The sequence below is a fragment of the Chryseobacterium aahli genome (assembly GCF_022699665.1).
Lineage (GTDB): Bacteria > Bacteroidota > Bacteroidia > Flavobacteriales > Weeksellaceae > Chryseobacterium > Chryseobacterium aahli.
Genome location: NZ_JALDNB010000016.1, coordinates 1 through 112,394, shown reverse-complemented (window position 1 = coordinate 112,394; position 112,394 = coordinate 1). Strand labels below are relative to the sequence as shown.

The following is a 112,394-nucleotide window of genomic DNA, read 5'->3' as shown; positions in this document are numbered from 1 at the left end:
TAATCTTCGATTAGCGCCGCTTCTTTTTAAATTTATAATCTTAAACTTTAGCTTTCATTTCTGCAATGATGTTCATCGCTTCCTGAAGGTAAGTATCTTTTTTAAGATTTTTGATCCACATTTCAGATTTTTTCTTGAATGCTTCATCTTTTTTCTCTCTTTCAACTTCTGCAGGATACATTGAGAATTTAAGACCGTTTTCAAATTTAGTTAAAGCTTTAAATTTCTCAATCTGAGATTTTCTCTGCTTCATCAGGTCATTGAATTTATTGATATTCAAAGTGATCGTTTCTTCTTTATCTAATTGCTCTCTCCATTTTGCAGACTCTAATAATAACTGATAGTTTTTATTATTTGCCATTCTGTCGTTGCTGGATTTCTCTAAAGCTTTCACGTCAAAATAGCTCAGTTTCTGATAATTTGAACTCGGAATTTTGTCCCAAGCCAAAGCAAAATCGTCATATCTCTCACCTACTTCAGCATACGTGAAGAAATCTTCCATTCTGATATCTGATACGATACCTTTTCTCTGATTAGACTCTCCGCTGATTCTGTAGAATTTCTGAATCGTCAGTTTTAATGATCCGAAATCGTCTTCTGTATTTAAGAATCTGTTTAGATCAACAAAAGTCTGTACGGTACCTTTACCGAAAGATTGTGGAGAACCAACAATGATTGCTCTTCCGTAATCCTGCATTGCACCTGCTAAAATCTCAGAAGCTGAAGCAGACAGTTCGTTTTGCATAATTACTAAAGGACCCGTCCAGATCGGAGTTTCCTGTTTATTTTTCAAAGTCTGAATTTTTCCGTTTCCGTCTTTCACCTGAACATAAGGACCTGCATTCATAAATAATCCCATGATGTCACCTACTTCCGTCAATGAACCACCACCGTTATTTCTAAGGTCTAAAACGATTCCTTCAATTCCCTGAGCTTTCAGTTTTACGATCTCGTTTTTGATGTCATCAGAAGCATTTCTTCCTTTTTCGTCTTCAAAATCTGCATTAAAACTTGGTAAATTAATGACTCCGTATTTTTTTCCGTTTGGAGAGTTTACAATAATACTTCTTGCGAAAGTATCTTCAATAGCCACTTCCTCACGGATCATCGTCACCTCAACAATCGTTTTATCTTTTTTCTGAACCGTCAAAGTAACCGGAGTTCCTTTTTCACCTCTGATTAATCTTACCGCTTCGTCAGAAAGCATTCCAACAACATTTACGGCATCTTCTTTAGGTTTAGATCTTACTTTAAGAATTTTATCCCCTTCTGAAAGTTTTTTAGATTTCCAGGCCGGTGCACCAATCGTTAATGCTCCAAGGAAAAGATTTCCTTTTTTCTCCTGAATGATTGCTCCGATTCCGATCACTTTTCCTTTGAACTGAGTATCGAAATCTTCTTTATCTTTTGGAGAATAATAGTTCGTGTGCGGATCGAAAACTTCAGTATATGCATTCATATACACCGTAAACCAATCCATTTTCTTTCTTTTTTGGAATCTGGTGAACGTTTCTTTCACCAAATCTTTTACCTCATCCGTTGCTTTGATTTTTTTCTGTTCAGGTGTAAGAATCTGCAATTTAATGGTGTCATTCAGCTTATACTTCTGCACAGAATCTTTCTTTTCTTTCTGCGCTTCTTCTTTGCTGTTCATCGATTCAATTTCCTGAAGAATATTGTATTTGATGAATTTTCTCCATTCATTATATTGCTCTTTCTTATCTGTCGGAACTTTTTTAAGTTTAGACTCCAAAGTCAAAGTTTCATCTTCTTCCAGGTTAATTGGCTTACTGAAAATATCCTGAGTGATCTTATCAATTTCATCAACTCTTTGGTATAATCTGTCAACGGTCAATTTATAAAAAGACAAATCCCCCATGTTCAGATAATCGTCAAGCTTGGTTTCGTGCTTGCCAAATTCTGCCATATCAGACTGCAGAAAATATCTTTTTCCCGGATCGATCATTTCAAAATAATGTTTGTAAACATCTTTTGAGTAAGCATCATTGATAGGTTTTGGGCTGTAATGTAAATAAGAAAGGGTGTTTTTAACGCTCACCATTATCGTCTGCATTTTCTCATCGTCATTTTTTGGCGAGTTGAAACAAAACATAAGACTTGTCAATGGAATAAGGAGTAGAAATTTATTTAGTTTAAAATTTTTCCACATAAATCTGTATTGTATATTTTATTAAGTTTAAAAAAAATCATTCAATAAGTAGCATTTATTAAATGACTGTTACAAACTATCAAATTTAATACCTTATTTATAATTATCAATTAGTTTTAAGTAATTTTGTTAAAATTTAATTTTTATGGAAAAACCACTTATTCTGGTAACCAATGATGATGGAATTACGGCTCCCGGTATCAGAAATCTTGTAGAATTTATGAACGAAATCGGAGAAGTAATCGTGGTAGCTCCCAATTCTCCTCAGAGCGGAAAAGGTCACGCAATCACCATCAACTCTACTTTAAGCTACGAAGAAGTTCAGCTTGAAGGTCCACAAAAAGATTATTCTTGCAGCGGAACTCCTGTAGACTGTGTCAAGATGGCTTTAGATAAAATACTTCCGAGAAGACCGGATATCGTGGTTTCTGGGATTAATCATGGCGCCAATTCTTCGATCAATGTAATTTATTCAGGAACGATGTCTGCTGCGGTAGAAGGCGGTGTGGAAGGTCTTCCTTCGATTGGTTTTTCACTTCTTGACTTCAGTTGGGAAGCAGATTTTACACAGGCAAAAGAATATATTCAGGGAATTGTGAGAAAAACGTTGGAAAATCCGATGCCTAAAGGTGTTGTTTTAAATGTAAACATTCCGAAACTTTCTAAAGAAGAGATTAAAGGCGTGAAAATTTGTAAGCAAGCCAATGCAAAATGGGAAGAAAGTTTTGACGAAAGAATCAACCCGCACGGTAAAAAATATTACTGGTTAACCGGATATTTCAATAATATGGATGAGTCTGAAGATGCTGATGAAACGGCTTTGGCAAACGGATATATTTCTATTGTTCCCGTTAAATTTGATATGACGGCGTATGAGTATATGAATACGCTGAATGAGGTGATGAGGTTTGATTAAAAATAGAAAAGCGTAGAAAATTATTCTCACGCTTTTTTTATTTATATTCTTTTGTCTTGAAATCGAAGATTCGACGTAGTCAAACAAAAGAACAATCCCCGAAACTTCGGGACAAGACTTGGAATCTGAAGGTTAAAAATTAAATTTTAATTCTATAATTTATCGAAAGCTTTTATAAAGTCTTTTATCAAAAACTTAAATATAACCAAAAACTAAAAAAAACAATTAAATAACCATCAAGCAATTACATTATACTTTTGATTTAAGCTTTTGATTTTATCATAAATATCAACCACTTTTGAATCACATCAAAATTTTCAAATAAATTTGAAGGATTAGTAATTTAAATATTTATATAAAAGATTGGATATACTAATTTAGCGTCTAGTAAAAGAAGATATTTATTGTAGGTAATCAATCTATACTCCCACACGAAGGATTCGTGCGGGAGCAGCCAGGATTATCTTAGATTATATTTCTTCTTTATTTCATATATATACTCCCAAATCAAAATCTTCATATCATGTACACTCGTATTGTTGATAGATAAAAAACCATGCGAAATAGCATCAAAATAGTATGCTACTGTATCCAAAAATATATTTTCACCTGAAGATATATCAAGAAAAAAATCAATATTCTTAATAATTTCGTAATCACCGACTAAAAATTGTGTAGGATCTTTAATGTCATACATTGGTTTATTGATGTTATCTTCATCTAATGCTTTTTCTAACGCAGGTATATAGTAAGTGTAAAATTGTATTAGTTCCATTATATTGTAAAGTATTTCATCATTATTACCATCTTCGTACTCCATCTGGTCCTACTTCCCAAGGCCTATGATATTTTAAATTATTACCTTTTCCTCTATGATAGTGAAATAGTTTTTTACCATCTAAGAACTTCGGTATTGTTAGACGACTGGTAGCTCTGGACTTCATAGTCGTACTTAATTTATGAAAATCTAATCTTGGTTGTGAGCCATAACCAGCTCTAGTTCCTATTGAAAACCCATTTATTTTTCCCCCTCCTCTCAAAAATTTATAACTAAAAGATCCAAGTCCTTTAATTGTTGTACCTGTCCCTCCCATAGTTACCATTAGATCAAAACTTGGATCGTATAAAGTTGGACTTTGCAACTTGTTGTGCATTCTGTATCCATAACCTTCATGATTTCCATATGGACCAAAAGTATGCTGTACCTCTGTACTTGCTAATATTGTGTAAACGTCCTCTCCGCCAAATTGAGCTTTTTGAAGAATATAATCTGTTTTATCACCACCGACATTATTTATCTTCTTACCATTTTCATCATAACCATTGTCAGGCTCAATATTATTTCCCATTGAGTGCATCACATGATTAAATCCTGCAACAAATCCTCCAATCAGCGCTCCTTGCCAAAAGTTCCCTCCTGTAAGTTCAGAACCAACACCGCCCAGAACAGCTCCAGACAAGACTGTTCCTGTAGCACTACTAGCAAAGTTACCAGCAAAAGTAGTAAAAGCAGAAGCTCCAACACTTCCTAAAAACCCTGAAACAAAAGCACTTCCAAAGCCTTGTCCCTGTACAAGAGATATAAACCCTTGTGCTAGAGCATGTACAGTACTTTGTACAAATATCGTTCCTAATTTTCCAATTTCTTGTGCAAATGCCGTTCCCGCAGAGGACGTAAAGACAGTCCCTATACCATACGTCACAACCGCAGAAGCGGCGGCAAATAAGTTGGTTTTCATAAACTGACCCAAATCCCAGTTCTGCCCAGTGATTGATGTCATAACTGTATAGCTAGCTGATGCTATCATAGTAGCAATAACCACAGCAGATAAAAGTTCACCCATGCCAAAAAACTCTCCACTTGGATCATTAAACATCAAGGGGTTATTTAGTACATACCCGTATTTATTATAGTTTTGAGTATTGTAAGGTTCCTGAATATTTTCATCAGCATTTAAGAATCTTCTTAATAAAGGATCATACAATCTTCCATTCATGTGGATGATGCCAACTTCTGCAAAATGCTCATGGCTAGTATATCCTCTGTCTATAACTAACGAAGTATTATCGATTATATTCTTATCAGTAATAACGAGTCCGGCTCCAATTTTTAAATGTGTGATATTGCCCCAAGCATCATAATGTCTCTGTTCCAGTTTATTTCCCGCTTCATCGCTAATCGCTAAAATACTTCCTAAGTAATCTTTATGTAAGAATTTATAGGACCCAACCGTATCGTCAAAGTTTTTTATGTACACAACATTACTTTCATACGGATTTCCTCCTATATAAATCAAATATTTTTCCTTTCCGGTATTATTGTCTTTTACAATTTCAAAGCTTCCATCCTCACTGTAAAATTTAGTAAACTTCCCTTCTCCGTCACTATTGAAGTTTCCACCATAGGTAACCCTCTGTCTCATGCTCGTCAGTCCATATTGAAAAGCTACATCTCCCTTTTCTCCATCAATAAAAACCGGATCATTATTTTCATTGTAGACAATGCTTTGAATAAGATCATTGTTATAATTTTGTGTTCCGGCAGCATTAAGAGTCATTCCTGTAGGCTGATAAATCTTGGTCGAATTTTCATACTTCATCGTACCCACTTGGTCATTATGGGTAATTCTCCCTTTGACATCATAGGTGTTTTGAGAAGCCTGTCCTGTTCTTGGATTTGTCCAATTAATTAATCTGTTATTATCATCGTATTCAAAGGTTTCTGTAATGCTTAAGTCACCACTTGTGATTCTGCTGCTTAATTCATTCTTTATTGCATCAAAGTTATAAATTACTTGCAGTATGCTTGGTGTGCCTTCTAATTGAAGTCTATATTGATGATCTATATTGGCTAAGAATCCGTTATTATCATAGCCATTTAATATTCTAGATCTTCCAAGATTGGCTTTTACTATCTGTCCTTTTGCATTGGTTTCCTGAAGTACCCACAGTACTCTTCCTGAGTTTTTGTCTTTAACCGTCGACAATTGTCCGTTCCAAGAGCTGTAAATATTTTCAATCTGTAACTTTGTCAGAACTCCTGAAGAATATAACTGCTTTTCATAGGAGATAACACGTGCCTTATCATCATAAGTAATTCCTTTCTGGATAAAGTATTTTCCATTACTATTTTCTGAGGAGGACAGTACTCTTCCCTGAGAATCATAAAGAATATTTGAGCTGTAAGCTTTCCCTTTTGATGTTCCTGATTTCGCAATTACCCTTCCCTTATCATCATAGGAGAAAGAAATCAACTTGTTCGTTGCTTCTCCTCCATCAGAGGTGGATAATTCTTTTTGAGTAATTAACTGACCTAAATTATTGTAAGTATATTCTTTGGTTCCTTTTGGACTGATTATTTTCTTTATCTGTCCAAAACCATCATATTCATACTTATATAATCCATTCGAAGGATCATTAAATTCATATTTCCTTCCCCATGCATCATATTTCGTTGTAACAATATTTTCTGCATATTGAGCCCTGATTTGATCTCCTGCTGCATTATATGCAAATTGAATAGTACCTCCTTTATCTGTTGATAAGACAACATTTCCTAATACATCAGCAGTTTTTGTAGTGATTTTATTATAATTATTAATTTCTCTTACTGTTGTGATTAATCCTGAAACAGTGGTTTCCACCTGCTTGCCAGTAAATGCCGTTGCGGTTACTTTAGTTGGGTAAAAGTTGTCATCATATATGATTGTATTCCATTGCCATGGGCTTTGACCATCAAAGTAGGGTTCACTTTCATTAATTTTTCTTCCTAAAACATCATACTGAATATCCTTAGAAACAAACTGTCCCTGATCAAATGCTTTGGTAGTTGTTCTGTAATTTTGACCTATTTTATTCGTGAATTTTTTAGTTACATCACCATCAGAATCATACTGTATGATTGTAATATTTGAATTATCATCTCTTTTATACTCATAGGTTGTAATACCCTCTAAATTACTTTTTGAAGTCATTAGTTTCCCCCAACTATCATAAGTATTGGAAAGAACATTTCCTAAGGGGTCTGTCTGAGTTAAAATTTGTCCCCAGTTATCGTAAGAGATATTGGTCACCAATCCTAAGTTATCAGTCTTTTTTATAACAAATCTACCTTTAGAATCATATTCAGCTAATGTATTTTGAGCTTGGGAATCTATACTATTGCTGATTAATTTCTGAGTAACATTTCCAAAGCCATCGTAGTTATAAGTTTCTAATAAATAACCTGTATTATCTCTATTCCATGTTTTAAGAGTTTTTAAGAGATTATTTTCGTAAGTATATTCTTCTTTTGCCGATTTAGTATCTCCATAAGCTTGTGTAGCATCTGTTTTTGATTTGGGGCGGCCTATATAATAATCTGATCCAACACCTGCAAGATTATGAAAGTATTCAAATAGAGATGTGGTTATGGCATATCCATTATTTACATTAGTCACACTTTGCACAGGGACATAATAGTCGCCATAAATGATGTTTCCTGTAGTAATAATACCTGTTAAGAAGTCTTTTGTTATAATGCTTTTAGGTACAAAAGCTGTAACTGCTTTTGGCTTGTCTACATCTGAAACAACACTAACTATCTGTCCGTTTACCAATTTATCAGTCTGGTAAGTAGTCGATTTAAAACTTAGTAGTTGTGTATTGTTTTCAGATATATCACCCGGAAATATTTGGTTGTTGTTATTGGTTTTGATAGACCATTGTTTTACAGGAGCAGCATCTTGTAATGGATCCATTTCTACCCCCGACCATATGATTGTATTTTCAAATCCATTCGCATACCACGAAGATCGAGCTGCCTGACGAAAACCAATCATACCTTTGCCGGTAAAATGGCTTAAGAAACCTCTATACTTAAAGTCCTGAATCAATGTCCCGTTAGGAACCGTTTGCTTAAGTTTTGAAACTGCGGTTGATAAAGGGATTAGCTCCAATTCAAAATACGGAAATAATTCTTTTTTGGTTGACTTGTAAAAATTAGGATCAGTTTTAGAATTAAGTTCCTGATAAATTACTTCTGTTGTATTACTCCCTTGTGTAATAAATTTGGCTCTGGATAATGTTGGTGTATATGTATACCCATATTGGGTAACATAATTATATGCACAGCCAATAATTCCTGAACAATCATCAGGTCTACCTATGGAGATAATCTGTTGATTAGTTCGGTTCAAACTCAAAGTTCCAAAAGGAATGATTTTTTGCGTATATTCTCTTCTCCAATCCCTTACTCTGTAAAATTGTAAATCTCCGTTTGTCTGGATAGGTGAACTTTGTAAGAAAGCACTATCCCCACCAGCCGTAGAGTAAAATGCCTTCGCATAATTTGCCGTATTGTTTGTGGTGGTCTTATTGACTGAATAAACAAAAGTACGTAAAACCGTTTTCTCCTCATCGCGATGGTTAGACCATTCATGGTTATGTAAAAATACATAACTAACAACAATATCTGATTTACCATCCGCATCCAGATCTGCAACATTGTATTGAAAATATCTGCTTTCTGAAAAGGAGCAACCACCTCCTGACTCCCATACATTATGACTGCTTTCCATCAATACTTCATTCCCAGAACTATAATAAATAAAGTTGTTAATGAAAGACTGGTTAAAATTTTGGCCGTCTGAGGTATATAAATTCCAGTTGTATGATTTATTTGCTTGAGGAACCAAAATATCAATCTTATTATCACCATTGAAGTCTCCAAATAATGCTCCGGATGAAACCCCTTGAATACTTTGACCTGAAAAATTTCCTACGTTAACTTTTAGGTAGCTTCCGTCAGCTTGTTTTCTGAAATTAAATACATTGGTCATCGTGCCGTTAGATGCTAGTTGAATAATATCTTGTATACCATCCCCATTTAGATCAGCAAAACGATTATTTCTATTGTTTTCAGAAGCATTATTAATATTAACCCCTCCGTCGTAGTTAAAGCTGTTAGTTGTGATGTCCAGATTTTCGTCTATGTCAAGTAGGAATGATCTGTGATATGTAAAAAAATCAATTGTACCACCGCCACCTGGAGGAATTATTTTAGCTTCTTCATCAGCTTTTATGCTGGATAGCAAATCATCTCCATATTCAACATTTGATGAGTTGATCTTTGGTTGAAGATTAAGTTTGGAAGTCACAACAGGTTCTGTTGCAAGACTACTATCGAGGTTGGAAGTCTTAAACGGATTAGGAGCGCTTGTACATCTATTCCTTCTGTTGAACCCTATCATCAACTCTGAAATACCATCCCCGTCGTAATCATAAGTCTCCAAATAGCCAACATTGATTGCTATTGCCGCTGTACATTCAGTTCCACCACTTAGTTCGCCACCGGGACTGTAAAAACTGTAAGGAATCAGTTTTGTATATTCAAGCTTAAATTTGAAGTCAGAAGTGTCAATAGAATATACAAGTAATTCAAAGTTTGGCTGTTGGGAATCCGCAGTTGCAACTTTATGTGGTATTACGATGCCAATCTTGTTCTTAGCATAACCATCTTTTTTAAATGTTATGGATGTAGCCTTTGCAAATTCCTCAGATGTAAATCTATTGAATTCATATTGTAAAGGCATCAATGCTACATCTTTATAAACAGAGCTTTTAAAATTAATAACTCCTACCTGACCCGACGGTGAAGATCCTGGAGTAGGAATAAACTCAAGATAATCAGTAATACCATCCATGTCAAAATCGCCATATTTTTTAGTATTACTTGTAGCGATACTGTTCTCTTTAGTTGTTTCTTCATTTACTGGTTGGTATTGTTCGTAGTTAACCAAAATTGGATTAGCTGCTTGATCACCAGAATTATATTCTGTTATCTTGTTTGTAAACTGATAACTTGTTCCATTATTAGTATATTCTACTGCATATCTTTTAAATTGATTATTGTTTGTTTTAACAATAATTTCTTTTAACAGTTGATTTTGTATAAACTTAATTCCATTTAAAAAATTTACTTCTTTTAACGTTCTTTCATTAAAGTAGTTAAATTCAATCTTATTAAAATGTGGTTTGCCACTTACCTCATTTCCTCCCCATTCTATATTTGATATGGTAGCAACATTGGTAGAAGCACTCTGCATGTAGTTGTAAGAAATATAATTTCCTTGCGCATCTTTCCACTTAACGATATTATATTCCAACGGAGTTTTGGCAACATTTGCAACTGCTGCCGTAGCTCCATACCATCCTTGTGAACCGTCCTCGAATGTCAAGTGCCAATATTCCGGACCTTGCCAAGTTTGTCCCGCGATTGCTCCAACCGATCTAATTTTTATATTGGAATATTTTTCTGTACTATATTCTGCACCGTCTTTTCCATATTCCCCGGACTTTAATATCAATCTCTGTCCATTAAAACTGTAATAATCAGAATAATCAAATTGAATTCCTTTTATTTCTCCATTAGTCTCAATAGTTTTACTAATTCTTGAAATATTTGTAATTCCTGACAAATTCCAACCATAACCAGCAATTCCATTTCCTGAACCGCTGGTGTAAACTAAATTAACTTGAGGCGCAACGCTTTTCACTCCCGGAGGTAAAGCAATAGGTAAAGTAAATTGTAATTGTCCTGCACCATTTACATCGATATTGCCTTTTGTATCATGAAAACTTTGTCCGGATGGAGCTGTTGTTGCGGATGGATTGTTGACTCCAGCCTGAGAGTCTGTTGGTCCGCCACCTATATTTTCCGTTCCGGAACCTATCTTGGCTATAAATGGATTAGATACTCCAGAAGTTGCCTTAAAACCAGGTGCCATGATGACAGTCTGTGGATCTTGTACCGTTCTGGTTGTGCTTTCGGTCTGATGAAGAATGGTCTGTGAGTATCCTAATATCATGAAAAATGATAAAAGGAATGAATAGAATAATTTCATATTCTTGAGATATAGGGTGGTTTATTAATTTTTTTATCGTTTGGTAATGTTTCTGCTGAATACTCTACCGTCCTTCAACTGAACATGTAAAACATAAACACCCCATTCATAACCGGTCATGTTTATTTTCAATTGTTTGTTGAGATTAGGAAGATTCTGCTGCTGAAATTTCCAGTGAACAGTACTATGCTGGTAGATAGAAACCGTAGCAATAAGTTCGTCAAGTTCATCCGTCCAATCAATTGTCAAATAGTCATTGACCGGTACAGGATAAATTCTCATTTGTTTCCAGAATGATTTCGCATCAAGCGTTGGAGTTGCAGCTACGGTCTTTTCTTCAACTTTCAAAGTATCAGTCTTAGTTTCTTTGGCCAATAAATCTTTGGGAGCTGCTTTTCCGTTGACGTTTGGGCCACGGTATCTTTGATTTCCGGCTTCATCATATTTGAAATAAACTTCAGTCTGAGTTTGCGAATATCCTATAAAGCCCACAATCAATGAGAACACCGAAAGTAATTTTCTTTTCATAATAAATTTATTTGTGATTTAAAATAAGTTGTTGAACCTGGTTTTTAAGTTCCTTGATCTCCTCAGATTGCGATTTTAATTGCTTATTCTGTTCTATTGAATATAAAGTTAATTCCTCAATTTTCTCCAAAAGTTTAGCATCCATTTCAGCAACATTAATTCCCTTTTCAATTACTTCAGACGCTGATGGTATATTTGGTAAGTGTCCTTTTTCCGAAATATGCTTTTCAACTTCCTCTAAAGTCTTGAGTTGATAATCTTTTTTAAAAACATAATCAGCCCAGACATTTGTTTTCACTTCAACCTCTTTTGCAAATATTTTCCCGTTAAATCTTGCGGTGGCATTATTAAAAAACTTAGCCCAAATCCCATTATGATTATCTTCAAAACCAATATAAGAACTTCCATCATTACCATTGTTTGGCATAGAAAATAAAATATTATGTGAAATTCCCATGTTTCTCATGACGGCATCCCCAGGAATAGCCCCTGTTGCGAAACAATTATTACAAGAAGATTTAGCAATCACAAATCTCCCATGGGAATTGGCTAATTCAGTATACGCATTTTCAGCCTGAAAAATTCTTAAATTGGCATCTGAAGCTGTAACATCATTTACTCCAATTTTTACTTTCCCCGGAGTTGCTTCTAAAATAGCTTTTCTCCAAGGTTGAGAACCGTTATCATTAGTTTTTCTGAAATACAATTCCTGATCAAAAAAACTTCCTGCAAACTGCATCCCATAATTATTTGTTCCGTTTGTATGTCTTACATCCAATAGATGCCACCAACTTGCAGCTCCATCTGGATAATTTATAGGCGTGTTAGTTTCATAAAAGCCACTGTTTGATGTTGGTGCACCTGCATCATTTCTTGTCTGGGTATTTTGAGAAAATACAATTGAACTAAATATAAGTCCTGCGAAAAGTAACGTTTTTTTCATTTGTTGAGTTTTCGTTTTTATTAATTTTAAATATTAGTTATCAAAGTCAATATTCATAAAATATCACTTAGTATTATTTTATTTACCTTTTATATCTTCCTGCAATTTTTTGATTTGCTTATTAAGCTCAATAGTGTATAAAGTCAACTCCTCAATCTTTTCCAAAAGTTTGGCATCCATTTCTCCAAGATTTACTCCGTTTTTTGTAACCTCTTCAGCAGAAGGAATATTAGGAAGATGTCCTTTTTCCTGAATGTGATTCTCTACTTCTTCCAAAGTTTTCAGTTTATATCCTTTTGCAAAAACATAATCAGCCCAACCATTTGCTGAGGCAATTTCTACCTTCACTTGTTCAGCCTTAATACCTTTCTTTACATACAGCAAGAAATTGGGGTCATTATCATACTGATCAGTTCCAACTGTAATTTTACCTGTGTTGAATATAATCAAATTGCTTTTGTGCGCGGCATCTGTAAACTTTATTCTTGAAATCCCTGACGAATTGGGAGTACTAGTGTCACTATTTGGATCTATTGCATTATCATTGGGTTGATGAAATTCAAGATTAGGTCCACCCATATTTCTAACGACAAAGTCACCCGGGGTAGCCCATTTGGAAAAGCAGCCATTACAATGAACCGGAGCTAATTCAAGACGAGCTGTATTTCCAACTCCTGTCGTTGAGGCCGTTATATCACCAATAATAACGGATGGGATATCACTATTAGCTCTAAAACGCTCAACATTATTAGTTTTAATGATAAAAGGAGTGTTATCTATAGTACCTAAAAAATTATTCGTAATACTAGTCCCGGCGTTACCGGTCGTATTCCATGTTTGTGCATAAGAAATGCTGGTAAAGAGTGCAGTGCTCACAAGTAATATTTTTTTCATATCGTTTTCAAAAATGGTTCGGCGAAATTAACTTTTTTTTAACTCATATTATATTCTCATTAACGAGATTTAATATGAATATTGTCATGTATTTTGCAAAGCTATTGGCAATCTGCGACAGAACTTGACGTATTAAAAATTAATTAGTCTGCAATAACTAAGAGTTTACGACAACGTCCTACTCTGTCAAAATTTTATTAGATTTTGGTTTCATTTATCTTTTTACGTTATAGCTTTATAAAATTAGATACCACAACGGCAAAATATGGCAGTTAATTTCACGGTTAAGTAAGAAGACAGAACAGTTGGAATAGTAATAATTATTATCAATTATGATAATAAAATTTCCAAACTTGCGTGAATTGACTATTATTTTTTCTATTTGAATCAGCGAACCTCTTCGTGGTTTCTTAACGTATCAGATTCCTATGTCGTTATTGAACAATGAAAATCACAGATTATTTTGTCAAGAATCTGTGCAAATCTGTGAAATCTGTGGGAACATTTTACTTTTAAATTATAGTTCTGCGGAATCTAAAACAAAACCCTATCCTCTTTTCTCAATTCCTCCAGATATTTAATTTTATCATCACGATAAAATAAATTCATCGTCTCAAAAGGAATCATTTTTAAATCTTTATTGACAATATGAACGCATGATTTTTTTACTGCTCGAACGTCAAAATCGTGCGCATCCATAAAATTCATAATGATGATTCTGAAGAGATTTTCGTAATCTAAATTAGGAGCCGAAACTTCTGGAAGACAGCATAATAATTGGTTTACTTTAGGCTGAACTTTATCCACTGAAATTCCTGTGCTGAAAATGTCTAAAAGCTGCATCTGCAAACCAGCATCCTGTTCATAAACAATTGTGTTTTTCGTTTCATTATTCAGTAAATCAGCTGGATTGATGTATCTCGTTAAAGGAATGATTTCACCTTCCAGTTTCAGAATATAGCCCATCGCCAAAGAATCCGGATTACAAGGTACGGGAATAATATCATCACCATTCAAAAGGGGAAACTGTTTTAAAATTTCTTGACGAACCTCTGTTAAAGTAATTTTTTCGTGTGCAGAATCTTCACGGTTTCTTCCCGCAACTTCGACAGGCTGAAAAGTAATTCCGCGGACACATTTTTGTTTTAAAGCAAACTCAATCACTTTTCCGATCTCGTCTATATTTTTTCCTTTTTGAAGAACGATAACGAGCGTTGTAGAAAGATTTAATTCATTTAATTTCTCCAGAGCTTTTATACGGACATTCGTGAGATCTTTTCCTCGAAAATCTTCCAGAACTTCAGGTTTAAAAGAATCAAACTGAAGATAAATTTCAAATTCCGGAGCATAAGTCGCTAGTTTTTCAGCAAAACCGGGATCGTTGGCAATCCTGATTCCGTTGGTATTGAGCATTAAATGTTTAATGGGTTTTGTCTTAGCGATATCCATAATTTTAAAAAACTCAGGATGAATCGTCGGCTCGCCACCGCTGATCTGCACGACATCAGGCTCACCCTCATTTTTAACGATCGTGTCAAACATGGCTTCAATCTGCTCCAAAGTTCTGTGACTTCCGTAATGTGGCGATGACATCGCATAGCAAGTCGGACAGGTCAGATTACAACGATCGGTAACCTCAACGATTGACAAGCAACTGTGTTGCTCATGATCTACACACAATCCGCAATCGTATGGGCAACCATATTCCACATCAGTTCCGAAATGAACGGGCATTTCTGATGCTTTATTGTAATTTCTGATATTTTTGTAATACTCAACATCCGAAGCAATCATTGTCTTGAAAAAGCCATGATCAGGACATCTTTTGGTCATGAAAACCGCTTCATCTTCAATAATGATCTTTGCTCCTACCCTTTTCAGGCATTCAGGGCAAAGACTGATGGTATAATCGTAATAGGTATAATTTCTTATTGGCATAATTTCAATTTTTACATTCCTCCACAAACAGCTCCACTGATCAATCCGCAAATCAACATTGAAATAAGCACTGTTGTCCAAAACTGGCTTTTAGAAAATTTTCGTCCGTCTTTACTTTCATAAATCAATTTTACAAAAACTGTAACGACTAATGATACAACAAAAGCTACAGCAAGAATCATCAGAATGATCATGGCGACCAAACCTTCTAACCCACCAACTTCCAAAAGTGTCAGCATTTTCATAATTTAATTGTGTTTTTAGGTTGAATTAAATTTCTTTCGTTTTTTAATACATAAATGTAATAAATAATCATTGAAAGACAGACCAGCTGAATAGTTCCCAAATTTCCCATGATGTCAATTTTTGGTTTAATAAAATCTAAAAGAAATCTAAATGAAAAGTAACTCAGCATGAAAAGCTTAAACAGAAATCCCGAAACATATTTATTTTTCAGGTCAATCATTTTTAACTCGAACCACATGAAGAGTAAAAATGCAATTTCGTACAGTGCGACAGGATGTCTGAGATATTCATCCCCGAGATGCATTCCGAAGACTGATGTCGTTGGTAAACCATAAGTCTCTTCATGAACTCCCGTCAGAAAACAACCGATTCTTCCAATGATAATGGCCAAAATTAAAGGATAAACAATCAAATCTCCAGTACTTTCTTTATGACCGACGATCTTTTTTGCCAGTTCCACTCCAATCAGTCCGAAGGCTAAACCACCGACAATCGTATTATTTGTCCAGAATCTTTTAAAACTAAAATCTTCAAATAAAACAGAGGGATTTTCAAGATTTCCGATAAGTTTTGAACCGATTAATGCTCCCGCAGTAGCGCCGATAAGGATCGCAGCAGAAATTCTGAATGATAGTTTCTCAGGTGATTTTCTTTTTAAAAAGAAATAATAGCGCATCCCAAGAAATATCCCTAATGTTTCAAAAACAGGATGTGCGAGAATCGTTTTACCAAAAATCTGAAATGTAACAGGGAAATCCATCTGATCAAAAGTAGTATATTTAAGGTAAATTATTAAGTTTAATATTTAAATAATAATAAATTTCACCAAAATGCGAATAGAAAATGATATAAAGCTGGGTTTTAAAGACGTCATGTTCAGACCGAAACGTTCAACATTAAAATCCCGATCAGAAGTTGATCTCGAAAGAGAATTTACCTTCCTCCACACGAAGAAAAAATGGAAAGGCACACCTATTATCGCCGCCAATATGGATACCGTGGGAACTTTCGAAATGGCTGTTGAATTGGCAAAAGATAAAATCATCACCGCTGTGCACAAGCATTACACAGTGGAAGAGTGGTCTGAATTCCTTGACAATCAAGAAACAAGCATTCACCAATATATCGCACTGAGTACCGGAACGGGAAAAGCTGACGAAGAAAAAATTAAACTAATTCTTGATAAGCATCCGCAGATTGAGTTTCTGTGTATTGATGTCGCAAACGGATATTCAGAACATTTTGTGCAGTTTGTAAAGAAAGCAAGACAAGATTTTCCTGATAAAATTATCATTGCAGGCAATGTTGTAACAGGGGAAATGGTGGAAGAACTACTTTTGGTGGGTGCAGACATTATCAAAGTGGGAATTGGCCCAGGCTCGGTTTGTACAACGAGAGTGAAAACCGGCGTTGGTTATCCTCAACTTTCGGCAATTATCGAATGTTCTGATGCTGCACATGGTCTGAAAGGCCACATCATTGCTGATGGCGGCTGTAAAGTTCCGGGAGATGTTGCGAAAGCTTTTGGTGGCGGTGCAGATTTTGTGATGCTCGGCGGAATGTTTGCCGGACATGATGAAAGTGGCGGCGAAATGATTGAAGAAAACGGAAAAAAATTTAAACTTTTCTACGGCATGAGTTCTAAGACCGCAATGGATAAACACGCCGGAGGTGTTGCCGAATATCGTGCCTCGGAAGGTAAAACTGTAAAGATAAAATATAAAGGTTCTGTGTCTGAAACCGTGAAAGATATTTTGGGCGGTGTACGGTCAACTTGCACCTATGTTGGAGCTTCAACCTTGAAAGAATTATCAAAAAGAACGACTTTCATCAGAGTTCAGGAGCAGGAAAATCAGATTTTTAATGACTGATTTTAGCGATTTTTTATTTTGCTTCGTTTTATAATTTAGCTAATTAAAACACCATGAACAAAGGGTTTTGTAAACTAGAGGGCTTGTTGAGGGGCAGTTTTTTTGGTGTTTTTTACGTTTTTGTGTCTATTTGCATCATCAAATAAAACACAAAGAATACGAATGACGGAAGAAATTCATCTCCGAATATTTTGTCCTCCTTGGAAAAAGTGTTCGGAGTTTTTTTATCCTTTTGTATAAAAAATTTTTGCTAGTTATAAGCCATTTCTTAAGTTGATTCTATCTTTAAATTATATGATACATTTTGCATAAATTTTCACTTTACTATTTAAACTAAATTATATTGATTCTTTTTTTAAACTTTGCATTGATGTGAAGTTTTTTCTTTTGTAGGCATTTTATGATTTTTTAAGTTTGAAATAGAATACTGTGTATAATTAATTTAAACCTACATTTATTCTTTAATTAAAAACAACAACAAATTAGAAATCAATCTTATCGATATAACGCATAAAGATTTTCATGAAAATTTTGTTATTTTAATATAAAAATTTAGTCAACATTAGTTTTAAAGAAAAATGGATTTTATAAAGTCCTCAAAAATATATTTTCTTATCGTTTTTTTTAACAGCATTTTGTTTTTTGCTCAAAAAATTGATTCAAAAAAACAAAAAATTTCTGATTTATTAGACTATACAGAAAGTCTCTACATTGACGGTAAGACTGAAAAGGTTTTGGCAGAATCTCAGAAACTCATCTCTCTTTCTGAAAAATCAGATGACGAAATGGGTCTAAGCTGCGGTTATTATTACTTTGCAGCCTGCCTGTATACTGTCGGAAAGTATCGTGAGAGCATCAATTATATAAAAAAGGCACTTACTTATAAGGATTATCTGAAAAAAGACATTCTGCATCACTCACGAGCTTACGGTTTGCTGGCAGATAATTATCTGAGTCTTGAACTTTATTCCTTGTCAGCGGACAGTTATCATCAATCACTTCAAATTCTTCAGACGGTTCCCAATAAAAACACGCTATATTATCTTTCTGAAAGTACTTCCTACTCTTATTTAGCTATACTTTATGATAATATGAATCTTCAGGATTCTATGTATTATTATCTTAAAAAAGAAAAAAACAGTCTTGCAAAAATTAAAGAAACGAAAGAATATCCCGAAAATGGTTGTGCTTCGAATGATTTTGGGCATTATTATCTGAAAGTCAATAAATTAGACTCAGCTAAAATTTACCTTAATGAGTCTCTTGCTTTTTTCAAAAATGATGATAATGTTTGTAAGTTTGATGCAATTACCGGTTTAGCAGATCTTGAAATTAAAAATAAAAACTATCAAAAAGCTTATGAATTGTACAACAAAGCTTTAGATGGTTTTATGAAAAATCATTATCCACAACTTGTTAATAATCTGTACAAAAAAATCTCCGAAGCCTACATTGAGGAAGGGAATATGGTAAAAGGAAAATACTACCAGGATCTCTATCAGAAAAAAAATCTTGAGATGGATGAAGTACGGAAAAAGGAAAGAGACTTAATCATCAATGAAGTGATGAAAGAGGAGGAACGAAATAATGAAATCGAAAAAGAGAGGAATAAAATATATACCCTTTTAATGATTTCAATTTTATTAATTATCGCAGCAATTATTATCTATTTCCTGAGAAAAAACAAAAAAAGAAATGTAAATACGCAGAAAATTACAGATAAATTAAAAATTGAAAATGCCATTCAGGAGATTGAAAAAGATGTACTTAAAAACCAAATCAATGAAAGTTTTGACGAAGTGATGAGTCTTGCAAAACAAAACAGTCCGCAATTTTTTATCAAGTTTCAGGAGAAACATCCTCAGTTTACTCCGAAAATGCTTAAAATAAATCAGAATTTTAAAATAACAGAGCTTACTTTTGCATCTTATATTTATTTGGGCTTTAGTACTAAAGAAATTGCTGATTACACTTTTAAAGCTATAAAAACGATAGAGAATAACCGTTATAACTTTAGAAAGAAGCTAGAACTCTCACCCGACCAGGATTTGTTGTTCTGGCTTAGAAATTATATCGATGGTGAATAATATTCTGCTCTTGGCTTAGTTTTAGCAATATCTTTTGTACAATCTTTTTTATATAAATTTTTAAATTATTATCACTAAACATTAAATGGATTTCAAAAGATCCTTAATCAAAATATTTTTACCAACTCTCCTACTGTGGAGTATTTCGCTGTTTTCCCAAAACAGTTCTCAGAAAATTGATGAGTTAATAGAAAATGCCAACCAATTGTATTTGGACGGAAGAACTGATGCTGTATTAAATATTTCAAAAAAAATAATCGCTGAATCTGAAAATTTAAAATACGACAAAGGTCTTTCCTACGGTTACTATTATTTAGCTTCATATTACTACGATAATGCGGAATTTAAGGAAAGTATACACCACGCTAAAAAAGCGCAGAAATACGGCAAGTATTTAGCTAAAGACAAAACCCAATCTGCCAGAGTTTCTGCATTGTTGGGAGGAAATTATCTGTTGTTGGACCTATATACGCTATCTTCTAAAAATTACAGGAAAGCACTCAGCATTCTCGATAGTAAAAAGAAAAAAAACACTACCGATTCACTTACACAAAGCACTGTTTATTCAAACCTAAGTTATCTTTTTCAGAATATCAACATGCCGGATTCAATGTATTTTTATCTTAAAAAAGAGAACACAATTCTAAAGAAAGTCAAATTTAAAAATGCTTATGTAGAAAATGGTTGTTCGTGTTTAGGTTTCGGAAATTATCATTTGAATCAGAATAAAACAGATTCTGCACAATATTATTACAATAAATCTCTGGAATTTTTTAATGGAAAAAAACATCCATGCAAAATAGAATCTCTCATTGGCTTAGGAAATCTTCATACCCATGAAAAAGAGTACGAAAAAGCCCATCAATACTACAATAATGCTATACATAGCTTTGAACAAAATAACTTTCCGGATATCCAAAGCGAATTGTTTAAAAAAATCTCAGAGCTCTATATTTCCCAAGGCAACGCAACACAAGCAAAACATTATCAGGATTTATACCTAAAAGCGCACAACAAATTAGATGCTCAAAAGAAAAAAGAACGTGATTTTGTCCTGAATGAGGTAATGAAAGAAGAAAAAGCACAGCATCAGAATGAAGTGAAAAAAAACCAGAAAATGACTTGGTTGATCGTTTCTTTATTAGCTTTAATTACTGTTTTTATCATTTATCTTCTTCAAAAATCAAAAACCAAAAACCAAAAGGCTTTAGAAATTACAAAACAATTGCAGTCCGAAAAAGCAATCAATGAAAAGGAAAAAGACACCCTAAAATTACAGTTGAGTGAAGCATTTGAAGAGGTAAGAAAATTAGCGAAAGAAAACAGTCCTGATTTTTTCATCATATTTCAGGAAGTTTATCCGCATTTTAGAGGAAAAATGCTGGAAATCAATTCTCAATTTAAAGTTTCTGAACTTACTTTTGCTGCTTATATTTATTTAGGGTTTAACACCAAAGAAATTGCAGATTACACTTTTAAAGCCGTAAAAACAATTGAAAACAACCGCTATAATTTCCGCAAAAAACTAGGAATTTCTCCTGAAAAAGACCTTCAGATCTGGCTTAGAAATTATATTGATTCTGAATAATAAAAATCCCTTTCATCAATAATGAAAGGGATTGTATTTTAGATTAAATCTTTCTCTTAAGTAAGCATTCCGCCGTCTACATTCAAGACTTGTCCGGAAATGTAAGAAGACATTTCGCTACCGAAGAAAACGCATGCATTGGCAACATCTTCTGGCTGTCCTCCTCTTTTCAATGGGATTCCGTCTCTCCAGCTTTGAACTGTTTTTTCGTCTAAAGCAGCTGTCATTTCAGTTTCGATAAATCCTGGAGCAATAGCGTTGCAACGGATGTTTCTAGAACCTAATTCAAGCGCTACAGATTTTGTGAAACCAATAACCCCGGCTTTAGAAGCAGCATAGTTGGCTTGTCCGGCATTACCTTTCACTCCCACTACAGAAGTCATATTGATAATAGAACCAGATTTAGCCTTCATCATCGGCTTAATAACTGCCTTAGTAAGGTTGAATACAGAATCTAAATTTACCTTGATAATAGTATCCCAATCGTCTTTTGACATTCTCATCAAAAGATTATCTTTTGTGATACCTGCATTATTCACCAAAATATCAATTTTTCCGAACTCAGCCATTACCTCTTCTACTAATTTCTGAGCAGCATCGTAATCTGACGCATCAGACTGATATCCTTTAATTTGAGTTACAGAACTCAAAGTAGTTTCTAATTCTTTAGCTTTTTCCACAGAACCTGCGTAAGTAAATGCCACTTTTGCTCCTTGTTGCGCGAAAATTTCAGCAATTCCTCTCCCGATTCCTCTTGTAGCTCCAGTAATCAGCGCTACTTTTCCTTCTAATAGTTTCATATATATGATTATTATTTATCTTGTATCATTTAGTTTGAGTGTGCAAAGATATTATTTATCTTAAAATAATTTTGTAATACTAATTGAAATGCAAATTACTTCACAGAATTATTCACAATCAGCACGATCTCTCCTTTTAAAGTTTTGCTTTTAGAGAATTCAATTAACTCATCGATTGTGCCTCTTTTAGTTTCTTCAAATTTTTTCGAAATTTCGCGGCTCAAACTTGCCCTCGTTTCTTCTCCGAAAAATTCTTTAATCTGCTCCAAAGTTGTATTAATCTTATGTGGACTTTCATATAAAACAATGGTTTTTTTCTCTTCAGCCAGCTGTTTAAGCTTCGTCTGTCTTCCTTTTTTCGGAGGAAGGAAACCTGCGAACAAAAACTCATTATTTGGTAATCCTGAAACCACCAAAGCCGGAATTAAAGCTGTCGCACCGGGCAAACAAATCATTTCAATATTGCTGTCCGAACCTGCTTTTGCCAAAAGATAACCCGGATCTGAAATTCCCGGAGTTCCGGCATCTGTAATAATTGCGATGTTTTGACCACTTTGAAGATCCGTAATTACCTTCTCAGTAGTATGATGCTCGTTATGTAAATGATAAGATTTTAAAGGTTTTGAAATTTCGTAATGCTTCAAAAGCACTCCAGAAGTTCTTGTGTCTTCGCACAAAATATAATCGACTTCTTTCAGCACTTTAATCGCTCTGAAAGTCATGTCTTCTAAGTTCCCAACGGGTGTGGGAACGAAATATAGGATTCCACTCAAAATTATAAGAATTTATTTTCTACCAATATCCAAAGTCTTTGTGCGTATTCATCTACTTTATCCCATTTTCTGTCGTAGTAGAGGTCGCTTAGATATTCTTTTGCTTCTTCCAGATTTCTGCATCTGTTCAGCTCAGCAACGGCATGGTTAAGGTCTGTTTGGCTTCCTCCGAAAAGCAGTTTGGTAAAAGCCATTCTGTCATTCAAATCTAATCTGAACTCAGGTTTTTGCTTTTCCGCTTCCATATATTCGGTAGGAATATTTGTTTTTAAAAGGCTTCCTGTATCTTCTTTTACAACCGCAGCCGGTTTTTCCTGAGGAATTTCTCTTTCCAAATGATCATCATCAAACAATGTCTGAATCGATTTTAAACCTTTTATATTCGCAAGTCTTATTTTTTTCTCTTGCTGATAAGCTTCAAGATTTTCAAAACTTTCATCTGAGGCAGGTTTATTAGACTCAGATGTTGGTTTGTCTATTTCAACAATTTTTCTTCTGTCTATATCTTCACTTATGAGAATTTCTTCTTCATGTGTTTCAGTATCTTTTTTTATTTCTGTAAGAATACTTTCGACATTCGAATTTTCAGTCATGATTCCGTCTTCGTCGTATTTAAAATCATCAGAAACAGATTCATTTTCAGATTCTTCAATCAAAATTTCATCTTCAAGCTGTTCAGATTCAAACATATTCGGAATCTTTTCTGAAGAATTTTCATTTGCCTTGGCAGACTCATAATTGCTTAGAATTTGCTCTTCTTCTTCAAAATCATTTGCAACACTCTCATCAGAAATTTCATTTTCAAATTCGTCAATTTCATTCAATTGATTATTAAAAATAGCTTCTTCTTCAGTGACTTTTTGGTCAAATATTTCTTCATCAATATCATCTTCATCCTCCGGAACAGAGTTTTCAAGAATTCTTTCTTCATCTACAAAACTTAAAACCTTTGAAATTTCTTCAGAAGATTCTTCCTCCTCTATTTCGTTCAGTTGCTCGTTAAAAACAGCATTTTCTTCAACGATTTCTATATTTAAATTTTCCTGCTCAGTAATTTCTTCATTAAAATCTTCCGTCTTCTCTTCAATTTTCTCTTCCTCGGCAAGATTTACCATATTTTCATGGTATTCGTTTTCAACAATCTCATTCAATTGATTATTAAAAATAGCTTCCTCTTCCATTACTTCATTGGGCAGATTGCTTTCACTTCCTTCAATCTCATTCAGCTCATTATTGAAAATTGCTTCTTCCTCCGTTATTTCGTGAGAAAAATCCTGAGTTTCGGTTATGTTTTCAGCTAAAAGAGAGCTCGATAAAGGTTCTGAAAACTGTAAATCATCATTTTTATAGTATTCTACCTTATTTTTAAGCAGTTTTAAAAATGAAATTCTGTCTGTAAGCTCATCAATAAGATTTTGCTTAGAAAGTAGCTCGTCAACGTCGTTTATTTTGTCTAGAATACCAATGATATTCTTAGATTCAAAAAAAATCTTTTCCTGTAAATCTTGGATGTTCTGCATAGAAGAATCTTATTAAAATTGCTTACTTTTGGTCTTAAAATATTACGGCTAAAATAACAAATGTTTTTAGAAAATACAATTAATCATTCCAAACAAAGCGGTTGGATGGAAGTTATTTGTGGCTCCATGTTTTCCGGAAAAACCGAAGAGTTGATCCGAAGACTGAGAAGAGCTGAAATGGCGGGGCAGAATGTGGAAATTTTTAAACCAAAAACCGATACAAGATATTCTGATGAAGATGTTGTTTCGCACAATAAAAATAAAATCCGAAGTACTGCAGTAGAAAATCCTAATGAAATTATTCTCTTGGGGTCAAACTGTGACGTGGTAGGAATTGATGAAGCTCAGTTCTTTGATGAAAGCATTGTGGAAGTAGCTAATCAACTGGCAAACAGTGGAATTCGTGTCGTTATTGCAGGTTTAGATATGGATTTTCTAGGACGACCTTTCGGACCGATTCCTAATCTGATGGCAACGGCAGAATATGTAACGAAAGTGCATGCCATCTGCAAACGTACCGGAAATTTAGCTAACTACTCCATGAGAACTTCTCAAGGAAATAATTTGGTTGAATTAGGTGAAACAGAAAGTTATGAAGCAGTAAGCCGTCGAGTTTTTATTGAAGAAGTACTTTCTAAGAAGAAATAATGAGTAATTTAGTCTGAGTTTAAGGTTTCAATCTAATTTGGTTTATCGCAAAGGCGCAAAGTTTAATCTGAACTGGTTTTTTAAGACGTAAGAAAATCACAGATTTTCAGCAATTTTTTCAATCAAATTTTATCTTAGAAAAAATCTTTGCGCCTTAAAACATTTTTCATTAAATTATTTTGCGCCTTTGCGATTAACTAATTATCAAATCAAAAACATCGAAAACAAAATATAAGCAGATAGGGCACCAATGAATTATACAGTACAACAAATTGCAGAAATCACCAGTTCAGAAATTATTGGTGATAAAAATCTATTAATCAAAAATATAGCTTTTGACAGTAGAATTATTTATTCAATAAAGAATACGGCATTTATTGCGATTAATACGCATAAGAATTCCGGTGAAAAATTTATTGAATCTGCAATAGACCGCGGTATCAGTGTTATCATTTCTGAGCATCAATATCCGCAATTTGAAAATGTAACATGGATTATTGTTGAAAATTCTGTGGAATTTCTTCAGAAACTGGCAAAACATCATTTCGAAAAATCAAACTTAAAATCAATAGGAATTACAGGAAGCAATGGTAAAACCATTCTCAAAGAATGGCTGTATCAATGCTTATGGAGTGAATTTACGACCGTAAAAAGTCCGAAAAGTTTTAACTCGCAGATTGGTCTGCCACTTTCTTTGCTTCAAATCAATTCAAGTCACCAGTTAGGGATATTTGAAGTAGGAATTTCGATGCCAAATGAAATGCAGATTTTGGAAAGCATTTTCCATCCGCAAATTGGTTTATTGACTCACATCGGAACCGCTCACGCAGCTAATTTTAAGTCTGAAGAAGATTTAATTAATGAAAAAATAAAGCTTTTCAAAGATTCTGAAGTGATTATTTTCAATGGAGATAATCGATTGGTTGACAGAAAAATAAGAGAAATTTATTCAAGTAAAAAGTTAATATCTTACGGATTCAACGAAAATAATGATGTCTCTTTTAAAAATAATATTTCAAAAAAAGAAGATGTTGTCGTCACCTATTTTGACGAAGAAATCTCCTTCCCTGTTCATCAGCGCGATGAAGCCACTTTAACGAATGCTTTAGCGCTGATAACCGTTTTAAAAGAACTAGACATCAGTAATGATAAAATAGTTGACAAAATCAACGCTTTAAAAGCCGTAGAAATGCGACTTGAAGCCATAGAAGGAATTAAAAACAATATAGTTATCAATGATTCTTTCAATCTAGATATGGATTCTTTAAAGACTGCCCTGCAGTTTCTCAATGAATATAAGAAGTCGAAAAAATCACTTGTTTTAACAGATATTATCGGTGTTAATGCCAATTCTCAAGAGTTATATGAAGAAGTTTCAGAATTGGTCAACGAGCAGAATTTTGAAAACTTATTTTTGATTGGGGAAGAAATTACTCAGTTCAAAGATTTATTTAAGTCTAAAACCTACACTTTTATTGACACTCAAGAATTAATTGATAATAAATATCTTACGGAAATTGAAAATCAAATTATTCTGTTAAAAGGTGCTAGGAAATTTGAGATTGAAAAACTTAAGGATTTGCTTGAACTTAGAAAACACGATACGGTTTTAGAGGTAAATTTAAACGCTATTCTTCACAATATCAATTACCATAAATCCTTGCTGAAACCTACAACCAAAATGATGGCAATGGTAAAGGCAAATGCTTATGGTTTAGGGAGTTATGAAATTTCCGAGTTTCTTCAACATCATCATATTGATTATCTGGGTGTTGCATACGCAGATGAGGGTATAGAACTTCGTAAAAAAGGAATCACTACTCCCATTATTATCATGAATCCTGAACAGCATAGCTATGAAGCCATTATTGAATATAATCTGGAACCCGAAATTTACAGTTTCAGAGTTTTAGAGCTGTTTTATGAAGCAGTTCAAAAATCCGGCTATGATAAAAATTATCCTATTCACATCAAGCTTGAAACAGGAATGCACCGTCTTGGTTTTAAAGATTTTGAATTAGATCAGCTAAGCGAAACTTTAAGCCATAAGAATGTAAAAGTCCAAAGTATATTCAGTCACTTATCATCTTCTGATATGCCTGAAGAACAAGAATTTACAATCAGACAGTTTGACGTTTTCGAAAAAAATTCCAGTTATCTGATTGAAAAACTGAACTACACTCCTATCCGACATATCCTGAATTCATCAGGAATAACAAACTATACAGACCATCAGTATGATATGGTAAGAATTGGAATTGGAATGATCGGTGAATCACCATGTAGTGAAATACAAAAAAAGCTTCACTCTGTAGTAAGTTTTAAAACCGTAATTTCACAGATTTCAACGGTTGATACCGGAGAATCTGTAGGTTACAGCAGAAGATACAAAGCAGATCATCCTTCAAGAATTGCTACTATTCCTGTAGGGTATGCAGATGGAATACCAAGACTTATCGGCAACCAGACGGGAAGTTTGGGAGTACACAAAGTATTGGCACCCATCGTAGGGAATCTCTGTATGGATATGATGATGATCAATGTAGACAATATCCCAAATGTAAAAGAGGGTGATACGGTCACCATCTTTAATGCCAAACCAAGTTTAAAAGAATTCGCAGAATACTGCAAAACCATAACTTATGAAGTTTTAACCTCAATTTCTCCTCGTGTGAAACGGATCTATATAAAAGATTAATTATGAAGAAACTCCTTGTTCTTTTATTTGCATTTCAGTTACTTTTCGTCCAATCACAGGTGAAAAAAGGTTTGGTCATCCCAAAAAATCCAAAAATTGGACTATCACTTGCCGGAGGTGGAGCGAAAGGCTTTGCGCACGTTGGCGTTTTGAAAGTTTTAGATTCTTTGGGTGTAAAAGTAGATTATATCTCCGGAACTAGTATGGGAGCTATTGTCGGCGGATTATATGCTTCCGGATACACAGGAAAAGACATCGAAAAAATTGTAATGGATACTGATTTCTATTCTTTAATCAGAGATCCAAAATCCCGCACAGAAAGCACATTCTTTAACAAATCTGTTGACAAATATCTTCTTTCGATTCCTTTAAAAAACGGGAAAATCAATCTCCCCTCTTCCATCAGTTCCGGACAGAAGAATGTTTATTTGCTCAAAGAATTGTTTAAAAATGTTTCAACCATTGAAGATTTTTCCAAATTACCAATCCCTTTCATGTGTGTTGCCACTAATTTAGAAAGTGGAAATATGCAGATTTTTGAAAAAGGAGATCTGGTACAGTCTATCATGGCAAGTTCAGCATTTCCTTCATTAATGGATCCTGTGAAAATTGGAGACAGTATTTACATTGATGGAGCGATGACCGTTAATTATCCTTCAAAACCTTTAAAAGATAAAGGCATTGACATTGTAATTGGTGTAGATTTAAATCAGGATCTTTCAAAAAGAGAAGATTTAAACAACATCATTTCAATTTTGAATCAGGTAATTGACTTCGGAATTCAAAAAGACACAAGACGTCAGTATAGATTCACCGACATTAATATCAAACCGAATTTGAAAGGAATGACTGCAACAAGCTACGATGAAAAGAAAAAAATTCTGGACAGTGGTTTTGTAGAAGGTTTAAAGTACACGGATATTTTAGATGATTTACCTAAACGTTCATTTGACCGCCTTAGACAGCCCGTAAATCCTATCTATTCTAATGTCTATAAGATTGACAGCATTGATTTGATTGGAAGCAGAATTTACGGTAAAAACTATGTTTTAGGAAAGATGGGTCTTCGTCTTCCATCAATGCAAACTTACGGAAGTGTGAATAAAGGGATTGATAAATTGGTGGCGACAAATAACTACCGCTTCATCAACTACGACATCGTCACTGAAAATAACATCAATTACCTGAAATTATATGTGACAGAAGATGATGCAAGACATTTTTTAAAGTTCGGATTGCATTACGATGAAATCTTCAAGACCGGATTACTTCTTAATTACTCAGCAAAAAGATTATTGTTCAAAAATTCAAATTTATCCTTGGATGTTGTCGTAGGTGACAAACCTAGATATTACTTGAACTATTTTGTAGATAATGGATACATTCCAGGATTCGGGCTTTATTCTTCCGGGATGAGTTTTGATTTGAAAGGAAATAATAATATAAACGTTGATAAATGGCAATGGCTTAGAAACGAAATTTACATTCAATCTGTATGGAAAGATAAATATGCTGTTGGAGCTGGATTAAGCCACGATTATTTCGATGCTGAAATGAACGGTACCAACAAGAGATCAAATCGATTTTTGAACCCTTATGTATTTTTAAAAAGCGACACTCAGGACGATAAAGACTTTCCGCGCAGAGGATTTTATTTGAATGCTGAAGGAAAAGTAATAGATTTACTGAAATCTGCTGTCGACAAAAGAGTGGTTCAGGTAAAAGCAGATATAAGAATCAATATTCCTTTGTCAAAACAGTTCAGTTATCACCTTAATTTGTATGGCGGAGTAACAATTGGTGAAAATCTTCCAGAATACTATCAATACAGATTGGGTGGAATTTTCGAACAAAATGTCATCAATTTCAAAACATTCAATGGCTTTTATTTTGCACAATTAAACAGCAATAATGTGGCATTGATTTCAAATGATATTCAATTTAAATTTAATAAAAACTTCTTTTTGAGTGGAAATTTCTCTTTTGCCAATCTATCGGACGATATCAGTTTCGAAGATGCAGTAAAAGTAAATTACAGTTCTGTAGGAATCATGGCGGGTTATAAATCCCCTTTCGGACAGATTAAATTCAACTTCAGCCATTCACTTAAAAATAATCAAAAAGGTATATTCAGTGTTATTTTAGGGCACTGGTTTTAAAACAATGATACAATTCTTTTACGAAAACCTACCAGAATCTGTCAATACAGATTATACAAAATGGCTGGAAGAAATCATTCTTTCAGAAGAAAAAAAACTAGGTGATATTAATTACGTATTCTGCGACGATGAGTATTTACTCAAAATAAATCAGGATTATCTGCAGCATGATTATTACACCGACATCATCACTTTCGATTCTGTGAAAGGCAAAACAATAAGCGGAGAGATTTTCGTATCTTTGCAGCGCATTTCAGACAACGCTTCTACCCTATCCAAAAACTACGAAGAAGAATTAAGAAGAGTCTTGGCTCACGGTATTCTGCACTTGTGCGGTTATAAAGATAAATCAGAAGAAGAAGAGAAGGAAATGCGAAGCAAAGAAGACTTTTATATTGTAAGATATAATTAGGAGCTATTCCCGCTGTCCGCACTCGCTTTTTTTCTTTTTCAAAGAAAAAAGAGCTCAAACAAATGCTACCATCGGGGCATAAACCACGGAATACAGGCGATTTTAAGCCTTATTTCGATACAATGTTTCACGTGAAACATTTATACAGAATTTAAAAATTTAAGGCTTAAATAAGCAATTAAAATGATTTCAGAAATATATGATGTAATTGTAGTAGGTGCAGGTCACGCAGGTTGTGAAGCTGCTGCCGCTGCTGCCAATTTAGGTTCAAAAACTTTATTGGTTACTATGAATATGCAGACCATCGGACAGATGAGCTGCAACCCGGCAATGGGTGGAATTGCCAAAGGACAAATCGTAAGAGAGATAGATGCAATGGGAGGTTACTCCGGAATTATTGCTGACAAATCTGCGATACAATTCAAAATGCTGAACCTTTCAAAAGGTCCTGCTATGTGGTCTCCTAGAACGCAAAATGATAGAATGTTGTTCGCAGAAGAATGGCGTTATGCATTAGAAAACACTCCCAATCTTGATTTCTTTCAGGATATGGTGAAGAGCTTGATTATAGAAAATAATAAAGCAGTAGGAGTAGTAACTTCTTTAGGAATTGAAATCAGATCAAACTCAGTTGTTCTTACCAACGGTACTTTCCTGAATGGATTAATCCATGTTGGTGATAAACAATTAGGAGGTGGTAGAATGGGTGAACCAAGAGCTTTCGGAATCACAGAACAGTTGGTTTCTTTAGGTTTTGAAGCTGGAAGAATGAAGACTGGTACTCCACCAAGAGTAGATGGAAGAAGCCTTGATTATTCTAAAATGGAAGAACAAAAAGGAGATGAAAATCCTCAAAAATTCAGCTATTTAGATACTCCTAAATTAACCAAACAATTAAGCTGTCATATTGTTTATACCAACGAAGCCGTACACGACATTTTACGTGAAGGTTTTGATAGAAGTCCCATGTTTAACGGAACCATTCAGAGTTTGGGCCCAAGATACTGTCCTAGTATTGAAGATAAAATAAACCGTTTTGCAGAACGTACAAGACACCAGCTTTTCGTAGAACCGGAAGGTTGGAAAACTGTAGAAATCTATGTCAATGGATTCAGTTCTTCTTTACCTGAAGATGTTCAGATCAAAGCAATGAAACACATCCCCGGATTTGAAAATGTAAAAGTATTCAGACCAGGCTATGCTATTGAATATGACTACTTCCCTCCTACTCAGTTAAAGCATACTTTAGAAACAAAATTGGTGGATAATTTATACTTTGCAGGTCAGATTAATGGAACTACAGGTTATGAAGAAGCTGCCGGACAAGGCTTAATGGCAGGTATTAATGCTCACAATAAAGTTCATGAGAAGGATGACTTCATTTTGAACAGAGATGAGGCTTATATCGGCGTTTTAATCGATGATTTGATTACAAAAGGTACTGAAGAACCCTACAGAATGTTTACTTCAAGAGCTGAATACAGATTGCTTTTAAGACAAGATAATGCAGACATTAGATTGACTGAAAAAGCATATAATTTAGGTTTAGCAAAAGAAGAAAGATTGAAAAAAGTTGAAGAGAAAATCACTAAAAGTCAGGAACTTGAGACATATCTTAGAGAAACTTCTTTAAAGCCAGGAATTATCAATCCAATCTTAGAAAGCATTGAAAGCAATCCAGTAGATCAGGCTTACAGAGCTTCTCAATTTCTGACAAGACCTAATATTACTTTAGATAAACTGGATGAAATTGATTCTATAAAAGAATTCACTTCTCAATACAGCGATGAAGTAAGAGAACAAGCTGAAGTGAATATCAAGTACAAAGGCTATATTGAAAAAGAAAAAGAGAATGTTGCTAAGCTGAACAGACTTGAAAATGTAAAGATTCCTGAGGATTTTGATTACATTAAAATTACAAGTCTTTCTTCGGAAGCAAAGCAAAAAATGAATAAAGTAAGACCTAAAACTTTGGCTCAAGCAGGAAGAATAAGTGGTGTTTCTCCGGCTGATATTAACGTTTTAATGGTCTATTTAGGACGATAAATCAAATATGTTTCACGTGAAACATTTACAATAAACTAAGGTATTTAGAGGCTTAAAACACTTTTCTGAATACCTTTATTTTTAAAATACAATAATCAAAATGAAAATAAAAGATCATTTTCTTTCTCAGGAAATATTTGAAATACAAGAAACGGAAACAAAAGGAATTTTTAAAACTTCCCCTATTCCATCCAATATTTCTAAATATTATGAAAGTGAAGATTACATTTCTCATCACCAGGACTCAGGAAGTTTAAAAGAAAAACTGTATAAATTTTTACAATCTTTCAATCTTCAGTATAAAAAAACTATTCTTATTGATAGAATAAAAAAGAATTCTAAGGTATTAGATTATGGTTGCGGTGCAGGAGAATTTGTAAAATTTATTGAAAATGATTTTGAAACTTATGGATTTGAACCAGATCCTGATGCTAAAACTGCAGCAACAAATAAGGTCTCAAAAGCAAAAATAATAGCAGATATTCAATTAATAGAAAACGAAAGTTTAGATGCAATTACTCTTTGGCATGTCTTCGAACACATAGAAAATCAAAGTGAAATGTTGTCAGTTTTTCATTCCAAATTAAAAGAAAAAGGTTTATTGATTATTGCGGTTCCCAACCCCACTTCTTACGATGCAAAACATTATAAAGAATTTTGGGCAGCTTACGACGTGCCAAGACACATCTACCATTTCTCTAAAAATGGAATGGAAAATCTTATTTCAAAAAATCATAATTGGAAAATGAGAAAAATGAAACCTTTGGTTTTAGATTCCTACTACATCTCGATGTTGAGCGAAAAATACAAAAAATCACCCCTATTTTGGCTAAAAGCAGTCGTTCACGGAACTATTTCTAACGTAAAAGCATTATTTTCTAACGAATTTTCAAGTTTGATATACATTATCGAAAAAAAATAGAAAATCGATTTTTAAGCCATTTCTGAAAGCCAAATTTTAGTATTTCCTCGGAAATTTTATATTTTACACAAAAACAAATCCGAAATTAATTTTTCGGATTTGTTTTTTTACAGATAGAAAATTATTTATTTTAGTTGTACAAGAATTAATTATATGAAAAAGAACTTTTTACCTATAATATTATTTCTACTAGTTTCATGTAATAAAAATGAAAAAGCAAATCAAAATGACGATTGGAAAGTTGTAGAAATAAATTCTTATATTCAAAATAATATAAATTTAAAAAAGCTTAATAATGAAAAAGAATTCTCCATTTTGTTTGATAGCGCAACATTAAAAAATAAAACAAATAATATTATTTTTTTGCAAAATGAAAAGATTAATCTAAAAGATACAGTTAACAAAAAAAATGAAATGTTTACAAGAAATAGAATCTGTAGTGCTAATTATGGGAAATCTGATACACTTTCTATAAATGTGATGAATAGTGATGGTTTTACAGGAGATGGATTTTCTATATCTTTCTTTAAAAATAAATACAAAATCAATTATTCTTCTTTCTCAGATGCCGGACCATCTAAATATAAAAGTCCAAACTTGAAATTCATCTTTAATAAGTTAGTTTTAAATAAGAGAAAATATAAGGAAAATGACAGTATTTTTGGATATGTAGAATTTAAATGTAAAGATGAAAAAACATACCTTAAACCTGTAGAATACTTTGCAAAAGGATATTTCAAAACAAAAGTAGAGAAATATTAATGACAAAAACCGCCGAAATAATCAGCGGTTTTATTTATTTATTTAGAAAATTATTATTATTTATTAATCGCAGCAATACCCGGAAGTTCTAAACCTTCTAAACTTTCCAACATCGCCCCTCCTCCCGTAGAAACATAACTCACTTTATCAGCATAACCGAATTGTTTAACAAAAGCTACACTGTCACCACCACCTACTAAAGAGAAAGCTCCTAATTTTGTAGCTTCAGCAATACTATCACCTAAAGCAATTGTACCGGCAGAGAAATTAGACATTTCGAAAACACCAATCGGCCCATTCCAAAGAATTGTTCTAGAGTTTAATAAAACATCATTAAACTGCTCACGAGATTTTGGCCCTGCATCTAATCCCATCCAACCTTCTGGAATTTCATAGATATCAGTTTCTTTTATATCTGCATCATTACTGAAACTTTCAGCAATAATAGTATCGGAAGGAAGATAAACTTTCACATTGTGTTCTTTTGCTTTACCTAAAATTTCTAACGCTAAAGGCAATTTATCTTCTTCAACTAAAGAATTTCCTATTTTACCACCAAGTGCTTTAATAAAAGTAAATGCCATACCTCCACCGATAATTAAATTATCAACTGCAGGTAAAATATTTTCTATAATGGTAATTTTAGTTGAAACTTTTGATCCTCCTAATATCGCTGTAACAGGCTTTTCACCGCTTTTTAAAACTTTATCAATCGCTTTTAATTCATTAGCCATCAATAAACCGAAAAATTTAGTTGATTCGAAATAATTAGCAATAACCGCTGTAGAAGCATGAGCTCTATGGGCTGTACCAAAGGCATCATTCACGTAAGCATCACCTAATTTTGAAAGTTTTTCAGCAAACGCCTCATCACCTTTCTCTTCTTCATTATGAAAACGCAGGTTTTCCAATAATAAAATCTCGCCAGGTTGAAGTTCTGCAGCAGCTTGCTCAGCCTTCTCTCCTATCGATTCTTCTACAAACTTAATCTGATGACCAAGAACATTAGAAACTTCTTCTACAATATGTTTTAAAGAAAATTCATCTTTAACTTCTCCTTTTGGTCTACCTAGGTGTGTCATTAAAATTACAGAACCTCCGTCTTTAAGAATCTTTTCAACTGTTGGTTTCACTGCCGAAATTCTTGTGTTGTCTGTAACTTTCAACTGGTCGTCCTGAGGTACATTAAAGTCAACTCTTACTAAGGCTTTTTTATCTTTAAAATTGAAATCATTGATTGTTTTCATATGCTGATTTAATATTTTTATTTTTTTGAAATCGTTTTGATGAATTAGTTCTTGTGTATTCTCAATTCATTTCGATTCATAAATATTTTCTAATTTTTGTTTCACAAATGTAAGATTTTAAACTTTTGCAAAAGATTCAAAAAGACAAAAGTTTTCAAAAAACTTCCCACAAACTCATCACTCACTAATCAACATTAATTTCTTTATATATAAAAAAAAGAATGATAGTTGTTGTTGAGTGTTGTGAGTTTCGGGGATAACTTTTCTGTTAAAACTTCATAACATACAGTTTGAATTCAATTCATATTTAATTAACAATGTAAATTGCTGAACATCTGATAATTTTAAGACTTATTAACAAATATTAGTAACTTTTGAACAATGTTAAATATTAGTTTCTTGATTATGGAGAAATGCCAGATTTCTGACAGGAAAGTTTTTTGAAGTTTTGGTCATTATTTTTGGAGACAACTTTCAGTAACGTTTTATTTGGATTAGGAAATATTTAGTTCAGAAAAGTTTTCCACAGTTATTCACAGTGCTTTTCACATTTTATGAGTAGGTAAATAACATTTTGCATTTTAATACTTAAATTTGTAGTATTCAAATGTTAAAAAAATGAAAAACTTCCTTTTGTTAGGTTTTAGTATTTTTTCAATTTCTATTTTTTCCCAAAAATCGATCTTTGCAGAAGCTGAACTCAAATCTGCTACGGTTTACGAACAATCCGGAGAGCTTTTTTCCAGCACTGCTTTTAAAATTCCGAAAGGAAGTTCGGAAATTGTTGTTACCAATATCGCAGAAAATATAGATGAGAGTACCATAAAAATAGGAAGCAAGAATAAAATTTCTATCCTTACCTACCGTTTTTCTAACGATGATGGAATGTATGAAGTGGCATTGGATAAGAAAAACCCTCAACACAAGATTGTTTTAGATAGTATAGATTTAGTAAGAAAGCAAATAAAAAATTTGAACTTAGAAGGTGTTTCTATTTCAAAAAGTATTGAGATTTTAGATAAAAATCAAACTGTAAATTCTGGTTCTACTTCGTACGCTTCAGAAGTCTCTAAGCTGGTAAAATTTAATCAAAAGAAAAGATTAGAATTAAATTTAGCCTACGACAGCAATCAGGAAATATTAGAAAAGTGGCAAAATAAATTGGCTGGTTTAGAGACAAAATTTAATCTTAATAATAAAGAAAGAGAAAATTATCCGAGAGGAAAACTCATCCTTCAAGTTTCAGCAGAAGCTAATGAAAATGTTAATTTAGATATTAAATATACCGTTCGTGAAGCTTCTTGGCGACCTTATTACGACATCATTGCAAATGGATTGAACAGTAAAATAAATTTGGGATACAAGGCGATGGTTCGTCAAAACTCAGGTTTAGATTGGAAAAATATCAAAATGAACCTTGTTTCCGGCTATCCGAATCAGCAAAAGGTACTTCCTACATTGGGTGTTTGGCAATTGTATTACCAACCGCCACCACCAAAATATAATGAAAGTGAAAAAAATGAAATATCAACAAGATCCGCAAGTTCAGTTCAAATAGCTGAAGTGGTAATCACAGGGAATGTAAGAAATACTGCTTCACAGAATCAATTAAATTTGAGTTATGAATTGGAAGATAACTATACAATTTTGTCTAATAATAAAGACAATAGCATCAATCTTAATGCTCTCGAGATTCCAGCCAATTTTATTTATTCTTCGGTTCCAAGATATTCAAATTCAGCATTTTTGGTTGCCGAAATTGAGAATTTGGATAAATATAATCTGATAAAAGCTGATGCAAATATCGTATTCGAAGATACCAACGTCGGAAAAACAGTCATAAATCCGGAAACTACTGATAGCAAAATGGTTCTTACTTTGGGTGAAGACCGTAAAATCAATGTTAAGAGACAGCCTGTAAAAGATAAAACGTTTACAAAAAATATTTCTTCAACAAATAAAGAACAGCAATTTGCATACGAAATTACTGTAAGAAACAACAAAAGCGAAAAAATAAATATAAAAGTAAAAGACCAAATTCCTATTTCATCTGATAAGCAGATTATCATTACAATGATAGATAATGGGATTGCAGAATACGATGAAAAGACCGGAATTCTAACTTGGGATGTTTCATTGAACGCAAATGAGACAAAGAAAATAAACTTCTCTTACAAAGTAAACTCACTTAAAAATAATCAATTAATGGGATTGTAATTAATTGGTTATCAGTTTATGTTAGAAAATGAATAAAAAAATAAAAGTATATAAAAATGAAAAGAAAAATCGCTATTGCCGCAGACCATGCCGGTTTTGAATACAAGGAAATCCTAAAAAAACATCTTGAAGAAAAGTTTGAAGTACAAGATTTTGGAACATTTTCTATTGACAGCGTAGATTATCCGGATTTTGTGCACCCTGCAGCAACTTCTGTTGAGAACGGTGAAAATGAACTAGGAATTCTGATCTGTGGAAGCGGAAACGGAGTTCAGATTACGGCAAACAAACATCAGAAAATCAGATGTGCACTATGTTGGATGCCGGAAATTGCAGAGTTGGCAAGACAGCATAATGATGCAAATATGATTTCTATCCCTGCTAGATTTATTTCTAAAGAAGTTGCTATAGAAATTGCAAACAGATTTCTCTCTACCGATTTTGAAGGAGGAAGGCATCAGACAAGAGTTGATAAAATAGCATTCTGTTAAATCATAAAGGCTTGTAATTCAGTTTGCAAGCCTTATTTATTTTTTATTTCTTATATTTGCTTTATCAAACAGAAATTACCAATCTGTTTATTCCATCCAAAGCCTGAAAATAATTTAGATATTTATTGAAAGGTTTTCCTCCCACTTCTCCTTTTTTGTATTAAATTTATACAACTAAAACTTTCATTATAACTGAAAATTCAATTAAAAAATATTAAAAGTAAAAGATCATTTACTTTATTAAAAGCAGTTTTATTAATGTAAACGAATATCATCAATGTTAGAAAATTCTCAAATAAAATTCATTTCCGAAATTAAAACTAAAGTAAGAAATGCACAGTACGAAGCAATGAAGGCAGTGAATGTTGCCTTGATTAATTTGTATTGGGAAATTGGGAAATCTATTTCGGAGAATCAGACAGAAAATTGGGGAAAATCAGTTGTTGCTACACTATCCAAAGAATTACAAAAAGAATTTTCTGGATTTGTTGGGTTTTCCACTACTAATTTATGGTTAATGATGCAGTTTTATTCTGAATATCAATCAAATATAAATCTCCAACCATTGGTAGGGGAAATCAGCTGGCCGAAACATGTTGTAGCTAAAACAATAAAACCACCTATTTTATGAAAAGTATTCTTCCGATTCTTTTAGTTTTTTTGTTTTATTTTTGTTATGCACAAAAACCTAGAGATACAATTCGGGAGCTTCAAAGAGAAAAGGAAGCAGAACAAAAGGATTTAAAAAAGTGTAATAATTTAAAAAATGATTTCAAAGATATTTCTTTCAAAAGGTTAGAAAAAAAAATTGTTGATCAGCTTATTTTCGATAGAAAAAGTATAATTATCAATTACAGACAGCCATTTTCAAAGTATACAACTATGATTTTAGATCCGTTCGATTATACTCCGCACTATTGTAATTATTGGAATCCAGCATATAATCAATCCGACTTTTGGAATAAGAGAACAGTCAGATATTTACATAGAAAATTCAATATCAATATAATTCCGTTTTTACCTGAAAAAGGACAATTTATAAATGTACAAAATGTTAAATTCAATATAGATAAGAATGATAAAGCAATCCTAATATTTTTAAAACAAAAAAAGACTGAAATTTTGGGTCATTTTAATGCAAATGAAGGAGAAAAGTATCATTTTTTTCACGCAAAAGGATATAAAGAAAATAAATTAAATCTTAGTGAAAAATCTTATCAGGAATTTGAGATAAATTTCAGAAATTATTTAGGTAAAATTGTTACGGTGAGATATACTTATGATGATAATAAAGAAGTTTATAAGACCTTTCAATACAAACTTAAGAAGTGGATAGAAATTCCTACAAAAGATGAATATAAATTTTAAAATAAGTTAAATGAAAACTTTTGCAACATTTTGCTTATTATTTCTAATAATTTTTACCAGTGCACAGGAAATTGCCGACAAACAAGCTTTTAAAAAATGCAGGAAACAATTCAGCAAAAAGATGTGTCTTTCTGATGAAGATCGAGATGGTATTTTGTTCTATTTAGATCAATGTCCCAAAGATGTAGGTTCCGAAGAAAATAACGGCTGTCCATGGACAGATAATGATGGAGATGGGATTTGGGATAAAGATGATGCTTGCTATAAAGTTGCAGGTCCTACGGAAAATAATGGTTGTCCATGGTCAGATACAGATGGAGATGGGATTTTAGATAAAGATGATGCGTGTCCTACGATTCCTGGTATTCCTGAAAAACAAGGTTGTCCAAAAAAAAATTGCTCTGAAAATTATGAAATTGCAAGAAAAGAAGCACACGATTACATAAATTTACAGAAAGAAATTAATTACAAGTCTTTACAAAAACCAGTATTAGAAATTTTAAAGAAGATTAAATTTGATTCTGCTGTTTTATTAATTATCAATCCAAACATTTTTGAAGGACATGGACCGGCAGAGTGTCCAACTTTTGAATTTCCAGAAACCTTAAATTACACATCAGAATCATACATTTGGGACGAAAAAATGATAAGAAAAATTTCTAGCGCTATCAATCAAAATATTTTTCCTGCATCAAATAATTCTTTATTTTGGGATAGAAGTGGTTTTTACACAGAAAATGATGAAGAATTTGGAAAGTTGAATAGCGAACAAATTACCTTTATAAATAAGCTTTCTTCTTTTTCAGATCCAAAATATGGCAAAATAAAATATCTTAAAAATAAAAATAAAAATAAAAATAAGAAACTTTCTAAATTACCCAGTAATTTTAATAAAATTATATTTCATGAAGATGGAAATATAGAAAATAAGAAATTTCATCCAGAAATTACGTTTGAAATTATTACTTACACTACTGTTTATAATTATAAATTTAAATATATTTTTGAAACCAGAAGTTGATCTATGATAGCAGAAGGTAGTTACAATAATGAAATTTCAAAAAAATAATTTTAAAAAAAGCAATTAATAATGCCAAAAAAAAATAAATACATAAGTCAGAAAAATGACTCAAAACTCTTGGAAATTGGAAGACTGATTCTCCGTTTTATGAATCAGAACCAAACCAAAATATACAATTACAAACAGATTTCAGACGGAATTGACTATAAAAATCCGAGACAACGTGAGTTGGTAATCCAGTCTTTACATAAGCTTTTAGCAAATCAAAGAATTAAGGAAACTGAAAAAGGAAAATTTAGCATCAATCTAAACATTGAAGGTACTTTAACAGGAATTATTGATTTCAACCAAAGTGGAAATGCTTACGTAACAGTCGAGAATTTAAAAGATGACGTTTTCGTTCACGCAAAAAATGTGAAAGATGCATTGCAAGGCGATAAAGTTCTTATCGTAACCTACAATTTTAAAGGAAAAAAAATGGAAGGCTCTGTGCTAGAAGTTTTAGAAAGAAACCGCACAGAGTTTGTAGGAACTTTCCAGCTCGTTCAGCATAAAGAATTCGGGTTTGTCGTTTGTGATAAAAAAACGATTAACACTGATATTTTTATACCAAAAGGTAAAATTAACGGTGCCGAAAACGGCGATAAAGTCGTTGTAAAAATGCTGGAATGGAAATCTGGAGATAAAAATCCTGATGGTGAAATTATTAAAGTTCTTGGAGCTCCAGGAGAACACGAAACAGAAATTCACTCTATTTTAGCAGAATATGGTTTACCATACAGCTTCCCTGAAGAAGTAGAATCGGACGCCGATAAAATTGACAGAAGAGTGACCGATGAAGAGGTTGCGAAGCGTAGAGATATGCGTAAAATCTGTACGTTCACGATTGACCCGAAAGATGCAAAAGACTTTGATGATGCCTTATCGATCCAAAAATTAGACAACGGAAACTGGGAAATCGGAGTACACATTGCCGACGTTTCGCATTATGTAGTTCCGGGAACGATGTTGGATGATGAAGCATACGAAAGAGCGACTTCTGTATATTTGGTTGACCGTGTTGTACCGATGTTGCCCGAAGTTTTAAGTAATGACGTTTGCTCGCTTCGTCCGAATGAAGACAAGTTTACGTTCTCAGCGGTTTTTGAGATGAATGATAAAGCTGAAGTGGTGAATGAATGGTTCGGTAGAACTGCCATTCACTCAGACAGAAGATTCACTTATGAAGAAGCTCAGGAAAGAATTGAGACTCAGGAAGGCGATTTAACAGAAGAAATTCTGACGCTCGACAGACTCGCAAAAATCATGCGTGACCAAAGAATTAAAAACGGTGCGATAACCTTTGACAGAAGCGAAGTTCGATTTAATTTAAATGAAAAAAGCGAACCGATTGGAGTTTACTTTAAAGTCAGCAAAGATTCAAATCATTTGATTGAAGAATTCATGCTTTTGGCAAACAGAAAAGTTTCTGAATTTGTTTCTCTTAAAAAAGGAAGGCCAAACGGAAATACCTTTATTTACAGAGTTCACGACGATCCGGATCCTGCGAAATTAGAAGCTTTACGAGATTTCGTTTCGACTTTCGGATATAAAATGGATCTGACAAACACCAAAAAAGTTGCCGAATCTCTAAATAACTTACTTTCTGAAGTAAAAGGTAAGGGAGAAGAAAATATGATCGAAACACTTGCCATGCGAAGTATGAGCAAAGCAGTTTATTCTACTGAGCCTATCGGTCACTACGGTCTTGGTTTTGATTATTACTCACACTTCACCTCTCCTATCCGTCGTTACCCAGATTTATTGGCGCACAGATTACTTCAACATTATTTAGATGGCGGAAAATCTCCTGATAAAAATGAATTGGAAGAAAAAGCTAAACATTGCAGCGCAAGAGAACGTTTGGCTGCCGATGCAGAAAGAGATTCTATCAAATTCATGCAGGTAAAATTCATGGAAAAACATTTGGGAGAAACATTTACGGGTGTTATTTCCGGAGTTGCAGAGTTTGGTTTCTGGGTGCAGATTCCTGAAAACGGTGCTGAAGGTTTGATTAAATTACGTGATTTAATGGATGATTCTTACACCTATGATAAGTCGACACACGCTGTTTACGGCTCAAGAACAGGTAGAAAGTTTCAGCTGGGCGAAGAAGTTCAGATCAAAGTGGTAAAAGCTAATTTAATTCAAAAGCAATTAGACTTTAAGATTGTTGATTAAATGACTAAAGTTGATAAATATATTGTTTTAAGTATTTTAAATGTTGTTTTACTAGTAACTTTGATATTTAAAACAGTTATTAATTTTTATTGGTTTGTTTTGATTATCAGCTTAATGTGCATCATTATTAATAGATTAATCAACAAAAACATTATTAAAATTAAAGACGGAGATAAAAATTACTTTTTTGGAGTTGTTTTTCCTTTGATAGTCAATTGTTTTTTTCTAATCAATTATTTTACAGGAATGAATCCAAAAAAAGAAACATATTGCTTTAAAAGCAAGATTGCTGAAGTTGGAGGAAGGAATAGTCACCAAAAAGGAAAAACTACCTACATTTATTTGAGTGGTAATGCTTACAAATATTCTTATATGACAAGAAGTTTTTTTATTGATTATAAAAAAATGTGGGGTAATAATCAAATCATCTATACTTTTGAAAGAGGTATATTTGGTTTAAAAGTCAGAAAAGATTACAAATTTGTCTACAATGAATCTTGTCCAGATAACTACTAAATTGAAAGCGTGCTATTTCACTTTAAATAATGAAAGACTGTCCTATGTGGCAGTCTTTTTTGTTTAAAAAAGTTTTTATCATACGATTTAGATTTAAAAAATTCATTTTTGCAGACAAATAGAAATATAATTTTTAAATTTGGGATAGAAACAAATTTGAATGTTTGAACTCGTATTATCGGCCGTTGGCCTAGGCTTCATGTTGAGCCTGGTTTTCATAGGTCCTATTTTTTTCCTCTTAATAGAAACTAGTTTTACAAGAGGTCCAAGACATGCTTTAGCACTTGATTTTGGTGTCATTACAGCAGATTTACTGTGCATTATAGCAGCCTACTATGCCAGTGCAGACATTGTAAATCTTATTGATAAACACCCCGGTTTTTATAGAATTACAGCGATTCTCATCCTGTCTTATGGTATCATCATGTTGGTAACCAAAACCAAAATGCACTTGCCGGGAGAAGAAAAAATTATCAGTCAGAACTACATAAAAACATTCCTTAATGGGTTTCTGTTAAATATTTTAAATGTGGGAGTCATTCTTTTCTGGTTGCTTACAGTTATTGGTGTGAGAAATCAATATCCGGATACCGGAACTCTGATTTTATACCTAGCCATTGTGATTATGACCTATCTTTTGATAGATTTTGCTAAAATTTTCTTATCAAAACAATTCCACGATAGATTGACTCAAAAATTAGCAAACAATATCAGAAAAGGTGTTGGTATCGTACTGATTATTTTCAGTTTCTTCATATTTCTGCAAAGTTTCAAAAAGTTTAATCAGTTTGACAAAAGATTAGAAGAAGCAGAAAAGAAAGAACTAAAGTACAAGAAAGATCAATAAATCAGTCTGATTAAAAAAAACATCAATTGAAAAATGAAATCGCAATGATTTAATGGTATAAATATCCATGAAGTTTTAGCGATTGCAGATGACCTATAAAAACAATAAAAATACAGATGAAAAAAATATTTCCAAAATCTCTTAAAAAAGGCGATAAAATTGCCATCATCTCCCCTGCCGGAGCCGTAGAACCCGCTCAGCTTGAGAAAGGAATTAAATTAATTAAAAGCAAAGGTTTTCAACCAGTGTTAGGTGAAAATCTTTATACAAAATTTTCAAACGGTTACAATTATGCCGGAACTGAAGAGCAAAGAACCAAAGACATCAATTGGGCTTTAAACGACTCTGAAATTTCTGCTATTTGGGCATCTCGTGGAGGTTATGGCTGTCAGCATCTCATTGAAAATTTAAACTTAAAAGGTTTTACAAAGAATCCGAAATGGTATATTGGATATTCTGATAATACAGTGATTCAAAGTTATTTGTTGAAAAAAGGTTTCGCTTCAATTCATGGGCAAACCATTAAAACCTCAAGTTTCGGAGTGACTGATGAAAGTTATGATCTAACGTTTAATATTCTAAAAGGAAAACCTTTAAAATATACTTTAAAATCGAATCATTTCAACAAAGAAGGAAATGTGGAAGGCGAATTGATTGGAGGGAATTTGGCTTTAGTTTATGCGCTTTTAGGAACAAAATACTCTTTTGATTTTAAAGATAAAATTTTATTCATCGAAGATATTGGCGAAAACTTTTATGCACTCGACAGAATGATCATGAGCTTAGAATTAGCCGGAGTTTTCACTAAAATCAAAGGCTTAATTATTGGCGGAATGACCAATATGGGCGACGAAAAAGAAAACAAGCAATACGAAGAAAGCTTTGATGAGTTTGCATACAAATTAATCTCAGACAGAATTTCAAAATATAACTTCCCTACTGTTTTTGCTTTCCCAAATGGGCATATTCACAACAATATTCCTTTGATAATAGGAGCAGAAATATCTTTGAAAGCCGGAAAAAATGTATCGTTAACTTTTAAATAGAATGATGTTTTACTCAAAATTTGTACTCGCATTTTTCTTGATTTTAGCTGGAGTGATACATTTTGTAAAGCCTCAGATTTTCATGAAAATAATGCCCGATTATATTCCAATGCATCTGCAGATGGTTTACATCAGCGGTGCAGTAGAAATTTTGTGTGGAATTCTCTTCCTCTTTCCCGAAACTCAAAAGCTGGGAGCTTATCTTTGTATCGCATTATTTATCGCAGTTTTTCCTGCCAATATTGAGATGGCAAAAAAGTTTTATCAGATTCATCATAAATATTTTTGGCTTACTCTTTTGAGACTTCCTTTACAGATTGTTTTGATTTGGTGGGCGTATCAATTTAGAAAGTAATGGCAGATCACAACGACCTTGGCAAGAAAGCAGAAGATTTGGCTGCCGAATATTTAGTGAAAAACGGCTACAGAATTTTGGTGCGAAATTTTAGATTTAAAAAAGCTGAAATCGATATTATTTCTGAAAAAGACAACTTAATTATTGTCACAGAAGTGAAAGCCAGATCAACCGATTTTTTTATTCTGCCACAAGAAGCCGTTACAAAAGGAAAAATTAAGTCGATTGTTACGGCAGCCAACCATTTTATGGAAGAATTTAATAGAGATCAGGAGGTGAGATTTGATATTATCTCTGTGCTCCCTGACCAAAAAGGAAATTTAATAGTAGAACATATTCCGGATGCTTTTCAGGCATTCGACGCCAATTAATTTAATGTAACAATTTACCAACCTAACAATGTACCAATTATTGGTAAACTGATATACTGATACATTGTTAGATTTAAAAATGAAAATTTTTATGAAAACAATATTCATCACCGGAGCCACTTCCGGAATCGGAAAAGCCACTGCAGAGTTTTTTGCAAAACAAGGAAACAGAATCATCATTTGCGGAAGACGACCAGAGGTTTTGGAATCTGTAAAAACTGAATTATCAGCTTTGACCGAAGTTTTTAGTTTAAAATTTGATGTCAGAAATTTGGAAGAAGTTGAAAACGCAATCGCGTCACTTCCTGAAGAGTGGAAAAATGTAGATGTTCTTATCAATAATGCAGGAAATGCACATGGTTTAGAGCCTTTATCAGCCGGAAGTACCAACGACTGGGATTCTATGATCGACGGTAACATAAAAGGACTTCTATACGTTTCAAAAACGCTTATCCCGATGATGAAAGAAAGAAATTCCGGACAAATTATCAATATAAGCTCGGTTGCAGCAAGACAGACTTATGCGAATGGCGTGGTGTATTGTGCTACAAAAAAGGCAGTTGATGTGATTTCTGAAGGAATGAGAATCGAACTCACAGAGTTTGGAATCAGAGTGACGAATATTCAACCCGGAGCTGTAGAAACAGATTTTTCTTTGATTAGGTTTAAAGGTGATCAGGAAAGAGCAGCGACCGTTTATGCAGGTTATGAAGCATTGAAAGCTGAAGATATTGCTGATGCCATCGCTTACTGTGTGAATGCTCCACAGCACGTGACAGTTTCAGATATGACAATCTATCCTAGTGCTCAGAGTGAGCCGAGAACGATTTACAGAAAAGGATAATTTGAAAATGGTTTAATTTGAGAATTTGAAAATGAAAGTTTTTTGTGGAATTTTTTTATTGTTCTTTGTTTTTGGATATTCTCAAAAATATTCAAAGGCGGAAGATGCGGTTTTGATTCAGGCTAAAAAATTGGATTCTCTGATGATGAATAATAACATTTCAATTGTAAATCTATTTACCAAAGACGTTTCTTTCGGTCATTCTAACGGCTGGATTCTGAATTTGGATGATTTTAAAAAAGATTTTATTTCAAAGAAAGTCGGATACAAGGAAATCAGTCAGACTGAAGTTTCTGAAATTAAAAAGTTTAAAAATACCGTCAGCCTCAGAAGAACCATTAAAGTTGCGGGTCTTTACGAAAAATATGATTTTGAAATGAAACTCGCAGTGCTTGAAATCTGGATTAAAAAGAAATCTGAATGGAAATTGTGGAGCCGTCAAAGTGTGGAAATAAAGCCATAAATTTGTTGTAAAACGAACAAATAATGAACGAAGATTTTCAAAAATTTTTAATTTATCAGACGCCAAACAATGAAGTTCGGGTCGATGTTTTTCTGCAAAATGAAACGGCCTGGCTTACGCAAAAGTCAATGGCGGCTTTGTTTGATGTGGCAAAGTCTACGATTAGTGAGCACTTGTCAAACATTTATGCTTCCAATGAACTTTTAAAGGAAGCAACTGTTCGGGAATTCCGAACAGTTCAAACTGAAGGAGAAAGAAATGTTATCAGAAATCTCGAATATTATAATCTCGATGCCATAATTTCTGTTGGTTATCGAGTCAATTCAGCAAAAGCAACGCAATTCAGAATTTGGGCAACGCATACTTTGAAGGAATTTATCATCAAAGGTTTTGTGATGGATGATGAACGTTTGAAGCAGGGACAAACCGTTTTCGGTAAAGATTATTTTAAAGAATTACTCCAAAGAATCCGCTCGATTCGGTCAAGTGAAAGGCGAATTTATCAACAAGTCACAGACCTATTCGCCGAATGCAGTATTGATTATGATAAAAATTCTGATGTTACTAAAAACTTTTACGCAACAGTTCAGAATAAATTTCATTTTGCCATAACCGGAAAAACTGCCGCCGAAATTATTTATAAAAACGCCAACAGCGAAAAAGAAAATATGGGCTTGACTACATGGAAACATTCTCCAGATGGAAGAATTTTGAAATCTGATGTTGTAGTTGCCAAAAATTATCTCGCAGAAAAAGAAATTCAGCAGCTTGAAAGAACGGTGACAGGTTATTTTGATTACATCGAGGGTTTAATTGAAAGAGAAAATACTTTTACGATGGAAGCTTTGGCGGAAAGTGTCAATAAGTTTTTAAATTTCAACGAATACAAAGTATTGGAAGGAAACGGAAAGGTAGCCAAAATTGTTGCGGATAAAAAAGCAGTCATAGAATACGAAACATTCAATAAAACCCAAAAAATAATTTCTGATTTTGATAAAGAAATAAAAAAATTAGGAAAGAATCTTTAAGCTTCTAAGACTTTACATTTTGTCAACTTTTGAAACACTTTTATTCAATCATTTCTTTTGGTACTTTTGCGGTAGAAAAGAGAGTTTTGTAATGATCTCTTGTTTAAATTTAATTCAATGAAAATATTATACCTCGAAACTTCCTCAAAAAACTGCTCAGTCGCCATTTCAGATGACGAAAAGCTGCTTTGCGTGGCAGAAGAAGTTTCAGAAAACTATAAACAATCAGAAAGTCTTCACTCATTTGTAGAATGGGCTTTGGAAGGTGCAGAGCTTTCGATAAAAGATATTGATGTAGTTTGCCTTGGAAAGGGCCCGGGTTCTTACACCGGATTAAGAATTGGTGCCGCTTCGGCAAAAGGTTTTTGTTATGGCTTACATATTCCTTTGGTAGCTGTTAATTCTTTAGAAAGCATGAAAGAGCCTTTTTTAGGTCAAAACTATGACTTAGTCATCCCTTTAGTCGATGCAAGAAGAATGGAGGTTTATACCGCTGTTTATGATGGGATTTCAGGGAATGAACTCAGTCCAACAGAAGCTAAAGTTTTAGATGAAACATCTTTTCAGGAATTTAATGATAAGAAAATCTTATTTGTAGGTGACGGAGCAAAGAAAGCAAAAGAGATTTTGCAACTTCCTAATGCTGAATTTAATGAAGATATCTACCCTTCTGCACAATATTTAGTCAAGAAAACTTTAGAGAAAATTAAAAATAAAGACTTTGAAGACATTGCCTATTTTGAGCCCTTTTATTTAAAAGAATTTCACGGAGTTAAAAAGAAAAAAAGCGAAGAATAATCTTCGCTTTTTTGTTTATTTTTTCTGAGCCGGAACCGATGCCGGTTGAAGTTTTTGAATATTATTATTCATCATATCTGGCTTCTTAGGAACACTGCCGCTTTGGATAGCATTATTTACCGGTTGTGAACTATTCGGCAACGGATTGTTTTGATTTCCGGGAGCTGTGATATTCTGAGATTGTGTAATATTATTCTGAGATGGCTGACCAAATGCACCTGAATTTTGCTGAACATTCTGAATGTTTTGCTGTACAATATTTCCCTTATTATCAGTTGACTGAAATGCGATATCACTTTTCAGATAGTTAAGCATTTCTTTTGCTTTTTCACCCTCAGGAGTTTTTCCATAGTTTAAAACAATTTGTTCCAACTGTAAAATCATTACCTCTTTCCCACTCGATTTTCCTGCGTTGAATGCATTTAAAAGATAAAGTTTAGGCACAAGTGCATCTTTAGGATTTTTTTGAATGGCTTGATCAAGTATGGCTTGGCTTTCTGTAAACTTTTCAGATTCAAATAAAGCGTATGCTGTTTTGTAATCATTTTCCATCTCTGGAGACGACTTTACAAACGTATTATTTTTAGGATTTCTGGCAAATTCTGCATACGAACTGTAAGGATAATCTGTCAGTAAAATTTGTTTTGCTTTTGCTGAAGCCTGAGGGTTTTTCTCATGATTCATTGCAAAAATTTCATACAAAGCCTGAAGCATTACCTTTTCTTCAGGTTTTACGTCTACCAGATCATACAATGTTTTTGTAGCTAAAGGAGTATTGGTAAAATAGTTCTGATACATGATTCCAAGACCTAATGAAGCGGTATCTCTGTCTTTTTTCAGTTGAGATAACTTTCCGGCATCACTTGGTATTTGCTCAATATAATAAGCTGGTTCAAAACGTCTCGGGTTTGGTACCGTGCTTACTCCCAAAGCTTCATTTTTCATATCTTCAATAGATGCCATTTTTTTAGAGTAACGCCAGTTATCTACCAAAGCTCTATCACCCCAGACTTGCTTAAAGGTTGAAGTTCCTTTGCTGACAGTTCCTGTATTTCCGTAGTAAAAACCTTTAGTTGCGGTTCCAAAATCTTCAAAAGAATTTGAGCTGTTGGCAAATATTGAATTGGCATTATAGTCTCCGGTATCAAAACCTTTGCTTCTTTCTGCACGAATTCTTTCCAATTCTTCTTTCGCTTCTTTCGCCTTTAATTTTTCGATATGTTTGGCAAAATAATCTGTTTTCTGAGGTTCAGACATTTTAGCGATCGCCAGAATACTGTCGTTTTTTCTTATTAAATAATAGTTTTTTGAAATCTTTTTGATGTTTTCAGACTGATCTTTCAATAAAATTTTTGAAGGCTCATAAGTCATTGTAGCCAATGCAGAATCGTAGTATGCTCCTGCCCCGATGTAATCGTTCTTATCTAAATATCTTCTTCCGATTTCATAATAAGTTAAACCTCTTACCTGCGGATCTGAAACTTTTTCTAAAAGAGATTTTCTGAAAAACTCTTGTCCTTCATCAGGTTTTCCCGCTTTTGTAGCCATTAAGCCTAATGCGTAATAGAACTCGTTTTTTCTTGAAGCATAAGTTCCTTTTTTGCTTATATCTTCTAAGTATTTTCTTGCGCCCGCATAGTCTCCTTTTCCGTTGAATGTTTTAGCAATTTCGATTTGAGATTTAACTTCAAATTCAAAATCATTAGCATATTTGTAGGCTGCAGCAAAGCTTTCACGCGCAGGCTCGTTTCTTCCTAATTCAGACAAAACCTGACCTCTTAAAAATGCAATTCTGCTTTTCAGTTTACGGTTTCCGTTAAGTTCAAAAGCACGGTCTAATTCTTTTACTGCTTCTTCTTTTTTTCCTGCATCCAATAGGGATTCTGAATAATAGATGCTTAAAAGCTTGTCATGATCTTTACTGATTTTTTCACTTTTTAATTTAGCGAAAACCTGATCAGATTTATGATAATCTTTTAGCTGTGCGTATGCTAAACCTTCATAAACGTGTGCTAAAGGAAGTCTTTTGTCTTCTTTCATGTGGGTAAAAACGTAGTTCAGTGCATCCAATGCCTGTCTCGATTTTCCCTGATAAATACGTGATTGAGCAAGAATAATGTATGCATCAAAAATAGTTTTATTCTGCTCCTCTCCTTTTCTGATCACAGAATATTTTCCGATTGCTTTCAAGGCTTTTGCTTCTGCAATTTCAAGCGCAGTTGCACCTTTATTATCTGGTTGATTATTTGGATCTTGAGGCATTCCCGGTCTTCCGCCTGGTCCGTTTGGAGGCATTCCCGGTGCAGTTCTTCCTCCTGGTGACGACGGTCTGTTGACTTCTGCCATCTTCATAGAGTTTTCTGCAAAAACTGAAGATTGTCCGAGGTCAGTTCCTATCGGCTGCTCTTCATACGTGAGAATAGGAATGTGTGGCGCATAAAAATTGTCTTTATGAGCTTTGTCTCTGTCTGTAAATTCACTGTTCAATGCGTCTTTTGCATTAAAAAGTGTATTGTAATATGTGGTAAATCCTTTTAAAAACTTTGATCTGGCTTCCGGTTTCTTCACTTTCGTTCCACAGGAAACAACGATAATCGCCGTCAAAAGGAATATAATATTCTTTTTCATTATTCAATATAACTCGCTAATCTGCTTTTTATTATCAAAGCATTTTGATGATTCTGTAAAAATAATAAAATTTTATGGGGAAATTATTTATATTTCTTTTAAAATTTTGTAAACCAAATGGGTAGGCAGTCCCATGATGGTGTAATAGCTACCATTCATTTTTGTAATTTTTGCCATTCCGAGCCATTCCTGGATGCCATAGCTGCCTGCTTTATCGAAAGGTTTGTAGTTTTTTACATAGAAATCAATTTCTTCTTCTGAAATTTCTTCCAATTCTACATCTGCAACATCAGTTTCAGTAATAGTTTTATTTAAAGTTTTAATGGTAATTCCGGTATAAACCTGATGCGTTTTTCCTGATAGTTTCTGCAGCATATTTTTGGCATCTGTTTCATCTCTGGGTTTACCTAAAATCTGATTGTCAATGGCAACAACGGTATCTGCGGTAAGTAAAACTTCATCTTGCTCTAGTTTTCTGAATGCATTAGCTTTTAATTCAGATAAATAAGCGGCGGCATTTTCTATTTCGATAGTTTCGGGTAAAATCTCTTCACAGTCAATTTTTACCACTTCAAAATCAAAGCCTAAACTGGTAAGCAATTCTTTTCTTCTGGGAGATTGCGATGCTAAAAGTATTTTCATATTAATTTAAACAGATTGTGTGTTATCATCATGCCATTTTCCCTGTACTTTCATCACCTGTTCTATCACATCGCGTACAGCACCGCTTCCGCCCTGCTTTTCTGAAATATAATCTGCAATATTTTTGATTTCCGGAACGGCATTTTCTGGACAGGTAGAAATCGCCGAATTCTGCATCATGTGAAGATCTGGAAGGTCATCTCCCATCGTGAGAATTTCTTCATTTTTAAGGTTATATTTAGCCTTAAAATCTGCATAATCTACCATTTTATCATGTGATTTTGCGTAATAATCCTCAATCCCAAGATAATTGATACGATGTCTCACCATTTCATCATTTCCTCCGGTAATTACTCCGATCAGATAATCATTTTTTAAAGCTTTAACGACTGCATAACCATCCAGAACATTCATCACTCTACTCATGTTTCCACCCGGCATCAGATAAACGCTTCCGTCGGTGAAAACTCCGTCTACATCAAAAACAAATGCTTTTATATCTTTTAATTTCTCTTTATAACTCATTTATTGAATATCATTTAATCTAAATTGTAAGTAAGTCTTACCGTAATTCTTGCAGATTTTGCTTTGCTTGAAGTATCAAAATTTCCTCCATAGCTGTCTTCATCCGTTGAACCTTTTGCAGTAATTTGAAATACACCCATCGAAGCATCTTTCAGTTTTCCGAGGCTTCCATCTGCGGTATTGACAATTTTTTCTGCTCGCTGCATGGCATCTTTGGCGCCGGCTTCTATTAAATTATGCTTTAGTGAAGCAAGATCAGAATACGTATACTGTGGCGTTCCCGGCTCAAACTGTACTCCACTGTTGATCAATTCTGCAGTTTTGTCCATCACAGTTTCTATCTTTTTCATAAGATCCGGATTTTTCCTTGCAGTAAATGAAATGCTTTGTGTGGCTTTATAACCGTCAAAAATATCTTCAGACTTTTCAACTCCTTCAGCATCTTTGCTGGTAACGGTACGATAGGATTTTGAAAAATTGACACCACCAAAAGAAAATTCACCGGCTTTAAAACCTTTGCTCTGAAAAAAGGCTTTTACTTTTTCTTTATCCTGTAAAATTATATTGTAAGCATCTTTTGCATCCATTGCGGAAGCATCAAAACTTCCTCCCCAACGTATTTCATCAGAGGTAAAATCTTTTGATCCCAGACCCGTTACAGATATGGTATCTTGTTTTACATTTCTGTTTTTGAAGCTGGAACCTAGTATCAATGCTGTGATAATTACTGCGATTCCGATGATCAGTGAAGGGACGAAATTTGTTTTCATTTTATTCTGTGATTTCCCCAAAGATAGCAAATTGCAATGTTTTTATTCTAAATCATACATTTTTTTAATAGAATGATTCATTGTTTTATAAATTTCCAGACTTTCATTTGTTAATAACTGCTCATGCAATTCCAAAACTCGTTTGTCGCTTCTCACGGCAGGTCCGGTTTGTGCTGATTTGGGTTCTATTTCGTGGATCTTTTTCACTGTTTCATCAATCAGCGGTAAAAAATAATCAAACGGAATTTCCTGAGCATCTGAAATTTCTTTCGCTCTCGAAAAAAGATGATTTACAAAATTGCAGGCAAAAACTGCAGTCAGATGAATGTATTTTCTCTTTTGATGACTGCTTTCCATCACATTTTCTGAAATTTGAGAAGCTAATTCAGCTAAAATTTTTTGATCTTCAGAATTTTCAGTTTCAATAAAAAAAGGAATTTTAGAATAATCCAATTCTTTAGTTTTTGAAAACGTCTGTAAAGGATAAAAGCTTGACTTTCTGTACTCTCCTATCAAAATTTCTTTAGGCAATGAACCTGAAGTATGGGCAACTAGACAATCTTTTTTAGTAATTAATTGAGATACATTTTCCACAGAACTGTCACTTACACAGATGATATACAAATCTGCATCTTCCAAATTATTTGTAGAATATGGAATGTTTAATTCCTGAGATATTTTGTTTAAATCTTCCTCATTTCTCCCAAATAGCTGAGCCAAAGGAATATTTTTTTGAGTAAAAGCTTTAGCCAAATGATAAGCTACATTACCGGAACCGATGATTACAATTTGCATAAAACAAAGATAGGATTTTAGGTTGATTAGCGAAAGGAAGCCCGAAGAGAGAGGATGGAAGTTTTTATAATTTGTTTTAGTTTAAATGTTTTTTAAGCAAGGTTTGCAAAGTTTTTTTAGCAATCAATTAAATATTTTTCGTTCGCAATGGCGTTAACACTCAGCAGAGGAAAAACTTGTGATCGTAGCTGAATGAAATGCCTTTGCGAGCGAAAAAAATGCTCATAAAAATAAATCATAGCGACCTTAGCGTTTAAAAAGATTTATAACTAACTAATATATTGGATCAAAAATTGAATAAGTAATTTAACTTTTAAATACTTTTGTAATCCAAAACAATGAAAGCATCTTATGAAGATTAAAGACGCGGAGATTATTGCACTTATGCAAAACCCCCGAACTCAAGAGAAGGGAGTTCGTGTGCTGATGGATGCTTATCAGAGTAGATTGTATTGGCATATCAGAAGAATCATTGTTGACGGAGACCTTGCTCAGGACACTTTGCAGGAGACTTTCATCAAAGCATATCAGAATTTTCACCAGTTCAAAAATGATAGTCAGCTGTACACATGGCTGTACAGAATTGCAACCAATGAAGCGTTACAGCAAATCAACAAGCTGAAGAAAATGCAGAAAACGGATGAAGATCCCGAATATTACATGCAAAATTTGGTGGCAGATAATGTGCACAGTGATGCTGAAGAAATACAGGTCTTCTTGCAGAAAGCCATACAAAGCCTGCCTGAGAAGCAGAAATTGGTATTTATGATGCGGTATTATGATGATTTGCCCTATGAAGAGATATCTAAAATTGTAGATATGTCGATAGGGACTTTAAAGACAAATTATCATTACGCCAAACAGAAAATAGAGGAATATATTAAAGAAAATTACGAAAGATAATTTTTTAGAAACAACGACATGAAAGATTTTGATCTAGATAAATTAGAACGCAAGAACATTTACAAAGTTCCTGACAATATGTTTGAAAATATTCAGGATAGCGTATTGGATAATGTGAATGATTTTGATCTGGATAATTTAGAACGAAAAAACATTTACACAGTTCCTGAAAATATGTTTGAAGATATTCAAAAGAGAGTATTGGGTGCAGTAAATGCTTTTGATATGGAAAACTTAGAGCGCAAGAACATTTATCAAGTACCTGAAAATATCTTTGAAAACATTCAGGAAAAGGTATTGAGTGAGATAAAGGCAGATAAAAAAGCACCGATTTTTAAATTAAATTGGGCATACGCAGCTGCAGCTTCATTGGCACTGATTTTTGGGTCAACTTTTTTGTATAATTCTTTTTCTGATTCAAATAAAGATCAGGATTTTACAGAAAATTATGCAACAAACTCCGCTCCAAAAAAAGAAAGCGAGATTGCTTATGAGACTTTAAAATCTGATTTAACTTCTGTTGAAAATAACAATCAAACAATTGACAATCAGCAGACGAATCCACAGATAAAAACGATTGCTGATATTCCTCAGAAAACGGAAACAAAGCCACAAACGGTGAAACCGGTTTCTAAGAAAACAGAAGCTCAAATGGCAGAATATTTGGATTCGTTTTCTAATTCTGAAATTACAGAATTAGCCAACAATTCAACACAGGATGTTTATTTGGACTTATATAATTAAAAGAGATGAAAAAAATATTATTTGCACTTCTTGTTATTTATGGCTTTGGCTTAAATGCCCAGAAGACGGATTACGATTGGAGAAAGATGGATCCTAAGCAAAGAAAAGAAGTTATCAATAATCTTTCGCCTGACGAGAGAAAAGCGCTTCTTACGCAGTTTAGAAATAATATGGTGCTTGATAATCTTGATGTAGACCCGAAAGACAAAAACGAATTTACAGCAATGTATAACGAATATTTGGATAATCAGAAGAAAATAAAAAGTCAGTTTGATTCTAATTTTAATCCGGAAACTTTATCAGAAGATGAAGCAAAAGTAAAACTGCAACAGAGCTTTGATGTAGGACAAAAATTATTAGATAACAGAAAAAAATATGCGGAAAAGATGCAAACCGTCATTCCGTGCCAAAAAGTTTTGAAGTTGTTTCAATCGGAAGGTATGATGAGAGATAAGATGAATGAAAGAAAACCTCACGATGGGAAGAATAGGGGTTCAAAACCCAAGCAAAACCCATAATAGTTTATTTTTTTAATGTTGGACGACCCTTGCAATTTATTGTGAGGGTCGTTTAATTTTGAAAAATTTCAGGAAAATTTAATTTACTTATCAATCTCTAATCTTTATTTTTGTAAAAATTTAATGATGAAAAAACTTCTTTTGTTTCTTCTATTTTCTATTTCGCTCATTGCTCAGAAAATGGAAACGATTAATTTTAAACAAAACATTAAAGATAAAAAAGGACTTACAAAATCACTTACTTTTATTGATAACAGACAGGATAAAAATATAGGTATAATAGATGATAAAGGAGAATTAGTAGAAGTAAGATTTGAAAATGAAGATGTGAAAAGTCACATAGAAAACTCGTTTTTGGAAGACAATAAAAAGACAGGAAACAAAGATATTGTTATAATACTGGAAGAATTAAAGGTCTATAACGAGCAGGATCAAGATAAAGAATACCCTTATGCTAAAACTAAAATAAAAGTCTCAAGTTTTCTAAAAAGAAATAATAATTACTACTTTATTTACCGTTTTGAGAATGTGATTGTCTGTAATCCAAAAAGAGTGGCACATGCACCTAAATATTTGGCTGAGCAGATTTCAGAAATTATCACAGAGTTTATAAAAGCCTCTTATTCTAATACAATTACCTCTTATTCTATTCCTGAAAATGAGATTCATAATTATAACTTATATTTAAGTAAAAACTATGAAGCCCTTAACAATTCTGAATTAAAAGAGGGTGTTTATACAGATTTTAAAAGCTTTTATAACCAAGAACCCAATGGTGATTATTCTATTGGAAAAAATAGAAAAGGTAAAGTAGTAAGATTGATGCATAAAGATCTGCAAACCTCTTTATCTGAAATGTTCTGCTATGTGGAAGGAGGTAAGGCTTACAAACTTACACCAGTTGGTTTTGATGAAATGAAAAAAGATGAAAAAGGGTTTTATATTTACTCTTCAAGAGCAAATCTTTTTGCAGAATCTAAAACGGGAGGTGTTCTTGTTGGTGCTGTTGCGGGAGGGATTGTTGGTGCTGTTATTGGTGCTGCAATAGATTCGGGATCCAACAAGAACAATGGGGCGGTAAATGGCATGGGTTTTAAATCTACAATAGAAGCAAATATTTATATTGATTCTTTGACAGGAACTTATATTTTCGAAAAATAGATTTTTATAGATCATATTCCGACCTTTGCAATTTATTGTGAGGGTCGTTTGATTTAAATAAATGATTACTTTTGAAATAAATCTTTACATAATGAGAAAAATCAATCAAATCATTTTTATTCTTTTTTCGATCGTTTGTTTTGCGCAAAATGAAGAGATTATTAAAGAGCGTGGAAATCTGTCAAATCCTAAAGGAAATATCTACAAATCTCTTGAAGTGATTGATCAGAGAGATGATAAAAAAATAGGAGAGATGCCTTTTGGTGATGGTAAGGAAATAAAGGAAGTCGTTTTTCCGGTTACTGCAAATGATTTTTTAAGCAAATGGTACACAGATAGCAATCATAAAGGCGGAAAACACGAATTGGTTTTAGTTTTAAAGAAATTAAAGACCACAATAGGCGAAACTTCTGGTAAAGAAACAGAGGCTGACGTAGAATTTTCCGCTCAAACCTTTCTGAAGGAAGGTGAGCGCTATTCATTTTTGTACAAAAAAGATACGGTGTACAGTTTTAAAAGTAAAAATATTTCAGATGTTGTTGTAAAAAACATTCCGGTAGTTTTTGCGATGTTTATGAAGAAAACATATACGAAGAAGGCTGATGAGAACTTTGTTACATCAGATGCTTTAGCAGATTATGAATCTTACGTAAAAAGTAATTCTGAAGCCTATACAAGCAGTCAATTAAAAGATGGGATTTATTTAGACCATCAATCTTTTTTGCATCAAATTCCATTACAAGGAAAATATATTTTTGAAAGAAATGACAAAGGAGATGTAACAAGAGCCATAAAAGAAGAGAATGGAAAAAAAGATAAAATCTCAACACATGAAATGTTTGCTTACATAGAAAATGGGAAAATCTACAAACATACTTTTTCAGGTTTTATGGAAGTATTTAAAAATGAAAAAGGATTTTATCTGATGAGTAACCGAGGTCTCATTCTTCCTGCAAAATCTTCTTCATTCTCTGTTGGAGTCGGTGGAGTATACAATGGGATTGCCATCGGGCTTGTAAGTGTAATCGACAGAAGCATCAGACAAAATAAAATGAAAAGAGATGAAATTATGGAAATTTACATAGATTCTCTTACTGGAGAATATGATTTTTCTGATGAATAGATAATTTAGATTTCTAAAAGGTGTTCAGTTTTAATAAAATAAACGCATCCTGCAAAATTAAGAGAGACGATTTGTCCCTCTTTTTTTTATCTTTGCAAATTACATAGTTCTTAAATGAAAAACATACGAAATTTTTGCATAATCGCCCATATTGACCACGGTAAATCTACTTTGGCAGACCGTCTTTTGGAGTATACCAACACGGTGACTCAGAGAGAATTACAATCTCAGACGCTTGATGATATGGATTTGGAAAAAGAACGTGGGATCACGATAAAATCTCACGCCATCCAGATGGATTATGAGCTTAATGGCGAAAAATATATTTTAAACCTTATTGATACACCGGGACACGTAGATTTTTCTTACGAAGTTTCCCGTTCGATTGCAGCTTGTGAAGGTGCACTTTTGATTGTTGATGCTGCACAAAGCATTCAGGCACAAACAATTAGTAATTTGTATCTGGCTTTAGAAAACGACTTGGAAATTATTCCGATTCTAAATAAAATTGACCTTCCATCAGCGAATCCTGAAGAAGTTACCGACGAAATTATGGGACTGATCGGATGTAAATACGAAGATGTTCTTAGAGTTTCCGGGAAAACGGGAGAAGGTGTTCATGATTTGCTGGAGCAGATTGTAAAAAGAGTTCCGCCACCAGTTGGAGACCCTGACGCGCCACTTCAGGCTTTGATTTTTGACTCGGTTTATAATCCGTTCAGAGGAATTGAAGCATATTTCAAAGTGGTGAACGGAAGTATTTCTAAAAACGAGAAAATCATGTTTTTTGCTACAGGTAAAGAATACGGTGCAGATGAGGTAGGAACTTTAAAACTAAAACAGGTTCCGAAAAAGACAATTGAATGTGGTGATGTAGGATATATTATCTCCGGGATTAAAGATGCCCGTGAAGTGAAAGTGGGAGATACGATTACTTCTTTCGTAAATCCTGCAGCTGCAGCGATTGACGGCTTTGAGGAAGTAAAACCAATGGTCTTTGCTGGTATTTATCCTATCGAGTCTGAGGATTTTGAAGAATTGAGATTTTCATTAGAAAAATTGAGATTGAACGATGCTTCTTTGGTTTTCGAACCAGAAAGTTCTGCGGCTCTTGGTTTTGGTTTCCGTTGTGGATTCTTAGGAATGCTTCACATGGAAATCGTGCAGGAAAGACTAGATAGAGAATTTAATATGGATGTTATCACGACCGTTCCCAACGTGTCGTATTTAGGATATTCTAAAAGAGAACCGGACGTTTCGATTTTGATTAACAACCCGTCTGAAATGATTGATCCCAATCTTTTGGACCGAGTGGAAGAGCCTTATATCAAAGCTTCTATCATTACAAAATCTGACTTTGTTGGATCCGTAATGACACTTTGTATCGAGAAAAGAGGTGAAATCGTTAACCAAAGTTATCTGACGGCCGACAGAGTGGAATTGACCTTCAATATGCCTTTAGCTGAGGTTGTTTTTGACTTTTACGACCGTCTGAAATCTATTTCTAAAGGATATGCGTCATTCGATTATTCGCCCATCGGGATGCGTGCTTCGAAATTGGTGAAAATGGATATCCTGATCAACGGAGATATGGTAGATGCCTTATCTTCACTAATTCACGATTCAAATGCCTATTATATCGGTAAAAAAATGTGTGAGAAACTTCGTGAACTGATCCCAAGACAACAGTTTGATATTGCTGTTCAGGCCGCTTTGGGAGCAAAAGTTATTGCAAGAGAAACGATTAAAGCTTTACGAAAAGATGTTACCGCAAAATGTTACGGAGGTGATATCTCAAGAAAGAGAAAGCTTCTTGAAAAGCAGAAAGAAGGGAAGAAGAAAATGAAGCAGATTGGTAGAGTAGAAGTGCCGCAGTCGGCGTTTATGGCTGTTTTAAAATTGAATGATTAATGAAGGAGTGTATAGATATATATTCTCGCATAATTATTGCAACTATAACATTTGTTGTTCCCATAATGATTAACTTGTTGTCAACATTTGCTGCTGGTGAGAAAAGAAGACGAGAGTTATTACAACTTTCTCAAGAAGAAATAGATAAAAAAGCAACAGAAGAGCTTCAAAATAATCCTGGGGATATTAAAAATGTAATTACCAAAACGACAAAAGAATATGCAAAAATTGAGAAGCATGCAAATAAAGAATTGAGAAAATTAAATCCAATATATCAATTCTGGTGTTTATTTTCAATTTTTGGTATTGCAGTTTTGTTGTTAATGATTTTTTATATTTTAAAGGATGAAAAAAAAGAAACTTGGTCTATAGTCGTATTATTAACTTCAGTGTTAATGTATTTATTTGGAGTTTCATTTTTGATACGAATATTATATACAATTAAAGAAACAAAAAGAATAACAGAGAATTGATAAATGGAAGAAACGATAAAATTTAATACTAAAATTGCAAAAGAATTTATAGAAAAGATATCTTTTAGTGGTAGGTATACATTGTATATTTTTTCAAAGTCTCTTGAAAATAAAATTGCATTTGACAGACAAAATTTGCCAAAGAAATTTCAAATCTTAGACGATTATTTTTATGGATTTTTAGTTGCATGCTATGGTATGCAGATACTTGATTTTAATTTTAAAGAAAAAATAATAACACCATTAAGCATGAATGATTTCATCAATGAAGAAATCATCAAGTATTTTTCTGATCTGCAAGATAATGAAAGAAAAAAGGCAATTGATGAGTATTTTTCATAAGGATAATATTCAAAATATTAAATATAAAAATGAAAAATCCGCAGAATTTTTTCTGGGGATTTTTTTATTTGAACAAAACCTTGTTACTAAAAGAGTTTCCGTATTTATTTCTTTGTATATTTAATTTCCATGGTCTTAAACTCCTTGCCTGTTTTAGAATCAGGGCCATACATTTCGAGGGTTTGATGGGTGTCATCCACAAAAGTGTAGACTTCTCTCATGTCACAATCTTTTCTAGGTCTTGATGGATCGGTCATTTTTCCTTTAAATTCAATTGATTTTTTTGAAGCGTTCCAATCACCTTCCATATTCATCGTTCCGGTTCCCATATTGTCGATCCACGTGCTAACGAATTTCTTTTTAGAATTGTCATACCCTGTGATGCTCATTCCTTCAAAAGGCATTCCCATAAAATCTCCTTTGTGTTCGCTGGTTTGATAACGTCCTTCAAAGATCATTTTATTGGTCGTTGTTGACGTGCTTTTCATAGGTTCTCCGCCGTCTTCCATCCACATGGTGTTTTCACCCGACCAAATGCCATCAGATTTTGCGAGCATTTTCTGCATATCTCCCGGGGTTGCATAATCCATCCAAGCTTTGTTAGCGGTTGCAGAATCTACTGGTTTCCATTCTTCTTTTTCCGTAGATTCGGTTGCGTCTGAACCTGTTTTTACATCCATTTTTACTTTATCGCAAGCGACAAACAATAACGCAGTACAAGCTGCGAAGAATAAATTTTTCATATGTTTATATTTAATGTTTTCTTTTGTCATCCCGAATAGTCGGGACAAGTAATGGTATCGCAGGATCTTTACAAGTATTTTGGATGCTCATTTGAGTCACTGCGATTTCATAATTATTTAGTTTTAAGTTGATTATAAATTTAATAAAAAATAAGATTCAAAAAAATATTATTTTAATCCTGATATTAATGAGTATTAGTTGTAGTTTTGTGTACTCATAACGCAAACTAAATTATGGATTCTCCAAAAAAATTGCAGGATATCAAAGTCGCTGTCGATGCCGTTATTTTCGGATATTTTGATAGGAAAGATTTACAACTTCTTTTAATCAAGAGGAATATTGAACCTTTCAAAGGTGGTTGGGCGCTACCAGGGGGGTTGGTTTTGGATGACGAAAATCTGGATGACGCTGTAAAAAGAGAATTACACGAAGAAGCAGGTATAAAACCTGATTTTTTGGAACAACTCTACACATTTGGCAATGTAGGCCGTGATCCAAGAAACAGAGTAGTTTCCATTGCTTATTTGGGCTTGGTCAATCCGTCTTATCATGAGTTGTTTGCAGATTCAGATGCGGAAGATGCGCAATGGTTCAGTGTCAATGAGCTTCCGAAATTAGCTTTTGATCATCAGACCATTATTGACATTGCTTTAAAGAGACTTCGTACAAAAATTCAATATCAGCCGATTGGTTTTAATCTTTTGAATGACGAATTTGTATTTTCTGAATTGGAGAATCTCTACAAAACTATCATCGGAAAGGAAATCGACCGCCGGAACTTCAGAAAAAAAATAATGAGTTATGGATTGCTCAACGAAACTTCTCAATTTAAAAAAGAGGGCAGCGGAAGACCAGGAAAATTATTTACTTTCAATCAGGAGAAATATAAAGAGCTTGAAGAGGAAGGTTTTTATTTCGAAATCAAATAAGGTTTAAATACAAATATCACAAATGTTTAGCACTAAATTTCACAAATATTTTAATGTAAGCTAGCAGAAATATTTTTAGAAAAATACAAATTATATACATCAATACGAACGGGCTTTAGCCCGTTTTTTATTGAATAAACATTCCATTAGCTTTAGCCAAAACTTAAATAAACAATAATCATTTGTTGCATTCGTGAAAAATATTTGTGTGATTCGTGTTTTATAAAATAATTTTATATCTGAAAATCAATTACTTAATATTATTAGCGTAAAATAAACACAAATAAATTTGGTTAATAAAATCGAACCTTCTTATATTTGTGTAGCAATAACGCAATCATGAAATACACATTACAAAATACAATAGAAAAATTTCAGAAAAAAGAAAATCCAGAGTTCTTGTTTTTCTGGGGACATACTGTAAAAGATGAGATTACAAAAGCTTGTTTTAGCCAATGGTTTCCTTTACAATTCGAAGAAAGTGGAACAAATTATCCAACTGCCGAACATTATATGATGGCTGGGAAAGCGAGACTTTTTAATGATAATGAAACGTTAGAGGAAATTTTAAACTCAGAAACTCCCAATCAGGCAAAAAGTTTGGGAAGAAAAGTTAAAAACTTTGATCCGAAAGTCTGGGATGAGCAAAAATATGAAATTGTGAGAAGAGCAAACTTGTTAAAATTTTCTCAGAATGAAGCGTTTAAGGAATTTTTACTTTCAACAGACGATAAGATATTGGTTGAAGCCAGTCCATACGATACAATCTGGGGAATAGGAATGCTGGAAACAGATCCAAAAGCACAAGATCCATCACAATGGAATGGTGAAAATTTGTTAGGATTTGCTTTAATGGAAGTAAGAGACGAATTAAGAGGATAGAAATACAATAATCAAACACAAAATATTAATTATGAAAAAGATAGAATTACATCCACAGATTTTTTTGATTGAAGATTTACTTACAAATGAAGAATGTGACCATTACATTGATTTGACGCAGGACAAAGTTTTTGAAGAAGCGAAAATCAATATACACGGTCAGCAGTTAATGAATAAAGGAGTCAGAAATAATGACAGGCTGATGGTTTTCGATAATGAACTAGCTGAAAATCTTTTCCGGAAAGCAGTTGAATTCCTTCCACAAATTCACGACAACTATAAAGTTTTGAATTTTAATGAAATGCTAAGGATTTATAAATATTCTCCGGGGCAAAGATTTAAAATGCATCGTGACGGAAGTTATATCAGAAATGAATGTGAGAAAAGTTTTTACACCTTTATGATCTATTTGAACGATGATTTTGAAGGTGGTGAAACAGAATTCGAAAATTTCTTCACAGTTGCTCCAAAGAAAGGTTCTGCATTGGTTTTTCATCATCCTTTAAGACATGAAGGTAAAACTTTAATCAGCGGACTAAAGTATGTTTTGAGAACGGATGTGATGTACTCTAGAAAATAATTCGCAAAGAATTATAGCAAAACTATGCAGTTTTTAATTAGTGTATTATTGACGCAAATAAAAGATTTAAAAACATGGAAGAAGAACTAAAACCCAGATTTATCGAATCATTACAAAGAAATAATGATCAGATAAGAGAAGATCGAGCCCGAACCATCGGGGAAGATTCAGAGTTGATATACAGACGCCGAGTTGAAGACATTGAACTGAAAATAAAAAGACTGGAGCGTGAACAGGAAGGTCTTATCGACATCAGTCCGTTAGACAAAAACAGTTTAACATTTGCCGATTTTCAGCCGGAAGCATTCGTTCAGAGAGATATAGAATTATCATTAACAATCAGAAATTTAAATATTCAACTAGAAGTTTCAACAAAAAGATTTGAATATTTATTTGGTAAAAAATTTTAGTTATGGGAAGTACAAGATACGACATGGACGCTCGTTATAACAGAGCAAGAAAAGAAGGGTATGCATCAAAATCTGCAAGTGAAATTTTCACTCAGAATGCAAAGAGAGTGGCACACGAATCAATGAATCCTAACGGCATTTCTTTCAGAGAATCAAGAGATTCTGCGGTTCATCCGAATTCTGTTCCGATTATTTTAGGATTGGATGTCACCGGAAGTATGGGACACATTCCTCATGAATTAATTAAAGAAGGCCTTCCAAAATTGATGGGCGGAATCATCCAGGGGGGAGTTCCCGATCCTGCACTTTTATTTTTAGGAATTGGAGATCATGAATGTGACGGCTATCCTTTACAGGTCGGTCAGTTTGAATCCGGAGATGAAGAATTGGATATGTGGCTGACCAGAACGTATATTGAATCAGGAGGTGGCGGAAATGCTGGAGAAAGTTATTTATTGGCTTGGTATTTTGCTGCTTTTCACACCAGAACCGATGCTTTTGAAAAGAGAAATCAAAAAGGATTGTTGTTTACGGTAGGTGATGAACCTTGTTTGAAAACACTTCCTGCTTCAGCAATCAGAGAAATAATGGGAAGCGGACAACAGAGTTTTAAGCATACAGAGCTGTTGGAAGAAGCGAAGAAGCGATATGAAGTTTTCCACATCAGCGTTTTGCATTCCGGACAGGCGGTGAATGCTGATAAAGGCTGGAAGGATCTGTTAGGGCAAAACTGCTTATCCATCGAAGATTACAGAGATGTTCCGAAGGTGATTAAAGAGGTAGTTTGCAGCAGATTTAGTGAAGATAGTTTCAAAACTAAAGATTTAGGTGGATTTAATAATATTCAAATGTTTTAAGAAAATGAAAACGGCACAAATAATTATAGGCTTAGGTTTTGGTGATGAAGGAAAAGGAATCACGACAGATTTTCTGGCTCAGCAGAATCCTGAGTCTGTAGTTATTCGTTTTTCGGGCGGACAACAGGCAGCGCACACCGTGATGATTGATGATAAAAAGCACATTCATTCAAGTTTTGCAAGTGGAGCGTTGCGCGGTTTGCCTTCTTATTTTACTGAACATTGCACGATTCACCCGACTTTTTTATTCAATGAAAGGGAAGAATTAAAACAGAAAAACGGAAATGTTGAATTGCATATTCATCCGCTGGCAAAGGTTACAACACCTTTTGATGTTTTTAGCAATAGAAAAAACATCAGAAACTTAGAACACGGAACCTGTGGAAAAGGAGTCGGAGCGACGATGAAGAGAAATGAAAGTCCGTTTAAATTATTTGCTGTTGATTTGATCGGCCCAAGATCGATGTTGATTGAAAAATTAAAAGGAATCGCCCATTATTACGGTTTTGAAGAAGGAGAAGAAATTCAAAATGCTTTACAGGATTTTTTAGAAGCCATCGATAAAATTGATTGGAAAATTGAAGGTTACAATTATCTGAACTCATTTAACCATCTTATTTTTGAAGGCAGTCAGGGAATTTTATTAGATATGGATCATGGCGTTTTCCCGAACGTGACTTTTGCAAATACCACTTCAAAAAATGCGTATGAAGTTTGTAAATTGTTGAAGATTGAAAATGTAGAAATGTTTTATATCACAAGATCATATTCAACACGCCACGGAAGCGGATGGATGAGCAATGAAAAGGAATTAACATTAAAAAATAATGAAGAGGAAACTTGTATTTTTAATGAATATCAAAAAGATCTTCGCCTTGGTGATTTGGATTATGATTTACTAAATTATGCTCTGAAATTGGATGAAGCTTATGTTGTTGCTCAAAAGAAAAATTTGGTAGTAACCTGCTTGGATCAGTTGGATAAAACATTTAAAATAGAAAATCTTAAGGTGAAATTTGATACTGTTTATGGATCTTATTCTCCGTATTCAAAGGATTTTAAAAGAATAAACTAAGTATAAATTACAACTAACAAACACAATGATGAAAAAAATATATGTATCTGGAAATGGGAATTTGTCTTGGGAAAATTTTCATCAGTTTTATATCGAACCCTTAAAAAAATTAAATCTTTCTGAATGTGAATTTATTATCGGAGATTTTTCAGGAACAGACACAATGATGATGAAATTTTTAAAGAATAAATCTGAAAAAGTAACGATTCTGCATGTTGGAAAAAGACCTAGATATTTTGCCAATTCCTTTAAAACAAAAACAGAGAAATGGAAAATAATAGGTGGTTTTACTTCTGACTCAGAAAGAGATGATTATGCAATATTTAATTGTTCTCATTTCTTAGCTATAGATTTTAATTCTGATGAAAAAAGAAAAAGTGGGACATTAAAAAATATTGAAAAGTGTCTGAGTTTAAATAAAATTAAAATTTAAAAACCATGAAAACAAAAACACTATACAGACCCGTAGGAGAAAAGGAAATGATTTTAATTCTAGAAAGCAATTCCAAAAAATTTCCGCCAAGATTAGAATGGCAGCCGATTTTTTATCCTGTTTTAAATGAAGATTATGCTTCTGAAATTGCAGAAAAATGGAATACAAGAGATGAAGCAGGAAATTATCTCGGGTTTGTAACACAATTTGAAGTCTTGGATGATGAAGTAAATAAATATCCTGCACAAAATGTCGGAGCCAGAAATCATAATGAGCTATGGATTCCGGCAGAAGAATTAGAGACTTTCAATCAGGCGATTATTGGAAATATTAAAGTGACAAAAGTATTTATAGGGAAAGATTTCAAAAAACCTGCAAATAATGACATAGAAAATTTATTATTAAACATAAAAAAACTAACGATGACAAACAAAGGAATGGCAAAAGATACATTAGACATCTTAGCCAAGAAATATTATATAAACGAACACAACGAAAAAATAAATATAGAAAACGAACTGGAAATTTCTACAAAAGGAACCATTTTGTTTTCATCAAAAGAACTTTCGGTAATGACAAATAATGAACTTCCAGAAGCCCAATTTGAAACGCAGTTTGAAGTCTGGAGATGCAGTTCTTTAAAAGCAATTTTACAATTAGCCGAAGAGGAAAATCAGGAAAAAATCATGTGTCTGAATTTCGCATCAGCCAAAAATCCCGGTGGAGGTTTTATCAACGGAGCCGAAGCTCAGGAAGAAAGCCTGGCGAGAACTTCAGGATTGCATGAAAGCTTACTTCAAGGTTGGGAATATTACGAAACGCACCGTGCTATGAAATCTTGTTTTTATACAGATATGATGATTTACAGCCCGAAAGTTCCGGTTTTCAGAAAGGATAAAGGCGAATTGTTGACGAAACCTGTTCTGTGCAATTTCATTACTTCTCCAGCGGTAAATGCAGGAGTTGTAAAGCAGCAGGAACCAGAAAGAGTTGGTGAGATTTTCGGTGCGATGGATGTAAGAACAGATAAAATGCTGGCCTTAGCTTTACATCAAGGAAATGAAACATTGATTTTAGGAGCTTGGGGATGTGGTGTTTTTAAAAATGATCCAAAAGAAATTGCTGAATTATTCAAGAAACACCTTCACGGGAAGTATAAAAATAAATTTAAAAGAGTGGTTTTTGCAGTTTTGACGAAGAAAGAAGAAATGATAAAGCCTTTCGAAGAAATAAAATGAAAACAGATAAACTCTTACTTGCTTCAAAATCTCTCATGGGAGTTTCCATTGGTGATGCTTTTGGAGAAAGTTTTTTCGGAGAAGAAAGCTTAATGAAAACATATATTCATCAAAAAATTCTTCCTGAAAGTTCTCTTGACTTTACAGACGACACAATTATGTCGATTGCAATTTTCAAATCTTTGGGAAAATTTGGCGTGATTAATCAGGAGTTTCTTGCAGAAGAGTTTACAAAAAACTATTATTTAGATATAAACAGAGGTTACGGACCATCAATGCATCAATATTTCAGAGATGTAAAAAGTGGAGAAAACTGGAAAGAAGTTTCTTATTCAAAATTTGAAGGACAGGGCTCGATGGGAAATGGCGGTGCAATGAGAGCTTCTGTGATTGGAGCTTATTTTTATGATGATTTAGATAAGCTTAAACTGAATGCAGAATTATCCTGTGAAGTTACCCATACCAATAAAGAAGCTATAGAAGGAACAAAAGCAATTGCTTTGGCTGCAGCTTTTGCGATTCAGGAAAAGTTAGGAATTAAAAAATATTCTCAGGAAGAATTTATTCAAAAAATTCAGGATGAATTAAATGATTCTGATATGAAAAGTAAGCTTAATAAAGTTATTCACTTAAATGGAAATCCAAGTATTGAACTGCTGGTAAAAACATTAGGAAACGGAATTAAAATGACCGCTCAAGATACAGTTCCACTTGTCATTTGGATGCTTTCGAGATATAGAAATAATTTTGAAAAATGTCTTTGGAATACAGTTTCTGCATTGGGAGACAGAGATACAATCTGTGCAATGGCGGCAGGAATAAGTATTTTATGTTGCGATGAAAATTCAATCCCAGATTGGACGGAGAATATTGAAAATTGGAAAAAAAGCAGATTTTATGAAAATTGAATTAATAAAAGCTGAAATCACAAAAATAAATACAGACGCCATCGTCAATGCTGCCAATTCTTCATTACTTGGTGGCGGTGGAGTTGACGGTGCTATTCATCGTGCTGGAGGATCACAGGTTTTGGACGAATGCAAAGAAATCAGAAACCGACAGGGAAAATGTAAAACGGGAGAAGCTGTAAAAACAACGGCCGGAAATCTTCCCGCAAAATATGTCATTCATACGGTCGGTCCAATTTGGAATAACGATGAAGAAAAATGTTCACAACTTCTAGCAAATTGTTATAGAAACTCATTAAAATTGGCCGAAAGTTTAGATGTAAAAACTATTGCTTTTCCAGATATCAGTACAGGAGTTTACAGATTTCCAAAAGAATTAGCGGCGAAAATTGCTATTGAGGTAGTGACGAATTTTGAATCAGGTATTGTTGAGAAAGTTATTTTTGTATGCTTTGATGAGGAGAATGAAGAGATTTATAAAAAATTATTAGATTAAAAACAAAATGAAAAAACTAACCATATTAAGCGGTGCCGGAATCAGCGCCGAAAGCGGAATAAAAACATTCAGAGACGGAGAAGGTCTTTGGGAAAATCATAGTATAACCGATGTGGCGAGTCCGGAAGGCTGGAGAAAAGACAGAGAACTGGTTCTTGAATTTTACAACCAAAGACGCCACCAGCTTCACGAAGTTGAACCCAATGATGCACACAAACTGATTGCCGATTTAGAAAAATATTTCGAAGTTCAAATCATCACTCAAAACATCGATGATTTACACGAAAGGGCGGGCTCAAAAAATATCATTCATCTTCACGGCGAATTGTTTAAATCTTGTTCGTGCAATAATAAAAGTTTGATCTACGAACAAAAAGACGACATTAAAATCGGAGATAAAGCACAAGACGGAGCGCAATTGCGACCTTTCATCGTTTGGTTCGGGGAAGATGTTCCTTTGATGAAAGAAGCAACAAAAAAAGCAAAAGAAGCAGATATTTTCTTGGTAATAGGAACGTCTTTGCAAGTTTATCCTGCTGCAGGATTGCTTCACGACATCAAAGATGATTGTCTGTTGATTGTGATCAATCCCAACGAAACAGGCTTCGGGTACGGTCAAAGAGCGATAGTAATGAAAGAAACCGCCACAAAAGGAATGAAATTATTGTTTGATAAGCTTATAAATTTAGCATAATGGAAAATGTTGTAAAAGCCGGAATTTTTGGAGTTTGTATCGGCGATGCTTTGGGCGTTCCGGTGGAATTTAAGAAGAGAGAAGATCTGAAAAAATCCCCTGTTACCGGATATTTGGAATATATGTCATGGAATCAACCCAAAGGAACTTGGAGCGACGACAGTTCTTTAACTCTTTGTCTTGCAGAAGTATTGACAAAAGGCTACGACTTAGAAAAAATTGGAGAAAGCTTTGTAAAATGGAATAAATACGGACATTGGACAGCTCACGGAAGACTTTTCGATATTGGCGGAACAACAAGGCATTCCATTGCAAGATTGATTAAGGGAGAAAGTGCAAAATTTTCAGGAAATATTTTTGAAGAAGATAATGGGAATGGTTCTTTGATGAGAATCCTTCCCTTAGCTTTTTATCTTAAAGATGAAGAAAATATTGAAAAATTATATCAAATCGTAAAAGAAGTTTCGTCAATTACTCATGGACATTTTCGTTCTGTTTTTGCATGTTTTATCTATGTAATTTTTGCCATTGAATTGATTAAAGGAACAGATAAAATAGAAGCATATAATCATATTCAAAAAGCAGCTTTGGAATATGCAGAAAATCAAGATTTTAATCCAGTAGAAGTTGAGCTTTTTGATCGAATATTAAAGAATGATATTTCTAAATATTCTGAAGATGAAATTAAAAGTAGCGGCTACGTTCTTCACAGTTTAGAAGCCTCATTATGGTGTTTTCTAAATTCCGAAAGTTATTCTGAAGCTGTGCTAAAAGCCGTCAATCTGGGAGAAGACACAGACACAACCGGAGCCATCACAGGCGGAATTGCAGGAATTTATTACGGTTTTGAAAATATTCCTGAAGAATGGATGGCGGAGTTGGTGAGAAGAGAGGATATTGAAAACTTATGTAATAAATTAGAAAACAAATTAATGAAATAAAACACAAACCATGAACGAACAACAAAAGAAAAAAACAAGCAAATTTCTGAGCTACGTTCTCAGGCATCATCCCGAACTCATCAATTTGAATTTGAATGAAAATGGATGGGCAGATGTTGATGAATTAATCACAAAATCAAAAAGAGATTCTTATGAAGGCTTTACCTTTGAAGAATTAGATGAAATCGTACAAACTAACGAAAAAAAGCGTTTTGCTTTTAATGAAGATAAAACAAGAATCAGAGCCAGTCAGGGACATTCAGTTGAGATTAAACTGGCTCTGATTCCACAGCAACCACCTGAATTTTTGTATCACGGAACAGCTCAAAGTAATATCGTATCCATTTTAGAAAAAGGTATTGAAAAAAGAAGCCGACAACACGTTCATTTAAGCATCGATAAAGAAACGGCAACCAACGTTGGAATGCGCCACGGAAAACCAATTATTCTCACCATAAGCACGGGAAAAATGTTTGAAGAGGGAGTAGAATTTTATCTTTCGGAAAACGAGGTTTGGCTGACGGATTTTGTGGAAGCAAAATATATTTCAAAATGACAAGTAAAGAATTTGAAGAAGAAGTAAAAAACTTTTCCCCCGACAAAGATGATTTAAAGAAAAAAGTTGATGAATTATTTGGAAAGGGTGCAGGAACCGTACATGTTTTATATTTCATTATCGAGCATAAAAACTGCAGATTAATAGAAGCAATGGAAATTGTTGAATCTTGTCCGAATTATCACAAAAGATTTAAATGAAAAGAACATTAGCAATCGGCGACATTCACGGAGGATTCAAAGCTTTGAAACAAGTTTTTGAAAGAGCTAATGTCACCGAAAATGATACTTTAATTTTCCTTGGAGATTATGTTGACGGTTGGAGCGAATCTTCCCAAATCATCCAATTTTTAATAAAGCTTTCCGAAAAACAGGAATGTATTTTCATCAAAGGAAATCACGATGCGTGGGCAGAAGATTGGCTTTCATTCGGAAATAATCCTGATGTCTGGCTTTTTAATGGTGGACAAAGTACGGTCGACAGTTATTCCGATTATTCTTTAGAAGATTTTGAAATTCATTTAGAGTTTTTTCAGCGGATGAAAAATTATTATGTTGACGAAGAAAACCGTTTGTTTATTCATGCGGGTTATTCATCTATGCACGGACCTGAAAGGGAAGTCTACACAAGTAATTATCGTTGGGATAGAACCTTGTGGGAAACTGCAGTTGCTATGGATAAAAAGTTATCAAAAAACTCAGAACTTTATCCTAAAAAATTGCTTCTGTATAAGGAAATTTTCATTGGTCATACTCCTACTTTACATTTAGGAATTGATAAGCCTGTCAACAAAGCTAATGTTTGGAATCTTGATACAGGTGCTGCTTTTACAGGAGCTTTATCGATAATGAATGTTGAAACCAAAGAATTCTGGCAAAGCGATTTACTTCCGAATTTATATTCAAATGAAAAAGGACGAAATAATTATAATATTAAATTGAAATAAAAAAATACGCTCCAATTTGAAGCGTATTTTTCTTATTTTTTAGGTAAACCTTTTTTAAGTGCATAATTGGCTCTTTCAACGGCTTTTTTCTCTTTCCAGTCCATGTAGCGTTTTTTGTAACGACCTTTCATGAAATTGTCAAAATTTCTCTGAACGGTCAGGTTCCACAAAGAATTGGCTTTCACCGCCCATGATTTGTCCCATGCACGAAGCGAAATGGAGAAACTTCCATCCAAATATTTCATCCAGTGCCACCATCCTGTTGGCATAAACAAAGTGTCACCGTGCTCCAGAAAACATTCAATTCCTTCTACACCGTCCAATGCCGGAAATTTTTCAAAATCAGGATTAGAAATATCATAATCCTCCAAGGCATACGTAGTATAGGGAAGTTTATACAATCTGTCTTTCCATTTGTATTCAAAAAGCAAAACATGTTTTCTTCCGTTAAAATGGGTGTGGAAAATATGAGCTAAATCGATATCGAAATGTAAAAATGTTACAGAACCTTGACCTCCAAAAAACATTCCTGGATATTTATCCAGAAAACCACCCATCAATTCTTTCGGTGGGATGTACTCATCAAGTAATTTCGAAGCGTGTTTGATTGGGTCAAAAAAGAAAATTCGTAGATCAGTAGGTTCACGTTGTATGAGATCGATATAATCTGCAAATTTCATTTCGGTAGTCGGCGTATTGATGGGAGCTGAAGGATCTGCCTTTGCGCTGTCGTAAAGAGGAACAATAATGTCTCCTACCACTTCTTTCACATAATCCATCGTCCATTTTTGATAGGCTGGCCATTTTTTGGCCATATTTTTTATCACTACCGGTTTTCTTGGGATCAGATATTTCTCGCGGAACTCTTCTTGAGTAATATCATCAACAATATCTATAGGTTTTAGAATAACCCCCATTTTTATAAATTTTATGTTACAAAATTATTAAATAAACTTATACGAAAATTGAAATCCTATTCTTTTTAATCTATGATGTTCATCACTTTTTATCGGTTTAAAGAAAAAAATGTTTTTATTCATTGTTTTGTGAAATTATTGAGTCTATCTTTTCTTGAATAATTATAATTAGGGAAATGATTATTCTCGGACAATAAAAATCTTTTAATGAATTATTTAGATCAAATTAAAAATATAAAATAATATCACTATGTTTGTAGTTATAAAATCAATTTAACCTTTGTTCAAAAATTATATCTCTCATAATGTGTAACAAAAAACAAGAACAAATAACTAATTACTCAAATAATAAATTATGAACAGAAAAATTTCCTTATTTCTCATGGTATTTTTCTCAGTCATTGCTTTCGCACAGAAAACAGTTTCCGGGAAAATCACAGATGAAGACGGTGTGGCCATCCCAAGTGCCAGTGTAACGGTAGAAGAGCCCGGCAAAGATGCCATCCTCGCTTATGGAATTACCAATTCTAAAGGAGAATATAAGGTGACATTCACTTCTGCAGAATCTAATGTAGACCTGAAGGTTAAAGCTTTTAACCAAAAACCTTTAACAAAACAAATCTCAAACAGCGATCAGACTTTGACGTTCAAAATGCAGTCTGAGGCAACAGAAATTAAGGAAGTTCAGCTTAAAACCAAAATGATTACCTCAAGAGGTGATACTATTGCTTATGATTTGAAAGCTTTTGACAGCAAAAACGACCGTACTTTGGCAGATGTCATGAAGAAAATTCCCGGAATTGAAGTGAACGCAGACGGTTCTATTCTTTATCAGGGAAATGCCATCAACAAATTCTATGTTAATGGAAAGGATTTAATGGAAGGAGGTTACGGAACCATCAATAACTCGCTTCCAAAAGATGCTGTACAAAAAGTTGAGGTTCTTGAAAACCACCAACCCGTAAAAATGCTTCAGGGGAAAATTCCTTCAGATGCAGCGGCAATTAATATTAAGCTTAAAAATTCTGTAACGATGACAGGTCGTGGCGAAGTAGGAACCGGTTTCGGGGATCCTTGGCTTTGGAATGTGAAATTAACACCAATGTTTTTTGGTCAGAAAAGTCAATGGGTAGTTAACTATAAAACAAACAATGTTGGTGAACAGGTAGAAAACGAAGGGAATATCATCGGTTTCGGAAGCAGCTGGGAAGGCAGAAGAGGAAATGCCTCGCAGAATAATTGGTTGGACGTAGAAAATTCACAAACGCCAAATTTGCCAGTGAGAAGATATTTATTTAATAATGTTCATTATTTATCAGCAAATTATCTTACTAATATTGATAAGAAAAAAGAATGGGAGCTTAAGGCAAACGCAAATTATACAAACAATTCTGTCGAGAGAGAAGATAATGTAGAAACTGTTTACGCGGGAACAGAAGCTCAAGCAGGATCTACAATCACAACAACTACTAGAAATAACTTTTTTACAGACAAATTAAAAGGAGAATTAATTTTCACCAAAAATGCTAAAAAAGGTTTTTTCAAAAACGTAACTACTTTCTCACAATTCTGGAATGCTGACCGGGCATTGGCAACAAGAGTAGGTCGAGTAGGTGATCAGTCATTGCAATCTCCAACATCTTCTTTTCAGAACTCTTTAAGTACAATTATACCTTGGAAAGAAAAGATGGTTAACTTAAAATCTTATATCAATTATCAAGATGATAGTCAGACTCTAAGTATTTCTCCTGCGAATTATTTACAGTTTCCTTATTTGCTTCCAAAAGCTAATACAAGTGACCCAGACGAATTCGGAATCATAAATTTTGCACCGGGAACCAGAGCAGTACAGGATTTCAGAATTAAAACTTTAGATACTTCACACTCTGCTAACATCAGCTTTACAACGAAAGGATGGACATTTACACCTCAAGTAGGAATAGATTTTTCTACTGATAAATTATCTACAAATTTTGAAGGTATGGCTATTCCTAACCCTCTTATACCTAATGATGTTCAGCCAGATTTCAGCAGTTCAGTTTATGAGAATAATTTGAAATTTACTGAACTTGTACCGTCGGCGTCTGTAGGTATTAATTATAAAAGCGATTCATGGAGTATTTTTGCGAATGTACCTGTGAATTTTAACAGCATAAAAGCTGAAGACGACTTGAGAGGTGTTTCAAAATCTCTTAATAAAACTACATTTACTCCAAATGCTTTTGTACAATACAGCTTTGCTTCTTTTTGGAAAGCCAGTTTAAATGGAAATATCAGTAATAATTTTGGAGATATTCAAACAGCTTATGCAGGTTATATGTTATCAAGCCCTGCTGGATTTAACGTAATGGATGCGAATAATCCCATACCAGAAATTAATACCAAAAGTGTTGGTTCTAGAATCGAATATAGAAATCCGCTAAACAACTTGTTTTTTAATGTAAATTATAGAATAAGTGATACCAGCAGGAACTTGTTGTCATCTCCAGTTTTAGATAGAACTACAGGATTTACTTTGATACAATATAGAAATCAAGAGAATTCATCACAAAGTAACAGCTTTAGTGGAGAAATTGGTAAATACTTTCCAAAATTTAAAACCAACCTATCTGTAAATTATAGAAATTCAGATACTGTTTCAGATGCTTTCTTAGATAATACCCAATATGAAAGTCAAAATAACAGTCAGTCTTATGGGTTAAAATTTAATAATACGTATTTCAGCTGGATGAGTATTGACTACAATGTAAGTATGTCTCGTAACAAGCAGGAAAACGTAGGGCTTCCAAATGGCGGAAGGTTAGCAACAAATAAAGGTTTCAACCATAATTTAGCTGCATTCATATATCCATTGGAAAATCATACAATAGGATTTAATTGGGATCAGGTAAATTCTAGTGATGGCGAAAGAAAGTTTGATAACGCATTTTTTGATCTTTCATATCAATATACTTGGTCAAAGAGAAAAATTGACTTTGAATTGAAATGGATGAATATTGCTAACAGAAGAGTGTTTGAAACGTATGATATCTTAGCATCTCAGAATGCAGTACGATACACAAGAATACAGCTGAGACCTAGCCAAGTTATGCTGACGGTAAAATTCAACTTTAAATAAAAACAAAAAAACCAATCTCACTGAGGTTGGTTTTTTGTTTAAATCTAAAAGTCCTGCAAATCCGCAGTAGGGCCATAACTTCCGGGCAACTGAATATCATTTAATCGGTAATAAACTCCCAGTTGTGCACGGTGATGGGTAATTTGACTCAAACTGTGACGGATGGCACCGTATTTTGTCCATGAAGATAGAGTATGTCCTTCATTTTTTAATGACCAGTTTGGTTCAAGATCTTCTTCTTTTGCTTTTTCTAAAGCTTCTTCGCTAGATTTGTAATTGTCTTCCAAAACTTTAAGCAAATCTTCCTTTGTGGTAAGCAGTTTTGGCTGCATTCCGCCTTGTGCAAGATCTATTTCAGAACTGTTCAGCATAAAACCTGCCCAGCCAAAAATTTCCCCAATATGGGTGGCAAGATGTGCCATTTTCATGCTTTTAGAATGCGGGCTGTACTCATTTTTGTCTTCTGGATAGATTTCAAAAAACTTCTTTGTCGTTTGATACTCGGCTTCGAGTTCGTTTCTGAATTGTTTTAATGGGTCCATACAATATTTGTTTTTAGGTACTTAAAGATAAAAATTTTAGATAAAATAATATCGAAAGAAATTTTAATTAAAAAAATCTGTAACAAAATTGTACAACAGCTAACTAATTATGTAAACGTTATTAAAATGAAAAATTTATTTTCAATACTATTTATCGCAATTTTCACAATTGCTAACGCACAAGAAGCCAAAGAAAGCTCAAACCGTTTCTTTTATGAGCTTACTTTCAAACCAAAAAAAGATTCTGCCAAGCTTGATAAAGTAATTGCTGTGTTGGATATTACAGACAAAAACAGATCTGTTTATCAGGATTACACTGTAATTTCACAAGATTCTATCACAAAAGTGGAGATTGAAACAATGCAAAAAGCAGGTGTGTATAAAGACCTTTCAAAATCTCTTAAAACACCGAAGTTTTCAGCAAGAATTCATAAATTCTATCCAAGCATGAAGGTTGAATATGTCGATAAGGTTGCCAACGGAATGACTCCAGTAAACATCGCTTATACTGAAGATTTGAAATTTAACTGGAAAATATTAAACGATAAACAGAAAATTGGTGAATACAATACCCAAAAAGCAACCACAGAATATGGTGGAAGAACTTGGATCGCTTGGTTTTCTTCAGACATTCCTTTTCAGGATGGACCTTATAAATTCAGTGGACTTCCAGGTTTGATTGTGAAAATTGAAGATGCCGACAAAAATTACTCTTGGGTACTACAGGGAAATAAAAAAATAAAAGAATACAACGAGTTTTCTTACATAGAAGGCTTAATGCAGGCGACAGGTGGAAAACCAAAGGAACTTACAAGAGAAAAGTTTGACAAAACATTTAACGATTTCAAAAAAGATCCTTTTTCTTCGGTAAGACCAATGATGACACAGGAAATATTATCGAGACCAGTTCCCGGAACAGATGGCACAGTAGGAGATATGATGAAAAAGCAGGAGAAAATGTATAAAGATTTTTATAATGCAAATGATAACCCTATTGAAAAGTCTCAAGACAAAAAATAACATTCATATTTAACTCAACTATATTGAAATAAACCCAAATGCAGAAATGTGTTTGGGTTTATTTATTTTTTGGTTAAAAGTTTTCTAAATCATTCAAATGACGTTATTTAGATTAAATTTAAATAGAGTATATTTGCACTTACAAAAATATAGGTATTGAAAGATAACTATTTACAAACATTAAGCAACTTTCCTAAGAACAAACTTGGGAAAATTTTGGGCTATGACAATAATCAGTTGAAGATGCCCAACAAAATCATAGAAATGGGGCTTTTGCCTGAAACTGTTTTCAGAATTCTGTACCAGGCTCCTTTCAACGGTCCTCTTTACGTGGAGTTTGGCGAAGAAAAAAGCCGGATTGCACTACGTAGAGAAGAAGGTGAGTTTATCATTGTAGAAGATTGGAATTAATGCAGCAACAAAACAAAAAACAGATACTTTTAGTCGGAAACCCAAACGTAGGAAAATCAACCGTTTTTAATGCACTTTGCAACAAAAAACAGAAGACGGGAAACTACGCAGGAGTAACGGTTTCTAGCCATTCCGGGAATTATACGTATAAAAATGAAGAGGTTGAGGTTGTAGATCTTCCGGGGTCGTACAGCATTTATCCAAGTTCTGAGGATGAGGCTATTTTTTCTAAATTTCTTTTGGAAGGTCAGAAAGATTTTGCAGGGGTTGTCTATATTCTGGAAGCTTTAAGCTTAAAAAGAGGATTGCTTTTATTTCAGCAGATTCAGGATTTGGGAGTTCCAATGATTTTGGTGGTTAACCAAGTGGATCAGGCAGAAAGACGCGGAATCAATATCGATATCGAAAAGTTTTCCGAGGCTTTGAATATCAAAATTATTCAGACCAACGCCAAAGAACAGTTAGGAATTGAAGCCATTCAGGAAGCTGTTCTAAACAATGATTTTGCTAAAATAGAAAAGCCTTCATTTGAAATCCCTGCAGAGCATAAAGATTTTTTAAATAAAGTTTCTTCGCACAATCAATTTGAAAACGATTATAAAGCTTGGATGAGCATTTCTGTTGGTGCAGATATTAATAAATTAGATTCTGCGACAGATTTAATTACGGATTCTGAAGCTAAAAGTTTGGTTCCGAAAAGATTGCAGGTTCAGGAAGTGGTAAGAAGATATCAGAATATTGATAAAATTTTATCAAATGTTATTTCTAAAAAACCTCAGTTCAAAGAACTTTTAACCGAAAAATTAGATAAAGTTCTCGTTCATCCTATTTTGGGTTACGTTGTTTTTATAGGAATTTTGCTGGTTATTTTCAACAGCGTTTTCTTTCTCGCAGAATATCCGATGAACTGGATCGATGAGTTTTTTGCATGGCTTTCTGCATTTAGTAAAGAACATTTACCTGAAGGTCCGATCAATTCACTGATTTCAGATGGAATAGTCCCAGGATTGGGTGGAATCATCATTTTCGCACCACAAATCGGGATTTTATTATACTTCCTTTATCTTTTGGAAGATTCAGGATATATGGCAAGAGTGATTTTCCTAATGGATAGATTCTTACGACCGTTCGGATTAAATGGAAAAAGCATCGTTCCATTGGTTTCAGGAACGGCTTGTGCAATTCCTGCAGTGATTTCAACAAGAAATATTGAGAACTTCAGAGAAAGATTACTCACGATTTTGGTGACACCGTTTATGACTTGCTCAGCAAGACTTCCGGTGTACAGTATTATTATTGGGTTGATTATTTCAGATAAAACGATTTTCGGAATTCAATATAGAGCTTTGGTGCTTTTAGGAATGTATTTGTTGGGATTTTTTGTAGCGCTTCTTTCGGCAGCGATTTTAAAAGGTTTCATTAAAAATAAAGGAAAAACCTACTTGGTAATGGATTTGCCAACCTACAAAAAACCGCTTTTCGGATATGACCTGAAAATGGTTTTGGGTAAAGTGTGGGACTTCATTACCGGAGCTGGAAAAATTATATTCATCGTAAGTATAATCATTTGGTGCTTAAGTTATTTCGGACCAAAACAAAACGACGATCAGATTGTTGCCACGGATGTTGAGCTTGATCATTCATATTTAGCAAAAATGGGGAAAGCGATTGAACCCGCAATTGCTCCATTAGGATACGATTGGAAAATGGGAGTCGGAATTCTGACGAGTTTCGTGGCAAGAGAAGTTTTTGTGGGAACGATGTCTACTTTATACAGTTTGGATGACGATGCTCCCGAAGGCAAAGTAATCGATAAAATGCGAATGGATGTAAAACCCAATGGCGAAAAAGTCTTCAGTTTTGCAACAGGTATTTCGGTTTTATTGTTTTACGCATTTGCAATGCAGTGTGTTTCTACCATTGCAGTAGTTTACAGAGAAACCAAAAGCTGGAAATGGACTGGCTTTCAGGTGGTAATGATGACCGGTTTGGCATATTTTGTGTCATTAATAGCTTATCAAATCTTAAAATAAATGGATTCTTCCTTAATTTTTCAATACATTATCATCGCTCTTGTAGTGCTTTTTGCTTGTTATTCTTTATTCAGATACATCAGGAAAAACTTTGCACCCAAGAAATTTGATTCTAAAAGATCTGGCTGCGATAAGGATTGTGGCTGTTCTTAGCGTTTTGACAGTTAAAAGATGCTTCTATAGAGAAGAACAACTTACTAACGTTAAGCATATTTCATTATTCAATCTTTGTTTTATTCGTATTTTTGCAAAAACATTTTTAATAGTATGTCATTAATAAAAAGTATCTCCGGAATCAGAGGAACGATTGGTGGAAAAGTAAATGATAACTTGACGCCACTTGATGTCGTGAAATTTGCATCTGCATTCGGAACCTGGCTTCAGAACAATAAAAATAAAAAAGATTTAACCTTAATTATTGGGCGTGATGCCAGAATTTCTGGTTCAATGGTTAATTCTTTAGTAACTGCAACTTTGCAGGGATTGGGAATTAATGTCGTTGATCTTGGACTTTCTACAACTCCAACGGTTGAGATTATGGTTCCTGAATTGAATGCTGACGGTGGAATTATTTTAACGGCTTCTCACAATCCAAAACAATGGAATGCACTGAAATTATTAAATGAAAAAGGAGAATTTATCAACGGCGAAAATGGTGCGGAAGTTTTAGCGTTGGCTGAAAATGAAGATTTCAATTATGCTGAGGTTGACGACTTAGGAAAATACGAAACAAGAGATGATGCTTTTGATATTCATATTCAGCAGATTCTTGATTTGCCGATGGTGGATGTAGAAGCCATTAAAGCTAAAAAATACAAAATCGTTTTAGATGCTGTAAATTCTACAGGCGGAATTGCAATTCCGATGCTTTTAGATAAATTGGGTTGTGAAACGGTAAAATTATACTGCGAACCCAACGGACAATTCCCTCACAATCCTGAGCCTTTGAAAGAACATTTGGGAGATATTTGTGAATTGGTGATCAAAGAAAAAGCAGATTTCGGCGTTGTAGTAGATCCAGATGTTGACAGATTGGCTTTGGTAGACGAAAACGGAGAAATGTTCGGTGAAGAATATACATTAGTAGCCGTTGCGGATTATTTGTTGAAAAACAAAAATGGAGTAGCCATTTCAAATCTTTCTTCAAGCCGTGCTTTGAGAGATGTGGCAAAAACTCACAACTCAGAATATTTTGCAAGTGCTGTTGGAGAAGTGAATGTGGTGAATTTAATGAAAGAAAAAAATGCCGTGATCGGAGGAGAAGGAAACGGCGGAATTATCTACCCTGAGCTTCATTACGGAAGAGATTCTTTGGTGGGTGTTGCCTTGTTTTTAACGCATTTAGCTAAAGAAAACAAAAAAGTTTCTGAATTGAGAGCCGGTTACCCAAGTTATTTCATGGGGAAAAAGAAAATTGAATTAACTCCGGATATTAATGTTGATGATCTTTTAACTAAAATGGAAAAAGAGTATCAAAATGAAGAGGTTTCTACCGTTGACGGTGTGAAAATAGATTTTGAAAACAATTGGGTTCACTTGAGAAAGTCGAATACAGAACCGATTATCAGAATTTATACAGAGGCTTTCTCACAGGAAGAAGCCGACAAATTAGGCAATGACATGATTGCTAAAATCAGAAGTTTGATTTAATTCAGAATTTTTGTATATTTAGTATAGAAATATAGTACAATGACAATTACCATTAATCCGAAAAACAAGAAAGAACTTGCCAAAATAAAAGCGATTTTAAAGGCGGTTGAAATTGATTTTGTAGAAGAAAGTCATGATGAGGATTGGTGGAATGAAATTTCTGATACAGAAAAAGAATTAATAGAATTAGGAATAAAGGATTTTGAAGAAGGAAATGTTGTCAGTCATGAAGATTTTTTAAAATCATACGGACGATGATAAAAATAATCTGGTCAATTCGTGCAAGAAAAGAATTTGACAAGGTTTATCAATATTGGACAAGTCATAATAAATCAAATACCTATTCAGAAAAAGTTCTTAATGAAACGTTGCGGATGATTAATCTGTTGAGAAATCAAAATAAAATTGGATTAAAAAGTAATGTGAAAGAATTACGAAGAGTTTTGATTTTGGAAAATTTCTCATTAAGTTATCGAATTTCAAAAAAAGAAATTAGAATATTATCATTTTTTGATAATAGACAAAATCCGAGGAAAAATAAATTTAATTAAAAAAAGTTTTTTCGAAGTTTATAAAATAATTTTGAACTTTGAAAATAACGCAGAGATACTATATTGGAAGAATATTTTGGAAATGAACTTGTAAAAAAGTTCGAGGAAATGATGGAAAATAATGATGAATTCTACTTCGATACAGAAGAATTAGATGATATTATTGTTTATTATCTGGAGTTGGGAGATTTTAATTATGCCGATATGGCAGTAACTTACGGTCTCAAACTTCATCCCAATTCTTTGGATATCAAGATCAAAAAACTTGAAGTGCTCTTAGAATGGGAAGATTATATTACGGCGAAGGAAATGATCGACGAGTTAAAAGGTTCTTCTATGGAGAATACAGACTTTTTGGTATGCTACGCAAAGTATTATTCGAATTTAGGAAACCCTAGAAAATCTATTGAAATCTGTAAAAAAGCTTTAGAATTAAATGAAGAAGAAAACTTCCTGAATAATTTTATTGCAGATGAATATGTGAATTTAGGAGATCCTTTTAACGCTCTTAAACATTACCAGCAGGCATTGAAAGATGATCCTACGGATGAATATTCGTTGGAAAATGCAATGATCTGCTTCAGTGATCTGAATAAGAGTGAGGAAGCAATTGCTTTCCTTAATGACTATCTTGACAATTTTGCCTACTCAGAAGTAGCGTGGAGCGAGTACGGACAGTACTATTTCAACAGAAAAAACTACGAGGAAGCCATCAAAGGTTTCGACTATATGCTGGCAATCAACTCCAGCGCTGTTGGAGTTTACGCAAGTAAAGCAGCCTGTTATGAAGCTTTAAATCAACACAAAAAAGCCATTGAAGTATATGAAGAAATGCTTGAGCTGGAATATACAAAAGCTTTTACATTTTATAAAATCGGATTGTGTTACAAGGCTTTAAAACAGCCGACCATAGCTTTGAATTATTTCCAGAAATCATTGAGAGAAGATCCTCAGTTTTATATGGCAATGATGGAGCAGTCTTATCTTTACGAAGAGATGGGCGGAATGCCGGAAGCGTTGCACTTTGCAAGAGAAGCGACTTTGCTGAATGACGGAAACCTTGAGTATCAGAAAAGACTCGCATTTTTATTTATCGATTCAGGAAAGTTTGAAGAAAGTCTTTCTTGTCTGAAAAAATTGGTAGATGCAGAACCGTCAAGATTTTACAATTGGTATGCCTACACTGAAGTTTTGATGTTGGTGGGTGAATATGACGAAGCTGTAACTGTTTTGATTTCTGCTTTGGAGCATCATAATCGTGCAGAACTGTATTATCAGCTGAGCAATTGTTATTTTAATCTAAAAAATACAACTAAAGGCGCTGAAACTTTAGAGAAAGCATTAGAGTTGGATCCTTCATTGATTACAGATATGCAGAAAAAATATCCGTACATCAAAGATGAGGTGAAGAAGGCTAAAGCGAAAGTGAAGAAAAAGAGTGAATAGAAGGGGTAATAGAGCCTGATATAAAATTTTTATTTGGGCAGCAATTTTCCGCCTTCCGTTCCCAATCTTTTTGTTTTTCTAGAAAAAAACAAAAAGGATTTCCACTCAAGTCGGGCTGCAAAGTAGTCATCAATAAACTTTTTAATCAATTCAAATAAAATAATCCTGCAGCAATGCGGGATTTATTTTTGAACAACGGTCATCAATCTAGCTAATGTAATCAAGAAACTTTGTGGTCTCTGCTAAGTGGAACGCCTTTGCGAACTTTGCGTTTAAAACAATGCATTTAATCATCTAAATGAAATAATCCAGCATTTATTTTTGAGCAACAGCTTTAGCCCTTAAAAAGATCAAACCTGTAATAATGATACTTGCTCCCACAAATTGTAAAACTGTCAGTTTTTCACCGTCTAAAATCCCCCAGATAATCGCAACAATCGGCATCAGCAAAGTAACGGTCGATGCAAACAGCGGAGTGGAAACTTTCAGCAAACGATAATTCATCATCATCGCTAATCCCGTTCCAAAAACAGAAAGTAAGCTCACAAACATCAAACCCATCATATTTTCTTTTGAAAAAGTAAATGTTGAGACAAAACCTGTTGATATTAAGGCAATAAGTGATGGCAAGAATAAAATAAAAGAGAATACAAATGCAGACAAAACCGTCGATGAAACTTCCATCAGCTTAGATTTTACAGTCGTTGTGCTGATTGCATAACATAGTGTTGCCAAAAGTAAAAGTAAAATTGGAAATATTTTAAATTCAGAATCATCTCCGCCACCAAAAGCAAGTAGACAAACTCCGGTGAAACTGATGAAAATTCCAGTCATTTGTCTTTTGGTCGTTTCAAATTTCCAGAATAATGTTCCTACAATAATGACAAAAATAGGCATCATCGAATTGATAATTCCAGCAATACTGCTGCTGATTTCCGTTTCGGCAATAGGAAATAAGAACATAGGGATGAAATTTCCTGTAAATGCGGCTAAAATGAGCCATTTCAAATGTTTCTTCGGAAAGAGTTTGTATTTTGATATTGCGATCGGCATCAGAATAATTCCGGCTATTAAAACTCTCAACGCTCCGACCTGATAAGGAGTAAAATGGTCTAAAGATTTTTTAATTAAAATAAATGATGAGCCCCAAATAATAGTGAGGGTAATCAGAAGAATCCATTTTTCTTTATCTGCGTTCATTGTTTTCGTGTAATGTTTTTAGAAATTCTTTTTTAGAAATCATGGTTGCGCCTAAACTTTCAAGATGCTCCGTATGAGATTGACAGTCGATTAAAGCGAGATCATTTTTATGAGCTTCCACGAAATGAATAAATCCTGCTTTTGAAGCGTTGCTCACTTTTGCAAACATGCTTTCTCCGCAGAAAACTTTTCCTACCTGTAAACCATAAAATCCGCCGACCAATTCGTTATTTTGCCAAACTTCCACGCTTCTAGCAAAGCCATACTCATGAAGTTTGATAAAAGATTCCATGAGCTCATCAGAAAGCCAGGTTCCGTCTTGTCCTTTTCTGCTGACCTGCTGGCAGTTTTTAATAACCTCTCTGAAATTCTGATTTTCGGTAAATGAGAATAAGTTATTCCTCAAAATTTTCCTCATTGATTTGGAAATCTTTAATTCGTTCGTAAATAAAACAAATCTAGGATCTGGACACCACCAAAGAATTTCTTCATCAGGATTGAACCACGGGAAAATACCATTCTGATACGCAAACCAAATTCTTTCCATAGACAAGTCGCCCCCGAAAGCTATAATGCCCTCATGACCGTCATAATGCTGCGGATTGGGAAACGAAATTTCGTTTGGGTCTAATCGAATCATAGGTGAAAAAAATCCCACTTAAAAAGCGGGATTGTATTTGATGGTATGCTTTAATTAAAAAGGTAAATCGTCATCGTCGTCTCCGGCAAAAGGATTTTCGTTAGAAACCGGTGAAGCAGATTGTTGAGAAGATGCCTGGGTTGGCTCAGAACCTGTACCACCATCCATCACTTTTTCTACTCTCCATCCTGTAATCGAGTTGAAATATTTAGTTTCTCCTTGTGGCGAAACCCATTCTCTACCTCTGATGTTGATTCCTACCTTCACATTTTCTCCTTCTTTTAATACATCCAATAAATTTATTTTATCTTGTAAAAACTCGATGTTTATTGGCTGTGGGTATTGTTCTTGTGTAAGAATAACCATTTCTCTCTTTTGGAAACCACTCGCAAATGTTTGAACATCAGTGATTTTCTTTACCGTTCCTTGTAATTCCATATCGTAAATATTAACTTTGTAAAAGTAGTAAATTGAAATGTAATAAAACAACACGGAAAGAAACTTTGTAAAAAAAATAAAATTTTTTGCGAAAACTCTTGCAAATAAAAATTATTGCCCTATATTTGCACTCACAAAAACGAAAGAAGATCTTTAAAATAACTCAATAATAATGCGGATGTGGTGTAATTGGTAGCCACGCCAGACTTAGGATCTGGTGCCGTGAGGCGTGGGGGTTCGAGTCCCTTCATCCGCACTACAAATTGCGAAAATAGCTCAGCTGGTAGAGCACAACCTTGCCAAGGTTGGGGTCGCGGGTTCGAGTCCCGTTTTTCGCTCTCATCACGCCCTGGTGGTGGAATTGGTAGACACGCAGGACTTAAAATCCTGTATCTTCGGATGTACGGGTTCAAGTCCCGTCTGGGGTACTTAAAAAGACTGTTAATCATTGATTAACAGTCTTTTTTGTTTTTAGGGGTGGCTAAAAGGGTGGCTAAAATTTTAATTTTGTCAGAGCTGCATTACGTTTGTGCCTCACTTTTCTATTTATTCAAATTTGTAATCTGTTATTTTATCTAAGTATTTTATACCAGTGAAATTTCTTATGCCACGTCTTTCAAATAGATTATAAGAGATTTCTTCCTTTTCGTCTTCAATATTACCGACTTCTTTATCAATATATACCATATGATATAAAGGTTTAATTACAATTAAAAGATTACCAGAATCTGTAAAATCTCTAGAAATTAATTTCCATTTTAAATGTACTTCTGTATCGATTCCCAATGTTGGACTGATGTAAAAATTACCGGAGAAAAAATAGTCCTCAGGTACCAAAGTTGGATCACTAGGCTTAATATATAAGGATTTTTTTGAATTACTATATTGTTTTACATTATTTGTAAATTTTGGCTCAAACAATATATTTTTGCTTTCAGCACCTACTTCATTAAAAAGACCTTCATAATCAAGCGTAATTTTATAATCTTCAATTACAGATTGGCCAGAATTTTTTATTTGTATTTTAAGCCAACAAACATCTCCCCAAACATGCTTTTCCCCAATTAGTGCATGATTGAAATTTAAGTTGTTATTGGAAGTGGTAGCTCTGTTAATATGTAAAACATTTTCGATTTCTTTTTTAGGAAATTTCATCTCTAAAAAAACCTTTCTGAGTGATTCAATATACTTTTCTTCTTCTTCTAATTTTTGTACCTCAGACTTTAATCTATAACGTGTAATCTTTTTTTGAAATTTTGGATGACACACAACTTCTTTTAATCCATTTTTAAATGTTACAGATATATCCTTGACTTTATGAAAATCTTCATTTTTAAAGTACCAATTGTATACTTCGGGAAACTCACATAACTTCCTCTCAAAAAATTCCCAAAAACAAATTTGAATTGAAAAAAAACCATTTTTAATATTTTCTACACTAGTTTTTCTAACATACTCTTCAATTTTTTGATCCTTTGGAAGTGAGGTTGCGATAACTAATTTGTTTAGACTTGGTTGAAAACATTTTGCTTTGTCAATTTCTGCTTGTATATCTTTTATTGTAATTCTATTTGGTGAGCCATTAATTAGATTTAGCTTTTTATTTTTACACTGTATTCCATTGTATTTTAATCCATCATCTACAGCACCATATATATCAACACCATTTTGACCTTGAGAATTATCAGAATTAAATTCGATTTCATGGGGGATTTTCCATATTTCACCAAAAAGTTTTAGACACAAGGTTTCAAAATCTTGCCAATTCTTCGGAGGATGTATATTCAATGGTGATTTCATTATAAATAGTAGAATTTTATAAATTGTTTATAGTAAAGAAAGAATGTTTCCACAATCCTGAAAATTATTTCTTTGATTATCAGTGTCGATCACTGGATTTGAAACAGTTTTATTAACGATTATATGAGGGAAATTATTTACAACAAAGTCGAAATGTGTATTTAAATTTTGATTAGAAGCCATAATTAAAACATCTATTTTCTTGTTCCGAAACTCCTCAATAGCTTTAACGATATATTTTTTATCATAATCTCCCATCGTGTAAAATGCAATTATTCTATTGTCCGTTAAAATTACTTCCGCTTCGAAATCTCTATTTATGGGATTACCAATCGGGGTTTGGTAAGATATTGTTCTTGTGTATCTACTTGAGATTAGTTCTTCAAACACCAAATTTAAAGTTGTAGATTTTCCAGAATCTCCGGCGCCTCTTAAAATTATTACTCTCATTTCTTATCCTAATATCATTTGTTCTACTAGTTTATTGGCTTGCTCTAAAATATTTTTTGCATCTGTTTGCAGAGCTTTAGCATGACTACGGACATATTGAATATGCCGTGCTATTTCGTATTGTTTTTGTAAATCAATTTCTCCTGTTTCATTTTTTGGTAAAATGATATTTTGGTTAAAATAATTTTGCATTATCAAATTACGAATTCCATTTGTTTGACTTTGCATCGTTTCAGTTAATTTGACATTATGAATTACTTTTAAAAAATAGAAAAGAAACTGTGGATTAATTTTAGATTGATCTACTCTTATTTTGTGAATAAAATTACTATGTGCCAACGTATGACTTTCAAATATTTCTTTTGTAATTAAAGCAATTCTTCCTACCGGTTGGTCGATACTTCCACCAGATTTTTCTATAAGTAAATCGTTTGGCTGTAGATCTATCTTTTTAATTTTTTCGTTTTTGATTAGACGATACTTCACTCTTGAATTATCTAATTTTAAATTATATACATTATCAAATTCAGTTGCACGAATAACCAAGCATTTAGTGTATTCATCTTCTTTATATTCTTCTTCAACTTCTATTCCCCAATCTCCTGCTACGCTTTGGCTTATAAATTGTTTAAGTGGCAAAACCACAAATTTTTTCTTATTTACATCTTTGATAGCATTTTTTAAATTAATGGTATTTATTTCATAAGGAACTGGATCAAACCTGCTACCTGTAATTTCGCTAAAAGAAGTAGTAAATATTCGGTTTTGTAGGCTATTGTCTTTTACGGGTAATGTAATGCCTAATTCACCCAAAAGATACGCGTCTATACTGTTTAATAATTGTTGTGCTTCGGCTTCTTTTTGCTGTTTTTGTTGGTAAGCGGATTGGTAAAGGTCTACGATTCGTTGTTGGATGTTTATTGGAGGAACAACAATAGGAAGTGGACGAAGCTGTTGATTATTTATGTTTTTTTGAGCTGCCTGTGGAGCCAATTTTTCAACATATTTTTGAATTGCCCTTAAATAAAAGTTTAAATATTCAATTTTAATAAAATCAACTTTAGGAATTAGGGCAACTAAACTGTCTGGAAAACAAGCTTTGTAATTAATTATTGCCGTACTTCCGATGTTCGCTGCAATTGTCATAACTAATGTATTTGCTTCAAACAATCTGCTTGTGCCCAGCCCTAATTCATTTAAAGTTTGAGTAAACATAACCTCTCCATTATGTTGACTTGCTTCAACAATATTACCAGTTTGTATAAAGGGGTAATTTCCATTAAAAAATCTAGGATCATTTCTTGGTCTATGTCCAAACCTGCCTCTTTGAAAAATTACGATCTCACCTAATTTAAAAACTTTATAATTAGTGTCTTTTACAATACTAAGATTAGAGACTGAATTATAATAAATAGGGTCAAATCTTCCTTCTAATTTAGAGCGATTGACAATAAAAATTTTATTTGGGTCAGTATGTGTGGGAAGGTTATACATCACAGTATATTAAATTCAGATTTCAACAAACTCAAAATATTTCTTACAGCAATGTCCTTTATGCTATTATAATAAGTGTCACGATTATACGGTATGTATTGTAGTTTGTCCATGTCAAATGGAGGTACACTTGGGTCAGTTTCTGCTTTTAGCAAAATCATATGTTTATTTTGTCCTTCCGCAAAACCAACTTCAAATACAACATTGGCGTTTGAGCCTGTAATGTCAGCAATAAAAATATCACATTCCTTAATTTTTTCTATTAATCTTTTGTCTATTCTTTGGCTTTTGCCACTAAACCGCATTATCGGAATAAGCTCAACTGTTGTATTGGCTTTTTTTGTTACTTCTTCGCAAACTGCTTTAAATAATTTGTTGTATTCTGTTACTTCGGCGTGGCTCCAGTATGGCATAGCAACGAAAACACTGTAAGTACGTTTTTCGTGCATTTTAATGAATACATCAATAATAGTTTGCGTATTCACTTCCGCAATATCAAACAATTGATTAGTCAATATCCAAGTGCGGAATTTTTTGAAAACTTCTGGTTTTTCTTTTACTTTAATATAAATAAAAGCTAATAAAAGATTTACATTTTTGTTGGCAGATAGTTTGTGTTCATCTGCATAAATAGCGTCTACTTGTTGTATACTCTTTTGAATTGTATTTGCTTTTTCATCTACTAAAAGATTGCTGCATTGAAGACAAAAAGTTTTTAGGGATTTATCAATTATGCTATTTATACTTAGAAATTGATACTCTTTTACATAACTATAAAGTTGTTTTGTTTGTAATGCGTTTTTTCCTAACAATTCAGTTAGTTGACCATCCGAAAATAAATTTCCTTCTAAAATAGATTTTAAATTTTGCTCAGATGTAAGCCTTTCGGATTTTGAATTAATTAAATGAAAATATGCTGTCTCTAATCGTAAAGACTCATCATTTTTTTGCTGTAATAAAATGTTAAAAGGCACATAATAATCTAATACAGTACCATTTAAGATTTGCTTATCTTCTTCTTTTACACTGGTAAGTAATATATCTATAGCACTTAAACGATGACTACCGTCTATACGGCTCAAATATTTTTTATCGGTTGTTTTAAATTCAAGAGCAATTCTACGAAGCAAAGGGCTATCAAATTTATCCGCAGCTTCATAATCTTTAAAATCTTTACTAATAACAGTAAGATCAATATCTTCTTCGACTAATCCTCTTGTGCCGCTAAGAATTTTTGTAATAGCATTTCCGTCATTGAAATTGAGACACAAGGTTACTTCCGAAAAAAATCTAAACTCGCTATTTTTTAAAAACTCCAAGATAGCCTTGCTTCGTTCAACATCAACCGGACGCTGATAAGTGTCTTCTATTTTGGATAATTTTGCTAAATCTGATATTTTGGCAAACCCTCTGAACGATAATGCTCCACCAAATATATTTTCTATTACACCTCTCAATATCATATTTCGTTGTTTTCAATTACGTTAATAAATTTTTCTAACTCGATTGCAATAGTGTCCAGCTCATTTACATTGGTTTTTTTACCTGTAGCATCGTAACCAATATCGTCGGCAATTGCCATAAAGATGGGATAGTCGGGTAATTGTCTTTCATTAGCTTGCTGGTATTGCAATTGCAGGTTTTCTTTTAATTCTTGTAATTGCTCAGCAAACCGGGAGTTTATTTCGGCTTTGTCCTCCTGCATTAATTCCACAATTTCCTTTTTATCTTTTTCGGGATAGTTGGTTTTGTATTGTTTCTCCAGTTCTTTTATGGCTTGTTTTTTCTCTTTATCCCAACCGGCAATTAGTGTTTTGTAGTGATTGGTATCTAAGAGGTTGAAGCGTGTTCTTTGTTTGATGTTTCTAATCTGCTCTGTTTGGTTTTCATCGTATTTTCTTAAAAACAAAACTGAACTTTTTACTCCAGCACCATTAGCGGCAAATGCCGTTTGGGGTAGAGAAACTACGGCTACTATGCGGAAGGTTTCTTCTATATGGGTACGTACATATTGTAAACTACTGTTGGTAAGTATGCCGTCGGGTATCACAATAGCCAAATAGCCGTTTGGTTTTAAAAAGCGATAACATTGCTCTATAAACAATACTTCGGTACTTTGATTTTCTCGATACGTTTCGGGTTTAGCAGCTACAGCTAACCAATCTTCTTCTTTTTTGCCGAGTTGAAAGGTTTTGAGATAAGCTTTTTCTGTTTGTCGTACAATACTACCAAAAGGAGGATTGGTAATGATGACATCAAACCTGTTGTATTGGAATCCTTTGTTTTCAGTATTTCTTTCGATGGCTTCGGGTGTGAGCAATCCGTCAGATGTTATGACGTTGGTATGTCCATCGTCATGAATAATCATATTCATTTTAGCAGCACGAGAAATCTGCTCATTTATTTCTATTCCATAAAGGTTTTTCTCAGCAAAGTCATGCCAAAATTTGCGGTGTTTTTGACTTTGCCTCACGTCGTTTTTATGATTAGGATATAATTCATCAGCTTGCTTACGTACCTTATTGAGGGCATACAGCAAGAAGCCACCACTACCGCAAGAAGTATCTAACACTAAAGAATGATTGGTAATGGGCAACACTTTAACTGTAAACTCAACTATTGGTCGAGGGGTAAAATACTGACCAAAATTCCCTCTAAAAAATGAACCCATAAAGGTTTCAAAAGCTCGTCCTTTTGCATCTAAATCGGTTTCACCGATATTTACATCTTGTAAATAAGCTACTACGGTCCTTATTTTTTCGGCACTTAGACGTATGTTATCTCTGAAAACTTCTTTGTCTTTTTTCCTTCCCTCTTCATACAAACTTTCGACACGCTCCTTTAATTGCTGGTTTTCTATTCTTCTTTTTTCGGCTTCAATTTGTAAAGGGCTTAATTTCGTATAACTCGGTACGGCTTCTGTATCTACCGTTATGATTTGAAAATCATAAGGTTGTCCTGGTTTTCGATCCTTTTTCTCATCCCATATTTTACAGAAAATAAGCTTGTCCAATTCATCAAATGCTTCCGAAGGGTTTAACTGTCCACCTCCCCAAAGGGCATCGTGGGCTTGCTTAAATCTTCTTGTAAGATCATCTTCCCCAATTTCTATCAAATCAAAATAATCTTGTTTGCCTTCTATTTGTTTTAAACTTTCGGCATCATATACAAATTTATAATGAGCTAAATTTTTCACACCAAATTGCGGTATATCAGGCTGGGTAATACGGGTATGTTTAGATTTATCTACTTCAAAATACTCATTATTATCTCCATTGGTCACCCATACATATTTTACCTCATTAGGCATAGCATAAGCATAACTATACGCTTGTTCTACAGCCTGTAAAAATTCTTGCTGACTTACATTCGGTTTTTTACATTCTACCAAGATATGTGGTTGCTCACAAGCATCATCATTATATACCACTATATCTGCCTCTTTGATACCCGAGCCCATAGCTACAGATACATATTGTTTTATGCGTTCTGGTTTATATTTGTATTGCAATACTAATTTTAAAAAAGCTTCTACCTGAACTTTTTCCTCTGGATTGTTATAATTTCTAAAACGATGATAGTTTATATATTTTATCTGGCTTTTATCTTCATTAAATAATATTAAACCTTTATTAACACCTTGTTGTAATAAGCTCATTTTGTTATTTTGTTGAATTCAATAATTCTTTAATGTCAATTTTTAATAATTCGGCAATTTGTGCCATGTTTTCAACAGAGGGTTGAATCTCATTTCGACACCATCTTGAAATAGTTGTTTCAGATTTGTTAAGTTGATTTGAGAGCCATTTACTTGTTTTTTGCTTTTCAGCAAGCACAGCTTTAAGTCTATTAATTGGTGTTTCTTGCATAGAAATATACATTTTGTGTAAAGATAAAAAGACTTGCACAAATGCAAGTCTTTTTATGTAGAATAAAATTGTAAATAACTCAATAAATATCTCTGTATCGTACGATACAAACTTTTATTGTAAGTAGATTTTTAAACAAAGATTTTTATCGAAAGAATGATCCTCAGTCATAAAAAAAGTAATCCCCGCAAATTGCGCTTAAATCAGAGGCGTGCGGGGAATTGATTTTTCAAAAATACAATAAATTTTTATTGCATCAAAATTAGTCTATTGGTGCTGCAAAGCCTTATCCAAAGCTGCATGCTGGAGGTAGTGATTAATATTATCAATTTCTAGCTTTTGATTATATATAACAAAAGCCATCATACTGGTCGTTACAATGTAAACTGCAAGCATTGTAATTGTAAGTTTTTTTGAATTAATGTTTTTCATTGTTATTTATGATATTGAGTTAGCAATAAGTTTTTTAATATTTTCTCTGCGGTCATTATCGTAGTAATTTTTAGAACTGAAAATTTGCTGATTGTTATCAATTATTCCCATGGTAACGCAATTCGTTAGAATTTCATCTATTAGTTCATAAAAAAATTGGAGTTAGAATGTAATCTTTGTATTCTTCAGGATATTGTTCGCAAAAAACATCTTTAACTAAGTTGTAAGCACTGTATAAATGTCTTTCCCAAAGCCACTGATCAATTTGCGTTTTTGATAGTTCCTTAAATTGATCAGTATTGTTTTCAATATCTTTCATAAAATGATCTGCAACAGTTTCTCTGTCATCTTTTTCTAATTCGGGGCGTACGCTTGTCAAAAACGCAATTACATTTTGTCTATTGTAGGTATTCATAGTAATTTGTATTTAATAGTTATAAGGATTAGCGCAGTTAGGGAGAAAAGAACTCCTATGAAACTTAAGAAAGTAAATTCATGGCAAAGCATCAAAATATTTGCAGCAAGTGTAAATAGTGAAAATAAAAGATTCTTCATTTTTAATTTTTTAGTAGTGTGTTATCATGTATTTTGTAAACAGAGCCTCCGCCTTTTAAGATTTCGATGCTTTCAGAAATTATTTGTTCACAGGCATCAAACTCGTAGAAAGGGATTCTTAATAGGTTAATACAGTTATTTCTGCAGTACTCGTTTTTGATTTTGTCATTTTCGATGTTTTTAAAATATTTTGCCTCCCCTTTAAAGAATTCGATTGGTTTAAAGTGTTGTAATCCATCAAATTCAATAATCAGATTACGTTCAGGTAAATAAAAATCACATTCTAGTGGAAGTTTATTACGCAAATGATCGAATCGTTTCTTCTCTTCGAACTTAATATGATTCAATTGTAAAAATAATTTGATTTTTGCCTCTCCTTTGGAATCTTTGGAATTGCAGTTTTTACATGTTATATTTTTAATATGATGAGCATAACTCCAGTCGGGACATTCACAAATTTTACAGATAAGATTAAACTTTATTCTATTATTTTTATCTCTGTCAATAAGATTATTAAATTGAAAAAATTCATTTTTTCCTGCTTCTTCAAGCTTGTTTTTGATTTTAACAATATAATCTTCAGCTGATTTCCTGTTTGCTCTTTTATTATTGCAATCAGAACATCCATTTTGCTCTCCGACATTGCAAGATAACTGTGAAAATCTTTGGCTGTGACCTAAAATATTACATCCTAAGAATACATAATTATTTCCATGTGAATCTTGAACTATATTTCCGTTCTTATCTTTTTGAAATCCAATAAAGAAATGATTATTCTTAATTGTCTCATTAGCCGAATTTCTTATTTTGTTTTTCAACAACTTAACTGTATTTGAACGATTTACGCTTTGAGTTTTGCTATTACATTCTGGGCATTTTTTAGATATTTCTTTAATGTAAGATTTCTGAGCAGGTATTGAAAATTTGTATTTGTCACCATTGCTATCCTTATGAATTGGGCACGCAACTAATACTTTTTTAATATTGTTTTCATCAAAAAACACTTCGATTGGTTCAAAAAAATATAATCCCTCATTATACTTTCGGTGCAGATCTTCAAAAGTATCTCTGATTATTTTATTTCTTCTTTCTAAATAATAGTTATACTTCTTTTCCTCTCTGCATTTTTCACAATTAGGTGTGTCGCCTGCAAAATGATGGTTTAAAGTTTGAGTGATGTTTTGTTTGAAATGCAGAAGACAATCTAAATGCACCATCCCGTTTGAATACTCAACTATTTTATATTTTTCGCCAAATATCTCCAAAGACTTTTTTTGAATAGTTGTTACATTATATTTAGTATTTGAATCACTGAAGCACCCAGAGCAGTTTGATGGGAGTGATTTATAATCAGTATTAGTCGTAACATGCTGATTATGCTTATTGCAAAGCATTTCTACGGTTCTGTGTCCATTCTTATCAGGATCAGATACTTTTGTCACTGTAAAACGACCTCTCCCATGGTAGCTGTTGTATTGTTGTTCTACATAATACATATCAACTTCGTGTTTTCTCATATGTGAAGATTTTAATAAAGTTCTAAAATATTTCTAATAAAAATTAAAATTGTGAAAACTTAGCTTAAATTTGAAAGATTGTCAATGTGATTTTTTCTTTTCAGAAATTCCATACTTTCTTTAAACTGTCTTTCGGACTCAGAAAAATCTGTTTCATCAGAAGGTTTTACTTTCTCTTCGTCTTTTAAATTTTCAAGTCCGTAACCCTGAGCATTAATTTGTCTCAGTTCATCTATAATTTCTTCAGGAGTCATAGTGTCATTATCTGCTGTTGGTTCAGCTTCAGTATTTTCTTCATCAGTATTTTTATCAATTTGTTTAATTAATTCATTGCGGTCTACATCATTTTCGTAATCTAGATGCACTTTTCCGCTTAAAATATCCTGAACCTCCTGAAAAACTTTTTTGTAGAAAACATCGATTTGTATTCGTTCGTGTGTAGGAATTTTTTCCTTCAGATCAACCTTTGTATTTTTCTTACTTGGCATAAACTGTTTAATAATGTAAGGCTCTTCTGTCTCTGCGATATTTCCTACAAATTGACCAACTGATAAATTCATAAAGTTTGAGCCTTGAAACACTTCTCTTTGCTGTACAGAATAACTTTTACCAATGTTCCTCTGGAAAATATTATCTGAACGCCTGTTTACACTTTTACTTTCAAAATACTTATCCTCTCTCCCAAATTGTTTACTTAAAACATCAGCTGTCTGACTGCTCGAAACCTTACCATAAAAGTGATTTGCACAACTTGCGAATAGAACATCAGCTTTTTCTTTCCCATAGCCATCAACAAGCTGGCTCAAATCCTGCACAAAAAGTACAGTGGAAATTTTGTTACTTCTTCCTGTATTCGGAATCACCTCTATATTTGGAATAAATACAGTTGGTGATTCATCAAGCATGATGAAAGACTTTTCTTTTCCTGGTTGATTCATCATTTTTGATGAAACCGAAATTATTAAACTGCAAAGCGGTGCTATAGTGGAGGAAATAGTTGGATTGCTTCCAATTGTAATAACACTTTTGTAATCAGGTTCGTTTGCGCCTAAATAGAAGTCATCACCTCCCATTATAAACATAAATTCAGGGGTGTTAATTTGTGCTACGGCTCCCTGAAGTGTTCCGACCACTCCGGCAATTTGTTCTGAAGCTTCGCTTTCAACTGCCGTAACCAGTGAAATTATCATCGCCCTAGATTCAGTATTTGTTGCCAAAAGTTTAATCAGGTCTTTGTAAGGGGAAGCTATTAGAGCCAATACATGAGGTAAATCACAATATTTAGGATGTTCCTGTTTCAAAAACCCAATACACGCTGTTAATAAGTCCGTTGCAGATCTGCTCCAAAAATCTTCTTTTCTAATACTTTCTATCATTAAATTTTTAGTTATTGCCGATGCATATTCTCGAGCATATGCAGAATATGGCATATATAAAGGGTTAAGAGGGTTTACTCGATGGCTACATTTTGGATCACTTAGGTTCAGAAAGTATCTGCTGATGTCTGATTTGTTTTCTGTGTAATAATCTTCAACCTCTTGTGCTAAAGTTGGAAATTTGAAGTCGTAAACAATTCCTGTGAAATTCTGTTTTGAAAATTCTCTAATTAAAGGAATGGCAAAACTCTCAGACTTTCCGGAACCTGCCCCGCCAATTACTAAAATTCCCCTGAAAGGATTAGGGATTTCTATAATACTTTTCATAGTCTGAAGGAGAATCTTGCTTAGCTTTCCATCTTTAGTTTGCTTCAATCTTCCGAAGGAAAGACCAAACAGATTAAAAAATTGCGCCCATATTAATCTGAATGGAAATAACACTGCATTTCTGATAATTAAGTAAATTCTCTTAAAAAAAGAAAAAAAATTCTGCAATACCCAAAATTGTAAAAGTAAATAAACAAGCTCGAGATATATTCCCAAGAGAGAAAAAAACAAATGTCTTATCCTATCTACAAAATCTGTGTTTGGAGATACTATCTCTAAAACATTTTTTAGAATGTAGTTGTTAAAAATTGCGAAATTTATCTTTAAAATACCAAGTCCTACGGCTTGGAAAATTACTATTGTTAGGGTAATAGCAAAAAGTTTTGCTATAATTGGTAAATCTTTCATAGTGTTATTTTTTTATCTTCTGAAGCTTCTATTCTGCTTGACCTGCGGTGTCAGTTTTACTTCATGTTTTATTTCTACGGTCAATTTGTTTTCTTTTTGAATGTCAATCGTATTTTTTATTTTAGCGTTCTTCTCGATTACATTCATCTTTCTTTCAAAATCTCCATTTTTCATAGCATCTTTATATTCAAAAGTGTTTTCAAAGCTTCTTTCATAACTGAATTTTTTATCGAAGGATTTTTCCACATTTTCCATAAACTGCTTTCTGTTAAAGCCACCTTTTACAATTCCGTTAGAAGTATTCTTATGGTTGGTTTGTGGGCTAATTTTTACTTTATTATCTATTGTTTTTCTGCTTATCACAACATGGCAATGAAGGTTTCCTTCTATGTTTTTCTCCCCTCTGTCTTGATGAATTTTAGCATAAAACATAACATCTGAATTGTTGAGACCTTTATTAAAATTCTCTGCGTATTTCTGCATAACCTCATTACGAACAAAAATCTTCAGATTTTCAATCTTCTCAGAATCGTTTTTTCCTAATGCATTAATTTCTTCAGCACTGGGCGATACTACAATACTGAAGAACTTCGCATCTTCTTTACAGAGTTTTGCTTTATTGTTATCAATATTTTGCTGAACTTCGTCGGGAGAAACATTATTTGATTGTTAAGAGAAAAAGGGAATTGGTTCTTTTCCATCTAAAATCATTTCCCGATCTTCATGTTGCAAATAATTTATTAATGCTCCGCAACTTCCGGAATTACCATAGACACCGCCACCTAAGATTTTAGTATGCATCAGATTCTTCTAATATTATTTGTTTTGATGTTCAGAAAACAGTGAAACGTAACTTTGGAAATTCTGAATTATCGCAGTATTTACTTTTTCTTTTTTATCATTTTGCATGAGAAAAAATAGATTGGCTTTCGTAAGAAAAAGGATGCTTTCCAAAATTTTGCTGTCACTTTTATTCTCAGAATTGCCTTTTAAAACTTGCATATTTTCTTCTACTTTTTTCATCGCCGGAATGATAATTTTTGACTCCTGAGCTTTCCCGAAAGCAAACAAATCTTCTATCCTTTTGAAGATCTTGGCAATCTCAATCTGAGGACTTTCATTCTTTAACGGATCGACTCCATATGCCTTAAAATAATTAAGAGAAATTCTTATATAATCCTTTTTGCTGCATCCTATTTTTCGGCAGAATTTCTCCAGATCATCGCTGTCTTTTTTAGCGACTCCAATTGAAGTAAGTTTTTCTTTTATGTCATTCATTATAATAGTTTTTATAATTTTTAGTTTTGATTTACAGGTAGTTATAAAAATCTCATAGATTTAATATGAGAAAAAACATTTATGTTTTTTCTTAAAAAATTGAGAATCAATTTTTTAGCCCCGCAGGGCAAGACAGAACGGGGTGATAGCCCCGTTCCGTCTTGCTAATCACTTCCTGCTAATAGATTGTGTCTTTCTGCGATAAAATACTCATTGAAGTCTTTGTATTTATTGTATATTTTTGAGCAATCTTTTGCTTCAGGAAATGATAATAAGATGTCATTTTTACACTTCAATCCTGCATTATCATTATCCATAAAAAGAAAAATATCCGTATAATTTTGAAGATATTTTTTTGCATTTTCCAACATAGAAATAGAGTTTAAAACCAAAATATCTTTGTCAAAAATATCCTCTAATTCAATAAAAGACATTGCATCTGTAAATCCCTCGAAAACAAAAATCTGATTGCTGTTATTTCTGATTATTGATATATCTTTTTTTACAATCGAACCTTTATAAAATGAATTTCTCAACTCCCAACCTCCAGATAGATTTTCAAATCCGACAGCATATAATTTTTTGTTATTGATTGTGAATTTTATCTCCTTCAGAAATTTGAAAGATCGTTGAGAAAGACCTCTGTTATATAAGTATTTTTTTAGATTCCAATTTTGAATTTCCGCAACTTCTGTAATTTGATAATTGGGTTTTTCAATTTTTGACTGCTGATGAAAAGAAGAAAAATTCTTCTCAGATGCCCAGGATAAAATTTCATTAATGGAGTAGTTGAAATACTTTTTTAAAAAATCGATATTGTTTCCGCCTATACCTTCCGAGTATAAATACCAAATGTTCTGGCGCTTATCTAACTTGAAAGATGCTTGGTTTTCTGTGGCAAATGGATTGAGAAACCAAGATTCTTTTTCATTTTGTTTTTTTGGAAGGTGTCCGAGAGAAAAGAGGACTTCTTCCAAATTTACCGTGTTCAATTGTTTGCAGTTCATTTCTTTTTTTTGTTTAGCAAAAGTTTTCTTTTATAATACCTTTTAGTTTGTGCGACCAAACGCCCTTTGAATAGGGTTTTACATGAGAAATTTCCGAGCGGAATACCGCAAGTAACAGGAGCGGAATACCGAAATTGGCAGGAGCGGAATACCGCAAAATCATCATTTATGGCAGGAACGGAATACCGAAAACTTGTTAGGATTTGCAATAATTTGTGATTTTCTTGGTTTTTTACTCAACAAAAATTTGAAACAAGGAGCGGAATAACGCATTTCGATTAATTTTTGATGTCATTTCAACAATTCCTTAACTTGAGAGAGCGGAATACCGCAATTATCACGAGCGGAATACCGCAAACGATCATATTATTAAAGGATATCCATTTGGTAATCTCTTTCCGATTTCTGTTTTTCGGTAGTTCTCAATAATTAACGCCTGAAGTTCTTGAAGAAAATTGATACCCTTAACTTTATTTGAAGTAGTGCCTTTAGCTCTGTTGTTCTTAATAAAATCTCTGTAAGCGTTCTCAATCTGATTGCGTGTCCTATCAATATTGACTTAATTGTAGATGAAATTTGAAAGATTAACCTGTTCTAATGAGTATCTTTTTTTGAAATATCTTATTCTTTCTCTTACAGATTTTAAATCAATTTGTTGCTTTTGTTCCGGTGCTTTATCCAAAGGATTAGATTGATATGGAATAATATAGATAAGGTCATTTTCATATTTGTAATTGAACGACAAAGAATTGTATAAATCTAAATCTCTCCTTACAGCTCTTAAAAACTTTGTACAGAAATCATTTGAATTTTTATAGTTTATTCTGAACTTCTGATTGAAAGTTGAAAGCTTAACCATTGTTCCTGTATCCGGAATCTTTGACAACCAAAGAGCAAATAAAATGTGCTTATTATTTCTCACACGATATACAAGATCGTAGTACATATGATTGTATTCTGACAGCACTATGAGTTTCTTTAACCAAAAACTGCTTATCAAAAATGAGGTGTAGCCTCTTTCCTCGTAAGACGGTAGAGAAATCAATCCGCCAAATGTTTTAATGTCTTTACCCGCCATGTTTTTTGATGTGTACCAACCCATTTTGAATTTTGCTAAATATTCGTATGCTTCGACAATTTGTTTGCTGGAGCGATTCCTTGAAATCTTACTATTTCTGATTTTAATTGTTGCAAACACGTTATTTTCTGTTTCAAATTCTTCATCAAAAAGAGATAGTTGCACAGGTTGTTTTTCAGGCATAAATTGCTCATTTCTCAAGATGGAAATTATGTTGAAAATTATTCTTAAAGCATTTATTGGAATGTCAACCGCTAAGCTATCCTGGAATAAAAAATTATCTACAAATTGATTACTTATCCGGATGATATCTGCAGAATCATTTTCTTTAAAATCTTTTCTCAGAACCTTTGTGTGTTGATCGGTAATCATAAAGTCTGAAGTAATTTAAATGGTTGCTAAGCTGTTCTATGGTTTCTTCGTCTTCCGTATTCTAAAAGTTCGCTTTTAGAGTAATAAAATCGTCCGCTGAAGTTATAGTAAGGAAGCTCTTTGTTTTTTCTCCAATCGATAATGGTGGGAATTGATACATGCAAAAATTTAGATGCATCAATTTGGGAAATAAGGTCTTCCGGTTGCGTTGCTTCTTTAGAAACAGGCATCGAAAACTCTGAAGCTTTTTTGAGAATGATCTCAACTGCTTTTTCTAAATCTGATTTAGAATGTGAATAAAGTTGTACTGACATTTTAATGAATTTTACTTGGTTTTAACATTCCAAAATTCTTCATTAAAACACTGCAAAAATAAAATCCCAAAAAATTGGGACTGATTAATTTTAGTTTATCTAGACTATAAGAGCGTTTATCTAATCTTGTAAAAATCTGTATGGGATAAAATCTTTTAAAGTTCTTTTCAAATTTTCATCTAACTTTCTTTTCTTAAATATGCTTTAAAGTTGATTAAGGTTTGGTGATTATTTTTTTAACTTATAATATTAAAGAAACTTATAAATCGTTTTTTCCTGCTGTAAATCTATTTTTAATTTTTGAGAAGGTCAAAGTATTATCTAAAACTCAATTCTTGTCTTTTTCTAAACTCCATCAGGCATGTATATTTTATCAAAATATTACGGCTTTTCAGAGTTGTATTCTTTAATTGATTTTTCAATAGATTCCTGAAATTCCTCAGCAGTCAGTATTTTATCTTTTAAACAGCTTTGCATATCCATTTTTTTACAGATTTCAATATTTTTTCAAATTCCATAATACACGTCAAGTTTTGTCGCATTATCAATAGACATTTGTGAATTATTAGCAAATAATAATGTAATAAATCTCGATTAGGAGATAGGTATATCAAAAAATAGTTATATTCGCAACATTAAAAAATGTAAACTCAAATCATGAAAAAACTCTACTCGAGTGCATTTTTCTTATGCACATTTGCGGTATCGTATGCTCAGGATGTGGTATGGCAGAAAGATATTAAATCCTCTACTCAGGATTTTCTCTCACAAGTCACCACAACAATCGATCAGCAATACCTCATTACAGGAAGTTCTATTCAATCGAAAAAACTCACTTCCGAAAACAAACAAAATAACGGTTACGATTTTCTTTTGGTAAAACTCAATCAGCAAGGTGAAGAAGTCTGGGAAAAGTATTTCTCGGGACAAAACCATGATTTTCTCTCTGCAACGGTGGCTACTCAGGAAGGTGGTTTTCTGTTGGCAGGAACTTCTTATTCAGGAAAAGGGTTAGATAAAAAAGACAGTGGAAAAGGTGGATCTGATATATGGCTCATTCGCATCAACGAATTTGGGGATGAGATCTGGCAGAAAACTTTGGGATCAAGCTCTGACGAAGAAGCAAAAGCCGTCATTCAGACTACAGATTTCGGATTTTTTGTTGCAGGAAATGTGCAGAATGCTCCGAAGGGTCACGGATCGAAAGACGTGATCGTCTCAAAAATTGATAAAAACGGAAAAGAACTATCACAGATCATTATAGGCGGAAAAGGTCTTGATGAAGTGGAGAAGATGATTCCAACGATTGACGGCGGTGCATTGCTTGGAATTTATTCAAGAAGTACTATTGGTGGTTCCAAGAAAACTGAAAACTTCGGTGAAGGTGATTTTTGGATCGTCAAACTGAACAAAGAAGGAAAAGTAGAATGGGAAAAGAACTTCGGAGGGAAAGGTGATGACCATTTAAGAACTTTGGCAATGACTTCTACCGGATATGTCATTGGTGGAGAATCAAGGTCTGACAAATCAGGAAATAAAACAGTCGATATTGATGAAGGAACTGACATTTGGCTGATCTCATTAAATGACCGGGGTGAAGAGCTTTGGCAAAAATCCTACAATTTTAAGAATAGGGATGTTCTGATGGGAATGAACGTGGTAAAAACCGGCGACGACAAGAACTCTAAGGGCATTTTACTAGGCGGTTATACTCAGGCAGAAGGGAGAATAGAAGCAGATGATGAGACATTCTGGATGCTTTATTTAAATTCTGAAGGTAATGAGCAGTGGAGAAAGCACGTCAAAGGAGAATCAAGAAAAAAGGAAGAAAGATTATCTGATATCAAATTAAACAGAGACGGTTCTATTATTCTTGCAGGAACAAGTGCAGAAGAACTCGGAAAGGAAAACTGGAAGATCGTCAAACTGGGTGACAAACAGCTGGATCAACTGATTGAAAAGCAAAACATCAAGATTTATCCGAATCCTGTTTCTGATTACTGTTATGTGGAGATCGGCTTTGATTTCAAAGAAGCTGATATTACGATTTACGATATGGGCGGAAGACAGCTACAAGGTCTGAAAACCAAGAATAAGGTAACCAAGATCAATACGCAGAATCTGATTCAGGGGGCTTATTTGGTAACGATAAAAACGGATGCAGGGAAAACTGCGAATGGTAAATTGATTAAAAAATAAAAACACATGAAAAAAATATTTGACAGAAAATTAATTATTATACTTTTAATTAATTCATTTATTAATAGTTTTTCACAAACTATTCCGAATGTAAAATCTCCTCAAACTTATCAAATAGAAAAATTTGGAAATATCCCTATAAATAAAAACACTGGTGGTAATGCGTATACTGTTAACTTATATAATTATTCGGGTATATACATGAATGAGAACTTTAGTATTAACCTTCAATATTATGGGACAGGATTTGTTCCCGCAAAAAGATCCAATTATGTAGGGATGGATTGGTCACTTGACTTTGGAGGAGCGATAAGTAGAGAGGTTCGGGGAATTCCGGATGACTATTGCCCTGAATCAACAGCAAGTGATAAATTATATGGATACTTAGAAGGCGTAAGAAACTGTAATAAGACTAATTCTCAGATATATGGAAATAATTATAACGCAGGGAATAATGGAAATGTTAAAGTTGGAATAAATTGTAGCGGTAGAAATTTTGAGCTAGAGCCTGATGTTTTTAACTTTAATTTTATGGGCAAACATGGGTATTTTTATATAGGAAATAATGGGGTTCCAATAATTGTATCTGAAGAAAAAAGTTTAAAAATTGATATTACAAATTTATCGTCCAAACAACCAATAGGAATTTTTTTTAATGGTGCTCAATACCAAGATTCTAAGTGTTTAACAAAGAATTCCTCAATCGTTATAACAGATGGTCAAGGAATAAAATATTCCTTCGGTGGTGTATATGCAAATCTTGAAGTATCTTATCCAATGTCTACCGATCAAAATATTGACAATAAGTTTACAATAACTGCTTGGAACTTATTTAAAATTGAATACCCAAATACAAATGTTATAGATATTGTTTATAAATCTGAAAACATTGATCCTTACGATAAAGATTTTTGTCATGACAGAGATTTGATTAGTAATATAAAAGAACCCTTTTCTCGGATTTTAGATTATAATTTTGTTCGTACACAAAATATAAAGAGTACAAATATGAACTACAATACTTCTTCTAGTTGGCTAGATTATGTTGGGGGAACTGTGCATTGGGGGAACGAGAGTACGTATGCAGATTCAGGAATAGTAAGTTCATTCAATATAACAAAAAAAAGCTTGCCCGAAGAAATAAGACTTAACAATACCCCAATAGCATTTTTTAATTACGAAGTTTTTAACAAGTACTATAATGGAACAATTCCATCATATAAACTAGTGTCAATATTTCTAAAAAATCAATTAGGTCATAATTATAAAAATGTAGCTTTAACTTACTATAGGAATAAAGACTATTTTTTCTTAGATAAATTGAAATTATTTCTCAAGTCAAAATTAAATCCAGTATATGAAATGGAGTATAACTTTGATTACTATGGTAAATCTACTCTTCCCGATGAATATACTATAGGTATTGATTTTTGGGGGTATTGGAATGGTAAAACAAATAATAAATTAGTTCCGAATTTTAATCTAAATAAGAACAATGGTGAATATTCTTTTTCTGAATCCATAAGAAATTCGGATATAAATTATGCCAGTACAGGACTTTTAAAAAACATTACTTATCCGACAAGAGGAAGGTCAGAGTTTATTTATGAAGGTCATGATTACAGTGAAAAAGTTGACCGTCCTTTTTCTAATCAATTTAAAAATTCTGTGGTTAGCTCCACGGGCGTAGTCGGCGGGGGCAGAATAAAAAAAATAATTAATTATTCTGAAGGGGGGCTAATTGCTGATACAAAAGAATATAAATATTTAAAGAATTACAATCCTAACATTCCAAATATAATCTCTAGTGGTATATTATCAAATTATTATAGAAATTTAATTTATTTTTCTGCAACAAACTCAATACAACATCATGAAAGTATTGATGTATATTCTAACAATATTATTGAAACTGCGATGAATTCATCACCAGTATTATACTCAGAAGTAACGGAAATTCAAAGTAATGGAAGTTACATAAAATACCATTTTACAGGGCATGATTCACATCCTGATAATTCAGATTTTATTAAAATTGATCAAAATATTGTTAATTCTAATTTAAAATACACGCTAGGACCTCAAAATATTGAAAATATAAATCTTCCTTATAATTCATTTTCGTATAAAAGAGGAAAATTAAGTAAACAAGAATTTTATAATGATAGTTTTGTGAAAATTAGAGAGTCTATAACTGAATTTTCTGATATAGCTGATGTTTTAAAACCCACAAATTATGTTACTCATGCAACTGACAGGGGAAGTTTTAACTATTATATAAAACAGTTCGGTGGAACTTTTGTTCCTAAGAAAATTATTGAAAAGGAATATTTTAACGGTCAAGAGCTAACAAGTTTGAATGAATTTACTTTTTCTCAAACTAAGCCTCAGGTACTTACAAACATAAAAAGTATAAATTCCGATGGCTCAGAAATTAATAAAACTTTAAATTATTCCTCAAATGCAGATATGATCACAGCAAATATGGTGGAAATTCCTGTCTTGACTGAAGTTAATAAACAAGGAGTTCCAATTTCTAAGAATAAAACAAATTTTAGTAAAAATTGGAATGGACACCAACTATTATTACCATCTTCTCAACAAAGTGTACAAGTTTCTAAAATTAATACACCCAACGAAGTCTTTGAAAATGATATAACATATGATAGCTATGATGAAAAAGGAAATCTTTTACAATATACATCCAAAGACGGAATACCAGTAACAATATTATATGGTTACCAAAGAACACTCCCAATAGCAAAAATAGAAGGAGTTGCCTATATCAATTTGATGAATGATTTAGGTATTAGTAATTCAACTTCTAGTTATACGACTTTAGACATATGCCAAAAATCAAATTCAGACTTGAATGGTTCTTCAGAGCAATTACTGATTGAATCTTTGGATACTTTTAGAAAAAATTCAGTTCTTTCTAATTACAGTATTACAACCTACACTTACGACCCATTAGTCGGAGTTACAAGCATCACACCGCCAAGTGGCATTAGAGAGGTTTATCTTTATGATACAGCCAATCGCTTAAAAGAAATCAGGGAAAACAATGCAACAGGTAAGCTGTTAAAAGAATTCAAGTACAACTACAAACCATAAAAACACATGAAGAAAATATTAATCCCGATAAGCGCAGTATTTGTTGTAGGTTTCTCGCAAGCTCAATTGACTAATACAGAAAACTATGTGTATTCAAAGACATTTCTTGATTATAATGGAACGACAGCAACAAAAACCGCTGAAACGGTTCAGTATTTTGACGGTTTGGGAAGACCTAAACAGGTAGTTAATGTCAAAGCATCACCTCTTGGAAAAGATGTGGTGTCCCATATAGAATATGACGGTTTCGGAAGACAGGTAAAAGACTTTCTTCCCGTGCCGCAATCCGGAACGATGAATGGTGCGATTGTTCCCAATCCGCTTGCCAATGCATCACAACCAACCATCTATGGTTCTGAGAAAATCTATGCAGAAAAAATCTTAGAAAACTCACCACTGGACAGAATCCAACAGCAGATCCAAGTAGGAAACGACTGGACTAGTAAACCCGTCAAATTTGATTATGATGCCAACGCAGCTAGCGACTATGTAAGAAAATATGAAACTACTACAACATGGGTTGAAGGCAGAACACAAACCGCTGTTCAGCTTCTTCAATATTTCCAACCCTCACAGTTATACAAGAACACAGTAACTGATGAAGACGGAAACAAAACCATAGAATTCAAAAACGGACAGGGGCAGATTCTTCTTGTGAGAAAAGTGTTGAGTGCTACAGAAAATGCAGATACTTATTATGTGTATAACGAATATAATCAGCTCGTATTTGTTATTCCGCCATTAGCTTCGGCACCTACGGTAGAATCATCCACAGTAGAAAACCTTTATTATCAATATCGCTATGATGGCAGAAACCGTTTAGTAGAAAAAAAACTTCCCGGAAAAGGATGGGAATTTATGGTGTACGATAAAGCCGACAGGCTGATGATGACCCAGGATGCTGTTTTGCAACAACAGGGAAAATGGCTTATGACCAAATATGACCAGTTTGGCAGAGTTGTTTATACCGGTATTTTGCCCGGTGGCAGCAGAGAAAGCATGCAGAGTCAGGCAGGAAATCAGGTGATTACAGAAGTACTAAATGCGGGATTCACAAAGAACGGTATGCAGATTTACTATAGTAACGTATATTTCTCCAATATAGAAACCGTGTTATCTGTAAATTATTATGATATCTATCCAGTAGGAAGTCCTGCAATACCGACCCAAATTTTGGGACAAAATATCCTGCACGAAAATGCACAGCTATACAACATCAGCACAAAAACACTACCTGTTGCTTCTTATGTAAAGAATATTGAGGATGATAACTGGACAAAGACCTACAGCTGGTACGACACCAAAGGAAGACCTGTCGCAAGCCATTCTGTCAATCATCTGGGAGGTTATACCAAAACCGAATCTTTGCTGGACTTTTCGGGAACACCGCTACAGGCAGTTACCAAGCACAAAAGATTAAATAGTGATACTGAAAGAGTGATTACTGAGAATTTCACCTACGATCATCAGAACAGATTGAAGACCCACACCCATCAGGTTGATAGCAATCCCATTGAATATTTAGCTCAGAACGACTACAACGAGCTTTCTCAATTAAAGAACAAAAAAGTAGGCGGTACGAGTTTGGGAAGTGGACTTCAGACAGTTGATTACACTTACAATATTCGTGGCTGGATGACGGGAATTAATGATCCCAACAATTTGGGAAATGATCTTTTTGGCTATAAAATAAAATATAACCAGGTTGAAGGTATACAAACTCCGGATGCCTCTGATCCAAGTTTACAGGTTCTCCCAAGATACAATGGGAATATTGCCGAAGTAGATTGGAGAATTGGTAAAGAAAATGATCCTCTCAAAAGATATGGATACGTGTATGATGGTCTAAACAGACTCTCAGCAGGATTTTATCAAAATTCTATGAATGCATCAATCAGAGAATATTACGAGAAAGTTACCTATGATCTCAACGGGAATATTAAAACTATGAAAAGAACGGCTCATAGAATGGGAACTACAGCTTTACTTATTGATAATCTCTCTTATCAATACGAAAATGCTAATGTTAGCAACCGACTTCAGAAAATAAATGAAACTGTAACCACAACCCTTGGCTACCCTTATAAAGCTGCACCAACAGATATAGGATATGACCTAAACGGAAATATGACATCATTTGCAGACAAAGGTATTTCATCCATTCAATATAATTTTCTAAATTTGCCTAATCAGACTATTCAGAATGGTCAAACAACAAGTAATACTTATAGGGCAGACGGAGTTAAATTAATGAAAACCTTTGATAATTATGGCTTGGAAAAAACAGATTATTTAGATGGTTTTCAGTATAAAAATGATTGGAATGAAACAACAATGAAGCTACAATTTATTCCAACTGCTGAAGGATATTACAATGAAATTTTAGGTAGATATTATTATAATTATTCAGATCATTTAGGAAACGTAAGATTATCATATAGTGATAGTGACGGTGATGGAATAGTAGTAGGAAGTACTATTAAAAATTGTGACAATGTACCAAGTGGTGAACCATGTATGCCTGGTGAAACAATAGGAGATATCAATGAAGTTACCAATTACTATCCATTCGGAATGATACATAACAATTATTACAATAGTTTATCTTTCAACAATTATAAGTACAACGGAAAGGAGTTGCAGGAGACGGGGATGTACGATTATGGCGCGAGGATGTATATGCCGGATATTGGTAGATGGGGAGTGGTTGACCCGCTAGCGGAAAAGTCCAGAAGGTTTTCTCCTTATACTTACGCTTTAGATAATCCTATAATGTTTGTTGACCCTGACGGAAGAGAAGCAATGAATCCGGGAGATAGATTTAAAACAGTAAAAGACGCTGCAAAAGATTTTGCAATGTTATATAACGATAATTCCATAAAAGACAAAAAAGAATATGGGTCGGTTATATATCAAGTAACAGATTCTAAGGGAGAAAAATATTTTACATACACTACCCCAAATGTAAGCAGTGGCGAATCAAGTGTAACCCCAGCTCCTGATTTTTCAATGGATAATGCTAAAATTGTTTCCGCTGTACATACTCATTCAAATTATGATAAAAAGTATGACAATGATAATCCTTCTCCTGCTGATAAAAAAGGTGCTGAAATAGTTGGGATGGATGCTTATATAGCAACTCCAAAGGGAGAATTGTTAAAGTATAATGAAAAGACAAATCAGACAGTTATTTTAGATAAAGATGTTCCGAGTGATAAAAACCATCCTAATAGGTCAAATAATATAGACAGTGATAAATTACCTAAAAATGAACCAACAAGAGGTACTGGTAAGATTATTTTGGATAATATAATTATTCCTATTATGAAATCTTCTCCAACGCCAAAAGGTAAAGGAATTATATAGAAATGAAAAAAAGAATATTTATAATTATAGTATTTGTTGTAAGCACTTTTCTTTTGTATAATCTTTTTTTTTCAAGGGAAAAGTATATAAAGAAGAATCAACAAGTAGCTAACTGCGAAGATTGCTTTGTCAAGGATGAAGAAACAGCCGTCAAAATAGCTGAAGATAGTTTATTTGTTATTTATGGAAAATCTAAGATTAAAGACGAAAGACCATATAATATTGAATTAAAGAAAAATAAAATGTGGATAATTACGGGAAGTCTGAATCAAGGTATGTTAGATAAGTATCTTTATAAAGGTATGCCTATGTTCGGAGGAACCTTCGAAATTAAGATTAATGCAAAGGACGGAAAGATTATTCACGTAACTCATTATAAATAGTTTCCCGCTCTTATTTTATAACAACAAACCCACCGCAATTGCGGTGGGTTTTGTGTTTTATAAAAGTACCGTTTTATTATTACAAAGTTTGTCAGTTAAACCCCGCTCCCGCATTCTATGATAAAAACCAAATAAAATCAGTTAAAATTATGATGCAAATTTGTAAGTATTTACAAAAGCTTCATTTCTTGCAATAACAGCAAATGCACGGCTTATAATTTTACACTTT

At 33.5% G+C, this 112,394-nt stretch carries 98 protein-coding genes, 3 tRNA genes and 2 pseudogenes; 64 read left to right on the top strand and 39 right to left on the bottom strand.

What is annotated here, in order from left to right:
* Nucleotides 1-40: 40 nt before the first annotated feature.
* The gene (locus MQX03_RS19945; RefSeq protein ID WP_242805347.1) at nucleotides 41-2,170 is read right to left on the bottom strand and encodes a carboxy terminal-processing peptidase; all 2,130 of its coding nucleotides are present in this window, start codon (nucleotides 2,168-2,170) and stop codon (nucleotides 41-43) included.
* Nucleotides 2,171-2,315: 145 nt separating this feature from the next.
* Between MQX03_RS19945 and surE the strand changes: the two genes are divergently transcribed.
* On the top strand, nucleotides 2,316-3,086 hold the full coding sequence (gene surE, locus MQX03_RS19940) for a 5'/3'-nucleotidase SurE (RefSeq protein ID WP_242805345.1): 771 nt from the start codon (nucleotides 2,316-2,318) through the stop codon (nucleotides 3,084-3,086).
* 460 nt (nucleotides 3,087-3,546) lie between these two features.
* Here surE and MQX03_RS19935 read toward each other — a convergent pair whose 3' ends face one another.
* From MQX03_RS19935 to MQX03_RS19900, 8 genes are all read right to left on the bottom strand, one after another.
* Nucleotides 3,547-3,906 carry a hypothetical protein gene (locus MQX03_RS19935; protein ID WP_242805344.1) on the bottom strand — a complete coding sequence of 120 codons (360 nt, stop codon included), beginning with the start codon at nucleotides 3,904-3,906 and terminating at the stop codon, nucleotides 3,547-3,549.
* A complete protein-coding gene (locus tag MQX03_RS19930; RefSeq protein ID WP_242805342.1) occupies nucleotides 3,887-10,969 on the bottom strand; it encodes an RHS repeat-associated core domain-containing protein in 7,083 nt (2,360 codons plus the stop codon). The genes MQX03_RS19935 and MQX03_RS19930 overlap by 20 nt, the downstream gene beginning before the upstream one ends.
* A 33-nt stretch (nucleotides 10,970-11,002) precedes the next feature.
* Complete coding sequence (locus tag MQX03_RS19925; protein WP_242805340.1) at nucleotides 11,003-11,497, bottom strand: T9SS type A sorting domain-containing protein; 495 nt, start codon at nucleotides 11,495-11,497, stop codon at nucleotides 11,003-11,005.
* 7 nt (nucleotides 11,498-11,504) lie between these two features.
* Nucleotides 11,505-12,440, bottom strand: coding sequence for a cell wall anchor protein (locus MQX03_RS19920; RefSeq protein WP_242805338.1), 936 nt, complete (start codon nucleotides 12,438-12,440; stop codon nucleotides 11,505-11,507).
* 78 nt (nucleotides 12,441-12,518) lie between these two features.
* A complete protein-coding gene (locus tag MQX03_RS19915) occupies nucleotides 12,519-13,316 on the bottom strand; it encodes a hypothetical protein (protein ID WP_242805336.1) in 798 nt (265 codons plus the stop codon).
* Between the two features lie 552 nt (nucleotides 13,317-13,868).
* The gene (locus MQX03_RS19910; protein ID WP_242805334.1) at nucleotides 13,869-15,272 is read right to left on the bottom strand and encodes a radical SAM protein; all 1,404 of its coding nucleotides are present in this window, start codon (nucleotides 15,270-15,272) and stop codon (nucleotides 13,869-13,871) included.
* Between the two features lie 11 nt (nucleotides 15,273-15,283).
* Complete coding sequence (locus MQX03_RS19905; RefSeq protein WP_229983082.1) at nucleotides 15,284-15,517, bottom strand: hypothetical protein; 234 nt, start codon at nucleotides 15,515-15,517, stop codon at nucleotides 15,284-15,286.
* Nucleotides 15,514-16,278, bottom strand: coding sequence for a prolipoprotein diacylglyceryl transferase (locus tag MQX03_RS19900; protein WP_242805332.1), 765 nt, complete (start codon nucleotides 16,276-16,278; stop codon nucleotides 15,514-15,516). The genes MQX03_RS19905 and MQX03_RS19900 overlap by 4 nt, the downstream gene beginning before the upstream one ends.
* Before the next feature lie 70 nt (nucleotides 16,279-16,348).
* Here MQX03_RS19900 and MQX03_RS19895 point away from each other — a divergent pair, with 70 nt between their 5' ends.
* From MQX03_RS19895 to MQX03_RS19885, 3 genes are all read left to right on the top strand, one after another.
* Nucleotides 16,349-17,389, top strand: a complete 1,041-nt coding sequence (locus MQX03_RS19895; protein ID WP_129535471.1) for a GMP reductase — start codon at nucleotides 16,349-16,351, stop codon at nucleotides 17,387-17,389.
* Between the two features lie 578 nt (nucleotides 17,390-17,967).
* Nucleotides 17,968-19,476: a helix-turn-helix domain-containing protein gene (locus MQX03_RS19890; RefSeq protein WP_242805330.1), complete on the top strand. Its 1,509-nt coding sequence runs from the start codon at nucleotides 17,968-17,970 to the stop codon at nucleotides 19,474-19,476.
* Nucleotides 19,477-19,561: 85 nt separating this feature from the next.
* Nucleotides 19,562-21,064 (top strand): tetratricopeptide repeat protein, encoded by a 1,503-nt coding sequence (locus tag MQX03_RS19885; protein ID WP_242805328.1) that lies wholly within the window; start codon nucleotides 19,562-19,564, stop codon nucleotides 21,062-21,064.
* A gap of 56 nt (nucleotides 21,065-21,120) precedes the next feature.
* Here the strand turns inward: MQX03_RS19885 and fabG are convergent, their stop codons facing one another.
* The 3 genes from fabG to MQX03_RS19870 form a co-directional block, all read right to left on the bottom strand.
* A complete protein-coding gene (gene fabG / locus MQX03_RS19880; protein WP_129535475.1) occupies nucleotides 21,121-21,864 on the bottom strand; it encodes a 3-oxoacyl-[acyl-carrier-protein] reductase in 744 nt (247 codons plus the stop codon).
* 95 nt (nucleotides 21,865-21,959) lie between these two features.
* Nucleotides 21,960-22,637: a 16S rRNA (cytidine(1402)-2'-O)-methyltransferase gene (gene rsmI / locus MQX03_RS19875; protein ID WP_242805326.1), complete on the bottom strand. Its 678-nt coding sequence runs from the start codon at nucleotides 22,635-22,637 to the stop codon at nucleotides 21,960-21,962.
* A gap of 2 nt (nucleotides 22,638-22,639) precedes the next feature.
* The gene (locus tag MQX03_RS19870; RefSeq protein WP_242805325.1) at nucleotides 22,640-24,157 is read right to left on the bottom strand and encodes a hypothetical protein; all 1,518 of its coding nucleotides are present in this window, start codon (nucleotides 24,155-24,157) and stop codon (nucleotides 22,640-22,642) included.
* 60 nt (nucleotides 24,158-24,217) lie between these two features.
* Between MQX03_RS19870 and MQX03_RS19865 the strand changes: the two genes are divergently transcribed.
* From MQX03_RS19865 to MQX03_RS19835, 7 genes are all read left to right on the top strand, one after another.
* Nucleotides 24,218-24,805: a thymidine kinase gene (locus MQX03_RS19865; RefSeq protein ID WP_229983074.1), complete on the top strand. Its 588-nt coding sequence runs from the start codon at nucleotides 24,218-24,220 to the stop codon at nucleotides 24,803-24,805.
* A 250-nt stretch (nucleotides 24,806-25,055) separates the two neighbouring features.
* Entirely contained in the window at nucleotides 25,056-27,503 is a 2,448-nt protein-coding gene (locus tag MQX03_RS19860; RefSeq protein ID WP_242805323.1) for a bifunctional UDP-N-acetylmuramoyl-tripeptide:D-alanyl-D-alanine ligase/alanine racemase, read from the top strand.
* Nucleotides 27,504-27,505: 2 nt separating this feature from the next.
* Nucleotides 27,506-29,662 (top strand): patatin-like phospholipase family protein, encoded by a 2,157-nt coding sequence (locus MQX03_RS19855; RefSeq protein WP_242805322.1) that lies wholly within the window; start codon nucleotides 27,506-27,508, stop codon nucleotides 29,660-29,662.
* 4 nt (nucleotides 29,663-29,666) lie between these two features.
* Nucleotides 29,667-30,074 (top strand): rRNA maturation RNase YbeY, encoded by a 408-nt coding sequence (gene ybeY / locus MQX03_RS19850; RefSeq protein WP_242805319.1) that lies wholly within the window; start codon nucleotides 29,667-29,669, stop codon nucleotides 30,072-30,074.
* Nucleotides 30,075-30,257: 183 nt separating this feature from the next.
* The gene (gene mnmG / locus MQX03_RS19845) at nucleotides 30,258-32,120 is read left to right on the top strand and encodes a tRNA uridine-5-carboxymethylaminomethyl(34) synthesis enzyme MnmG (protein ID WP_242805317.1); all 1,863 of its coding nucleotides are present in this window, start codon (nucleotides 30,258-30,260) and stop codon (nucleotides 32,118-32,120) included.
* Between the two features lie 100 nt (nucleotides 32,121-32,220).
* On the top strand, nucleotides 32,221-33,042 hold the full coding sequence (locus MQX03_RS19840) for a class I SAM-dependent methyltransferase (protein ID WP_242805315.1): 822 nt from the start codon (nucleotides 32,221-32,223) through the stop codon (nucleotides 33,040-33,042).
* 153 nt (nucleotides 33,043-33,195) lie between these two features.
* Nucleotides 33,196-33,804: a hypothetical protein gene (locus tag MQX03_RS19835; protein WP_242805313.1), complete on the top strand. Its 609-nt coding sequence runs from the start codon at nucleotides 33,196-33,198 to the stop codon at nucleotides 33,802-33,804.
* 56 nt (nucleotides 33,805-33,860) lie between these two features.
* Here MQX03_RS19835 and MQX03_RS19830 read toward each other — a convergent pair whose 3' ends face one another.
* Complete coding sequence (locus tag MQX03_RS19830; RefSeq protein WP_242805311.1) at nucleotides 33,861-35,051, bottom strand: phosphoglycerate kinase; 1,191 nt, start codon at nucleotides 35,049-35,051, stop codon at nucleotides 33,861-33,863.
* 618 nt (nucleotides 35,052-35,669) lie between these two features.
* Between MQX03_RS19830 and MQX03_RS19825 the strand changes: the two genes are divergently transcribed.
* The 15 genes and pseudogenes from MQX03_RS19825 (at nucleotide 35,670) to tsaB (ending at nucleotide 48,636) form a co-directional block, all read left to right on the top strand.
* Nucleotides 35,670-37,268 (top strand): DUF4139 domain-containing protein, encoded by a 1,599-nt coding sequence (locus tag MQX03_RS19825; protein ID WP_242805310.1) that lies wholly within the window; start codon nucleotides 35,670-35,672, stop codon nucleotides 37,266-37,268.
* 56 nt (nucleotides 37,269-37,324) lie between these two features.
* Nucleotides 37,325-37,759 carry a ribose 5-phosphate isomerase B gene (gene rpiB, locus MQX03_RS19820; protein WP_242805308.1) on the top strand — a complete coding sequence of 145 codons (435 nt, stop codon included), beginning with the start codon at nucleotides 37,325-37,327 and terminating at the stop codon, nucleotides 37,757-37,759.
* Nucleotides 37,760-38,036: 277 nt separating this feature from the next.
* Nucleotides 38,037-38,390 (top strand): DUF1016 N-terminal domain-containing protein, encoded by a 354-nt coding sequence (locus MQX03_RS19815; RefSeq protein WP_242805306.1) that lies wholly within the window; start codon nucleotides 38,037-38,039, stop codon nucleotides 38,388-38,390.
* On the top strand, nucleotides 38,387-39,127 hold the full coding sequence (locus MQX03_RS19810; protein ID WP_242805304.1) for a hypothetical protein: 741 nt from the start codon (nucleotides 38,387-38,389) through the stop codon (nucleotides 39,125-39,127). The genes MQX03_RS19815 and MQX03_RS19810 overlap by 4 nt, the downstream gene beginning before the upstream one ends.
* Nucleotides 39,128-39,260: 133 nt before the next feature.
* Nucleotides 39,261-39,518: pseudogene (locus tag MQX03_RS19805) on the top strand (thrombospondin type 3 repeat-containing protein); the annotation flags it as partial.
* A 699-nt stretch (nucleotides 39,519-40,217) separates the two neighbouring features.
* Nucleotides 40,218-42,368: a ribonuclease R gene (gene rnr / locus MQX03_RS19800; protein ID WP_242805302.1), complete on the top strand. Its 2,151-nt coding sequence runs from the start codon at nucleotides 40,218-40,220 to the stop codon at nucleotides 42,366-42,368.
* A gap of 246 nt (nucleotides 42,369-42,614) precedes the next feature.
* Nucleotides 42,615-42,884 (top strand): hypothetical protein, encoded by a 270-nt coding sequence (locus tag MQX03_RS19795; RefSeq protein ID WP_242805300.1) that lies wholly within the window; start codon nucleotides 42,615-42,617, stop codon nucleotides 42,882-42,884.
* 160 nt (nucleotides 42,885-43,044) lie between these two features.
* A complete protein-coding gene (locus MQX03_RS19790) occupies nucleotides 43,045-43,731 on the top strand; it encodes a LysE family translocator (RefSeq protein ID WP_242805298.1) in 687 nt (228 codons plus the stop codon).
* A gap of 116 nt (nucleotides 43,732-43,847) precedes the next feature.
* Nucleotides 43,848-44,777, top strand: coding sequence for a S66 peptidase family protein (locus tag MQX03_RS19785; protein WP_242805296.1), 930 nt, complete (start codon nucleotides 43,848-43,850; stop codon nucleotides 44,775-44,777).
* Between the two features lies 1 nt (nucleotide 44,778).
* A complete protein-coding gene (locus MQX03_RS19780; RefSeq protein WP_242805294.1) occupies nucleotides 44,779-45,132 on the top strand; it encodes a DoxX family protein in 354 nt (117 codons plus the stop codon).
* Nucleotides 45,132-45,503 (top strand): YraN family protein, encoded by a 372-nt coding sequence (locus MQX03_RS19775; protein ID WP_242805293.1) that lies wholly within the window; start codon nucleotides 45,132-45,134, stop codon nucleotides 45,501-45,503. The genes MQX03_RS19780 and MQX03_RS19775 overlap by 1 nt, the downstream gene beginning before the upstream one ends.
* A 91-nt stretch (nucleotides 45,504-45,594) precedes the next feature.
* The gene (locus MQX03_RS19770) at nucleotides 45,595-46,347 is read left to right on the top strand and encodes an SDR family NAD(P)-dependent oxidoreductase (RefSeq protein WP_242805291.1); all 753 of its coding nucleotides are present in this window, start codon (nucleotides 45,595-45,597) and stop codon (nucleotides 46,345-46,347) included.
* A 31-nt stretch (nucleotides 46,348-46,378) separates the two neighbouring features.
* Nucleotides 46,379-46,810, top strand: a complete 432-nt coding sequence (locus tag MQX03_RS19765) for a nuclear transport factor 2 family protein (RefSeq protein WP_242805289.1) — start codon at nucleotides 46,379-46,381, stop codon at nucleotides 46,808-46,810.
* Nucleotides 46,811-46,833: 23 nt separating this feature from the next.
* On the top strand, nucleotides 46,834-47,838 hold the full coding sequence (locus MQX03_RS19760) for a virulence RhuM family protein (protein ID WP_242805287.1): 1,005 nt from the start codon (nucleotides 46,834-46,836) through the stop codon (nucleotides 47,836-47,838).
* 117 nt (nucleotides 47,839-47,955) lie between these two features.
* The gene (tsaB, locus tag MQX03_RS19755) at nucleotides 47,956-48,636 is read left to right on the top strand and encodes a tRNA (adenosine(37)-N6)-threonylcarbamoyltransferase complex dimerization subunit type 1 TsaB (protein ID WP_242805285.1); all 681 of its coding nucleotides are present in this window, start codon (nucleotides 47,956-47,958) and stop codon (nucleotides 48,634-48,636) included.
* A gap of 15 nt (nucleotides 48,637-48,651) precedes the next feature.
* On the opposite strand, the gene porW is transcribed toward tsaB, so the two are convergent.
* The 5 genes from porW to MQX03_RS19730 form a co-directional block, all read right to left on the bottom strand.
* A complete protein-coding gene (porW, locus tag MQX03_RS19750) occupies nucleotides 48,652-51,264 on the bottom strand; it encodes a type IX secretion system periplasmic lipoprotein PorW/SprE (RefSeq protein ID WP_242805283.1) in 2,613 nt (870 codons plus the stop codon).
* Nucleotides 51,265-51,351: 87 nt separating this feature from the next.
* Nucleotides 51,352-51,906, bottom strand: a complete 555-nt coding sequence (locus MQX03_RS19745; protein WP_242805281.1) for a Maf family protein — start codon at nucleotides 51,904-51,906, stop codon at nucleotides 51,352-51,354.
* Between the two features lie 6 nt (nucleotides 51,907-51,912).
* On the bottom strand, nucleotides 51,913-52,431 hold the full coding sequence (locus tag MQX03_RS19740) for a KdsC family phosphatase (protein ID WP_242805279.1): 519 nt from the start codon (nucleotides 52,429-52,431) through the stop codon (nucleotides 51,913-51,915).
* Between the two features lie 14 nt (nucleotides 52,432-52,445).
* The gene (locus MQX03_RS19735) at nucleotides 52,446-53,201 is read right to left on the bottom strand and encodes an SIMPL domain-containing protein (RefSeq protein WP_242805277.1); all 756 of its coding nucleotides are present in this window, start codon (nucleotides 53,199-53,201) and stop codon (nucleotides 52,446-52,448) included.
* A gap of 42 nt (nucleotides 53,202-53,243) precedes the next feature.
* Entirely contained in the window at nucleotides 53,244-53,996 is a 753-nt protein-coding gene (locus MQX03_RS19730; RefSeq protein ID WP_242805275.1) for a Rossmann-like and DUF2520 domain-containing protein, read from the bottom strand.
* A gap of 351 nt (nucleotides 53,997-54,347) precedes the next feature.
* Between MQX03_RS19730 and MQX03_RS19725 the strand changes: the two genes are divergently transcribed.
* The 8 genes from MQX03_RS19725 to MQX03_RS19690 all read left to right on the top strand — a co-directional run bounded on the left by MQX03_RS19725 (nucleotide 54,348) and on the right by MQX03_RS19690 (nucleotide 61,171).
* A complete protein-coding gene (locus MQX03_RS19725) occupies nucleotides 54,348-54,899 on the top strand; it encodes an RNA polymerase sigma factor (RefSeq protein WP_242805273.1) in 552 nt (183 codons plus the stop codon).
* Nucleotides 54,900-54,917: 18 nt separating this feature from the next.
* Nucleotides 54,918-55,643: a hypothetical protein gene (locus MQX03_RS19720; protein ID WP_242805272.1), complete on the top strand. Its 726-nt coding sequence runs from the start codon at nucleotides 54,918-54,920 to the stop codon at nucleotides 55,641-55,643.
* 5 nt (nucleotides 55,644-55,648) lie between these two features.
* A complete protein-coding gene (locus tag MQX03_RS19715; RefSeq protein ID WP_242805270.1) occupies nucleotides 55,649-56,161 on the top strand; it encodes a hypothetical protein in 513 nt (170 codons plus the stop codon).
* A gap of 126 nt (nucleotides 56,162-56,287) precedes the next feature.
* Nucleotides 56,288-57,322: a hypothetical protein gene (locus MQX03_RS19710; RefSeq protein ID WP_242805268.1), complete on the top strand. Its 1,035-nt coding sequence runs from the start codon at nucleotides 56,288-56,290 to the stop codon at nucleotides 57,320-57,322.
* Nucleotides 57,323-57,413: 91 nt separating this feature from the next.
* Nucleotides 57,414-58,445 carry a hypothetical protein gene (locus MQX03_RS19705; RefSeq protein ID WP_242805266.1) on the top strand — a complete coding sequence of 344 codons (1,032 nt, stop codon included), beginning with the start codon at nucleotides 57,414-57,416 and terminating at the stop codon, nucleotides 58,443-58,445.
* A gap of 114 nt (nucleotides 58,446-58,559) precedes the next feature.
* A complete protein-coding gene (lepA, locus tag MQX03_RS19700) occupies nucleotides 58,560-60,356 on the top strand; it encodes a translation elongation factor 4 (RefSeq protein ID WP_129535505.1) in 1,797 nt (598 codons plus the stop codon).
* On the top strand, nucleotides 60,356-60,829 hold the full coding sequence (locus MQX03_RS19695; protein ID WP_242805264.1) for a hypothetical protein: 474 nt from the start codon (nucleotides 60,356-60,358) through the stop codon (nucleotides 60,827-60,829). Before lepA ends, MQX03_RS19695 begins: the two co-directional genes overlap by 1 nt.
* A gap of 3 nt (nucleotides 60,830-60,832) precedes the next feature.
* A complete protein-coding gene (locus MQX03_RS19690) occupies nucleotides 60,833-61,171 on the top strand; it encodes a hypothetical protein (RefSeq protein WP_242805262.1) in 339 nt (112 codons plus the stop codon).
* A gap of 104 nt (nucleotides 61,172-61,275) precedes the next feature.
* Here MQX03_RS19690 and MQX03_RS19685 read toward each other — a convergent pair whose 3' ends face one another.
* Nucleotides 61,276-61,914 carry a DUF1579 domain-containing protein gene (locus MQX03_RS19685; RefSeq protein WP_242805260.1) on the bottom strand — a complete coding sequence of 213 codons (639 nt, stop codon included), beginning with the start codon at nucleotides 61,912-61,914 and terminating at the stop codon, nucleotides 61,276-61,278.
* Between the two features lie 252 nt (nucleotides 61,915-62,166).
* Between MQX03_RS19685 and MQX03_RS19680 the strand changes: the two genes are divergently transcribed.
* From MQX03_RS19680 to MQX03_RS19610, 15 genes are all read left to right on the top strand, one after another.
* Nucleotides 62,167-62,844 carry an NUDIX hydrolase gene (locus tag MQX03_RS19680; protein ID WP_242805351.1) on the top strand — a complete coding sequence of 226 codons (678 nt, stop codon included), beginning with the start codon at nucleotides 62,167-62,169 and terminating at the stop codon, nucleotides 62,842-62,844.
* A 339-nt stretch (nucleotides 62,845-63,183) separates the two neighbouring features.
* Nucleotides 63,184-63,726, top strand: coding sequence for an NADAR family protein (locus MQX03_RS19675; RefSeq protein ID WP_242805258.1), 543 nt, complete (start codon nucleotides 63,184-63,186; stop codon nucleotides 63,724-63,726).
* Nucleotides 63,727-63,757: 31 nt separating this feature from the next.
* Nucleotides 63,758-64,306, top strand: coding sequence for a 2OG-Fe(II) oxygenase (locus MQX03_RS19670; RefSeq protein WP_242805257.1), 549 nt, complete (start codon nucleotides 63,758-63,760; stop codon nucleotides 64,304-64,306).
* 74 nt (nucleotides 64,307-64,380) lie between these two features.
* Nucleotides 64,381-64,716, top strand: coding sequence for a hypothetical protein (locus MQX03_RS19665; protein WP_242805255.1), 336 nt, complete (start codon nucleotides 64,381-64,383; stop codon nucleotides 64,714-64,716).
* A 2-nt stretch (nucleotides 64,717-64,718) separates the two neighbouring features.
* On the top strand, nucleotides 64,719-65,573 hold the full coding sequence (locus MQX03_RS19660; protein ID WP_242805253.1) for a hypothetical protein: 855 nt from the start codon (nucleotides 64,719-64,721) through the stop codon (nucleotides 65,571-65,573).
* A 4-nt stretch (nucleotides 65,574-65,577) separates the two neighbouring features.
* Nucleotides 65,578-66,648: an adenylosuccinate synthetase gene (locus tag MQX03_RS19655; protein ID WP_242805251.1), complete on the top strand. Its 1,071-nt coding sequence runs from the start codon at nucleotides 65,578-65,580 to the stop codon at nucleotides 66,646-66,648.
* Nucleotides 66,649-66,673: 25 nt separating this feature from the next.
* Entirely contained in the window at nucleotides 66,674-67,081 is a 408-nt protein-coding gene (locus MQX03_RS19650) for a hypothetical protein (RefSeq protein WP_242805249.1), read from the top strand.
* Nucleotides 67,082-67,086: 5 nt separating this feature from the next.
* Nucleotides 67,087-68,319 carry a TIGR02452 family protein gene (locus MQX03_RS19645; RefSeq protein WP_242805247.1) on the top strand — a complete coding sequence of 411 codons (1,233 nt, stop codon included), beginning with the start codon at nucleotides 67,087-67,089 and terminating at the stop codon, nucleotides 68,317-68,319.
* Nucleotides 68,316-69,227: an ADP-ribosylglycohydrolase family protein gene (locus MQX03_RS19640; protein WP_242805245.1), complete on the top strand. Its 912-nt coding sequence runs from the start codon at nucleotides 68,316-68,318 to the stop codon at nucleotides 69,225-69,227. The genes MQX03_RS19645 and MQX03_RS19640 overlap by 4 nt, the downstream gene beginning before the upstream one ends.
* A complete protein-coding gene (locus tag MQX03_RS19635; protein ID WP_242805243.1) occupies nucleotides 69,217-69,723 on the top strand; it encodes an O-acetyl-ADP-ribose deacetylase in 507 nt (168 codons plus the stop codon). Before MQX03_RS19640 ends, MQX03_RS19635 begins: the two co-directional genes overlap by 11 nt.
* Before the next feature lie 7 nt (nucleotides 69,724-69,730).
* Nucleotides 69,731-70,417, top strand: coding sequence for an SIR2 family NAD-dependent protein deacylase (locus MQX03_RS19630; RefSeq protein ID WP_242805241.1), 687 nt, complete (start codon nucleotides 69,731-69,733; stop codon nucleotides 70,415-70,417).
* The gene (locus tag MQX03_RS19625) at nucleotides 70,417-71,358 is read left to right on the top strand and encodes an ADP-ribosylglycohydrolase family protein (protein WP_242805239.1); all 942 of its coding nucleotides are present in this window, start codon (nucleotides 70,417-70,419) and stop codon (nucleotides 71,356-71,358) included. The genes MQX03_RS19630 and MQX03_RS19625 overlap by 1 nt, the downstream gene beginning before the upstream one ends.
* Nucleotides 71,359-71,368: 10 nt before the next feature.
* A complete protein-coding gene (locus MQX03_RS19620) occupies nucleotides 71,369-71,914 on the top strand; it encodes an RNA 2'-phosphotransferase (RefSeq protein ID WP_242805237.1) in 546 nt (181 codons plus the stop codon).
* Complete coding sequence (locus MQX03_RS19615) at nucleotides 71,911-72,114, top strand: hypothetical protein (RefSeq protein WP_242805235.1); 204 nt, start codon at nucleotides 71,911-71,913, stop codon at nucleotides 72,112-72,114. Before MQX03_RS19620 ends, MQX03_RS19615 begins: the two co-directional genes overlap by 4 nt.
* Complete coding sequence (locus MQX03_RS19610; RefSeq protein ID WP_242805234.1) at nucleotides 72,111-72,860, top strand: metallophosphoesterase family protein; 750 nt, start codon at nucleotides 72,111-72,113, stop codon at nucleotides 72,858-72,860. The genes MQX03_RS19615 and MQX03_RS19610 overlap by 4 nt, the downstream gene beginning before the upstream one ends.
* A gap of 32 nt (nucleotides 72,861-72,892) precedes the next feature.
* Here MQX03_RS19610 and MQX03_RS19605 read toward each other — a convergent pair whose 3' ends face one another.
* Entirely contained in the window at nucleotides 72,893-73,777 is an 885-nt protein-coding gene (locus MQX03_RS19605) for a cupin-like domain-containing protein (protein ID WP_242805232.1), read from the bottom strand.
* 355 nt (nucleotides 73,778-74,132) lie between these two features.
* Between MQX03_RS19605 and MQX03_RS19600 the strand changes: the two genes are divergently transcribed.
* The gene (locus MQX03_RS19600; RefSeq protein WP_242805230.1) at nucleotides 74,133-76,895 is read left to right on the top strand and encodes a TonB-dependent receptor; all 2,763 of its coding nucleotides are present in this window, start codon (nucleotides 74,133-74,135) and stop codon (nucleotides 76,893-76,895) included.
* Between the two features lie 44 nt (nucleotides 76,896-76,939).
* Here MQX03_RS19600 and MQX03_RS19595 read toward each other — a convergent pair whose 3' ends face one another.
* Nucleotides 76,940-77,437 carry a DinB family protein gene (locus MQX03_RS19595; protein ID WP_242805228.1) on the bottom strand — a complete coding sequence of 166 codons (498 nt, stop codon included), beginning with the start codon at nucleotides 77,435-77,437 and terminating at the stop codon, nucleotides 76,940-76,942.
* Between the two features lie 126 nt (nucleotides 77,438-77,563).
* On the opposite strand from MQX03_RS19595, the gene MQX03_RS19590 reads away from it, so the two are divergent.
* The 7 genes from MQX03_RS19590 (at nucleotide 77,564) to MQX03_RS19560 (ending at nucleotide 84,548) form a co-directional block, all read left to right on the top strand.
* Complete coding sequence (locus MQX03_RS19590; RefSeq protein WP_242805226.1) at nucleotides 77,564-78,457, top strand: GLPGLI family protein; 894 nt, start codon at nucleotides 77,564-77,566, stop codon at nucleotides 78,455-78,457.
* 156 nt (nucleotides 78,458-78,613) lie between these two features.
* On the top strand, nucleotides 78,614-78,868 hold the full coding sequence (locus MQX03_RS19585; RefSeq protein WP_242805224.1) for a FeoA family protein: 255 nt from the start codon (nucleotides 78,614-78,616) through the stop codon (nucleotides 78,866-78,868).
* Nucleotides 78,868-80,901 (top strand): ferrous iron transport protein B, encoded by a 2,034-nt coding sequence (gene feoB / locus MQX03_RS19580; RefSeq protein ID WP_242805222.1) that lies wholly within the window; start codon nucleotides 78,868-78,870, stop codon nucleotides 80,899-80,901. The genes MQX03_RS19585 and feoB overlap by 1 nt, the downstream gene beginning before the upstream one ends.
* Before the next feature lie 267 nt (nucleotides 80,902-81,168).
* Nucleotides 81,169-82,551 carry a phosphoglucosamine mutase gene (glmM, locus tag MQX03_RS19575; RefSeq protein ID WP_242805220.1) on the top strand — a complete coding sequence of 461 codons (1,383 nt, stop codon included), beginning with the start codon at nucleotides 81,169-81,171 and terminating at the stop codon, nucleotides 82,549-82,551.
* Between the two features lie 39 nt (nucleotides 82,552-82,590).
* On the top strand, nucleotides 82,591-82,809 hold the full coding sequence (locus MQX03_RS19570; protein WP_242805218.1) for a DUF2683 family protein: 219 nt from the start codon (nucleotides 82,591-82,593) through the stop codon (nucleotides 82,807-82,809).
* Nucleotides 82,806-83,102 carry a type II toxin-antitoxin system RelE/ParE family toxin gene (locus tag MQX03_RS19565; RefSeq protein ID WP_242805216.1) on the top strand — a complete coding sequence of 99 codons (297 nt, stop codon included), beginning with the start codon at nucleotides 82,806-82,808 and terminating at the stop codon, nucleotides 83,100-83,102. Before MQX03_RS19570 ends, MQX03_RS19565 begins: the two co-directional genes overlap by 4 nt.
* A gap of 63 nt (nucleotides 83,103-83,165) precedes the next feature.
* Entirely contained in the window at nucleotides 83,166-84,548 is a 1,383-nt protein-coding gene (locus MQX03_RS19560) for a tetratricopeptide repeat protein (RefSeq protein WP_242805214.1), read from the top strand.
* Between the two features lie 315 nt (nucleotides 84,549-84,863).
* On the opposite strand, the gene MQX03_RS19555 is transcribed toward MQX03_RS19560, so the two are convergent.
* From MQX03_RS19555 to MQX03_RS19545, 3 genes are read right to left on the bottom strand one after another with little or no spacing between them, the layout of a single operon-like run.
* Nucleotides 84,864-85,748: a DMT family transporter gene (locus tag MQX03_RS19555; RefSeq protein ID WP_242805212.1), complete on the bottom strand. Its 885-nt coding sequence runs from the start codon at nucleotides 85,746-85,748 to the stop codon at nucleotides 84,864-84,866.
* A complete protein-coding gene (gene aat / locus MQX03_RS19550; RefSeq protein WP_242805210.1) occupies nucleotides 85,735-86,388 on the bottom strand; it encodes a leucyl/phenylalanyl-tRNA--protein transferase in 654 nt (217 codons plus the stop codon). Before aat ends, MQX03_RS19555 begins: the two co-directional genes overlap by 14 nt.
* Before the next feature lie 54 nt (nucleotides 86,389-86,442).
* Complete coding sequence (locus MQX03_RS19545) at nucleotides 86,443-86,826, bottom strand: DUF3127 domain-containing protein (RefSeq protein WP_059124376.1); 384 nt, start codon at nucleotides 86,824-86,826, stop codon at nucleotides 86,443-86,445.
* A 174-nt stretch (nucleotides 86,827-87,000) separates the two neighbouring features.
* On the opposite strand from MQX03_RS19545, the gene MQX03_RS19540 reads away from it, so the two are divergent.
* The 3 genes from MQX03_RS19540 (at nucleotide 87,001) to MQX03_RS19530 (ending at nucleotide 87,254) form a co-directional block, all read left to right on the top strand.
* Nucleotides 87,001-87,082, top strand: a tRNA-Leu gene (locus MQX03_RS19540).
* 9 nt (nucleotides 87,083-87,091) lie between these two features.
* Nucleotides 87,092-87,164, top strand: a tRNA-Gly gene (locus MQX03_RS19535).
* A gap of 8 nt (nucleotides 87,165-87,172) precedes the next feature.
* Nucleotides 87,173-87,254: transfer RNA gene (locus MQX03_RS19530), tRNA-Leu, on the top strand.
* Nucleotides 87,255-87,372: 118 nt separating this feature from the next.
* Here MQX03_RS19530 and MQX03_RS19525 read toward each other — a convergent pair.
* From MQX03_RS19525 to MQX03_RS19460, 15 genes and pseudogenes are all read right to left on the bottom strand, one after another.
* Complete coding sequence (locus tag MQX03_RS19525; RefSeq protein WP_242805208.1) at nucleotides 87,373-88,626, bottom strand: hypothetical protein; 1,254 nt, start codon at nucleotides 88,624-88,626, stop codon at nucleotides 87,373-87,375.
* 27 nt (nucleotides 88,627-88,653) lie between these two features.
* Nucleotides 88,654-89,076, bottom strand: coding sequence for a hypothetical protein (locus tag MQX03_RS19520; protein WP_242805206.1), 423 nt, complete (start codon nucleotides 89,074-89,076; stop codon nucleotides 88,654-88,656).
* A gap of 3 nt (nucleotides 89,077-89,079) precedes the next feature.
* Nucleotides 89,080-90,570: a restriction endonuclease subunit S gene (locus MQX03_RS19515; RefSeq protein ID WP_242805204.1), complete on the bottom strand. Its 1,491-nt coding sequence runs from the start codon at nucleotides 90,568-90,570 to the stop codon at nucleotides 89,080-89,082.
* Complete coding sequence (locus MQX03_RS19510) at nucleotides 90,570-92,033, bottom strand: nucleoside 2-deoxyribosyltransferase (protein WP_242805202.1); 1,464 nt, start codon at nucleotides 92,031-92,033, stop codon at nucleotides 90,570-90,572. The genes MQX03_RS19515 and MQX03_RS19510 overlap by 1 nt, the downstream gene beginning before the upstream one ends.
* Nucleotides 92,030-94,228, bottom strand: coding sequence for a restriction endonuclease subunit M (locus MQX03_RS19505; RefSeq protein WP_242805200.1), 2,199 nt, complete (start codon nucleotides 94,226-94,228; stop codon nucleotides 92,030-92,032). The genes MQX03_RS19510 and MQX03_RS19505 overlap by 4 nt, the downstream gene beginning before the upstream one ends.
* Nucleotides 94,229-94,232: 4 nt before the next feature.
* Complete coding sequence (locus tag MQX03_RS19500; RefSeq protein ID WP_242805198.1) at nucleotides 94,233-94,439, bottom strand: helix-turn-helix transcriptional regulator; 207 nt, start codon at nucleotides 94,437-94,439, stop codon at nucleotides 94,233-94,235.
* Nucleotides 94,440-95,016: 577 nt separating this feature from the next.
* The gene (locus MQX03_RS19495) at nucleotides 95,017-95,286 is read right to left on the bottom strand and encodes a hypothetical protein (protein ID WP_242805197.1); all 270 of its coding nucleotides are present in this window, start codon (nucleotides 95,284-95,286) and stop codon (nucleotides 95,017-95,019) included.
* A gap of 142 nt (nucleotides 95,287-95,428) precedes the next feature.
* Nucleotides 95,429-96,943: a PDDEXK family nuclease gene (locus MQX03_RS19490; protein ID WP_242805195.1), complete on the bottom strand. Its 1,515-nt coding sequence runs from the start codon at nucleotides 96,941-96,943 to the stop codon at nucleotides 95,429-95,431.
* Nucleotides 96,944-97,002: 59 nt separating this feature from the next.
* A complete protein-coding gene (locus MQX03_RS19485; RefSeq protein ID WP_242805193.1) occupies nucleotides 97,003-98,646 on the bottom strand; it encodes a type IV secretory system conjugative DNA transfer family protein in 1,644 nt (547 codons plus the stop codon).
* 420 nt (nucleotides 98,647-99,066) lie between these two features.
* Nucleotides 99,067-99,708: pseudogene (locus tag MQX03_RS19480) on the bottom strand (DUF5712 family protein); the annotation flags it as partial.
* Nucleotides 99,709-99,723: 15 nt separating this feature from the next.
* Nucleotides 99,724-99,855 carry a hypothetical protein gene (locus MQX03_RS20485; protein ID WP_262916954.1) on the bottom strand — a complete coding sequence of 44 codons (132 nt, stop codon included), beginning with the start codon at nucleotides 99,853-99,855 and terminating at the stop codon, nucleotides 99,724-99,726.
* A gap of 15 nt (nucleotides 99,856-99,870) precedes the next feature.
* Entirely contained in the window at nucleotides 99,871-100,332 is a 462-nt protein-coding gene (locus MQX03_RS19475; protein WP_242805191.1) for a BfmA/BtgA family mobilization protein, read from the bottom strand.
* Nucleotides 100,333-100,496: 164 nt separating this feature from the next.
* Nucleotides 100,497-101,339 carry a toprim domain-containing protein gene (locus MQX03_RS19470; protein ID WP_242805189.1) on the bottom strand — a complete coding sequence of 281 codons (843 nt, stop codon included), beginning with the start codon at nucleotides 101,337-101,339 and terminating at the stop codon, nucleotides 100,497-100,499.
* Nucleotides 101,340-101,898: 559 nt separating this feature from the next.
* A complete protein-coding gene (locus MQX03_RS19465) occupies nucleotides 101,899-102,789 on the bottom strand; it encodes a hypothetical protein (protein WP_242805187.1) in 891 nt (296 codons plus the stop codon).
* A 26-nt stretch (nucleotides 102,790-102,815) separates the two neighbouring features.
* Entirely contained in the window at nucleotides 102,816-103,103 is a 288-nt protein-coding gene (locus MQX03_RS19460) for a helix-turn-helix domain-containing protein (protein WP_242805185.1), read from the bottom strand.
* Nucleotides 103,104-103,760: 657 nt separating this feature from the next.
* Between MQX03_RS19460 and MQX03_RS19455 the strand changes: the two genes are divergently transcribed.
* Genes MQX03_RS19455 through MQX03_RS19440 form a run of 4 tightly spaced genes read left to right on the top strand, consistent with a single transcriptional unit; the run spans nucleotide 103,761 to nucleotide 112,165 of the window.
* Complete coding sequence (locus tag MQX03_RS19455; RefSeq protein ID WP_242805183.1) at nucleotides 103,761-105,302, top strand: T9SS type A sorting domain-containing protein; 1,542 nt, start codon at nucleotides 103,761-103,763, stop codon at nucleotides 105,300-105,302.
* A gap of 6 nt (nucleotides 105,303-105,308) precedes the next feature.
* On the top strand, nucleotides 105,309-108,416 hold the full coding sequence (locus MQX03_RS19450; RefSeq protein WP_242805181.1) for a hypothetical protein: 3,108 nt from the start codon (nucleotides 105,309-105,311) through the stop codon (nucleotides 108,414-108,416).
* Nucleotides 108,417-108,422: 6 nt separating this feature from the next.
* Nucleotides 108,423-111,782: a DUF6443 domain-containing protein gene (locus tag MQX03_RS19445; protein ID WP_242805179.1), complete on the top strand. Its 3,360-nt coding sequence runs from the start codon at nucleotides 108,423-108,425 to the stop codon at nucleotides 111,780-111,782.
* A 2-nt stretch (nucleotides 111,783-111,784) separates the two neighbouring features.
* Nucleotides 111,785-112,165 (top strand): YbbC/YhhH family protein, encoded by a 381-nt coding sequence (locus MQX03_RS19440; protein WP_242805177.1) that lies wholly within the window; start codon nucleotides 111,785-111,787, stop codon nucleotides 112,163-112,165.
* Nucleotides 112,166-112,394 lie beyond the last annotated feature (229 nt).

Excerpts from the sequence above, each read along its gene's own strand:
- MQX03_RS19675 (WP_242805258.1), top strand. The coding sequence starts at position 63,184 with ATGAAATACACATTACAAAATACAATAGAAAAATTTCAGAAAAAAGAA.
- feoB (WP_242805222.1), top strand. The coding sequence starts at position 78,868 with ATGCAGCAACAAAACAAAAAACAGATACTTTTAGTCGGAAACCCAAAC.
- MQX03_RS19760 (WP_242805287.1), top strand. The coding sequence starts at position 46,834 with ATGAACGAAGATTTTCAAAAATTTTTAATTTATCAGACGCCAAACAAT.
- lepA (WP_129535505.1), top strand. The coding sequence starts at position 58,560 with ATGAAAAACATACGAAATTTTTGCATAATCGCCCATATTGACCACGGT.
- MQX03_RS19605 (WP_242805232.1), bottom strand. The coding sequence starts at position 73,777 with ATGGGGGTTATTCTAAAACCTATAGATATTGTTGATGATATTACTCAA.
- ybeY (WP_242805319.1), top strand. The coding sequence starts at position 29,667 with ATGATACAATTCTTTTACGAAAACCTACCAGAATCTGTCAATACAGAT.
- MQX03_RS19795 (WP_242805300.1), top strand. The coding sequence starts at position 42,615 with ATGAATCCAAAAAAAGAAACATATTGCTTTAAAAGCAAGATTGCTGAA.
- surE (WP_242805345.1), top strand. The coding sequence starts at position 2,316 with ATGGAAAAACCACTTATTCTGGTAACCAATGATGATGGAATTACGGCT.
- MQX03_RS19895 (WP_129535471.1), top strand. The coding sequence starts at position 16,349 with ATGCGAATAGAAAATGATATAAAGCTGGGTTTTAAAGACGTCATGTTC.
- MQX03_RS19715 (WP_242805270.1), top strand. The coding sequence starts at position 55,649 with ATGAAAAAAATATTATTTGCACTTCTTGTTATTTATGGCTTTGGCTTA.
- MQX03_RS19690 (WP_242805262.1), top strand. The coding sequence starts at position 60,833 with ATGGAAGAAACGATAAAATTTAATACTAAAATTGCAAAAGAATTTATA.
- MQX03_RS19775 (WP_242805293.1), top strand. The coding sequence starts at position 45,132 with ATGGCAGATCACAACGACCTTGGCAAGAAAGCAGAAGATTTGGCTGCC.
- MQX03_RS19860 (WP_242805323.1), top strand. The coding sequence starts at position 25,056 with ATGAATTATACAGTACAACAAATTGCAGAAATCACCAGTTCAGAAATT.
- MQX03_RS19685 (WP_242805260.1), bottom strand. The coding sequence starts at position 61,914 with ATGAAAAATTTATTCTTCGCAGCTTGTACTGCGTTATTGTTTGTCGCT.
- MQX03_RS19785 (WP_242805296.1), top strand. The coding sequence starts at position 43,848 with ATGAAAAAAATATTTCCAAAATCTCTTAAAAAAGGCGATAAAATTGCC.
- MQX03_RS19495 (WP_242805197.1), bottom strand. The coding sequence starts at position 95,286 with ATGAATACCTACAATAGACAAAATGTAATTGCGTTTTTGACAAGCGTA.
- MQX03_RS19855 (WP_242805322.1), top strand. The coding sequence starts at position 27,506 with ATGAAGAAACTCCTTGTTCTTTTATTTGCATTTCAGTTACTTTTCGTC.
- MQX03_RS20485 (WP_262916954.1), bottom strand. The coding sequence starts at position 99,855 with ATGCATACTAAAATCTTAGGTGGCGGTGTCTATGGTAATTCCGGAAGT.
- MQX03_RS19815 (WP_242805306.1), top strand. The coding sequence starts at position 38,037 with ATGTTAGAAAATTCTCAAATAAAATTCATTTCCGAAATTAAAACTAAA.
- MQX03_RS19490 (WP_242805195.1), bottom strand. The coding sequence starts at position 96,943 with ATGAGAAAACACGAAGTTGATATGTATTATGTAGAACAACAATACAAC.
- MQX03_RS19570 (WP_242805218.1), top strand. The coding sequence starts at position 82,591 with ATGACAATTACCATTAATCCGAAAAACAAGAAAGAACTTGCCAAAATA.
- MQX03_RS19735 (WP_242805277.1), bottom strand. The coding sequence starts at position 53,201 with ATGAAAACAAATTTCGTCCCTTCACTGATCATCGGAATCGCAGTAATT.
- MQX03_RS19650 (WP_242805249.1), top strand. The coding sequence starts at position 66,674 with ATGATGAAAAAAATATATGTATCTGGAAATGGGAATTTGTCTTGGGAA.
- MQX03_RS19445 (WP_242805179.1), top strand. The coding sequence starts at position 108,423 with ATGAAGAAAATATTAATCCCGATAAGCGCAGTATTTGTTGTAGGTTTC.
- MQX03_RS19740 (WP_242805279.1), bottom strand. The coding sequence starts at position 52,431 with ATGAGTTATAAAGAGAAATTAAAAGATATAAAAGCATTTGTTTTTGAT.
- MQX03_RS19705 (WP_242805266.1), top strand. The coding sequence starts at position 57,414 with ATGAGAAAAATCAATCAAATCATTTTTATTCTTTTTTCGATCGTTTGT.
- fabG (WP_129535475.1), bottom strand. The coding sequence starts at position 21,864 with ATGAAACTATTAGAAGGAAAAGTAGCGCTGATTACTGGAGCTACAAGA.
- porW (WP_242805283.1), bottom strand. The coding sequence starts at position 51,264 with ATGAAAAAGAATATTATATTCCTTTTGACGGCGATTATCGTTGTTTCC.
- MQX03_RS19520 (WP_242805206.1), bottom strand. The coding sequence starts at position 89,076 with ATGAGAGTAATAATTTTAAGAGGCGCCGGAGATTCTGGAAAATCTACA.
- MQX03_RS19525 (WP_242805208.1), bottom strand. The coding sequence starts at position 88,626 with ATGAAATCACCATTGAATATACATCCTCCGAAGAATTGGCAAGATTTT.
- MQX03_RS19455 (WP_242805183.1), top strand. The coding sequence starts at position 103,761 with ATGAAAAAACTCTACTCGAGTGCATTTTTCTTATGCACATTTGCGGTA.
- MQX03_RS19725 (WP_242805273.1), top strand. The coding sequence starts at position 54,348 with ATGAAGATTAAAGACGCGGAGATTATTGCACTTATGCAAAACCCCCGA.
- MQX03_RS19500 (WP_242805198.1), bottom strand. The coding sequence starts at position 94,439 with ATGCAAGAAACACCAATTAATAGACTTAAAGCTGTGCTTGCTGAAAAG.
- MQX03_RS19620 (WP_242805237.1), top strand. The coding sequence starts at position 71,369 with ATGAACGAACAACAAAAGAAAAAAACAAGCAAATTTCTGAGCTACGTT.
- MQX03_RS19925 (WP_242805340.1), bottom strand. The coding sequence starts at position 11,497 with ATGAAAAGAAAATTACTTTCGGTGTTCTCATTGATTGTGGGCTTTATA.
- MQX03_RS19505 (WP_242805200.1), bottom strand. The coding sequence starts at position 94,228 with ATGAGCTTATTACAACAAGGTGTTAATAAAGGTTTAATATTATTTAAT.
- MQX03_RS19930 (WP_242805342.1), bottom strand. The coding sequence starts at position 10,969 with ATGAAATTATTCTATTCATTCCTTTTATCATTTTTCATGATATTAGGA.
- MQX03_RS19485 (WP_242805193.1), bottom strand. The coding sequence starts at position 98,646 with ATGAAAAGTATTATAGAAATCCCTAATCCTTTCAGGGGAATTTTAGTA.
- MQX03_RS19810 (WP_242805304.1), top strand. The coding sequence starts at position 38,387 with ATGAAAAGTATTCTTCCGATTCTTTTAGTTTTTTTGTTTTATTTTTGT.
- MQX03_RS19555 (WP_242805212.1), bottom strand. The coding sequence starts at position 85,748 with ATGAACGCAGATAAAGAAAAATGGATTCTTCTGATTACCCTCACTATT.
- MQX03_RS19900 (WP_242805332.1), bottom strand. The coding sequence starts at position 16,278 with ATGGATTTCCCTGTTACATTTCAGATTTTTGGTAAAACGATTCTCGCA.
- MQX03_RS19905 (WP_229983082.1), bottom strand. The coding sequence starts at position 15,517 with ATGAAAATGCTGACACTTTTGGAAGTTGGTGGGTTAGAAGGTTTGGTC.
- MQX03_RS19640 (WP_242805245.1), top strand. The coding sequence starts at position 68,316 with ATGAAAACAGATAAACTCTTACTTGCTTCAAAATCTCTCATGGGAGTT.
- MQX03_RS19825 (WP_242805310.1), top strand. The coding sequence starts at position 35,670 with ATGAAAAACTTCCTTTTGTTAGGTTTTAGTATTTTTTCAATTTCTATT.
- MQX03_RS19615 (WP_242805235.1), top strand. The coding sequence starts at position 71,911 with ATGACAAGTAAAGAATTTGAAGAAGAAGTAAAAAACTTTTCCCCCGAC.
- MQX03_RS19590 (WP_242805226.1), top strand. The coding sequence starts at position 77,564 with ATGAAAAATTTATTTTCAATACTATTTATCGCAATTTTCACAATTGCT.
- MQX03_RS19470 (WP_242805189.1), bottom strand. The coding sequence starts at position 101,339 with ATGAACTGCAAACAATTGAACACGGTAAATTTGGAAGAAGTCCTCTTT.
- MQX03_RS19830 (WP_242805311.1), bottom strand. The coding sequence starts at position 35,051 with ATGAAAACAATCAATGATTTCAATTTTAAAGATAAAAAAGCCTTAGTA.
- MQX03_RS19870 (WP_242805325.1), bottom strand. The coding sequence starts at position 24,157 with ATGCAGAACATCCAAGATTTACAGGAAAAGATTTTTTTTGAATCTAAG.
- MQX03_RS19695 (WP_242805264.1), top strand. The coding sequence starts at position 60,356 with ATGAAGGAGTGTATAGATATATATTCTCGCATAATTATTGCAACTATA.
- MQX03_RS19730 (WP_242805275.1), bottom strand. The coding sequence starts at position 53,996 with ATGCAAATTGTAATCATCGGTTCCGGTAATGTAGCTTATCATTTGGCT.
- MQX03_RS19835 (WP_242805313.1), top strand. The coding sequence starts at position 33,196 with ATGAAAAAGAACTTTTTACCTATAATATTATTTCTACTAGTTTCATGT.
- MQX03_RS19565 (WP_242805216.1), top strand. The coding sequence starts at position 82,806 with ATGATAAAAATAATCTGGTCAATTCGTGCAAGAAAAGAATTTGACAAG.
- MQX03_RS19720 (WP_242805272.1), top strand. The coding sequence starts at position 54,918 with ATGAAAGATTTTGATCTAGATAAATTAGAACGCAAGAACATTTACAAA.
- MQX03_RS19610 (WP_242805234.1), top strand. The coding sequence starts at position 72,111 with ATGAAAAGAACATTAGCAATCGGCGACATTCACGGAGGATTCAAAGCT.
- MQX03_RS19515 (WP_242805204.1), bottom strand. The coding sequence starts at position 90,570 with ATGTATAACCTTCCCACACATACTGACCCAAATAAAATTTTTATTGTC.
- MQX03_RS19475 (WP_242805191.1), bottom strand. The coding sequence starts at position 100,332 with ATGAATGACATAAAAGAAAAACTTACTTCAATTGGAGTCGCTAAAAAA.
- MQX03_RS19935 (WP_242805344.1), bottom strand. The coding sequence starts at position 3,906 with ATGGAGTACGAAGATGGTAATAATGATGAAATACTTTACAATATAATG.
- MQX03_RS19660 (WP_242805253.1), top strand. The coding sequence starts at position 64,719 with ATGGGAAGTACAAGATACGACATGGACGCTCGTTATAACAGAGCAAGA.
- MQX03_RS19450 (WP_242805181.1), top strand. The coding sequence starts at position 105,309 with ATGAAAAAAATATTTGACAGAAAATTAATTATTATACTTTTAATTAAT.
- MQX03_RS19630 (WP_242805241.1), top strand. The coding sequence starts at position 69,731 with ATGAAAAAACTAACCATATTAAGCGGTGCCGGAATCAGCGCCGAAAGC.
- MQX03_RS19635 (WP_242805243.1), top strand. The coding sequence starts at position 69,217 with ATGAAAATTGAATTAATAAAAGCTGAAATCACAAAAATAAATACAGAC.
- MQX03_RS19885 (WP_242805328.1), top strand. The coding sequence starts at position 19,562 with ATGGATTTCAAAAGATCCTTAATCAAAATATTTTTACCAACTCTCCTA.
- MQX03_RS19440 (WP_242805177.1), top strand. The coding sequence starts at position 111,785 with ATGAAAAAAAGAATATTTATAATTATAGTATTTGTTGTAAGCACTTTT.
- MQX03_RS19765 (WP_242805289.1), top strand. The coding sequence starts at position 46,379 with ATGAAAGTTTTTTGTGGAATTTTTTTATTGTTCTTTGTTTTTGGATAT.
- MQX03_RS19840 (WP_242805315.1), top strand. The coding sequence starts at position 32,221 with ATGAAAATAAAAGATCATTTTCTTTCTCAGGAAATATTTGAAATACAA.
- MQX03_RS19600 (WP_242805230.1), top strand. The coding sequence starts at position 74,133 with ATGAACAGAAAAATTTCCTTATTTCTCATGGTATTTTTCTCAGTCATT.
- MQX03_RS19945 (WP_242805347.1), bottom strand. The coding sequence starts at position 2,170 with ATGTGGAAAAATTTTAAACTAAATAAATTTCTACTCCTTATTCCATTG.
- MQX03_RS19595 (WP_242805228.1), bottom strand. The coding sequence starts at position 77,437 with ATGGACCCATTAAAACAATTCAGAAACGAACTCGAAGCCGAGTATCAA.
- rpiB (WP_242805308.1), top strand. The coding sequence starts at position 37,325 with ATGAAAAGAAAAATCGCTATTGCCGCAGACCATGCCGGTTTTGAATAC.
- MQX03_RS19510 (WP_242805202.1), bottom strand. The coding sequence starts at position 92,033 with ATGATATTGAGAGGTGTAATAGAAAATATATTTGGTGGAGCATTATCG.
- MQX03_RS19920 (WP_242805338.1), bottom strand. The coding sequence starts at position 12,440 with ATGAAAAAAACGTTACTTTTCGCAGGACTTATATTTAGTTCAATTGTA.
- MQX03_RS19465 (WP_242805187.1), bottom strand. The coding sequence starts at position 102,789 with ATGATTACCGATCAACACACAAAGGTTCTGAGAAAAGATTTTAAAGAA.
- MQX03_RS19655 (WP_242805251.1), top strand. The coding sequence starts at position 65,578 with ATGAAAACGGCACAAATAATTATAGGCTTAGGTTTTGGTGATGAAGGA.
- MQX03_RS19670 (WP_242805257.1), top strand. The coding sequence starts at position 63,758 with ATGAAAAAGATAGAATTACATCCACAGATTTTTTTGATTGAAGATTTA.
- mnmG (WP_242805317.1), top strand. The coding sequence starts at position 30,258 with ATGATTTCAGAAATATATGATGTAATTGTAGTAGGTGCAGGTCACGCA.
- MQX03_RS19460 (WP_242805185.1), bottom strand. The coding sequence starts at position 103,103 with ATGTCAGTACAACTTTATTCACATTCTAAATCAGATTTAGAAAAAGCA.
- MQX03_RS19545 (WP_059124376.1), bottom strand. The coding sequence starts at position 86,826 with ATGGAATTACAAGGAACGGTAAAGAAAATCACTGATGTTCAAACATTT.
- tsaB (WP_242805285.1), top strand. The coding sequence starts at position 47,956 with ATGAAAATATTATACCTCGAAACTTCCTCAAAAAACTGCTCAGTCGCC.
- MQX03_RS19770 (WP_242805291.1), top strand. The coding sequence starts at position 45,595 with ATGAAAACAATATTCATCACCGGAGCCACTTCCGGAATCGGAAAAGCC.
- MQX03_RS19710 (WP_242805268.1), top strand. The coding sequence starts at position 56,288 with ATGAAAAAACTTCTTTTGTTTCTTCTATTTTCTATTTCGCTCATTGCT.
- glmM (WP_242805220.1), top strand. The coding sequence starts at position 81,169 with ATGTCATTAATAAAAAGTATCTCCGGAATCAGAGGAACGATTGGTGGA.
- MQX03_RS19645 (WP_242805247.1), top strand. The coding sequence starts at position 67,087 with ATGAAAACAAAAACACTATACAGACCCGTAGGAGAAAAGGAAATGATT.
- MQX03_RS19890 (WP_242805330.1), top strand. The coding sequence starts at position 17,968 with ATGGATTTTATAAAGTCCTCAAAAATATATTTTCTTATCGTTTTTTTT.
- MQX03_RS19625 (WP_242805239.1), top strand. The coding sequence starts at position 70,417 with ATGGAAAATGTTGTAAAAGCCGGAATTTTTGGAGTTTGTATCGGCGAT.
- MQX03_RS19910 (WP_242805334.1), bottom strand. The coding sequence starts at position 15,272 with ATGCCAATAAGAAATTATACCTATTACGATTATACCATCAGTCTTTGC.
- MQX03_RS19865 (WP_229983074.1), top strand. The coding sequence starts at position 24,218 with ATGTTTTTAGAAAATACAATTAATCATTCCAAACAAAGCGGTTGGATG.
- rnr (WP_242805302.1), top strand. The coding sequence starts at position 40,218 with ATGCCAAAAAAAAATAAATACATAAGTCAGAAAAATGACTCAAAACTC.
- MQX03_RS19780 (WP_242805294.1), top strand. The coding sequence starts at position 44,779 with ATGATGTTTTACTCAAAATTTGTACTCGCATTTTTCTTGATTTTAGCT.
- MQX03_RS19745 (WP_242805281.1), bottom strand. The coding sequence starts at position 51,906 with ATGAAAATACTTTTAGCATCGCAATCTCCCAGAAGAAAAGAATTGCTT.
- aat (WP_242805210.1), bottom strand. The coding sequence starts at position 86,388 with ATGATTCGATTAGACCCAAACGAAATTTCGTTTCCCAATCCGCAGCAT.
- MQX03_RS19790 (WP_242805298.1), top strand. The coding sequence starts at position 43,045 with ATGTTTGAACTCGTATTATCGGCCGTTGGCCTAGGCTTCATGTTGAGC.
- MQX03_RS19665 (WP_242805255.1), top strand. The coding sequence starts at position 64,381 with ATGGAAGAAGAACTAAAACCCAGATTTATCGAATCATTACAAAGAAAT.